General features: G+C 54.8%; 95 protein-coding genes, 2 tRNA genes, 3 rRNA genes and 2 pseudogenes (1 of these 102 running past the window's edge). 41 read left to right on the top strand and 61 right to left on the bottom strand.

The window, feature by feature from the left end; all coding sequences use genetic code 11:
• On the top strand, positions 1-1,469 hold the 3' portion of the coding sequence (pitA, locus tag EXW94_RS09095) for an inorganic phosphate transporter PitA (RefSeq protein WP_042717227.1). The gene continues 31 nt to the left of window position 1, outside the view; only the last 1,469 of its 1,500 coding nucleotides appear in the window; its start codon lies off the left edge, out of view; it ends in the stop codon at positions 1,467-1,469.
• 53 nt (positions 1,470-1,522) lie between these two features.
• Here the strand turns inward: pitA and uspB are convergent, their stop codons facing one another.
• Entirely contained in the window at positions 1,523-1,858 is a 336-nt protein-coding gene (gene uspB / locus EXW94_RS09090; protein WP_003861224.1) for a universal stress protein UspB, read from the bottom strand.
• 283 nt (positions 1,859-2,141) lie between these two features.
• Between uspB and uspA the strand changes: the two genes are divergently transcribed.
• Positions 2,142-2,579, top strand: coding sequence for a universal stress protein UspA (gene uspA, locus EXW94_RS09085; protein WP_003861223.1), 438 nt, complete (start codon positions 2,142-2,144; stop codon positions 2,577-2,579).
• A gap of 91 nt (positions 2,580-2,670) precedes the next feature.
• Here the strand turns inward: uspA and rsmJ are convergent, their stop codons facing one another.
• Together rsmJ and prlC are read right to left on the bottom strand one after the other, a co-directional pair.
• On the bottom strand, positions 2,671-3,423 hold the full coding sequence (gene rsmJ / locus EXW94_RS09080; protein WP_174339991.1) for a 16S rRNA (guanine(1516)-N(2))-methyltransferase RsmJ: 753 nt from the start codon (positions 3,421-3,423) through the stop codon (positions 2,671-2,673).
• A 7-nt stretch (positions 3,424-3,430) separates the two neighbouring features.
• Positions 3,431-5,473, bottom strand: a complete 2,043-nt coding sequence (gene prlC / locus EXW94_RS09075; protein WP_174339990.1) for an oligopeptidase A — start codon at positions 5,471-5,473, stop codon at positions 3,431-3,433.
• 214 nt (positions 5,474-5,687) lie between these two features.
• Here prlC and EXW94_RS09070 point away from each other — a divergent pair, with 214 nt between their 5' ends.
• The 3 genes from EXW94_RS09070 (at position 5,688) to EXW94_RS09060 (ending at position 9,786) form a co-directional block, all read left to right on the top strand.
• Positions 5,688-6,530, top strand: a complete 843-nt coding sequence (locus EXW94_RS09070) for a 23S rRNA (adenine(2030)-N(6))-methyltransferase RlmJ (RefSeq protein WP_108417662.1) — start codon at positions 5,688-5,690, stop codon at positions 6,528-6,530.
• 71 nt (positions 6,531-6,601) lie between these two features.
• Entirely contained in the window at positions 6,602-7,954 is a 1,353-nt protein-coding gene (gene gorA / locus EXW94_RS09065) for a glutathione-disulfide reductase (protein WP_174339989.1), read from the top strand.
• A gap of 182 nt (positions 7,955-8,136) precedes the next feature.
• Positions 8,137-9,786, top strand: a complete 1,650-nt coding sequence (locus EXW94_RS09060; protein WP_174339988.1) for an alpha,alpha-trehalase — start codon at positions 8,137-8,139, stop codon at positions 9,784-9,786.
• Between the two features lie 493 nt (positions 9,787-10,279).
• Here the strand turns inward: EXW94_RS09060 and EXW94_RS09055 are convergent, their stop codons facing one another.
• Positions 10,280-11,869, bottom strand: coding sequence for an STY4199 family HEPN domain-containing protein (locus EXW94_RS09055; protein ID WP_174339987.1), 1,590 nt, complete (start codon positions 11,867-11,869; stop codon positions 10,280-10,282).
• A gap of 148 nt (positions 11,870-12,017) precedes the next feature.
• On the opposite strand from EXW94_RS09055, the gene EXW94_RS09050 reads away from it, so the two are divergent.
• Together EXW94_RS09050 and EXW94_RS09045 are read left to right on the top strand one after the other, a co-directional pair.
• A complete protein-coding gene (locus tag EXW94_RS09050) occupies positions 12,018-12,557 on the top strand; it encodes a GNAT family N-acetyltransferase (protein ID WP_174339986.1) in 540 nt (179 codons plus the stop codon).
• Positions 12,558-12,628: 71 nt separating this feature from the next.
• Positions 12,629-12,964 (top strand): lysozyme, encoded by a 336-nt coding sequence (locus tag EXW94_RS09045; protein WP_126816111.1) that lies wholly within the window; start codon positions 12,629-12,631, stop codon positions 12,962-12,964.
• Here the strand turns inward: EXW94_RS09045 and EXW94_RS09040 are convergent.
• Together EXW94_RS09040 and EXW94_RS09035 are read right to left on the bottom strand one after the other, a co-directional pair.
• On the bottom strand, positions 12,943-13,545 hold the full coding sequence (locus EXW94_RS09040; RefSeq protein WP_174339985.1) for a helix-turn-helix transcriptional regulator: 603 nt from the start codon (positions 13,543-13,545) through the stop codon (positions 12,943-12,945). The two genes, EXW94_RS09045 and EXW94_RS09040, sit on opposite strands and share 22 nt — an antisense overlap.
• A gap of 173 nt (positions 13,546-13,718) precedes the next feature.
• Positions 13,719-14,477 (bottom strand): SDR family NAD(P)-dependent oxidoreductase, encoded by a 759-nt coding sequence (locus EXW94_RS09035; protein ID WP_174339984.1) that lies wholly within the window; start codon positions 14,475-14,477, stop codon positions 13,719-13,721.
• 119 nt (positions 14,478-14,596) lie between these two features.
• On the opposite strand from EXW94_RS09035, the gene EXW94_RS09030 reads away from it, so the two are divergent.
• The 3 genes from EXW94_RS09030 to EXW94_RS09020 all read left to right on the top strand — a co-directional run bounded on the left by EXW94_RS09030 (position 14,597) and on the right by EXW94_RS09020 (position 18,158).
• Positions 14,597-15,496, top strand: coding sequence for a LysR family transcriptional regulator (locus tag EXW94_RS09030; protein ID WP_089598702.1), 900 nt, complete (start codon positions 14,597-14,599; stop codon positions 15,494-15,496).
• Positions 15,497-15,548: 52 nt separating this feature from the next.
• Complete coding sequence (gene yhjD / locus EXW94_RS09025) at positions 15,549-16,574, top strand: inner membrane protein YhjD (RefSeq protein ID WP_089598703.1); 1,026 nt, start codon at positions 15,549-15,551, stop codon at positions 16,572-16,574.
• 261 nt (positions 16,575-16,835) lie between these two features.
• Positions 16,836-18,158, top strand: a complete 1,323-nt coding sequence (locus tag EXW94_RS09020) for an MFS transporter (protein WP_010426025.1) — start codon at positions 16,836-16,838, stop codon at positions 18,156-18,158.
• A 94-nt stretch (positions 18,159-18,252) separates the two neighbouring features.
• On the opposite strand, the gene EXW94_RS09015 is transcribed toward EXW94_RS09020, so the two are convergent.
• The gene (locus tag EXW94_RS09015) at positions 18,253-20,295 is read right to left on the bottom strand and encodes an AsmA family protein (protein ID WP_174339983.1); all 2,043 of its coding nucleotides are present in this window, start codon (positions 20,293-20,295) and stop codon (positions 18,253-18,255) included.
• A gap of 65 nt (positions 20,296-20,360) precedes the next feature.
• The gene (gene pdeH, locus EXW94_RS09010; protein WP_174339982.1) at positions 20,361-21,134 is read right to left on the bottom strand and encodes a cyclic-guanylate-specific phosphodiesterase; all 774 of its coding nucleotides are present in this window, start codon (positions 21,132-21,134) and stop codon (positions 20,361-20,363) included.
• A gap of 230 nt (positions 21,135-21,364) precedes the next feature.
• Here pdeH and EXW94_RS09005 point away from each other — a divergent pair, with 230 nt between their 5' ends.
• A complete protein-coding gene (locus EXW94_RS09005; protein ID WP_108417654.1) occupies positions 21,365-22,294 on the top strand; it encodes a sugar kinase in 930 nt (309 codons plus the stop codon).
• 68 nt (positions 22,295-22,362) lie between these two features.
• On the opposite strand, the gene EXW94_RS09000 is transcribed toward EXW94_RS09005, so the two are convergent.
• The 8 genes from EXW94_RS09000 to bcsQ all read right to left on the bottom strand — a co-directional run bounded on the left by EXW94_RS09000 (position 22,363) and on the right by bcsQ (position 38,034).
• Positions 22,363-23,856 carry a pitrilysin family protein gene (locus EXW94_RS09000; RefSeq protein ID WP_174339981.1) on the bottom strand — a complete coding sequence of 498 codons (1,494 nt, stop codon included), beginning with the start codon at positions 23,854-23,856 and terminating at the stop codon, positions 22,363-22,365.
• 224 nt (positions 23,857-24,080) lie between these two features.
• Positions 24,081-25,367, bottom strand: coding sequence for a dicarboxylate/amino acid:cation symporter (locus EXW94_RS08995; protein WP_010426035.1), 1,287 nt, complete (start codon positions 25,365-25,367; stop codon positions 24,081-24,083).
• A gap of 159 nt (positions 25,368-25,526) precedes the next feature.
• A complete protein-coding gene (gene hmsP, locus EXW94_RS08990; protein WP_217436396.1) occupies positions 25,527-27,533 on the bottom strand; it encodes a biofilm formation regulator HmsP in 2,007 nt (668 codons plus the stop codon).
• A gap of 119 nt (positions 27,534-27,652) precedes the next feature.
• Entirely contained in the window at positions 27,653-31,135 is a 3,483-nt protein-coding gene (gene bcsC / locus EXW94_RS08985) for a cellulose synthase complex outer membrane protein BcsC (RefSeq protein ID WP_174339980.1), read from the bottom strand.
• Positions 31,117-32,223 carry a cellulose synthase complex periplasmic endoglucanase BcsZ gene (gene bcsZ / locus EXW94_RS08980; protein WP_174340097.1) on the bottom strand — a complete coding sequence of 369 codons (1,107 nt, stop codon included), beginning with the start codon at positions 32,221-32,223 and terminating at the stop codon, positions 31,117-31,119. The genes bcsC and bcsZ overlap by 19 nt, the downstream gene beginning before the upstream one ends.
• A 6-nt stretch (positions 32,224-32,229) precedes the next feature.
• Complete coding sequence (bcsB, locus tag EXW94_RS08975; protein WP_174339979.1) at positions 32,230-34,653, bottom strand: cellulose biosynthesis cyclic di-GMP-binding regulatory protein BcsB; 2,424 nt, start codon at positions 34,651-34,653, stop codon at positions 32,230-32,232.
• Positions 34,654-34,663: 10 nt separating this feature from the next.
• Positions 34,664-37,279, bottom strand: coding sequence for a UDP-forming cellulose synthase catalytic subunit (bcsA, locus tag EXW94_RS08970; protein WP_148401351.1), 2,616 nt, complete (start codon positions 37,277-37,279; stop codon positions 34,664-34,666).
• A complete protein-coding gene (bcsQ, locus tag EXW94_RS08965) occupies positions 37,276-38,034 on the bottom strand; it encodes a cellulose biosynthesis protein BcsQ (RefSeq protein ID WP_174340096.1) in 759 nt (252 codons plus the stop codon). The genes bcsA and bcsQ overlap by 4 nt, the downstream gene beginning before the upstream one ends.
• A gap of 85 nt (positions 38,035-38,119) precedes the next feature.
• Here bcsQ and EXW94_RS08960 point away from each other — a divergent pair, with 85 nt between their 5' ends.
• Positions 38,120-39,151, top strand: a complete 1,032-nt coding sequence (locus EXW94_RS08960) for an IS630 family transposase (protein ID WP_174339222.1) — start codon at positions 38,120-38,122, stop codon at positions 39,149-39,151.
• 43 nt (positions 39,152-39,194) lie between these two features.
• Here EXW94_RS08960 and bcsR read toward each other — a convergent pair whose 3' ends face one another.
• On the bottom strand, positions 39,195-39,383 hold the full coding sequence (bcsR, locus tag EXW94_RS08955; RefSeq protein ID WP_010426045.1) for a cellulose biosynthesis protein BcsR: 189 nt from the start codon (positions 39,381-39,383) through the stop codon (positions 39,195-39,197).
• Between the two features lie 172 nt (positions 39,384-39,555).
• On the opposite strand from bcsR, the gene bcsE reads away from it, so the two are divergent.
• The 3 genes from bcsE to bcsG are packed head-to-tail and all read left to right on the top strand — an operon-like array spanning position 39,556 to position 42,981.
• Entirely contained in the window at positions 39,556-41,118 is a 1,563-nt protein-coding gene (gene bcsE, locus EXW94_RS08950; RefSeq protein ID WP_120159387.1) for a cellulose biosynthesis c-di-GMP-binding protein BcsE, read from the top strand.
• On the top strand, positions 41,115-41,309 hold the full coding sequence (gene bcsF, locus EXW94_RS08945; protein ID WP_089599348.1) for a cellulose biosynthesis protein BcsF: 195 nt from the start codon (positions 41,115-41,117) through the stop codon (positions 41,307-41,309). Before bcsE ends, bcsF begins: the two co-directional genes overlap by 4 nt.
• Positions 41,302-42,981, top strand: a complete 1,680-nt coding sequence (gene bcsG / locus EXW94_RS08940) for a cellulose biosynthesis protein BcsG (RefSeq protein WP_148401353.1) — start codon at positions 41,302-41,304, stop codon at positions 42,979-42,981. Before bcsF ends, bcsG begins: the two co-directional genes overlap by 8 nt.
• Positions 42,982-43,015: 34 nt before the next feature.
• Here bcsG and EXW94_RS08935 read toward each other — a convergent pair whose 3' ends face one another.
• The 12 genes from EXW94_RS08935 to pepQ all read right to left on the bottom strand — a co-directional run bounded on the left by EXW94_RS08935 (position 43,016) and on the right by pepQ (position 55,641).
• Positions 43,016-44,008 (bottom strand): glycosyl hydrolase family 8, encoded by a 993-nt coding sequence (locus EXW94_RS08935; protein WP_174340095.1) that lies wholly within the window; start codon positions 44,006-44,008, stop codon positions 43,016-43,018.
• A 16-nt stretch (positions 44,009-44,024) separates the two neighbouring features.
• Positions 44,025-44,987 carry a bifunctional biotin--[acetyl-CoA-carboxylase] ligase/biotin operon repressor BirA gene (gene birA, locus EXW94_RS08930; protein ID WP_042713772.1) on the bottom strand — a complete coding sequence of 321 codons (963 nt, stop codon included), beginning with the start codon at positions 44,985-44,987 and terminating at the stop codon, positions 44,025-44,027.
• A complete protein-coding gene (murB, locus tag EXW94_RS08925; protein ID WP_174339978.1) occupies positions 44,984-46,012 on the bottom strand; it encodes a UDP-N-acetylmuramate dehydrogenase in 1,029 nt (342 codons plus the stop codon). The genes birA and murB overlap by 4 nt, the downstream gene beginning before the upstream one ends.
• A 134-nt stretch (positions 46,013-46,146) precedes the next feature.
• Positions 46,147-46,262 (bottom strand): 5S ribosomal RNA (rrf, locus tag EXW94_RS08920).
• A gap of 73 nt (positions 46,263-46,335) precedes the next feature.
• Positions 46,336-49,240, bottom strand: a 23S ribosomal RNA gene (locus EXW94_RS08915).
• Between the two features lie 181 nt (positions 49,241-49,421).
• Positions 49,422-49,497, bottom strand: a tRNA-Ala gene (locus tag EXW94_RS08910).
• A gap of 110 nt (positions 49,498-49,607) precedes the next feature.
• Positions 49,608-49,684 (bottom strand) — tRNA-Ile (locus tag EXW94_RS08905).
• Positions 49,685-49,752: 68 nt separating this feature from the next.
• Positions 49,753-51,292: ribosomal RNA gene (locus tag EXW94_RS08900) — 16S ribosomal RNA — on the bottom strand.
• Together the 16S, 23S and 5S rRNA genes with 2 tRNA genes alongside form the textbook arrangement of a ribosomal RNA operon.
• A 354-nt stretch (positions 51,293-51,646) precedes the next feature.
• Positions 51,647-52,192 carry a menaquinone-dependent protoporphyrinogen IX dehydrogenase gene (hemG, locus tag EXW94_RS08895; protein WP_010436783.1) on the bottom strand — a complete coding sequence of 182 codons (546 nt, stop codon included), beginning with the start codon at positions 52,190-52,192 and terminating at the stop codon, positions 51,647-51,649.
• A 10-nt stretch (positions 52,193-52,202) separates the two neighbouring features.
• On the bottom strand, positions 52,203-53,654 hold the full coding sequence (trkH, locus tag EXW94_RS08890; protein WP_010436781.1) for a Trk system potassium transporter TrkH: 1,452 nt from the start codon (positions 53,652-53,654) through the stop codon (positions 52,203-52,205).
• 41 nt (positions 53,655-53,695) lie between these two features.
• Entirely contained in the window at positions 53,696-54,310 is a 615-nt protein-coding gene (locus EXW94_RS08885; protein WP_174339977.1) for an IMPACT family protein, read from the bottom strand.
• The gene (pepQ, locus tag EXW94_RS08880; protein WP_174340094.1) at positions 54,310-55,641 is read right to left on the bottom strand and encodes a Xaa-Pro dipeptidase; all 1,332 of its coding nucleotides are present in this window, start codon (positions 55,639-55,641) and stop codon (positions 54,310-54,312) included. Before pepQ ends, EXW94_RS08885 begins: the two co-directional genes overlap by 1 nt.
• 190 nt (positions 55,642-55,831) lie before the next feature.
• Between pepQ and fadB the strand changes: the two genes are divergently transcribed.
• Positions 55,832-58,021 carry a fatty acid oxidation complex subunit alpha FadB gene (fadB, locus tag EXW94_RS08875; RefSeq protein WP_172701669.1) on the top strand — a complete coding sequence of 730 codons (2,190 nt, stop codon included), beginning with the start codon at positions 55,832-55,834 and terminating at the stop codon, positions 58,019-58,021.
• 9 nt (positions 58,022-58,030) lie between these two features.
• Positions 58,031-59,194, top strand: a complete 1,164-nt coding sequence (gene fadA, locus EXW94_RS08870; protein ID WP_174339976.1) for an acetyl-CoA C-acyltransferase FadA — start codon at positions 58,031-58,033, stop codon at positions 59,192-59,194.
• An 80-nt stretch (positions 59,195-59,274) separates the two neighbouring features.
• On the opposite strand, the gene glyS is transcribed toward fadA, so the two are convergent.
• The 3 genes from glyS to EXW94_RS08855 form a co-directional block, all read right to left on the bottom strand.
• The gene (gene glyS, locus EXW94_RS08865) at positions 59,275-61,344 is read right to left on the bottom strand and encodes a glycine--tRNA ligase subunit beta (RefSeq protein WP_089599660.1); all 2,070 of its coding nucleotides are present in this window, start codon (positions 61,342-61,344) and stop codon (positions 59,275-59,277) included.
• Between the two features lie 9 nt (positions 61,345-61,353).
• Positions 61,354-62,265: a glycine--tRNA ligase subunit alpha gene (gene glyQ, locus EXW94_RS08860; protein ID WP_003860141.1), complete on the bottom strand. Its 912-nt coding sequence runs from the start codon at positions 62,263-62,265 to the stop codon at positions 61,354-61,356.
• A 160-nt stretch (positions 62,266-62,425) separates the two neighbouring features.
• On the bottom strand, positions 62,426-62,731 hold the full coding sequence (locus EXW94_RS08855; protein ID WP_174339975.1) for a YsaB family lipoprotein: 306 nt from the start codon (positions 62,729-62,731) through the stop codon (positions 62,426-62,428).
• Positions 62,732-62,914: 183 nt separating this feature from the next.
• Here EXW94_RS08855 and EXW94_RS08850 point away from each other — a divergent pair, with 183 nt between their 5' ends.
• Positions 62,915-63,910, top strand: a complete 996-nt coding sequence (locus tag EXW94_RS08850) for an acyltransferase (RefSeq protein WP_120159864.1) — start codon at positions 62,915-62,917, stop codon at positions 63,908-63,910.
• Here EXW94_RS08850 and EXW94_RS08845 read toward each other — a convergent pair.
• The 4 genes from EXW94_RS08845 to xylA form a co-directional block, all read right to left on the bottom strand.
• The gene (locus EXW94_RS08845; protein WP_174339974.1) at positions 63,903-64,823 is read right to left on the bottom strand and encodes a GlxA family transcriptional regulator; all 921 of its coding nucleotides are present in this window, start codon (positions 64,821-64,823) and stop codon (positions 63,903-63,905) included. The two genes, EXW94_RS08850 and EXW94_RS08845, sit on opposite strands and share 8 nt — an antisense overlap.
• On the bottom strand, positions 64,823-65,362 hold the full coding sequence (locus EXW94_RS08840; RefSeq protein WP_120159863.1) for an isochorismatase family protein: 540 nt from the start codon (positions 65,360-65,362) through the stop codon (positions 64,823-64,825). The genes EXW94_RS08845 and EXW94_RS08840 overlap by 1 nt, the downstream gene beginning before the upstream one ends.
• A gap of 102 nt (positions 65,363-65,464) precedes the next feature.
• A complete protein-coding gene (gene xylB / locus EXW94_RS08835; protein WP_126817158.1) occupies positions 65,465-66,919 on the bottom strand; it encodes a xylulokinase in 1,455 nt (484 codons plus the stop codon).
• 60 nt (positions 66,920-66,979) lie between these two features.
• Positions 66,980-68,302, bottom strand: coding sequence for a xylose isomerase (xylA, locus tag EXW94_RS08830; protein ID WP_089599718.1), 1,323 nt, complete (start codon positions 68,300-68,302; stop codon positions 66,980-66,982).
• A gap of 370 nt (positions 68,303-68,672) precedes the next feature.
• Between xylA and xylF the strand changes: the two genes are divergently transcribed.
• The 4 genes from xylF to xylR all read left to right on the top strand — a co-directional run bounded on the left by xylF (position 68,673) and on the right by xylR (position 73,650).
• Positions 68,673-69,665, top strand: a complete 993-nt coding sequence (gene xylF, locus EXW94_RS08825) for a D-xylose ABC transporter substrate-binding protein (protein WP_108418137.1) — start codon at positions 68,673-68,675, stop codon at positions 69,663-69,665.
• Between the two features lie 71 nt (positions 69,666-69,736).
• Positions 69,737-71,278 carry a xylose ABC transporter ATP-binding protein gene (locus tag EXW94_RS08820; RefSeq protein WP_042716576.1) on the top strand — a complete coding sequence of 514 codons (1,542 nt, stop codon included), beginning with the start codon at positions 69,737-69,739 and terminating at the stop codon, positions 71,276-71,278.
• A complete protein-coding gene (xylH, locus tag EXW94_RS08815; RefSeq protein WP_010436746.1) occupies positions 71,256-72,437 on the top strand; it encodes a xylose ABC transporter permease XylH in 1,182 nt (393 codons plus the stop codon). Before EXW94_RS08820 ends, xylH begins: the two co-directional genes overlap by 23 nt.
• A gap of 34 nt (positions 72,438-72,471) precedes the next feature.
• The gene (xylR, locus tag EXW94_RS08810; RefSeq protein WP_174339973.1) at positions 72,472-73,650 is read left to right on the top strand and encodes a D-xylose utilization transcriptional activator XylR; all 1,179 of its coding nucleotides are present in this window, start codon (positions 72,472-72,474) and stop codon (positions 73,648-73,650) included.
• 40 nt (positions 73,651-73,690) lie between these two features.
• Here xylR and EXW94_RS08805 read toward each other — a convergent pair whose 3' ends face one another.
• Positions 73,691-74,515 carry a protein bax gene (locus tag EXW94_RS08805; protein ID WP_100165422.1) on the bottom strand — a complete coding sequence of 275 codons (825 nt, stop codon included), beginning with the start codon at positions 74,513-74,515 and terminating at the stop codon, positions 73,691-73,693.
• Positions 74,516-74,829: 314 nt separating this feature from the next.
• On the opposite strand from EXW94_RS08805, the gene EXW94_RS08800 reads away from it, so the two are divergent.
• The gene (locus EXW94_RS08800; RefSeq protein ID WP_174339972.1) at positions 74,830-76,860 is read left to right on the top strand and encodes an alpha-amylase; all 2,031 of its coding nucleotides are present in this window, start codon (positions 74,830-74,832) and stop codon (positions 76,858-76,860) included.
• A gap of 231 nt (positions 76,861-77,091) precedes the next feature.
• Positions 77,092-78,348 (top strand): valine--pyruvate transaminase, encoded by a 1,257-nt coding sequence (gene avtA, locus EXW94_RS08795; RefSeq protein WP_174339971.1) that lies wholly within the window; start codon positions 77,092-77,094, stop codon positions 78,346-78,348.
• A 4-nt stretch (positions 78,349-78,352) separates the two neighbouring features.
• On the opposite strand, the gene EXW94_RS08790 is transcribed toward avtA, so the two are convergent.
• Together EXW94_RS08790 and yiaJ are read right to left on the bottom strand one after the other, a co-directional pair.
• Positions 78,353-78,808 (bottom strand): 4Fe-4S dicluster domain-containing protein, encoded by a 456-nt coding sequence (locus tag EXW94_RS08790; RefSeq protein ID WP_100165420.1) that lies wholly within the window; start codon positions 78,806-78,808, stop codon positions 78,353-78,355.
• 3 nt (positions 78,809-78,811) lie between these two features.
• Positions 78,812-79,630 carry an IclR family transcriptional regulator YiaJ gene (gene yiaJ, locus EXW94_RS08785; protein WP_010436731.1) on the bottom strand — a complete coding sequence of 273 codons (819 nt, stop codon included), beginning with the start codon at positions 79,628-79,630 and terminating at the stop codon, positions 78,812-78,814.
• Between the two features lie 225 nt (positions 79,631-79,855).
• Here yiaJ and yiaK point away from each other — a divergent pair.
• From yiaK to araD, 8 genes and pseudogenes are all read left to right on the top strand, one after another.
• A pseudogene (yiaK, locus tag EXW94_RS08780) lies at positions 79,856-80,855 on the top strand (3-dehydro-L-gulonate 2-dehydrogenase).
• 10 nt (positions 80,856-80,865) lie between these two features.
• Positions 80,866-81,333: a YhcH/YjgK/YiaL family protein gene (locus tag EXW94_RS08775; RefSeq protein ID WP_120159859.1), complete on the top strand. Its 468-nt coding sequence runs from the start codon at positions 80,866-80,868 to the stop codon at positions 81,331-81,333.
• Positions 81,334-81,359: 26 nt separating this feature from the next.
• Positions 81,360-82,286, top strand: a complete 927-nt coding sequence (locus EXW94_RS08770; RefSeq protein ID WP_174339970.1) for a DUF4862 family protein — start codon at positions 81,360-81,362, stop codon at positions 82,284-82,286.
• 47 nt (positions 82,287-82,333) lie between these two features.
• Positions 82,334-83,653: an MFS transporter gene (locus tag EXW94_RS08765; protein ID WP_042716588.1), complete on the top strand. Its 1,320-nt coding sequence runs from the start codon at positions 82,334-82,336 to the stop codon at positions 83,651-83,653.
• A gap of 95 nt (positions 83,654-83,748) precedes the next feature.
• Entirely contained in the window at positions 83,749-85,254 is a 1,506-nt protein-coding gene (locus tag EXW94_RS08760; RefSeq protein ID WP_126817148.1) for an FGGY-family carbohydrate kinase, read from the top strand.
• Complete coding sequence (gene ulaD, locus EXW94_RS08755) at positions 85,251-85,904, top strand: 3-keto-L-gulonate-6-phosphate decarboxylase UlaD (protein ID WP_100165417.1); 654 nt, start codon at positions 85,251-85,253, stop codon at positions 85,902-85,904. Before EXW94_RS08760 ends, ulaD begins: the two co-directional genes overlap by 4 nt.
• Before the next feature lie 2 nt (positions 85,905-85,906).
• Positions 85,907-86,767, top strand: a complete 861-nt coding sequence (locus EXW94_RS08750; RefSeq protein ID WP_010436719.1) for an L-ribulose-5-phosphate 3-epimerase — start codon at positions 85,907-85,909, stop codon at positions 86,765-86,767.
• The gene (gene araD, locus EXW94_RS08745; RefSeq protein WP_120159856.1) at positions 86,761-87,456 is read left to right on the top strand and encodes an L-ribulose-5-phosphate 4-epimerase; all 696 of its coding nucleotides are present in this window, start codon (positions 86,761-86,763) and stop codon (positions 87,454-87,456) included. The genes EXW94_RS08750 and araD overlap by 7 nt, the downstream gene beginning before the upstream one ends.
• On the opposite strand, the pseudogene EXW94_RS28565 reads toward araD, so the two are convergent.
• Positions 87,457-87,543: pseudogene (locus EXW94_RS28565) on the bottom strand (AraC family transcriptional regulator); the annotation flags it as partial.
• 259 nt (positions 87,544-87,802) lie between these two features.
• Between EXW94_RS28565 and EXW94_RS08740 the strand changes: the two are divergent.
• A complete protein-coding gene (locus EXW94_RS08740) occupies positions 87,803-88,879 on the top strand; it encodes a type I restriction endonuclease (RefSeq protein WP_126817140.1) in 1,077 nt (358 codons plus the stop codon).
• Positions 88,880-88,882: 3 nt separating this feature from the next.
• Here the strand turns inward: EXW94_RS08740 and EXW94_RS08735 are convergent, their stop codons facing one another.
• A complete protein-coding gene (locus EXW94_RS08735) occupies positions 88,883-89,290 on the bottom strand; it encodes a type II toxin-antitoxin system HicB family antitoxin (protein WP_174339969.1) in 408 nt (135 codons plus the stop codon).
• A 291-nt stretch (positions 89,291-89,581) separates the two neighbouring features.
• On the bottom strand, positions 89,582-90,322 hold the full coding sequence (locus EXW94_RS08730) for a MipA/OmpV family protein (RefSeq protein WP_174339968.1): 741 nt from the start codon (positions 90,320-90,322) through the stop codon (positions 89,582-89,584).
• A 117-nt stretch (positions 90,323-90,439) separates the two neighbouring features.
• On the opposite strand from EXW94_RS08730, the gene EXW94_RS08725 reads away from it, so the two are divergent.
• Entirely contained in the window at positions 90,440-91,405 is a 966-nt protein-coding gene (locus EXW94_RS08725; RefSeq protein WP_174339967.1) for a LysR family transcriptional regulator, read from the top strand.
• On the opposite strand, the gene EXW94_RS08720 is transcribed toward EXW94_RS08725, so the two are convergent.
• The gene (locus EXW94_RS08720) at positions 91,402-92,940 is read right to left on the bottom strand and encodes an aldehyde dehydrogenase family protein (protein WP_042716601.1); all 1,539 of its coding nucleotides are present in this window, start codon (positions 92,938-92,940) and stop codon (positions 91,402-91,404) included. The genes EXW94_RS08725 and EXW94_RS08720 overlap by 4 nt on opposite strands.
• A 165-nt stretch (positions 92,941-93,105) precedes the next feature.
• On the opposite strand from EXW94_RS08720, the gene EXW94_RS08715 reads away from it, so the two are divergent.
• Positions 93,106-93,990, top strand: a complete 885-nt coding sequence (locus tag EXW94_RS08715; RefSeq protein WP_174339966.1) for an ROK family protein — start codon at positions 93,106-93,108, stop codon at positions 93,988-93,990.
• Positions 93,991-93,993: 3 nt separating this feature from the next.
• Here the strand turns inward: EXW94_RS08715 and selB are convergent, their stop codons facing one another.
• The 5 genes from selB to EXW94_RS08690 form a co-directional block, all read right to left on the bottom strand.
• The gene (gene selB / locus EXW94_RS08710) at positions 93,994-95,832 is read right to left on the bottom strand and encodes a selenocysteine-specific translation elongation factor (protein WP_174339965.1); all 1,839 of its coding nucleotides are present in this window, start codon (positions 95,830-95,832) and stop codon (positions 93,994-93,996) included.
• Complete coding sequence (gene selA, locus EXW94_RS08705; RefSeq protein WP_174339964.1) at positions 95,829-97,214, bottom strand: L-seryl-tRNA(Sec) selenium transferase; 1,386 nt, start codon at positions 97,212-97,214, stop codon at positions 95,829-95,831. Before selA ends, selB begins: the two co-directional genes overlap by 4 nt.
• A 102-nt stretch (positions 97,215-97,316) precedes the next feature.
• The gene (locus tag EXW94_RS08700; RefSeq protein WP_174339963.1) at positions 97,317-97,925 is read right to left on the bottom strand and encodes a glutathione S-transferase; all 609 of its coding nucleotides are present in this window, start codon (positions 97,923-97,925) and stop codon (positions 97,317-97,319) included.
• A 91-nt stretch (positions 97,926-98,016) separates the two neighbouring features.
• A complete protein-coding gene (locus EXW94_RS08695; protein WP_126817128.1) occupies positions 98,017-99,153 on the bottom strand; it encodes an HlyD family secretion protein in 1,137 nt (378 codons plus the stop codon).
• A 2-nt stretch (positions 99,154-99,155) separates the two neighbouring features.
• The gene (locus tag EXW94_RS08690; protein ID WP_108418119.1) at positions 99,156-99,512 is read right to left on the bottom strand and encodes a DUF3302 domain-containing protein; all 357 of its coding nucleotides are present in this window, start codon (positions 99,510-99,512) and stop codon (positions 99,156-99,158) included.
• Positions 99,513-100,170: 658 nt separating this feature from the next.
• Here EXW94_RS08690 and EXW94_RS08685 point away from each other — a divergent pair.
• The 4 genes from EXW94_RS08685 (at position 100,171) to EXW94_RS08670 (ending at position 104,331) form a co-directional block, all read left to right on the top strand.
• Positions 100,171-102,078 (top strand): PTS mannitol transporter subunit IICBA, encoded by a 1,908-nt coding sequence (locus EXW94_RS08685; RefSeq protein ID WP_010436684.1) that lies wholly within the window; start codon positions 100,171-100,173, stop codon positions 102,076-102,078.
• A gap of 97 nt (positions 102,079-102,175) precedes the next feature.
• Positions 102,176-103,324: a mannitol-1-phosphate 5-dehydrogenase gene (mtlD, locus tag EXW94_RS08680; protein ID WP_010436681.1), complete on the top strand. Its 1,149-nt coding sequence runs from the start codon at positions 102,176-102,178 to the stop codon at positions 103,322-103,324.
• The gene (gene mtlR, locus EXW94_RS08675; RefSeq protein ID WP_010436680.1) at positions 103,321-103,911 is read left to right on the top strand and encodes a mannitol operon repressor MtlR; all 591 of its coding nucleotides are present in this window, start codon (positions 103,321-103,323) and stop codon (positions 103,909-103,911) included. Before mtlD ends, mtlR begins: the two co-directional genes overlap by 4 nt.
• A gap of 57 nt (positions 103,912-103,968) precedes the next feature.
• Positions 103,969-104,331 carry a YibL family ribosome-associated protein gene (locus EXW94_RS08670; protein ID WP_010436679.1) on the top strand — a complete coding sequence of 121 codons (363 nt, stop codon included), beginning with the start codon at positions 103,969-103,971 and terminating at the stop codon, positions 104,329-104,331.
• A gap of 230 nt (positions 104,332-104,561) precedes the next feature.
• Here EXW94_RS08670 and EXW94_RS08665 read toward each other — a convergent pair whose 3' ends face one another.
• From EXW94_RS08665 to EXW94_RS08605, 13 genes are all read right to left on the bottom strand, one after another.
• Positions 104,562-105,407: a DUF4942 domain-containing protein gene (locus tag EXW94_RS08665; RefSeq protein WP_174339962.1), complete on the bottom strand. Its 846-nt coding sequence runs from the start codon at positions 105,405-105,407 to the stop codon at positions 104,562-104,564.
• A 68-nt stretch (positions 105,408-105,475) separates the two neighbouring features.
• A complete protein-coding gene (locus EXW94_RS08660; RefSeq protein WP_174339961.1) occupies positions 105,476-105,676 on the bottom strand; it encodes a DUF957 domain-containing protein in 201 nt (66 codons plus the stop codon).
• A 29-nt stretch (positions 105,677-105,705) separates the two neighbouring features.
• Positions 105,706-106,197, bottom strand: coding sequence for a DUF5983 family protein (locus EXW94_RS08655; protein ID WP_174339960.1), 492 nt, complete (start codon positions 106,195-106,197; stop codon positions 105,706-105,708).
• Positions 106,194-106,571, bottom strand: a complete 378-nt coding sequence (locus EXW94_RS08650) for a TA system toxin CbtA family protein (RefSeq protein ID WP_174339959.1) — start codon at positions 106,569-106,571, stop codon at positions 106,194-106,196. The genes EXW94_RS08655 and EXW94_RS08650 overlap by 4 nt, the downstream gene beginning before the upstream one ends.
• Before the next feature lie 61 nt (positions 106,572-106,632).
• Entirely contained in the window at positions 106,633-106,863 is a 231-nt protein-coding gene (locus EXW94_RS08645; RefSeq protein WP_174339958.1) for a hypothetical protein, read from the bottom strand.
• Positions 106,864-106,868: 5 nt separating this feature from the next.
• Entirely contained in the window at positions 106,869-107,237 is a 369-nt protein-coding gene (locus EXW94_RS08640; RefSeq protein ID WP_050862682.1) for a type IV toxin-antitoxin system YeeU family antitoxin, read from the bottom strand.
• 23 nt (positions 107,238-107,260) lie between these two features.
• On the bottom strand, positions 107,261-107,482 hold the full coding sequence (locus EXW94_RS08635; RefSeq protein WP_048961313.1) for a DUF987 domain-containing protein: 222 nt from the start codon (positions 107,480-107,482) through the stop codon (positions 107,261-107,263).
• 14 nt (positions 107,483-107,496) lie between these two features.
• Complete coding sequence (gene radC / locus EXW94_RS08630; RefSeq protein WP_174339957.1) at positions 107,497-107,976, bottom strand: DNA repair protein RadC; 480 nt, start codon at positions 107,974-107,976, stop codon at positions 107,497-107,499.
• An 11-nt stretch (positions 107,977-107,987) separates the two neighbouring features.
• Positions 107,988-108,473 (bottom strand): antirestriction protein, encoded by a 486-nt coding sequence (locus EXW94_RS08625; RefSeq protein WP_174339956.1) that lies wholly within the window; start codon positions 108,471-108,473, stop codon positions 107,988-107,990.
• 16 nt (positions 108,474-108,489) lie between these two features.
• Positions 108,490-108,744, bottom strand: coding sequence for a hypothetical protein (locus EXW94_RS08620; protein ID WP_174339955.1), 255 nt, complete (start codon positions 108,742-108,744; stop codon positions 108,490-108,492).
• Entirely contained in the window at positions 108,744-109,562 is an 819-nt protein-coding gene (locus EXW94_RS08615) for a DUF932 domain-containing protein (protein WP_174339954.1), read from the bottom strand. Before EXW94_RS08615 ends, EXW94_RS08620 begins: the two co-directional genes overlap by 1 nt.
• 91 nt (positions 109,563-109,653) lie before the next feature.
• On the bottom strand, positions 109,654-110,019 hold the full coding sequence (locus EXW94_RS28190) for a hypothetical protein (RefSeq protein ID WP_254797823.1): 366 nt from the start codon (positions 110,017-110,019) through the stop codon (positions 109,654-109,656).
• 861 nt (positions 110,020-110,880) lie between these two features.
• Entirely contained in the window at positions 110,881-111,141 is a 261-nt protein-coding gene (locus tag EXW94_RS08605) for a hypothetical protein (protein WP_174339953.1), read from the bottom strand.
• A 1,178-nt stretch (positions 111,142-112,319) separates the two neighbouring features.
• Between EXW94_RS08605 and EXW94_RS08600 the strand changes: the two genes are divergently transcribed.
• Together EXW94_RS08600 and EXW94_RS08595 are read left to right on the top strand one after the other, a co-directional pair.
• Complete coding sequence (locus EXW94_RS08600; RefSeq protein ID WP_174339952.1) at positions 112,320-114,518, top strand: hypothetical protein; 2,199 nt, start codon at positions 112,320-112,322, stop codon at positions 114,516-114,518.
• Positions 114,518-115,343: LeoA/HP0731 family dynamin-like GTPase (locus EXW94_RS08595; protein WP_174339951.1), on the top strand; the 826-nt coding region annotated here is incomplete at its 3' end. The genes EXW94_RS08600 and EXW94_RS08595, both read left to right, overlap by 1 nt.

Below are 115,343 nucleotides of genomic sequence, written 5' to 3'. Positions count from 1 at the left end.
ATACCGGGCTTTTATTATTGCTTGCTCTGGTTTTTGTACTGTTTTACGAAGCGATCAACGGCTTCCACGACACTGCAAACGCAGTAGCAACGGTTATCTACACTCGCGCAATGCGATCGCAGCTTGCGGTTGTTATGGCGGCGGTATTTAACTTTTTTGGTGTCCTCCTGGGCGGACTGAGCGTTGCGTATGCGATCGTGCATATGCTGCCAACGGATCTGCTTCTCAACGTTAGTTCTGGCCATGGCCTTGCTATGGTGTTCTCAATGCTGCTTGCTGCAATTATCTGGAACCTCGGTACCTGGTATTTCGGCCTGCCTGCATCCAGTTCTCACACTCTCATCGGCGCGATTATCGGTATCGGGTTAACCAATGCCCTGATGACCGGGACGTCCGTTGTTGATGCGCTGAACATCCCGAAAGTGTTGGGGATTTTTGGCTCTTTGATCATCTCTCCTATCGTGGGTCTGGTGGTTGCGGGTGGATTAATTTTCATCCTGCGTCGCTACTGGAGCAACACGAAAAAACGTGCGCGTATCCACCTGACGCCAGCAGAGCGTGAGAAGAAAGACGGCAAGAAAAAGCCGCCATTCTGGACGCGTATTGCCCTGATCATTTCCGCTATCGGCGTGGCGTTCTCTCACGGCGCGAACGATGGTCAGAAAGGGATTGGTCTGGTGATGCTGGTACTGATTGGCGTCGCACCGGCGGGTTTCGTGGTCAACATGAACGCCTCCGGTTACGAAATCACCCGTACCCGTGATGCAATTAACAACGTCGAAGTGTACTTCCAGCAGCATCCTGCCCTGTTGAAGAAAGCGACCGGCGTTGACCAGTTGATTCCGTCTCCTGAAGCGGGTGCCACCACCGCGCCGGGCGAGTTCCACTGCCATCCGGCAAACGCGATTAACGCGCTGGAACGTGCCAAAGGCATGCTGGGCGACATCGAAAGCTACGACAAACTGGCTGTTGAACAGCGTGGTCAGCTGCGTCGCATCATGCTCTGCATCTCTGACGTGACGGATAAAGTCGCGAAGCTGCCAGAAGTGAATGCTGACGACAAACGTCTGCTGAAGAAACTGAAAAGCGATATGCTCAACACCATTGAGTACGCGCCAATCTGGATCATCATGGCCGTCGCGCTGGCACTGGGTATCGGTACAATGATTGGCTGGCGTCGTGTGGCGACCACCATCGGCGAGAAGATCGGTAAGAAAGGCATGACCTATGCGCAGGGTATGTCTGCGCAGATGACGGCGGCGGTTTCTATCGGTCTGGCGAGCTACACCGGTATGCCAGTATCCACCACCCACGTACTCTCCTCGTCCGTGGCAGGTACCATGATTGTTGACGGCGGCGGTCTGCAGCGCAAAACCGTGACCAACATTCTGATGGCCTGGGTGTTTACACTCCCGGCATCCATCCTGCTGTCTGGCGGTTTGTACTGGATTTCGCTGAAGCTGATTTAATCGGTGAAGGCGATAAAAAAGCGGGTCAGGAAACTGACCCGCTTTTTTTATGCTCAGTGCCAAATCATCAATGCAATCATACTGACCACGACCAGCCCGCACAGGGCACTGGTCAAAATGAACTGACGACGCAGACGCTCGCAACGACGGATAAACTCTTCATCGTGATGATCGCGGTAACGCTGGTAGTAGATGTATCCCACCAGACGCATCTGTTTGCTGGGCTGTCCATGCGAGGTGAAGAACCCTCCACCGTCCACATACTGATAAAGCAACGGATCGCAACCACGAAGTACTACTAACAGCGCACGTAACGATGAGAAGTAGCGCGCCATATTCACTATGCAAACTACGCATAACGCCCAAAACAATGCGACGGTGCTAATCATACATCCTCCCCGGCGTCCGCCCACGAAGCAAGGCTTCTGAGCTACCGCACTCCAATGCCCTGACAGACAGTTCAGTGAAAGAATGACCAAAAATCGATCCGGTTCGCGTTTTAATATCCGAACGGTTCATTAAATAGTGTAGGAGATCCGTTAATTTTTTTGCCACAAGGTTAATCGTTATCAACACCAAAGCTTGAAAAATATGTTTAACTGGGCCGTAATGAATGTATCAGACGACGGCATTCTCATTTAGTCATCGATAACTTAAGGAAGGAGTAACACTATGGCTTACAAACACATTCTCATCGCGGTAGACCTCTCCCCGGAGAGCAAAGTGCTGGTAGATAAAGCGGTATCCATGGCACGTCCCTACAACGCGAAAGTTTCGCTGATTCACGTTGATGTGAACTACTCCGACCTTTACACCGGTCTGATCGACGTTAATCTTGGCGATATGCAGAAACGCATCTCCGAAGAGACTCACCATGCGCTGAGCGAACTGTCCACCAACGCGGGCTATCCAATCACCGAAACCCTGAGCGGTAGCGGCGACCTGGGCCAGGTGCTGGTTGATGCGATCAAGAAATACGACATGGACCTGGTGGTTTGCGGTCACCATCAGGACTTCTGGAGCAAGCTGATGTCTTCAGCACGCCAGCTGATTAACACCGTTCACGTGGATATGCTGATTGTTCCGCTGCGTGACGAAGAAGACGAGTAAGTGCAAAAAAGCCCGGTGGCGCTAACGCTTACCGGGCCTACAAATGGCACTGAACGTAGGCCGGGTAAGGCGAAGCCGCCACCCGGCTTTTTTATTCTGGCGTTCCCGAATAAATATCAAACCGGTGCCCTTTGGTGGTCACCGCATTGGTCGTGGCAACGTCCGCCAGCGGCGGCGCATAGTCCGGGCGCTTCACCACCACCCGCTTCGTTGCAAGCTGACGGGCAGGCTCCAGCAGGCCATCTGCATCTAAATCCGGCCCCACCAGCGACTGAAACACCCGCATCTCTTTCTTCACCAGCGCGCTTTTCTGCTTATGCGGGAACATCGGGTCGAGATAGACCACCTGCGGACGCGGCGTAATATCCGTCAGCGCCGTCAGACTGGAGGCGTGAATCAGCTGCAAACGCGCCTGCAGCCACGAGCCGATTTCCGGGTCCGCATAGCCTCGCGCCAGCCCGTCGTCGAGCAGCGCAGCGACCACCGGATTACGCTCCAGCATCCGCACGTGACAGCCGACAGAGGCCAGCACAAAGGCATCACGCCCTAACCCCGCCGTGGCATCGACCACGTCCGGAAGATAGCTCCCTTTGATGCCGACCGCTTTAGCCACCGCCTCGCCGCGACCGCCGCCGAACTTGCGCCGGTGCGCCATCGCGCCGCCGACAAAGTCGACAAAAATCCCGCCGAGCTTCGGTTCATCGCGCTTGCGCAGTTCAAGGTGCGCTGACGTCATCACCAGCGCCATCAGGTTTTCTTCATCATGCTCCAGCCCCCAGCGGGCCGCCAGAACAGATAAGGCGCCGTCTCCGGCGCCCGTTTCATCTACTAAGCAGATCTTCACGTAACAATCAGCCTTTGATCCCGTAATGCTCAAGCATCGCATCCAGCTGCGGCTCGCATCCGCGGAAGCGTTTGAACAGCACCATTGGCTCTTCAGAACCGCCGCGGGTCAGGATGTTGTCGAGGAATGACTGGCCGGTTTCGCGGTTGAAGATCCCCTCCTCTTCGAAGCGAGAGAAGGCATCTGCCGCCAGCACGTCGGCCCACAGGTAGCTGTAGTAGCCCGCCGCGTAACCGCCAGCAAAGATGTGGCTGAAGGCATGCGGGAAGCGGCCCCAGGTTGGCCCTGGAATAACGGCAACCTGCTTTTTGATCTCGGCCAGGGTGTCGAGGATTCTCGCCCCCTGCTCCGGGCTGAACTCCGCGTGCAGGCGGAAATCGAACAGGCCGAACTCCAGCTGACGCAGGATGAACATCGCCGCCTGGTAGTTTTTCGCCGCCAGCATTTTATCCAGCAGCTCCTTCGGCAGCGGTTCGCCGGTTTCATAGTGGCCGGAGATAAACGCCAGCGCGTCCGGCTCCCAGCACCAGTTTTCCATAAACTGGCTTGGCAGCTCGACCGCATCCCACGGCACCCCGCTGATGCCCGCCACGCCTGCGGTTTCGATGCGGGTCAGCATGTGGTGCAGACCGTGACCGAACTCGTGGAACAGGGTAATCACTTCATCGTGGGTGAAGAGCGCAGGCTTGCCGCTCACCGGACGGTTGAAGTTACAGGTCAGGTAGGCGACCGGCTTCTGCAGGGAGCCGTCGGCTTTACGCATCTGGCCCACGCAGTCGTCCATCCACGCCCCGCCGCGCTTGTTCTCACGCGCGTACAGGTCAAGGTAGAAGCTGCCGCGCAGTTCGTTTTTCTCGTCATACAGTTCGAAGAAGCGCACGTCCGGATGCCAGACGTCGATATCGGTACGCTCTTTCGCGGTGATGCCATAGATGCGTTTCACCACTTCGAACAGGCCGTTAACGGCTTTGTTTTCCGGGAAGTACGGGCGCAGCTGCTCGTCGCTGATGCTGTAGAGGTGCTGTTTCTGTTTTTCGCTGTAGTAAGCGATGTCCCACGGCTGCAGCTCGTCCACGCCGAACTCCGCTTTCGCAAAGGCGCGCAGCTGGGCCAGCTCTTTCTCACCCTGAGGACGGGCGCGTTTCGCCAGATCGGTCAGGAAGTCGAGTACCTGCTGCGGGTTCTCCGCCATTTTGGTGGCGAGGGATTTATCGGCGTAGCTGTCGAAGCCCAGCAGCTGTGCCAGCTCGTGGCGCAACGCGAGGATTTCCGCCATCACCGGGCTGTTGTCCCATTTACCGGCATTCGGCCCCTGATCGGAGGCGCGAGTGCTGTAGGCGCGGTACATCTCTTCACGCAGGGCCTGGTTGTCGCAGTAGGTCATCACCGGCAGATAGCTTGGGATATCCAGCGTTAACAGGAAACCGTCCTGCTCTTTCGCTTCGGCCTGGGCTTTTGCCGCCGCCAGCGCGCTTTCCGGCATACCCGCCAGCTCCGCTTCGTCGGTAATCAGCTTCGTCCAGCCCATGGTGGCGTCGAGGACGTTGTTGCTGTACTGGTTGCCCAGCTCGGACAGACGCGCGGCAATTTCGCCGTAACGAACCTGCTTCTCTTTTGGCAGGCCAATCCCGGACAGTTCGAAATCACGCAGGGCGTTATCGACCGATTTTTTCTGCGCCGTGTTCAGTTCGGCATAGTGGTCGCCGTCGCGCAGATCGCGGTAGGCTTTGTAGAGTCCTTCGTGCTGGCCGACCCAGGTGCTGTACTCAGAGAGCAGCGGCAGGGTTTGTTCGTAGGCTTCGCGCAGTTCCGGGCTGTTTTTGACCGAGTTCAGGTGGCTCACCGGGGAGAAGATACGCCCCAGCACGTCGTCCACTTCGGAAAGCTTCTGACACAGATTTTCCCACGTGTACGGCGCGCCCTGCGCAACCACGTTTTCTACCGCCGCGCGGCAGTTGTCCAGCGATTGCGTAACGGCTGGAACCACATGCTCAGGGAGGATTTTAGAAAACGGCGGCAACGAAAAAGGCGTCAGTAATGGATTGGTCATAAACGCTGTCCTGTTGAAATAGGTGAATGAAGCGCGCATCCGGCGCTGGGCATATGGGATCTAGAATGGGGTTAAGTGTAGAGGATTTCAATGCCAGACGTTGCGCTTTCGCGGCAGTGGGAACTTTTCTGTATACTGTGGCGATACGCTCTATTTTTGCCCGATGGCGCTGCGCTTATCGGGCCTACGTTTACAACCTGGAACACGTTCACCCATGCTCAGTTATCGCCACAGCTTCCACGCTGGCAACCACGCCGACGTCCTTAAACACACCGTTCAGAGCCTGATCATCGAAGCGCTCAAAGAGAAAGAGAAGCCGTTTCTCTATCTCGACACCCATGCGGGTGCGGGCCGTTATCAGCTGAGCGGCGAGCACGCCGAGCGTACCGGTGAATACCTTGAGGGCATCGCCCGCATCTGGCAGCAGGACGATCTGCCTGCCGAGCTGGAGCCGTACATCGGTGTGGTGAATCACTTCAACCGCAACGGCCAGCTGCGCTATTACCCGGGCTCCCCGCTGATTGCCCGCCAGCTGCTGCGCGAGCAGGACAGCATCCAGTTAACCGAGCTGCACCCAAGCGACTTCCCGCTGCTGCGTTCTGAATTCCAGAAAGATAATCGCGCCCGCGTGGAAAAAGCCGACGGCTACCAGCAGCTGAAAGCCAAGTTGCCGCCGGTTTCCCGTCGCGGCCTGGTGCTGATCGACCCGCCGTACGAAATCAAAACCGACTATCAGGCGGTGGTGACCGGCATCCACGAAGGCTACAAACGCTTTGCCACCGGGACATACGCCCTGTGGTATCCGGTGGTGCTGCGCGCGCAAATCAAGCGCATGATCAAAGACCTGGAAGCGACCGGCATCCGCAAAATCCTGCAGATTGAGCTGGCGGTACGCCCGGACAGCGATCAGCGCGGCATGACCGCCTCCGGGATGATTGTGATCAACCCGCCGTGGAAGCTCGAAGCGCAGATGAACAACGTGCTGCCGTGGCTGCACAAAACGCTGGTGCCAGCGGGTACGGGCCACGCCACCGTCAGTTGGATCGTACCGGAGTAATCGCAGCCATCGGTGGAAACTATTGATTTCAGGTATACAATCGCGGCAATTCACGATTAAGGACAAAAGCTATGACTAAGCATTATGACTACATCGCAATCGGCGGCGGCAGCGGCGGCATCGCCTCGATCAACCGTGCGGCCATGTACGGCCAGAAGTGTGCGCTGATTGAAGCCAAAGCGCTGGGCGGCACCTGCGTGAACGTGGGTTGTGTACCGAAAAAAGTGATGTGGCATGCGGCGCAAATCCGTGAAGCTATCCATATGTACGGTCCGGACTACGGCTTTGACACTACCATCAATAACTTCGACTGGGACAAGCTGATCGCCAGCCGTACCGCCTACATCGACCGCATTCACACCTCGTACGACAACGTGCTGGGCAAAAATAACGTCGACGTGATCCGCGGTTTCGCCCGCTTTGTGGACGCGAAAACGATCGAAGTGAACAGTGAGACGATCACTGCCGATCACATCCTGATCGCCACCGGCGGCCGTCCGAGCCACCCGAACATCCCGGGCGTGGAATACGGCATCGACTCCGACGGTTTCTTCGAGCTGCCAGCCCTGCCAAAACGCGTTGCCGTTGTTGGCGCGGGTTACATCGCGGTGGAACTGGCCGGGGTGATTAACGGCCTGGGCGCTGAGGCGCACCTGTTCGTGCGTAAACACGCGCCGCTGCGCAGCTTTGACCCGCTGATTGTCGATACCCTGGTCGAAGTGATGAACACCGAAGGCCCGACCCTGCACACTAATGCCGTACCAAAAGCGGTGGTGAAAAATGCGGACGGCAGCCTGACCCTGGAGCTGGAAGATGGCCGCAGCCAGACCGTCGACTGCCTGATCTGGGCGATCGGTCGTGAACCGGCGAACGATAACTTCAACCTGGCTGTAACGGGCGTGAAAACCAACGATAAAGGTTACATCGTCGTTGATAAGTTCCAGAACACCAGCGTGCCTGGCATTTACGCGGTCGGCGATAACACCGGAGCCGTTGAGCTTACGCCGGTTGCCGTTGCGGCGGGCCGTCGTCTCTCCGAGCGCCTGTTTAACAACAAGCCAGACGAGCATCTGGATTACAACCTTATCCCAACCGTGGTCTTCAGCCACCCGCCAATCGGCACCGTCGGCTTAACCGAGCCGCAGGCACGCGAGCAGTACGGCGACGACCAGGTAAAAGTGTATAAATCGGCGTTTACCGCGATGTACACCGCCGTCACCTCTCACCGTCAGCCGTGCCGCATGAAGCTGGTGTGTGTAGGCCCGGAAGAGAAGATTGTCGGTATCCACGGCATCGGCTTCGGCATGGACGAGATCCTGCAGGGCTTTGCGGTGGCGCTGAAGATGGGCGCAACGAAGAAAGATTTCGATAACACCGTGGCGATCCACCCGACGGCGGCGGAAGAGTTTGTGACCATGCGTTAATCCTGATGCCCCTCTCCTGAGGGGCATTTTTTTAACATTCATTAATCGTTGCAAAACGAATGCTCCGAAAAGAGTGATCTACCGCACATATCCCTACCCTTCTACCGAAGCGAGTGTCTACGCTTATAGGACGCCCGGAAAAACCTGTCTTTAAGAACACACAACCGGAGGTCCTTATCACCATGTTCAACCAGAAGATACAGGCTACCGAGAACATCGAATTTGGGATTGAAGAAGAGCTGCGCTACGAGACCGATCCCTGCGAGTTGAAACTGGATGAGATGATTGAGGCGGAGCCGGAACCGGAAATGATCGAGGGGCTGCCGGCCTCCGACGCCCTGACGCCTGCCGACCGCTACCTTGAACTCTTCGAACACGTGCAGTCATCAAGGCTGTTTGCGGACAGCAAAACCTTCCCCGACTGCGCCCCGAAGATGGACCCGCTGGATATCCTGATCCGCTACCGCAAAGTGCGTCGCCATCGTGATTTTGACCTGGCACGCTTTGTGGAGAACCACTTCTGGATGCCGGAAACCTACGGGACGGAATACGTTTCCGACCCCGGTCTTTCCCTGAAAGAGCACATTGATAACCTGTGGCCCGTGCTGACGCGCGAACCGCAGGATCATATTCCCTGGTCGTCCCTGCTGGCGCTGCCGCAGGCGTATATCGTCCCCGGCGGGCGATTCAGCGAGACGTACTACTGGGATTCGTACTTCTCCATGCTGGGGCTGGCGGAGAGTGGCCGTAACGATCTGCTGAAATGTATGGCGGACAACTTTGCGTGGCTGATTGAACGCTACGGCCATATCCCGAACGGTAACCGTACCTACTATCTCAGCCGCTCCCAGCCGCCCGTATTTGCCCTGATGGTGGAGCTGTTTGAGGAGGACGGGGTGCGCGGCGCGAAGCGTTATCTTGAACACCTGAAGATGGAGCACGCCTTCTGGATGGACGGGGCCGAGTCGCTGCTGCTTAACCAGGCCTACCGCAGTGCGGTGCGTATGCCGGATGGCTCACTGCTTAACCGTTACTGGGATGACCGCGACACGCCGCGCGACGAATCGTGGATCGAGGACGTGGAGACGGCGCGCCACTCTGGCCGTCCGCCGAATGAGGTTTACCGCGATTTACGCGCCGGGGCGGCGTCTGGCTGGGATTACTCCTCCCGCTGGCTGCGCGAGCCGGGCAGGCTTGCCAGCATTCGCACCACCCAGTTTATCCCTATCGATTTGAACGCCTTCCTGTTCAAGCTGGAAAGCGCGATCGCCAATATCTCGGCATCGAAAGGAGATAAAGAGACGGCCGACCTGTTCCGCCAGAAAGCCAGCGATCGCCGCGCGGCGGTTAACCGCTATTTATGGGATGAAGAGAACGGCTGTTATCGGGATTATGACTGGCGACGTGAAGTCATGTCCCTCTTCTCCGCGGCGAGCATCGTGCCGCTGTATGTCGGGATGGCGACTCATGAGCAGGCTGAACGCGTGTCTGATGCGGTGAAAGCGCGGCTGCTGACGCCGGGCGGAATTCTGGCGACCGAGTACGAAACCGGCGAGCAGTGGGATAAACCCAACGGCTGGGCACCGCTGCAGTGGATGGCGATTCAGGGGTTCAAGCAGTATGGCAACGACTCGCTGGGCGACGAGATCGCCTGGAGCTGGCTGCACACGGTGAACCACTTCTACAAGACGCACCACAAGCTAATTGAGAAGTACCACATCGCCAGCAGCACGCCGCGTGAAGGTGGGGGTGGGGAGTACCCGCTTCAGGACGGCTTCGGCTGGACGAACGGCGTAGTGCGGCGGCTGATTGGGCTGTATGGGGAGCCTTAAGCGGGGTGCGGTTAGGTGCCCTCACCCCGGCCCTCTCCCTGTGGGCTGAGGGTTCCCCAAAAAATAATGCCTGCACGAACGACCCCCTCTCCCTTGAGGGAGAGGGCTGGGGTGAGGGGGAACATACGACTCTGGCGGTCATTCCGTTCACTTTATGTTCCTTGCTACTCTGTAACGACATGACCGGTGAACGTGCCAGGGTGGCTCAGTCGCCACCACCCTGGCGACCCGGGCTCCCGGCGGTAAATCGCCGCTTCGCGGTCCCCTCGGCTTATTCCTTCCGGCTTATCGGGGACGGGCGGAGGTAACATCCCTGTAAAGCCCGCCCTCTCGGCGCATCCCTGCGCCTCGCCCCGGCCTGCAGGAAACGCCTCAGCGATTTACAGCCGGACCAGAGCATCGCTGAAAGCCTTCAATCGTTCTGAAACAACTTTATTGCTTCTGTTTAAACATTACTGAGCATTCCTCAGCCCTGCGGGAGAGGGAGACACAATCAGCGAATCACCTCATAAATGGCGGTCTGAATAGACTGCCATTTTTTCGTTTCAGAGCCCGGCTGTGCCTGCGCACGGCGCTTCGCCATATCCGCGTCGTGCTGCTGGCGCTTCACAACAGCGGGTACGGTGCAAAACGCTTTTAAATAGTCTTTACGCGTTGACGTCAGAGACTCACCGTTCGCCATCGCGTGGCTGAGCGTGTTGATAAAACGACGGCACGGCTTCTCTTCCACCATGTTTTGCCGATAACGCAGCATCAGTTCCAGCACGTCGTCATGGTCTGATGACATCGCCTCTTCCGTCCAGGAGAGCTTCCAGTCCATGCCACCCTGCAAGAAAAGCAGCGCCACGCGAGTGTCATTGCGGTTGATGGCTGAACGGAAATTATTCTCGTCCCAGGTAACGCCCATGCGCGTCAGCGTCTCACGCGAGGAAGGCGTTTCACGCATCTCCTCTACTGGAGACGTGGCTGCGGCACTCGCCGCGACGTGCTGCTGTTTGCCGCTGGTCACAAGCCAGACGCCCCCGGCAATAATCGCGATAACCATGACGCCAACCGCGCCCCACAGCACGCCGGAAATGAGCTGCTCGCGCTGTTCAGGCGTTCGCGGCGCGCGCTGGGTGGGCTTTTCAATGCTGTCACGCACCTCGAACAGATCGCCGCCCGTGACCCGGTCCATTTTCTGCGCCTTTTCCCAGTATGCATGCAGTTCGCTGGCATCCACGGCCAGTAATCCCGCCGGATTGACGCGCGTTCTTCCCTCTTCAAACGCGCGCTGAACGGGTCGGGTGACTTGCGTATAGTAGCGATCGAGAAGCAGGATTTGCGCGGAACTTAATGCCCGCTGCACGGTAATACTGTTGCGGATTTGTCGGATGTCATCAAGGAAGGTTTGCAGGGTGATGCGCGGCTCCACCAGCAGCGTCAGCATGGCGGGATCGCTAAACAGTGACGCGTAGTAACGGCTAAATTCTTTTTTATCCACCAGCAGCTGCGCCAGCTCGCTGAACATCATGCCGCTCAACACATCGTTAATGTCGCCCAGCTTCAGCCAGCGACGAACGCGATCGGCATTAAACAGGGTCTTGAGATGGTTATTGAGCCGCACCTGATCGGGCCACGCCTGCTGGATCAGCCCCTTCATCATCAATTCGATAGCACGCACCTGCTTAAGCGCCTGCTGCTGTTGGATTTCGCTGTCGTGCGCCAGCTCGGTGTTGTAAGTCAAAAGAGGCTGTTGGAGACGAAGATGCTCCAGAGTCGTCACAAACCGCATCGCCGCAATCAGCTGGTTTTCAGTGACATCCTGCCCGCTTTCATACTGAGGCACGCGCTGCTGCAGCAGGCGCAGCTGTAGCGTAAATGTCGACATTTCAGCGTCGTTCAGGTTGAGTTGCTTCGCAACAGCAGTCCATCCCCCCAGACCTAAGCGGGCACTGTCCAGCTGTTCCAGAAACCAGCGTGGATCTTTTCCTTCAGAAGCATGTACATTCAGCAGGAGCAGAATTTCGACTGACGCCTGACGAATAACCGCAAGACAGTGTTCAAACTGTTCGCGAATGGGGTGTGATGTGCTGAGAGTCATTGTATTCCTTCAGAGACAATGAAAACGCCTGGGCCAGGCATGAAACAGCCTTTTTTTCTTTTATTTATACGACGTTAAACATACCTGACTTTCTGTTGAAATAAAGTGACAACCTTATAATCATTTAAAATGTTTCAGGAGAATCTGAATGCCCGTATTAACGACCGCGCGTCTCACCTGTTCACCGCTGCACGAGGAGGACTGGCCATTTTTTCTCGCGCTACAGCACGATCCCAACGTGATGCGCTTTGTGGCGGAAAACCGCCCTCTGGCAGAAATCCGCGCCGCGTTCGATTCTCGTCTCGTCCCATGGTCGCCGGGCAGCGCGCACTGGCTTTGCCTCACCGTGCGTGATACGGCCTCGCAGGCTCCGCTGGGCGTCACGGGTTACATTCATCGGGAAGAAGATTGTGCCGAAGTCGGATTCCTTTTCGCACCTGCGGCACACGGGAAAGGTTACGGCTTCGAATCGCTGCGGGCGCTTTGCGATTATGCCTTTCTTCAGGGCGGTATTCGTCGGCTTACCGCCACCGTCACGGCGGGAAATATCGCGTCAAAGCGTGTACTGGAAAAAACAGGTTTTCAACTTGAAGGCGAACTGCGCGAGAATTATTACCTTGGCGGTCAATGGCAAAATGACTGGCTATTTGGCTTATTGAAGCATGAATATCTGAATAATAATCCCTGAGCAATAGCCATTTGGCGGATATTTCTCCCGCGTCGTTTCCTCTACAGTGTTGCCATTAAGAGGAAACGAATATGCCAGGTTCTACGCTAAAGATATCGTCTGCTGCGATTGCGTTAATTAAAAAAAATCAGGGGCTTTCCCTGGAGAAATATCGTGACATAAACGGAATATGGGTTATCGGATATGGTCACGTCATCCACCCGCGGGAAGATTTTCGCCGTCTTATCACCCCCATCGAGGCAGAATATTTACTCCACGGCGATTTGCAATTATGCGAGGCGCTGCTGCGGAAAAATGTGACGTTCCCCTTAACCCAACAGCAGCATGACGCACTGATATTAATGATATTCAGCTTCGGTGAGACACCCCTGGCGAAAGCGCTGCTTCAGGCCGTTGAGCGGGTGTAGTACATGGCCGCCTGCGTTCTGTTTTTGACATCCAGCCGACGGAAAAGCGCTTCCAGATGTGCTTTTACCGTTGCCGCGCTGATATTCAGGCTGCGGCTAATTTCCTTATTTGACTCCCCGGCAGCCAGGCGTTTCAACACTTCACGCTGACGCTCGCTTAGCATTAATAATGCCTCCTGCGAAGCCTGCTGCCTGAGCCACTCCCCGGGAAAACAGATCATCCCTCTGGACACGGAATCCAGCACGGCGGCGAATCGCTCCGGGTTCGCATTGCGGGGAATAATCGCCATCACGTTTCGCTGCTTCACCTGTTCGATCCATCGGCTCTCTTTTTTCGCCAGAACCATCACCACACGGAGTGCCGGGAAGCGATGTATGATTTCCTCCAGGAAAGCGATGCCCTCTTTCTGAATTAAATTCCCGTCAATCATCACGATAGCGGCGGGTGACGCGGACAACTGCGCCCATAATTCATCAGCCTGACTGGTCCCCGTCATATCTATTTCCGGAATTAACTTTTGCAGACTCTGTATCGCTCCATGAATAAATATCGACTGCCTGTCAAACATGATTACTCGCATCGTTTTTCTCCCTCTGAGAATAGCGAGGGGGGATTCTACAGAGGCATTATTTGAGAAAAAACTCAATGAATGGAGAGGTTACAAATCCACCCGTTTTCTTTATATCTACCCGTATCTGGACACATTTGTCTTAAGAATTTCCTTAAGAGGTTCCCTCCCCTTAAGCGTGCGGCTTAGAGGAACATACCGCCTGACACTTCAATACGTTGCGCGTTCATCCAGCCCAGTTTGTCGCTAAGCAGGGCGGCAATGGCATCGCCAATGTCGTCCGGAAGGCCCACGCGACCCAGCGCCGTCTGCGACGCCAGCAGTTGATTAAGCTCGGCGTTGTCACGCACGCGTCCGCCGCCAAAGTCGGTTTCAATCGCGCCGGGGGCAATAATGTTGACGGCGATCCCGCGCGCGCCCAGCTCTTTCGCCTGATAACGGGTCAGGACTTCCATCGCCCCTTTCATCGCCGCATAGGTACCCGAGCCCGGCTGGGTGAAACGGGCCAGACCACTGGAGACGTTCAGAATGCGCCCACCATCCTTTATCAGAGGCAGCAGGGTCTGAGTCAGGAAGAAAGGTCCTTTAAAGTGGATGTTCATTGCGTCATCAAACTGAGCTTCCGTCGTCTCGGTATAGGGTGCATATAAACCCGTGCCCGCGTTGTTTAATAAATAATCAAAGGTGTCACGTTGCCAGACCGTCTTCAGGCTTTCCTGCACTTTTTTAGCAAAGTCACCGAAAGTGGAGATTTCGCCGACGTTAAGCTGTAATGCCACCGCCTTAACCCCTTTTTGCTCAATTTCACGCACGACGTTCTGCGCTTCCCGCTCGCTGCTGTTATAGGTCAGGATGATCCCCGTCCCTTCTGCCGCCAGCTTCAAAACCGCGTTTTTACCCAGGCCACGGCTACCACCGGTCACTAATGCAATACGTTCACTCATGAGAAACCTCGTTTCGGCTGTTATGGAGATTGAGAAAGAGCTTATTAGGTGATAGAAAATCAATAAAGACAGTGGATAACGCTTCACTGTTTCATTAAGAACAACAATGAGCGCCGCCTATGGATAAAATTCACGCAATGCAATTGTTCATCCGTGTCGCAGAACTGGAGAGTTTTTCCCGCGCGGCGGAGACGCTGAGCCTGCCAAAGGGCAGCGTTTCGCGGCAAATCCAGGCGCTGGAAAACCAGCTGGGCACCCAGCTATTGCACCGTACCACCCGTCGCGTCAGCCTGACGCAGGATGGGATGGTCTATTACGAACGCACAAAAGATCTGCTGGCAAACCTCGACGAACTGGACAGCATGTTCCTTCATGACCCTTCCAGCATCAGCGGGCGGTTGCGTGTCGATATGCCCGTTGGCGTTGCGCGAAATTTAGTCATCCCCAAACTGCCCGCCTTTCTGCAACAGTATCCCGGCATCGAACTGGAACTCAGCAGCAGCGACCGTCTGGTGGACGTGATTCGCGAGGGGTTTGACTGCGTGGTGCGCGTGGGCACGCTGAAGGATTCAGGGCTGATAGCCCGACCGCTGGGCAAGCTGTCCGTCATCAACTGCGCCAGTCCGGCGTATCTGACGCGCTTCGGCTATCCTGAGACGCTGGAGGATCTGGCTTCACATGCGGTGATCCACTATGCCGCCACGCTGGGCACACGCCCGCAGGGCTTCGAGTTTTATAACGGCAGCACGACGCAGTGGGTCAAGACGGGCGGTGTATTAACGGTCAACAGCACGGAGACCTACCAGGCTGCCTGCCTTGCGGGGTTAGGCATTATTCAGGTTCCGCGGGTTGGGGTACGTGATTTACTGCGCGCGAAGAAACTGGTTGAGATCCTCCCGCAGTACCGGGCGGAACCGATGCCCGTTTCGCTGATTTATCCTCACCGCCGTAACCTCTCCCGCCGGGTACATCTGTTTATGGAGTGGCTAACTGAACTCACGAAAGCTTACGTGGACTAGTCGCAAGCTATAATTTAAAAACACATCCAGCTCAACGAAAAGGAAAATGCGCGTGACGCCGGAAAACAATCCGCAACGACCGACTCAACATTTAGAGTATGAACCCATCAAAAAGATGGAAACCGAGCCTGAAGCGCCCGCAACGCCTGGGACAGCCAGCAAAGCGCTGGGTACGGTTACCAGCATGGCAGAAAAGATCCAACAGCTTCCCATGATTGCGCACCTGATACGCGCCACGGAACGGTTTAACGACCGCATGGGGAATCAGTTTGGGGCGGCCATTACTTACTTTTCTTTCTTATCGATGATCCCGATCCTGATGGTGTCGTTTGCTGCCGCCGGTTTTGTGCTGGCGTCACACCCGACGCTGCTGCAGGACATTTTCAATAAGATCCTGATTAACGTCAGCGACCCAACGCTCGCCTCCACGCTGAAAAGCACCATCAATACCGCCGTACAGCAGCGTACTACCGTTGGTATCGTCGGTTTACTGATTGCCCTCTATTCCGGCATTAACTGGATGGGCAACCTGCGTGAAGCCATTCGCGCCCAGTCGCGCGACGTGTGGGAGCGCACGCCGCAGGATCAGGAGAAGATTTGGGTTAAGTATTTTCGTGATTTTGTCTCGCTGATTGGTCTGCTCGTGGCGCTGATCGTGACGCTTTCCATCACTTCCGTTGCAGGTTCGGCGCAGCAGATGATCATCTCCGCGCTCTATCTTGATTACATCGAATGGCTGAAGCCCGCATGGCGCGGGATTGGCCTGGCCATCTCCATTTTTGCCAACTACCTGCTGTTCTTCTGGATCTTCTGGCGCCTGCCGCGCCATCGTCCGCGTAAGAAAGCGCTCATTCGCGGGACGCTCATTGCGGCGATTGGCTTTGAGGTGATCAAAATCGTAATGACCTACACCCTGCCGTCGCTGGTGAAATCCCCGTCCGGCGCGGCGTTTGGCTCCGTACTGGGGCTGATGGCGTTCTTCTACTTCTTCGCTCGCCTGACGTTGTTCTGTGCGGCGTGGATCGCCACTGCCGAGTATAAAGATGACCCGCGCATGCCGGGAAAAACCCACCGCTAAGCCCCCTGTCGGGCTGATATTTCAGCCCGACCAATCATTTCAGCATATAAATCCAGACCGTAACTTTTATTTAACCAAAAACCAGTTTTAATCACTAATATTTGAAAAGTGTGAAGCATTTCATGGAAGGTATTTCGCTGGTCTGAAAATTATCCGCTTTTTGTTGCTTTTATCACCGCCTCGCGACTTTGTTACAGATTGAAATGTCGCTTTTGCTATGCGTAATATGGCCTTTCGTTCGTCCAAAAATAAGAAAATATTATGCAAGCAACAGCCACAACACTTAACGAAGGGGCGGAAAACGTTCCGGTCAACTCGCGTAACAAAGTTGTCGTCGCATCGCTGATTGGCACCGCCATTGAGTTCTTCGACTTTTATATTTATGCCACCGCAGCGGTTATCGTCTTCCCGCATATTTTCTTCCCGCAGGGCGACCCGACGGCGGCAACGCTACAGTCTCTGGCAACCTTTGCTATCGCCTTCGTGGCGCGTCCAATTGGTTCAGCGGTCTTTGGTCACTTTGGCGATCGCGTTGGCCGCAAAGTGACGCTTGTGGCGTCGCTGCTGACGATGGGGATCTCCACCGTGGCCATCGGTCTGCTGCCAACCTATGAAACCATCGGCATTCTGGCACCGGTTCTGCTGGCGCTGGCGCGTTTTGGTCAGGGTCTGGGCCTGGGCGGTGAATGGGGTGGCGCGGCGCTGCTGGCCACCGAGAACGCCCCGGCGCGCAAGCGTGCGCTGTATGGCTCATTTCCACAACTGGGCGCACCGATTGGCTTCTTCTTCGCGAACGGCACCTTCCTGCTGCTCTCCTGGCTGCTGACGGATGAACAGTTCATGAGCTGGGGCTGGCGTATTCCGTTTGTCTTCTCTGCCGTACTGGTGCTGATTGGTCTGTATGTGCGCGTCTCTCTGCACGAAACGCCGGTCTTTGCCAAAGTCGCGGCAGCGAAAAAACAGGTAAAAGTGCCGCTGGGAACGCTGCTGACCAAACACGTCCGCGTGACCGTGCTGGGCACCTTTATCATGCTGGCGACGTATACGCTGTTCTACATCATGACCGTCTACTCAATGACGTACAGCACCGCCGCCGCGCCGGTGGGTCTGGGTCTGCCGCGTAACGAAGTGCTGTGGATGCTGATGATGGCGGTGATTGGCTTTGGCGTGATGGTGCCGATTGCGGGTCTGCTGGCGGATAAGTTTGGTCGCCGCTCAAGCATGATTGTGATCACCACGCTGATTATTCTGTTCGCGCTGTTCGTCTTCCCGCCGCTGTTGGGTTCCGGTAGCCCTGCACTGGTGATGGCGTATCTGCTGATTGGCCTGAGCCTGATGGGCCTGACCTTCGGCCCGATGGGTGCGCTACTGCCGGAGCTGTTCCCGACGGAAGTGCGTTATACAGGCGCGTCGTTCTCCTACAACGTTGCCTCTATTCTGGGCGCCTCCGTTGCGCCGTATATCGCTACCTGGCTGCAGGCGAACTATGGTCTGTTCTACGTGGGCGTCTATCTGGCGGCCATGGCAGCACTGACGCTGATTGCGCTGCTGCTGACGCACGAGACTAAGCATCAGGCTCTGTAAGCTAATGCCGGGTGGCGGCTATGCCTTACCCGGCCTACGATTCAAATGTAGGCCGGGTAAGCGCAGCGCCACCCGGCAATACACAGACCGCACCTTACTTCTTCATCTGCGCCAAAATGTTCCGGCACTGATTGGCATCCCCTTCTGACGGCGAAATCAGCGCCAGCAGCGCCGCAGCGGGCGTCACCAGCGTGGCAAGCGCTGCCGCTACCGCACCGCGCGCAATCAGCGGCCCGGGCTTCACGCCCGCCTGCGGATTTTTGAAGGTGCCGCGCACGTAGAGCGGCGAGCGCAGGGTGATGATACGTATCCCCTTACTTTCCGGGTCAATGGTGAGATCAAGTTGCTCAGAGGCCATACTGGCCGTCCCGGTCACGTTGATCACCGCATTCTCCGTATCGAAGGCGAAGATCTGCGGGCGCGCCACGCCGTTGACCAGATCCACGTTTGCCGCCGCACAGTTCACGCGGACTTCATCGTCGCCGAAAATCTGGCCGATGATAAAGTTACCGACGTTAAGCCCCAGAATTTCCATCAGGTTGCGGCTGATCAGCCCGTCGTTCATCAGCAGTTTCAGGTTACCATTACCGCTGCCCAGCAGCGCCGCCACGGAGTTGCCCACGCCGCGAATGTCGGCATCGCCGTTCATCTCACCGAGGGTTTTCTGCATCAGTTCGACGTCCGGCATCAGCTCTTTTAGCTTAAGCCTGCGCGCCTGAATCTCTGCCCGTCCCTGCATCGGCTTTTTGTCGCCTTCCAGATGAATGTTCGAGGAAATCGTCCCGCCCGCCATGCCAAACTTCAGCGGCTGCAGACGCAGATCGGCGTTTTTCAGGATGATATGCGTCGAGAGATCGCTCAACGGCAGCGTGCTGCCATGCTCAATTTTGCGCCCTTTGAAGCGGACGTCCGCATCCATCACGTCCCACTTATCGGTCTCAAAGCGATCGTAAGGCAGCACTTTTCCTGCAGGCTGGATGTCCTTTTTCACCTCTTTTGATTTGGTGCCTTTGCCGGAATCCACGCCAATCAGCGGGCCGAGATCGGCCAGACGCAGCTGACGGGACTCGACGTCACCTTCCAGTTTCGGACGCGGTTTGCCGGTGGTGTAGGTCAGCGAGCCGTGAATATCGCTGTCGCCAATGCGGCCGTTGAAATCCCTGTAGTCAAAGACCGACGATTTCTCGGTGTCGATTTTTGCCACCAGATGCCCGTCCGTTTCAAACGGTGGGGTATCCGGCAGCAGCACGCCGGTCAGTTCATACAGCTCACCCAGCGAATCACCAGCAAACTTCAGCTGCAGGTCAACACCGCCCATGTTCATCGGGTCGTTAACCGTACCCACGAACGCCACGCGGGTGTTGCCGGAACGGAAATCCGCCTGCACCGGGAACGGTGTGCCCTCGCCCCTGAGTGCCAGCATGCCGCCAATTTTCCCTTTCCCGGTCAGCGGCTGGTCGTTATAGCGCCCTTTTGCCGTCAGACCGAAAACGTAATCGCCCGCTTTTGCGCTGTCACCTTTGGCCTTGCTGCCCGTGACTTCGCTAAACGGCAGTGGCTTGCCGAGCGGATCGACCAGGATCTCCACGTCTGCTTTGCTGACCTTATCGTCAATGGCGATCCTCCCGCGATCGAAAAGAATGTTATCGAGGCGGAATGACCACGAAGAGGGCTGCGCATTGGGATCTTTCTCGCCGTCGCTGGCAAGGTTAAACGTCCAGTTGTTGTTCTTTTCAGAAAGGCGGATCAGGCGTGCGTCGGGCTGCTGGAGTTTTATCCACGGCAGGTAAACCGTTTTGGTCAGCAGCGCGAGCGGTGCCAGCGTGGCTTCAACGCGCGGCAGGTGAACCATTGTCACGTCAGGGATGTCCGGCGGGTTGCCAAGAATAATGTCATCGGCGTGAACGTGCGGCCAGGGCACCCAGCTTCGCCAGCCGGTCTCCTCTTTCTGCCGTTCCCATACCACACCCAGATCGCCGCGTATGGCAAAGGGTCGGTTCAGCTCAGTTGAGACTTTCTGGTTGATGGTCGGCTTAAGACGGTTCCAGTCGAATGTCGCAATAATGATGATGGTGACCGCGATCAACAACAAGAAAATCCCTGAGATCCAGGCGATAACCCTGGTTGTCTTTGTCATTTTTGTCCCCTTTCCTGATGACCTGTCCTGTAAAACTATAGTCCAGACAAAGGGAAGCGGGCAGTTCAGAGCGTTGTTATCACCGTTTCGAGCGTATCCATCGGCACCGGACGAGAGAGGAAGTAGCCCTGCGCAGCGGCGGCAGGAGAGTTTTGCACATCACGCCACTCTTCCAGCGTTTCAACGCCTTCAACAATCACGCCCTGGCAATAGCGATTCATCAGCTGCAGCAGCAGCGTGAACAGGTTTCGACCTTCCTGCGTCTGGCGCAGCATGATAAAGAGGTCGCGGGCCACTTTGATGTAGTCGTAACGCACTTCGCTAAGGGCCGAGAAGTTCGCCATGCCGGTGCCGAAGTCATCCAGCCACAGCGGGCCAAACTCGCACATGGAGGCAAATGAGGAGTCCTGCGGCAGGCGGACATGCTCCACCAGTTCAAAACGCACCCAGGGCAGGGAGGCAATCAGCGCCTGCAATTTCTCGTTCTGGCGCAATGCCAGCAGAGTTGGACCGTCTACATTGACCGACGCAAGGATATCGTGCCGGGCGAAAAATGCCTGCTTCGTTGCCAGCATCCGGAGTTGTTCTTCCAGCACGTCCAGTCGCTGGCGAACCGCCACCTCCGCAAAATAGCGGTCAGGCGCAATGCGCTGTGAAGGATTCGATGGGTGTGTAACGACCGTTAAAATCTCAATCGCCATCAGCCGACCATCGGTGCGATAGATGGGTTGATAGGTGTACGCTCGATCACATTGCAGCCAGTAGCGATGCTCCTGCAAGTTCTCAATACTTGCCTCTGGCGTAGTGTTCAGCCGCTGGATAACCTGCTCTGACTTCATTTCAGATGTCCTGTTGTATGGGATGACCTTTTTGGACTCGTCACTGGGTTATCGGCGCGCTAATTGAGAACTTTATGTTCAATTAGCCGGGAAAATGAAATTAAGATGACAGAAATTTGCAGGAACACGCGCTGGCTCAAAAAAAATATTGGAACGTCGTTTTAATATGGTTGACCACAAAATTCACTCAACGCACACTACCGTAAATTACTCTGTTCAGGTTCACGACTATGTCCAAAAAAATTGCCGTGATTGGCGAATGCATGATTGAGCTGTCCCAAAAAGGCGAGGAAGTCAGCCGCGGTTTTGGTGGCGATACATTAAACACATCTGTTTATATTGCCCGTCAGGTTGCTCCTGACGCACTGAGCGTGAACTACGTTACTGCGCTTGGGACGGACAGCTTCAGCGAGCAGATGCTGGCGTCCTGGCAGAGCGAGAATGTTCACACCACCCTTATCCAGCGTATGGAAAACCGCCTGCCGGGTCTGTACTACATCGAAACTGACAGCACCGGCGAGCGCACCTTCTACTACTGGCGTAACGAAGCCGCCGCCAAATTCTGGCTGGAAAGCGATGCCGCCGCCGCCATTTGCGAAGAGCTGGCCACCTTTGACTACCTCTATCTGAGCGGGATCAGCCTGGCGATCCTGAGCCCGGAAAGCCGGGAAAAGCTGCTGTCTCTGCTGCGCGAATGCCGCGCCAACGGCGGCAAGGTGATCTTCGATAATAACTATCGCCCTCGCCTGTGGGCCAGCCGCGAAGAGACGCAGCAGGTTTATCAGCAAATGCTGGAATGCACCGACATCGCATTCCTGACCCTGGATGATGAAGACGCCCTGTGGGGTGAGAAGCCCGTGGATGAGGTTATCTCACGCACTCAGGCTGCTGGTGTGAGCGAAGTGGTGGTTAAACGCGGTGCGGATTCATGCCTGGTGGCCATCGCGGGCGAAGCGGTGGTTGAGGTACCTGCGGTGAAATTGGCGAAAGAGAAAGTGATTGATACGACGGCGGCGGGAGATTCTTTCAGCGCGGGGTATCTGGCGGTACGCCTGACGGGTGGGACACCTGAAGCGGCGGCACAGCGTGGTCACCTAACGGCGAGTACCGTGATTCAGTATCGCGGGGCGATTATTCCACGTGAGGCAATGCCTGTTTAAATAAGGTGCGGGCTGATGCCCTCACCCTAACCCTCTCCCACAGGGAGAGGGAACCAAGAACCGGGGTCTTACTGACCCTGCGGAATATCGCTCGCATCCTGGTGCAAATCATCCGCCGATGCAGCCTGTGCAGGCTGCGCTTCAGGCGCCATGATCGCATCCCAGGTCGCTTTCAGTTCCTTCATGTCATATTCCGGCTCGCCTTGCGGCTGCAGCAGAATCAACGCCATATCCTGCGATAGCTGCTGACGCAAATCCTGATTTAACATCTCTACGGTCAGACCGCTGAGGAAATCCTGGCGTAGCTTTTGATACTGCTCCGGCGCGATATCGACCACCTGGTTTTGCAGGGAGCGAATACGCTGGCTAATCAGGATATCGGTATCGGCGCGAGCATAGGTGGCAAACAGTTTCTGCAGCTCAAGTGATTTCTGCGCGACCAGCGCGTTGAACTCCTCTTCAGAGAGCCCCTCTTTACGCACTTTTGCCAGCTCTTTCGCCACCACGCCCAAGTTCGTATTCAGCTTATCGCCCGGCGATTCAACGTTAATGGCGCACTGCGCACGCTGGAACAACACCCGGCAGTCAAAGCCCAGACCAATATTCTTCACGTTGTTTTTACTGAGCGTTTGCTGAACGTGCCAGAACAGCGCTTCACGCGCCAGGTCTGCACGCCAGTAGCGCAGCAGCGCGGCGGATTCGCGAATAGGCTGCCAGGCGGTGTCCCACATCATAGAGAGACGATCCTGACGCACGGTGTCCGTCATGATGCTGACAGATTCAGGACGCAGCGGCGAAAGGGTCGGTACGGGCGCAGGCGTTTCACGCTTGCCTTTAAGCTCACCAAATACTTTGTTGATTTGCTCGACGACCGCACGGCTATCCACATTGCCGACCACGATCAGGGTCATCGCATCCGGGGTGTACCATTTCTGGTAGAACGATTTGACCTGCTCGGCATCCACAGGCTGCTTCAGCGGCTCTGCCGGATCATGACCGAGCAGCGTTGACCCTTTCAGGCGGTAGCGCCACCAGCCCTCTTTGGTATCGACAGGCCAGGTCGCCACCATGTCACTGTTACTCAGCGCATAGTTGACGGTTTCCGGCGTCACCGACAGGTTACCGGTGGCGTCGGAGAGATAGGTCAGCGCCTCTTTCAGCAGGTCGTTACGGTTATTTGGCAGACTCAGGTTGAACATGGTGTAGTCGTATGACACAACCGCAGGGGGCAGAGGACGTTTCGGGTCGATGGCCTGTTGCCAGAGCGAACGCACCTGTACCGCCTGCAAACTGCCGCTCTGGGTGAGCGCCAGTCGAGGAATAAAGTGGCTGAAGCCAGTCTGCTGGGTGCTTTCAGTGAGGGAACCGGTATTCACTGACAAACGAATTTCAATACGATCGCTGGGACGCTGCGGAGTCGCTAACAACTGCCACTGAAAACCATTCGCCAGGGTCCCTTGTTGCCAGGCCGGGTCTGGCTGGAGCGCATCTGCCTGCACATAACTGGCTGCTGCCATCATCAGCAAACCGCCGGTTAAGAGTCGAATTTTTGTGCCCTGCATGTGAACCCCTGATCAACATTCCTGGTTAAAAAGAGTGTCTCGCGACGTGAGCACTCTAAAGATGACGATGAAAACACTCCGATTAGACCGCGTGTTAAGCCAAACGTCACGGAGGGAAGTGAAATATACCCAAAAAAAATCTTGTCGAAGTATGACAGGTATGAAGCATTATTATGCGCAGGAGCCCGCATCCCGACAAGGGAATGCGGGCAATTATGACGTGATTAAGAGGATAAACCTGCTGATTTGCTGTCAGTTGGGCGATTATTTAACGTATCGGTGAGCTTTTTGTGATCCAGCTCTTTCACCCATTTCGCCACCACCACCGTAGCCACACCGTTACCCACCAGGTTGGTTAAGGCGCGCGCTTCAGACATAAAGCGGTCAATACCCAGGATCAGCGCCAGGCCAGCCACCGGCAGGTGTCCCACCGCTGAAATGGTCGCCGCCAGCACAATGAACCCACTTCCGGTAACACCCGCCGCCCCTTTCGAGGAGAGCAGGAGCACCACCAGCAGGGTGATTTGATGGAAGATATCCATATGGCTGTTGGTCGCCTGGGCGATAAACACCGCGGCCATCGTCAGGTATATCGAGGTGCCGTCCAGGTTAAAGGAGTAGCCCGTCGGGATCACCAGCCCCACCACCGACTTCCGGCAGCCCAGTTTTTCCATCTTATCGAGCATACGCGGCAGCGCCGACTCAGAGGACGAGGTGCCCAGAACAATCAGTAACTCTTCGCGGATGTAGCGGATGAACTTGAAGATGCTGAACCCCGCCGCACGAGCGATTGAGCCCAGCACCACCACTACAAACAGAATACAGGTGATGTAGAAGCAGATAATCAGCTGACCCAGCTGTACCAGCGTGCCGACGCCGTATTTACCGATGGTAAACGCCATCGCGCCGAAGGCACCGATCGGGGCCAGACGCATGATCATGTTGATGATGCCGAAGATGACCTGCGAGAAGCTTTCAATGACGTTGAAGATGAGCTGGCCTTTGCTGCCCAGACGGTGCAGGGCAAAGCCAAACATCACGGCAAACAGCAGCACCTGCAGGATATTGCCACTGGCGAATGCGCCGATAACGCTGCTCGGAATCACGTCGAGCAGGAAGGCGACAACCCCCTGATCTTTCGCTTGCTCGGCGTAAACGGCTACCGCCTTCGCATCGAGCGTGGCCGGGTCAACGTTCATACCCGCCCCAGGCTGAACGACGTTAACAATGATCAGGCCGATAATCAGGGCAAGCGTACTGACCACTTCGAAATAGAGAAGCGCTACTGCGCCGGTACGTCCGACCGCCTTCATGCTTTCCATGCCAGCGATACCCGTTACCACCGTACAGAAGATGACCGGGGCAATGACCATTTTGATGAGCTTCACGAATGCGTCGCCAAGCGGCTTCATTTGTGCGCCCAGTTCAGGGTAGTAGTGACCAAGCAGAATACCGACTGCGATGGCTGTCAGGACCTGAAAGTAAAGGCTTTTGAAGATTGAGGTTTTCATAGGGTGTCCTTGGGAAGAAAAACCACAGGCTTTTTAAGGTTATGGTTAACCTGCGGCTCTAAAATAACACCCGCATAACAGGACAGAAATAAACCAGGTTCAAATTTGAAACACAAATGTTAAGAACTTTGAGCTGGCTCGCACAAGCCAGCAACAAAATTACACTTTTGCGTTATTGCCCACGTCGGCAAGGTAGCTTTTTTCGAAGATATCCGACGGCACGGCCCGACCAAATAAGAAGCCCTGGCCGCCCTCCACACCCGCTTTAGCCAGCCAGTCGCGCTGGTCTTCATTTTCGATACCTTCAGCAATCACATGCAGGTTGAGACTGCGCGCCATCTGGATAATGGCCTCGACCATACTGCTGTCTTCCGGTAGTCCATCGACAAAGGTTTTGTCGATTTTCAGCACGTCGACCGGCAGCGTTTTCATATGCTGAAGCTGCCGCAGTCCGGCGTAGCCCATACCGAAATCGTCCAGCGCGATGCGAACACCCGCGTTACGCAGCGGTTTCAGGATCGCCACGGCTTCGTTCGGGTCGTCAATACGACGGCTCTCCGTCACTTCCAGAATCAGCGTGTCCGGCTGGATGCGATAGCGGTGGATCAGCTCCAGCAGCTCCGACACCATGGTCGGGTGCATCAGCTGTAAAGCGGAGAGGTTTACCGACAGCGGCAGGGTGATGCCCCGCTCCTGCCAGGCCGCAAGCTGGCGGCAGGACTCTTCCAGCACCCAGTACCCCACGCTGACCATCAGGCCACAGGATTCAATCCGGTCAATCAGCCCCTCAGGCAGCTCCCACGAGCCATCCGGCTGCTGCATACGCAGCAACGCTTCGGCACTGTTCACTTCACCTGTGAGTAAATTGACCTGCGGCTGCAGCCAGATGGCAAACTGGCGGTTGTCCAGCGCGGTCAGTATGTCGCTCTCTTCGGTCAGACGCTGCTGCGCCTTTTCCATCTGCTCCGGGTCGAAGAACTGGATCTGATTCTTCCCTTTGCGTCGCGCGGTGAAGGCCGCCGAGAATGCGCGACGGTAAAGCTGCTCTGCCGTCAGGTCGCCGTAGAACATCGCAATCCCGATACTGGCGCTCGGACGAAGCTGGATCCCCTGAATCGGTAACCGCTCATTAATGACAGTGAGCACTTGCTGACCTAGCGTAATAGCGTGCCATGGCTCTTTCACCCCATGCGCGATGATCACCAGGTCATAGCCGCTAACCTGAGTCAGCACCATGCGCGGGGCAAGCACCGATTTCACCTTTTCCACCAGCGTCAGGAGCAGCATTTCACGCTGGCTCTCCTTGAGCACGCCCGCCGTATCCTGCAAGGTTTCGCAGGCGACCACCATCAGCGCGGTGGTCTGTTGGCGGGCAACCGTCTGCTCCAGCATCGCCATCAGGAAGACTTTATTTGGCAGATCTGACACCGGGAAACGGGTGGCACTGATATTGAGTTCATCCTGCTGGCGCATAATGCGCTGTTGATTGATGTTGTAGCTGCGCACCAGCATGCCGATTTCATCGTCATGATGCAGACGCGGCAGCGCAATCTGGTGGCCTATCTGCTCCTGCGGCGGGAGGTCGTTCAGCTCTCTGGCGATGCGGCGCAACGGATGCACAATCAAACGGTTAATACACCAGGTGAGCGCGACGCTCAAAATAAGCGTCAAAAGTAAGTAAGCAGTCACTAACGTCGCAACCCAACTCATGACAAACTTATACATGCGATAGGAGTCTGACTGAAGGACAAGGTAGGCTAACGGCTGAGGGTTGGCCGGACGTTCCAGTGAATAGATGGGCAGGGAAATTTGCACCGGTAGCTCAAACATGCGCATGACCATGACCGGGACGGGGCGTTCAGGAATGAAGCGCATCCGTAACGCCTGAAACTGATTAGGCAGAACGACATCCGCGCGGCTGACAATACCCGCAGGCTGGATGCGTTTTAAAATGGTTTCCGCGTCGGGAATGTCCCCTTTCAGGATCGCGGCCGACAGCGGCTCACGCACCTCACGGGCAATACTTTCGAGTTGCGAAGCCGTGTTGTAGCGATTCTGCTGTACGGCATGAAACAGCAAAATAACGCTGAAGAGAAAGACAAACAGCATTGTGACGGCTGAAACCATCGCCATCTGTTTGATCGTTAAAGAACGGCTAACACGCAAAATGACTCTCCACAGAACTCGAAGCGCAGGGCGCACCAGGGAGTGAACCTGGTGCGCCTGAGTATACCCGATTGCTGCACTTTTAAGAGAGACTTACAATTGGATTAAGTTAAATCCGATTACCAGTCGGCGTAAGGGACCAGCGGCTCTGGCGGCAGGTCCATATCGCCCTGCCAGCCTGCAGCAGAATAACGCACGTAGAGCAGCGCATGGCTCGGGGTATAGTCTTTTGCTTCCTGAATATCCACGCCCAGACCGACAAACCAGTTGGAGGTCACACGGCGCTCGATAATCGCCCTCGCGGTATAACCGGTACCGGAGGAGCTGCTACCGGTTTCCATTTCGCCTCTGTCGGTATAGCGGCCAGGCTCATCGGTTGGGATCAGACCCTGTTTCGGATAACGCAACTCATCTTTCGTCTTCGAATGCGACCAGGAGACCGAACCACCCAGCTCCCATGACCAGTTCTCAGTACGCTTACGCCAGGTGACGGGCAACGCAAAAGAGACATACTCCTGCGGACTGTAGTAGCCACCTTGTCCCAGCGTGTAGCCACTGAGATCTTTGTCGTAATGCCAGAGCATGTTAGACACACCGACCGTCAGACGTTCGTTGTTTTCGTTGATCAGCTTGTAGTAATAGCCGGTCATCCAGCGGATGCGCCAGTTATCTTCCACATTTTTACCGGTCAGGCTGTCCATGTTCAGGCTCGACCAGACGCCGTTCGCCTCACCTTTGTCATAGCTTACGCTCACACCGCCGCCGGTCGAACGGACGCCGCCCCAGGTGGTGTTGGTATTGGTATCTTTTTGCCCGGCGAAGGCCAGCACAGAACTGGAGATAGGACGACGATGCGCGTTCAGGGTGTAGCCAATCGGCCCCAGGTCACTGCTGTAGCTCACGCCACCGACCACATCCACCACGTCGAAGCCCATTGGCGTCGTACCCAGATCCCACGCCCAGGTTTTATTCTGCCAGCCCACAGCCACGCTAGCACCGTTCGCTGACTGGTTCGTGTTGCCGCTACATGGCGTTTCGGCACAGGTCCCCCATTTCGGATCGTAGGTGCCGTTATTGGTGGCAAACGAGCCAGCGTCCATATTGACCAGATCGCTTCGGAAGAACATGCGTCCATCCGACAATGGCGCGTCGACCTGCAGCATCGTGGTATGCGCTTTCAGGTCGGAATAGCCACCGGTGCCGCTGGAGCCCCAGTAGTCGTGTTGCAGCGTGACGTTTACATCCTGCTGGCGATACAAATCACCGGCATCGCTGCGCACGCCGCGCTTCAGCCAGTCGTCTTTTTCATCATTTCGCGTCAGGCGGGTGAAGCTGTCGTTATCCGCCGGGCGAGTTGACGTGATGCCGGACGACACCATCGCATCTTTATAGGTTTCCAGCGCCTGCTGCGGCTGGCCGTTCTGGGCCTGGAATCGTGCCGCATCACGCAGCACTAGCGCATTGTCCATCGATGCGGGCTGCGATTTGGCCTGAGGGATAATCTTGCTAAAGGTTTGCTCTGCGGCGGCGGAATCTCCCAGGCCAGCCTGCGCCATGGCGATCCGACGTTGCATATTGAGCGACGGCGGTTGACCATTTTGCGCGGCTGGCAGTTTCGCCAGCTCGGCACGCGCCGCGTCTTTATCACCTTGCGCGATATAAACTTCGGTCAGTCCGAGGAGCGCATCTTCGTTTTGCGGCTCACGCTGGAGCACGGTGCTGTAGGCCGCTTTCGCGGCGTTATGATCGCCACGCTGTTCTGCCCAGTCTGCCAGCGTTAAATCGATACGCGTGGATGCTGGCTGCTGACGAAGCAGGTCTTCAGCCTCCTGCGCTTTCCCGCTGTCACGCAGGCGGTTAGCGGTTTCCAGCACCTGATTGCTCTGCAGTCGGTCAGCCAGCTCCTGAATATTGCCGTTCCACTTGTCGCGCGGCAGGGTATCCAGATGCGCCAGCGCGGCGCGATCCTGATCGTTCCCCGAGAGATACAGCCCGTTGGCGTAGACCTGATCCGGATCGCCCGGCTTCTGGCTTGCCAGCTGGCGCATGAGAGTATCCGCCTGACTGCGCTGACCCGCGCTGTAGAGATCCCGCGACAGACGGTAGGTGATCCATACGTCTCCCGGCGAGAGCGCAAGGCGACGACGCTGAATTTCTGCGGCCTGGGCGTATTGCCCCTGGTTTTCCAGCTGCTCTGCCTGCGCGGAGAGCTGTTCGTTGGTCAGGCTACGTTCAATATCATCTATGCTGCGACGCTGGCTGGCCGAGAGTGACTGAATAAACTGTGTCGCCTTCTCCGGCGACTGCGCGCGATACACATTGGCGAGGCCGCGCACCGCATTACTGTTGCCGCTGTCCATGCGCAGCGCCTGACGGTAATACCGCTCGGCGGCGTCGTTATCTTTGCGCGCGGCGGCGGCATCGCCCAACCCCAACACCGCATAGCTGTCGGTATTATCGATATTGCGCGCCTGCTGGAAATAGCGCTCCGCCTGGGCAGTGTTGTTAGCTTTCAGCGCTGCATCACCCTGCTGGATCAGCAGCCAGTAGCGGTTGACCTTCAGCAGGCTGTCCCACTTGCCCCGATTATCGCTCTGCGGATCGAGGGCGATTGCCTTTTCAAACTGCGCCACCGCGCGAGCGCGGTCACCTTTTTGTGAATAGGCCTGGCCCAGCGCGCCCACGGCTTCGCTGTCGGTATGGTTGGCACTGACCGCTTTTTGCAGTTCTGCCACCGCTTTACCGCCCTGCCCGGCATCCACTGCGGCTAGCCCTTCGGCTTTGGCGCGGAACGTTGGGTCGGCAAGTTGTTTTTGCTGTGCGTCAAGCTGTGCCCGCGCCGCCGTCACGTTGTCGCCATCGCTAAACACCGTGAGGTATTTCTGCAGCGCGCTGACGCTGGCACTGCTGGCAGGCTGATCTTTAATTTGCTGATACCACATATCAGATGCCTGATTGCGGCCATTGTTGGATTTCGCCATCGCCTGCAACACCGCAAAACCTTCATCGCGGCGTCCGCTCTGGAACAGGAGTTGCGCCAGCGCAGCCTGCTGCTGCGTATTGCCCGGATTACTGGCATTAATCTTCTTCAACTGATTAATGGCGGCATTCCGTCTGGCGGGCTCTTTGGCTACAAGCGTCCAGTATTCTGCTGCCAGGTCGCCATCCGGCGGATCGCCAGCAAACAGTTTGTCATAGGCGGCAATGGCTTCCTGCGTATGACCTGTCGTCGCCAACAGGCGAGCCTGCTGCAAGGCCTGGCGGCCATCCGGCGTGGAGAGCAGCATCGTGTTGCGGGACGTTTTGTATGCGCTGGAGCTCGGCGCCATGCCTTTCAGGCGGTCCAGCTCTTTTTGCGCGCCCGCGTTATCTCCCTGACGTAAGAGATAACGGAAACGTGCGGCAATCACGTCCGGGTTATTCGGGTCGATCAGCTCCAGTCGGTAAAGCGACTGGCGAACCAAATCCTCACGCTGCGTTGATTCGCCCAGACGAACCTGCTCCAGCAACTGTTGCTGCTGGGGGGAATTGGCGGCCCCGGCCATTGGCATCAGTGCCAGGCCAAGCGATAAACTGAGTAGATTTATTGTGAACTTGCGCATTCCTGGCCCCAATCCGGTATTAATTCACCCTGTGTGGTGAAGCGAAAACGATGCTGATCCCACCCTTGCCCAAAGAGGGTCAGTACATAGCTGTAATAGGCATTATTATCAGGAAAACGATCGGCGACGCGCTGTCGTTGCACTGCCTGCGCGTCCCGATTCTGTAAAAAAGGGAGCAGAGAGGCAGAAAAACCGACCGGGCCTTTATCCGTCCGTTTTCCGGTTGCCACGTCTACTTTCTCCGGCGGTACACCCTGCTTTGCCGTCACCGTTGCCATTGGCTTAAAGCGTGCCAGCAGCCGAGCCTTCTGCGGGTCTTTATCATTCATCATGCCCACCCAGAGATAAACGCGGATGGCGTCGTAGCTGCCCACCAGCGATTTATCCTGACCGAGCTGCCAGCCTCTGTTTTTCTGGTACTGCACCCAGTTCGGGGAGAAGCCTTTCGGTGCCGTCTCCAGCAATAAACGCAGATTGGTTTCACGAAGCGTGCTCCACGGCCTACCAAATCGGGTGAAATAGTTCGCGAGCTGTGGCGGGAGGTAGCTGGGGTTAAAGCGCCAGGCGTTCTCTTCGGCAAATCCGGTTTTACCCGGCAGCAGCATGAAGCCCAGACCCGGCACTTTTACCACTTCCTCGCTGAGGATGCGTTTAAGCAGCCCCTTGCCTGTGCGGGTGTAGTCCTGATTTTTCCACAGCCGCCCTGCTTCCAGCAGCGACCAGGCAATCCAGATATCGGCATCGGAGGCGGAGTTTGGGTCGATAACCGCCCAGGTCTCTTTGTCCTTTTGCCCCCACAGCCAGGCAGGCAGGTTGGTCGCTAAATCGCCCCCGGCGAGATTATCGCGCGTCCACGCCAGCAGCAAATCGAACGCTTTACGATCGTTTGCTGCCAGGGCAAAGAACAGCGCGTAGCTTTGCCCTTCAGAGGTGGTAATTTTTCGCGCGTCACTGGGATCGATAACGCGCCCGCTTTCGCTGATGTAGTCCTGTTTAAACTGTTCCCAGGCAGGCCAGCTACAGGCGGCGCGTAGATTCGTCGCCGCCAGCATCAACACGGCGAATACACACCAGCGAAAGCCTTTCATCACAGCTTACTCATGATCCGGATTCAAACGACGACGGCTGATGATACGCAGCAGACGCCACAGCACCCATGCCAGCAATATCACACTCACTGCAGCCAGAATCGCCAGCAGGACCGGATGATTGGACAAGGCATACCACAGACGTTCGAACCACGGCAGATGACCGACATAATAGACATCGCCGACGCGCAGGCTGTTGACGCCCGCCTCACGGATAACGGAGACAGAACCAAACATGGCAGCCCGTTTACCGCTGTCGTTCATGGCCGAATTTAACAGTTCATACCCGCGAGGGCTGTCTGCCAGCAGGACGATCACGCTGCGCTGGTCGTTGTACGGTGACTGGAAGCCCACGATTGCCGCCATCGGGCCCGTTGAGCTAACGCTGGTTTTCACGCTGGCCTGGCGGTCACCGCTGTCCGGCATAATGCTTGGGAACTCGGTCTGGCGCAGCGGCGTGTTAACCCACGACTGGGCAGCCTGCACCAGCAGATCGACGCGTTTATCATCCTTCAGCTTATCCGGAATGGTGCCAATGACCATGATATCGGCATCTTTGTTCTGGATTTGGCTGCCATCGTCGGTGAGCGAGACGTTGACGGCCGGTAAACCGGTTTGCGATCCAACGGTCCCCATCGTATTCAGCAGCGTCGACACCTGACCCTCATTTGGCGCTTTCGGCATCACAATAATCGACTCAGACAAATCGGCCATGCGGCTGAACGGGAAGCTGGCGTTGGCAAACGCACGCAGATCCGGCATCGCGATAAAGTGATAATACTTCGAGAAGTCGATAGTGGACTCATCGCCAATCACAACATGGTTCTGTACCGGCTGGAAGGTGATGCAGTTATCGACCGAGCCGCCAGGCATCGGGTTCATATACTGGAAGTCGAAACGCAGCTGGTTTATCGCGCCAAGCTTCAGCGCCGGGATGGACACATCGGTTTTACCGTCCAGCAGCCCCTGCAGCACAGGCAGGCGGAGCATCAGGCGGTTGGTTTCCTGGTTGCTCGTCAGACTGAATGATTGCAGGAACTGGTTGTTCAGGCTGATATCCATCCGCGAGCTGTCTTTGGTCGACGGCGCGGTGTAACGGTAGTTCAGGTTGATATCAATACCGTTGGTGCGCAGCAGATACAGATCGGGCGGCAGATTCATCGACAAACTGACAGGAGAAGGCTCAAGGCCGGTCGACTGCAGTTGCTCTTCATAGGTTTTCAGCTCGCCGAAGCTAATAGGGCGATCGGTACGCACCCAGTGAGGGGCATCGTAAGGCTTACGCGGCAGCAGCGGTTTCACCTCGTCCACCACAACGCTGTTTCCCCGGAAGAGAACATTCCCCTGCGCAATGCCTTTTGCCGCCTGCACCAGATCTTTCTCATCACGCCCGAAGACGACCAGCAGCTTCACATACGGATTGTCCGGGTGGTTGATCATTTCAATCGTCGGCGCTTTCACGTCCGGGTGTTCGCGCAGGAACGCCGGGCGTTTGGCGTTAGTGGCAAACACAATGGCGTTTTTGTCCGGCATTTTGTCGTACATGACCGGGAAGCTCTGACCGCGCCAGCCGGAGCGAGAGCCAAACCAGGAAGCCACGATGGTGGCGGCAAGCTGTTCCGTCACATCTGGCGCACCGGCAAAGACCATCGGCAGGTTTAACGGGCGATTGTCACGCGGGTCGAAGAACGGGACCGGGAAGGCCGAGAGATCGTTTTTCAACGCCAGCGGCTGATAGGTCAACTGCAGCGAGGAGTTACGACCAATATCCATCCACAGCGTGTTGCTGGCCGGGTTTTCACACACATCGCGATAGTGACCGACGAACTCCAGACGGACACGGTTAAAGTCGGTGATGAACAGCGGGTTGATCGGCACCTGAGCCAGGGTTTTCTTACCCAACTGCTCTTTGGTGACCGGCAAAACGTCCATCAGTTCATCGTTCAGGTAGACCTTGAGCTGAGACTGAACGGGCAGCAGTGACGGTGACGGCGTGTATTCCAGATTCAGCACCGCATTCGATACCACTTCGTCGCTACGCATCCCAAACTCAACGCCGCCATTAGGATTGATGCCACGCAGCACCATGCTGCCCGGCGGCGGGGCAATCTGGGCGAACGACAGCTTCACATCGCGCGACGGCACATTTTCGGCGACGACAGGTGCACTGGCACCCCGTACGCCTGGCATCACCTGCCCAACGACCTGGCTGTCGGCAGGTAAGGTATTCCCCGCCGTCGGCTTATTCGGGACCACGTTTTCCGTTTGCCCCGGTGCTGCCGTGACAACAGGATCGGTCGCTTGCGCGACCACCGGAACCGTAGGGGCAGGCGTGGCCGCTGCGTTATCAGGCGCTGCGTTAGCCATTGTTGTTGGGAGCGCACTCATCCCCATTGCCACTGCACATAACCAGGAAAGTTTTGTTTTCATCGCGTTATCATCATTGTTGAGCCATAACCGGGTCTGCCTGCTTCGCTTCATCTCGCTCAGGTCGACGCGGAATGAACGACACGACCCAGGAAACCAGTGAAGTAAGTGACCGGAAAATTAATTTCACCGACGACGGGGCAAATTCTGCAAGGTGACGATAGCCACGGAACCCCAGCTTCAGAATATCCAGCAGGCTTTCCAGAGGTTTATCTTCCGGGAAGCTGTCCTGCCAGAGAGCCCACGTATCCGCGCGGGCAAACGTACACTGCACAAAATCAATATGTTGCTTTTTGGTCAGCGGCATTAGCTTCAGACCCACTTCATCACCCGCCACACGCGCAACCTGCGTAGGGAAGACATACTCCTGCTGACCGCGCTTGAGCAGCAGATTGACCTTTTGCCCTTCCAGCACTTTCGCCTGACCGTTGATTTTGATGCCCAAACCACCGTCAGAGAAGTCGTGCACGGTACAGGAGAAGAGGTGACCATCTTCGCGGGCTATTGCTGCCGGCATGCTGATCTCGACGCGGTGCGCACGACGTACCTGTTTGCTCTCGACCGATACGGCTACCGCACCACCGAGGATAATCAGGTTGTAGAACACCCACGCCATACTCACGAATACCGTCAGGACCTCGTTTTCCGGGCCGTAGAAGTAACGCCAGATGCCTACGATGACGCCGACGATGTTAAGCAGGACCAGGAAGATATACGGACGGGAGATCACCCAATCGACATACTCCTCTTCCACCAGCCCACCTTTCGCGGTGACGTTGAACTTGCCTTTGTGCGGGTTAATCAGCGCCACCATGGTTGGCGGGGCAATGTACCAGGCCAGCACGGTTTCGTAGATTTCACTCCAGAACGAATGGCGATATTTCCCCTGGATCTTCGAGTTCGTCAGGCTCGCGTGGATCATGTGCGGCAGAACAAACAGCGCGATCATCAGCGCCGGAGCGTAAATGATGTAGGCATGAAGAAGCAGGAATGCCAGCGGCGCGGTGAGGAAGATCAGCCGCGGGATACCGGATAAGAAGTGGAACATGGCGTTGACATAGCACAGGCGCTGCGCCAGCTTCAGCCCTTTACCCATCAATGGGTTATCGAGGCGGAAAATTTGCACCATGCCACGCGCCCAGCGAATACGCTGGCCGATATGCGCCGACAGCGATTCTGTCGCCAACCCTGCTGCCTGTGGAATGCGCATGTATGCGGAGGTATAGCCAAGGCGGTGTAAACGCAGCGAGGTGTGGGCATCTTCCGTCACTGTCTCAACGGCAATACCGCCAATCTCATCCAGCGGTTTGCGGCGGATAACGGCACAGGAGCCGCAGAAGAAGGTGGCGTCCCACATATCGTTTCCGTCCTGCACCAGGCCATAGAATAGCGTGCCTTCGTTCGGGGTTTTACGGAAACGACCGAGGTTGCGTTCAAACGGATCCGGTGAGAAGAAGTGGTGTGGCGTCTGCATCATCGCCAGCTCTTTCTCTTTCAGGAACCAGCCCATCGTCATCTGCAGGAACGAGCGCGTTGGCACGTGGTCGCAGTCAAAGATGGAGACGAACTCCCCGGTGGCATACTTCAGGGCGTTGTTAATGTTACCGGCCTTCGCGTGTTCATGAGTGGTACGGGCGATGTACTCCACGCCGACCTCCTCCGCAAACTGGCGAAACTCGGCGCGGCCACCGTCATCCAGGATCCAGATTTTGAGCTTATCTTTCGGCCAGTCGATACCTAATGCGGCATAAATGGTGTTTTTCACCACCGTCAGGTCTTCGTTGTAAGTCGGTACAAAGAGATCGACCGACGGCCACTGGGTGGTGTCTTTTGGCAGCGGAACCGGCTGGCGGTTCAACGGCCAGATAACCTGGAAATAGCCCAGGACCAGCACAATCCACGCGTAAGTTTCAGCAAACAGCAGAACCAGACCGCACACCAGGCTGACCGGGTCATCCCAGTTCAGCGTTGATGTATAACGCCACCAGATATAGCGGCAGGAAACCGTCAGTGACAGCACGATCAGCATCAGGGCGGAGAAGCGTCCCGGAATGCGCCGCACCAGCAGCGCTACGCCCCAGAGCAGGATCAGGAAGGTGAACTGTGCCAGCGGGTTGAACGGCTGCGTAATACAGACCAGTGCCAGAATGAGCGAGAACACCACAATGACGCCGAGGATAAAACGCCTGAAGCCCGGGTGCAGGTGCCCGAGCTCTTTATGATTATCCAGATGACTGGTTTTGTCGCCGACGCGGTCGGGAAGCGTGTCCAGCCACTGGTGATAGCGTTCACGTAAGTTCTGCACGCGATCGAAGCTACGCCAGCGCGGCGTGGATTTTTCCACCCTGGCCGACGTCGCTGCCAGCCAGACGGCCTGAATCGCATAGCGTGCAGGGTCGAGAGGCCTTGGACGGTCGGGGTTAATGTGCGGATAGAGTTCACTGTGACGCGCACGAATACCCTGCCAGCGGGGGTGTTCGAGTGGAATAAATATCCAGGCCAGGATTAACCAGAAGCAACCGAGCGTGGCACTCAGCGACGACGCGCCATGTCGACGGTAGTGCCGGTAGCGCTCGCTTAAACGCGAACTGACCGGCGGGATAAGTAACCCGTTAGACAGGCGACTCATACCGTACTCCCGGCTGATTCCGGTCTTTTCGCGAAGTGCAATAAGCACCAGTTCGCCAGCGTCAGGATCTCTTCGGCTGCCAGCGAATCGCCCCGATATTCACCGAGCGGCTGCTTGGAGGCGAGACATTCCGCCATTCCCTCATCGCGATGGATAACAATCGGCAGCAGGCGACGCTGGCTTTGCAGCCAAACCTGGTAGAGATCGTCCTGGATCTGGCTGTTGATGCGAAGATCATTAATCAGCAGATGGGCATTCGTCGGCAACGGCTGTTGGTGCAAGCGAATATGGCAATTCGCATCCACATTCACGATAGAGAGAACATGGTCGCATTGCGCAAGTAGCTGGCGAGTGAGCGTGGCGGCACCGTGCGGCAGATCCAGTAATATCCACTGATACTGCCCTTTTTCCTCCAGGCTCTTCAACGCGGTCGTAAATTGCGAAAGCAGACGCTGATACGCGGCTTCATTCTCACGCTCAGCTTCAGTCAATTGACCATAAGGAAGTAAATCAAGCTGGGAGGTATAGCGCATACCCGCGTCACGCCAGTCTTTATCGTCGAGCAGCGCGCGGGCCCAACCCTTTGTATGCGTAAAGTCGACGTTAAATGACATGCGCAGCAAATTGTCGGAGCAGGCATCAATAACCAGCACCGATTCGCCTAACAGCTGTAATGACCACGCCAGCGCCGCGGTAATGGATGTTGTACCTACACCACCACGGACGCCCTGTAATCCTAAATAGCTGCGCCGAATAGTAGATCACTTAAAGGGAACTCAGCCCGAATTGTGCGATCTGATCAATCGCCAAATCAAAACAAATCACCAACCGGACTGAGCGATGCCGATCATAGCACCAATACCCCGCGACGAACGCCGCCTGATGCAAAAAGCTATCCATAAAACACGCGATAAAAATTATGCCCGCAGACTCACCGCTATGCTGATGCTGCACCGGGGTAACAGTGTTAGTTGCGTTGCCAGAACGCTCTGTTGCGCCCGTTCATCTGTTGGGCGCTGGATTAACTGGTTCACGTTATCGGGTGTGGAAGGCCTCAAATCCTTACCGGCAGGACGCTCCCGACGCTGGCCTTTTGAGCATATTTGCACCTTGTTACGTGAACTGATAAAGCACTCTCCCGGCGATTTTGGTTATCAACGTTCACGCTGGAGCACCGAATTACTGACAATAAAAATCAATGAGATAACCGGGTGTCAGTTGCATGCAGGCACTGTGCGTCGCTGGTTGCCCTCTGCCGGACTGGTATGGCGCAGGGCTGCGCCAACGTTGCGTATCCGCGATCCGCATAAGGACGAAAAGATGGCGGCAATCCATAAAGCACTGGACGAATGCAGCGCAGAACACCCGGTCTTTTATGAGGATGAAGTGGATATCCACCTTAATCCCAAAATCGGTGCAGACTGGCAGTTGCGTGGACAACAGAAACGCGTGATAACGCCGGGGCAGAATGAAAAATACTATCTGGCCGGAGCGCTGCACAGCGGCACGGGCAAAGTCAGCTATGTGGGTGGAAACAGCAAGAGTTCGGCACTCTTCATCAGCCTGCTGAAGCACCTGAAAGGCACATATCGACGGGCAAAAACCATCACGCTCATCGTGGATAACTACATTATCCATAAAAGCCATGAAACACAGCGGTGGCTGAAAGGGAACCCGAAGTTCAGAGTGATTTATCAGCCAGTTTACTCACCGTGGGTAAACCATGTTGAGCGGTTATGGCAGGCGCTGCATGACACGATAACGCGTAATCATCAGTGCCGTTCAATGTGGCAGCTACTGAAAAAGGTTCGTCATTTTATGGAAACCGTCAGTCCCTTCCCGGGAGGACAGCATGGACTGGAAAAAGTGTAGCGGTATTAGGCGCAGCTATTTAGTATGGCCATCAATGGCTCCCTTATTGTTGTTGGGCAAATTCAGCTAATAACGGCCAGCGTTTAATAGCCGCGGCCAACTGTTCCCGCTGGGAAATATCGGTGTAATCTATTTCGGGCAAAGAGAAAGCCTGCGTCAGCGCCAGAAAATCGTTTTGAAATGTGTAACCCAGGCTTGAGTCTACAGGCGTTCCGGATTCGTTATTATGCATGATTAATTCATCCCTTAGCGTAAAATCACACGATCAGATGTTGTCGGCATCCTGCCCACGAAATTTCATTTACATGCTAAATCTGATGCTCTTTAATTTCAATGTTAGGTTTATTTCTACGCTTTCGCTAGTAAACTGAGATACAGATAAATTCGACGAAAAGAGGGATACCGTGGACTCCATATTTTCTATTGGCATCCAGTCATTATGGGACGAATTGCGCCACATGCCAGTCGGAGGAGTCTGGTGGATTAATACGGATCGCAACGAAGATGCCATAAGTCTGGTAAACCAGACGATCGCCGCACAGGATAAGGATTCCCGCGTGGCTGTCATTACGATGGGCGAAGAACCTAAAAATATCATCAGGCTCGAAAACGACCGCGGGCCACAGACCGTACGATTATTTTCCATGTCTTCGGAGGCGGATAGTCTATACTTTTTGCCCCGCGATATTCAGTGCTCGATTGATCCGGATCACTATTTCCTGATTCTAAAATGTTCGAATAACGCGCTGCAAAATATCCCCTCAGAAAAACTGCTTCGCTGGCTGAACAGAATCAATAAGTGGGCAAAAAATCAAAACTGCACACTATTGGTTGTTAACCCCAGCAGTAATAACGACAAGCTTTTTTCACTGTTAATGGGCGAATATCGTTCTCTTTTCGGTCTGGCAAGTATCCATGACCAGACGGATAGCTATCTTTACGATATTGCATTCTGGTGCAATGAAAAAGGGGTTAGCGCTCGTCAACAGCTCACCCTTAAACATATCGAGGGAGAGTGGCATCTCGCCCGACAAGAAGAAACCGTGGTTCAGCCACGCAGCGATGAAAAACGCATCCTGAGCCACATTGCGGTATTAGAAGGTGCGCCTGCGCTTTCTGAAAATTGGTCACTGTTTGAAACTAACGAAGCGTTATTTAATGAAGCCCGTACGACGCAGGCCGCTACGATTGTTTTTTCTCTCATGCAGAATAACCAAATCGAAACGCTGGCGAGACACATTCACACATTACGCCGTCAGCGCGGCAGTGCGTTAAAAATCGTGGTGCGTGAAAATAATACCAGCCTGCGTGCCACTGACGAACGACTGCTGCTGGGTTGCGGCGCAAATATGGTCATACCGTGGAATGCGCCGCTGTCGCGCTGCCTGACACTTATTGAGAGCATACAGGGGCAGCAGTTTAACCGCCATGTTCCGGAAGATATCGGCACCTTGCTCTCCATGACACAGCCGATGAAACTGCGCGGTTTTCAAAAGTGGGATACCTTCTGTGATGCCGTCGGCAACATGATGAGTAATACGCTGCTGCCAGCAGACGGAAAAGGGGTCATGGTTGCCCTGCGTCCGGTGCCGGGTATTCGTGTTGAGCAGGCGCTCACGCTATGTCGCCCTAACCGCATCGGAGACATCATGACGATTGGCGATAACCGTCTGGTGCTGTTTTTATCCTTCTGCCGGGTAAACGATCTCGACACCGCGCTCAACCATATCTTCCCTCTGCCGACTGGCGATATTTTCTCTAACCGCATGATTTGGTTCGAAGATAATTTGATTAGCGCTGAACTGGTGCAAATGCGCGCCCTGACGCCTGAACAATGGGCGAAACCTTTACCTATGGCAAACGATGTCAAACCGATCCTGAATGCGAAGCATGACGGGCATGTCTGGCGGCGGATACCCGAACCACGACGTTTATTACCTGAGGGCGAGGAGAGCGCATCATCATGAATCTCAGCGATATCATTCAACTGGTCGTACTGTGTGCGCTGATTTTTTTCCCGCTGGGCTACTATGCGCGCCATTCTCTGCGTCGTATTCGCGATACGGCAAGATTGATGTTTCTAAAACCCCGCTACCTTAAACCAGCCGGAACACTGACACGCGCTCCGAACGTCAAGGCAGACCGAAAACATGACTAATTCTACCTATACCACGTCGGCGCCCTCGCCGCTCTGGCAATACTGGCGCGGACTTTCCGGCTGGAATTTCTACTTTCTGGTGAAGTTTGGCCTGCTCTGGGCAGGCTATCTTAATTTCCACCCTCTGCTTAACCTGGTATTTATGGCATTCCTGCTGATGCCTATTCCCAATATCAGGCTGCATCGTTTGCGTCACTGGGTCGCTATCCCCATTGGGTTCGCGCTCTTCTGGCATGACACCTGGCTACCGGGTCCGGAAAGCATTATGAGCCAGGGCTCGCAGGTTGCGGGCTTCAGTACCGACTATATGCTTGATCTGGTTGAGCGCTTTATTAACTGGCAGATGATTGGCGCGGTGTTTGTGCTGCTGGTCGCCTGGCTGTTCCTGGCACAGTGGATCCGCGTGACGGTGTTTGTCGTCGCGATTATGGTCTGGTTAAACGTGCTGACGCTGGCAGGGCCGAGTTTCTCCCTGTGGCCAGCCGGTCAACCGACCACAACGGTCACCACCACCGGTGGCACGGCGGCAGCAACCGTCACGACGGCAGGCGATACGCCGGTGGTTGGCGATATTCCTGCACAAACCGCCCCACCCACCTCCACCAATCTGAACGCGTGGCTCTCCAGTTTCTATACCGCTGAAGATAAGCGTCAGACCAAATTCCCGGATGCGCTCCCTGCCGACGCCCAGCCATTTGAACTGCTGGTGATCAACATCTGTTCTCTCTCCTGGGCGGATGTGGATGCAGCCGGATTAATGTCGCATCCGCTGTGGGCGCATTTCGATATTCAGTTTAAAGATTTCAACTCTGCGACCTCTTACAGCGGCCCGGCAGCGATTCGCCTGTTACGTGCAAGCTGCGGTCAACCTTCGCATAAGAACCTCTATCAGCCAGCCGGTAACCAGTGTTACCTGTTTGATAACCTGTCCAAACTGGGCTTTACGCAGCACCTGATGCTGGGTCATAACGGTCAGTTTGGTAACTTCCTGAAAGAGGTGCGTGAAGAAGGGGGTATGCAGGCACCGCTGATGGACCAAACGGGTCTGCCGGTCACTCTGCTGGGCTTCGATGGTTCTCCGGTTTATGACGATACTGCCGTGCTACAGCGCTGGTTGCAGACCGTCAGCAAAGAAGAGGGTTCGCGTAGTGCAACATTCTTTAACACCCTGCCGCTTCACGATGGTAACCACTTCCCGGGCGTGAGCAAAACGGCGGATTACAAAGTTCGTGCGCAGAAGTTCTTTGATGAACTGGACGCGTTCTTTACCGAGCTGGAAAAATCAGGCCGTAAAGTGATGGTCGTTGTGGTACCTGAACACGGCGGCGCGCTGAAAGGCGACAGGATGCAGGTATCCGGCCTGCGTGATATTCCAAGCCCGTCGATTACCAACGTCCCTGCCGGGATTAAATTCTTCGGGATGAAGGCCCCGCATCAGGGTGCGCCAATCGAAATCACTCAGCCAAGCAGTTATCTGGCGATTTCAGAACTCGTTGCCCGCGCGGTAGACGGTAAGCTGTTTGTTGAAGATAGCGTGAACTGGGATCAGCTCACCAGCGGTCTGCCACAAACGGCAGAGGTATCGGAGAACGCCAATGCGGTGGTGATCCAGTACCAGAACAAACCTTATGTTCGCCTGAACGGCGGCGACTGGGTACCGTATCCGCAGTAAAAGACCTGGCCCTCTCCCCAGCGGGGAGCGGGCCTTATTGTTCTGAGATCCAGACCAGCATTTTCAGGCTTGCCGAATAGTAATCATCATTTGCAGTGATGTCCGGCTCGCCGATCGTCTGCCCCATCGTTAAATCACGCACTGCCAGCAGACCGCCTGCCATCATGTAGGGGGCGTATTCATTCGTCGTGACGTTAACCCACGCGGGTGTTTGTTCACGCGGAAACTGACCGAACCAGGCGCGCCACGGGGTGAGCAAGGGGCTTTTCGCGTTGGACCAGCTGATGTACAGCGGAATGCGGATGGCGTCATAACTCATGCGGGGCGGCCAGGCGTTTGCGGGGGCCAGCGTCCCTTTCGTGTCCAGAGAGACCCAGTCGGTTGGCAGATTGGCTTTACCCGACCCCATTTTCTTCAGCAGCCGCTGTCCGTCCTGCGCGAGCTGACGCCATATTTGCAAATGGCTGCGGTCAGCAAATGCCTGCCAGGCAGGAAACACGAAGTAGGAAGGATTAAGCACAACGTTATTGTCCAGCTTAAACCCTTGTGAGCCGGGCAACATCACGCGGTAACCCGCATAGCGGATTACGTTATGGGCAAGCAGCGCTTTGGTAATGGCATCCGATGCCGTGCTGTAGCCTTTGTCATGCCAGCGCGCGTTCGCTTTTAACAGAGCCCAGGCAATGAGCACATCGCCATCGGAGGCATTGTTTTTGTCGGCAATCGGGTCTGCCTGAGCGGGGTTATAACGCCAGTAAAAAAGACCGTTCTCTTTATTCTTCAGCGTACTGTTGGTCCAGTGCCAGAGTTTATCAAAGGTCGCTTTATCATCGTTTGCCACCGCCATCAGCATGGCAAAACCCTGGCCTTCGGTATGGGAAACGTCACCGTTGCCGGTATCGACGATTCGCCCATCCGGCTTAAAGAAGCACGCTTTGTAACTCTCCCAGGCCTGGCCTGCCTGAGAGAAAGGCGTGAACAGCAAACTCATCATGACAGCCAGCGTGGCGCATGCGGGTTTTCGCATCATTAATACAATCCGGTTATTCAGCGCTGCGTAAGGAGATTTCCCCGCCCATCCAGGGTTTGATCGCGCCATCCTGTTCCAGGAGAAGCGCCCCCTGCGCATCAATTCCGCGAGAAATGCCGTAGATTTCTTTATCCCCAATCAGCAGTTTCACCGGGCGGTTGATAAAGTTATCCAGCTTTTCCCAGCGAGACAGGAACGATGCCAGCCCGTCTTGCTCAAAGAGCCTGAGTGAGCTTCGCAGCTCTTTAATCATTCGTGCGGCCAGGATATTGCGGTCGATAGTGATACCCGCTTCCTGCAGGTTAGTCCAGGCCTGGTTCACCACATCGTTCTGTACATTACGCATCACCATGTTTAACCCGGCACCAATGACGATCTGCGCGGCATCGCCGGTCTTTCCCGTCAGCTCAACCAGAATACCCGCCAGTTTTCGATCGTTCAGATAGAGATCGTTAGGCCATTTTACCCGCACCTTATCCGCGCCCAGATCGTGCAGGACTTCCGCCATCACAATCCCGATGACCAGGCTTAGCCCAACCGCCGCAGCCGGGCCCTGATCGAGTCGCCAGTACATGGACAGGTAGAGATTCGCACCAAACGGCGAGAACCACTTACGTCCACGACGGCCGCGACCGGCCTGTTGATATTCAGCAACGCAGGCATCGCCGGATTTCAGTTCAGGCAGGCGATCCAGCAGGTACTGGTTCGTCGAGTCAATTACGGGCAGCACCGCAACATTGCCGTGTCCAATCTGGCTGCGGATCGCTTCTTCATTCAGCAATTGAATAGGCTCCGGCAGGCTGTAGCCTTTTCCGGGAACCGTGAACACATCAACGCCCCAGTCGCGGAGCGTCTGGATATGTTTATTAATGGCAGCACGGCTCATGCCCAACTGCTCACCTAGCTGCTCGCCAGAATGAAACTCACCGTCCGCAAGGATGCTAATCAGGGTTAAAGGGATCGTGTTGTCCTTCATGCGATAGTCTCCACGGCGTTGACTTCACCCGTACGGCCAATAAAGCGAACTTCAGGCTCCAGCCAGACGTTAAATTTATCACCCACACGCTGACGGACATGGTGCGCCAGCTTCACAACATCGTCGCTGGTCGCATTGTTTTGATTGATCAGCACCAGCGCCTGCTGGCGATGAACAGCAGCACCGCCCATCGTGGTGCCTTTTAATTCGCACTGGTCGATAAGCCAGCCTGCAGCCAGCTTCACGCTACCATCCGTCTGAGGATAATGCGGGGCCGTTGGCCAGCCGGTGAGGAACGTTTTCGCGTTTTCGCTGCTGATGACCGGATTTTTGAAGAAACTACCCGCATTTCCGTTCACTTTTGGATCAGGGAGTTTGGTCATTCGCATATGGCAAACTGATTCAAACACGTCGCGCGGGGTGACGGTGGCCGGATCGAGACGGGTGAGATCGCCGTAGGTAAGGACCGGGTTCCACTGCTTCGCCAGACGCAGACCAACGGCCACAATGACGAAACGATCCTGGTAGTCATGTTTGAAGATACTGTCACGATAGCCAAAGCGGCACTGTTCTGCGGTTAAACGTTGCGCATTTCCCGTTGCCAGTTCAATGCAGTCAACATATTCACAGACGTGTTTTAGTTCGATGCCGTAGGCACCGATATTTTGAATAGGTGACGATCCTGCGCAGCCTGGGATCAATGCAAGATTTTCCAGGCCGGGCATCCCTTTTTCGAGGGTAAATTGCACCAGACGGTGCCAGTTTTCTCCGGCCCCCACGTGCAGATGCCAGCTCACTGCGCTCTCTTTAACGTCGATTCCCATGATGCGGTTGACGATCACGGTCCCCGCGAAATCATCGAGAAACAGGACATTACTTCCTTCGCCCAGAATCAGTACAGGTTCACCGTTTTCTGTCGCGTTTTGCCATGCATTCAGCAACTGCTGAGCATTATCGGCACGTACAATTTGTTTAGCATTACGTTGAATGCCAAAGGTATTCCAGGGCTTAAGGGAGTGGTTCATAGACGCTATCCTGATGCAAAAACGCGGATAGTTTACCGTATATACGGGGGGATAGGTGATTTGTTTATGGAAACGAGGGATGTACAAAAACGCAAAAAGGCCATCCTTTCGGATGGCCTCTCTACTTATTTGATGCCTGGCAGTTCCCTACTCTCACATGGGGAGACCCCACACTACCATCGGCGCTACGGCGTTTCACTTCTGAGTTCGGCATGGGGTCAGGTGGGACCACCGCGCTAAAGCCGCCAGGCAAATTCTGTTAAATCTGTATCAAAGCTGAAAATATCGTGTCTGTCTCTTCGCCAAAACACCTTCGGCGTTGTAAGGTTAAGCCTCACGGTTCATTAGTATCGGTTAGCTCAACGCATCGCTGCGCTTACACACCCGACCTATCAACGTCGTAGTCTTCAACGTTCCTTCAGGACCCTTAAAGGGTCAGGGAGAACTCATCTCGGGGCAAGTTTCGTGCTTAGATGCTTTCAGCACTTATCTCTTCCGCATTTAGCTACCGGGCAATGCCATTGGCATGACAACCCGAACACCAGTGATGCGTCCACTCCGGTCCTCTCGTACTAGGAGCAGCCCCCCTCAATTCTCCAGCGCCCACGGCAGATAGGGACCGAACTGTCTCACGACGTTCTAAACCCAGCTCGCGTACCACTTTAAATGGCGAACAGCCATACCCTTGGGACCTACTTCAGCCCCAGGATGTGATGAGCCGACATCGAGGTGCCAAACACCGCCGTCGATATGAACTCTTGGGCGGTATCAGCCTGTTATCCCCGGAGTACCTTTTATCCGTTGAGCGATGGCCCTTCCATTCAGAACCACCGGATCACTATGACCTGCTTTCGCACCTGCTCGAGCCGTCACTCTCGCAGTCAAGCTAGCTTATGCCATTGCACTAACCTCCTGATGTCCGACCAGGATTAGCTAACCTTCGTGCTCCTCCGTTACTCTTTGGGAGGAGACCGCCCCAGTCAAACTACCCACCAGACACTGTCCGCAACCCGGATCACGGGTCTACGTTAGAACACCAGCCATTAAAGGGTGGTATTTCAAGGGCGGCTCCACGCAGACTGGCGTCCACGCTTCAAAGCCTCCCACCTATCCTACACATCAAGGACCAGTGTTCAGTGTCAAGCTATAGTAAAGGTTCACGGGGTCTTTCCGTCTTGCCGCGGGTACACTGCATCTTCACAGCGAGTTCAATTTCACTGAGTCTCGGGTGGAGACAGCCTGGCCATCATTACGCCATTCGTGCAGGTCGGAACTTACCCGACAAGGAATTTCGCTACCTTAGGACCGTTATAGTTACGGCCGCCGTTTACCGGGGCTTCGATCAAGAGCTTCGCGTTGCCGCTAACCCCATCAATTAACCTTCCGGCACCGGGCAGGCGTCACACCGTATACGTCCACTTTCGTGTTTGCACAGTGCTGTGTTTTTAATAAACAGTTGCAGCCAGCTGGTATCTTCGACTGATTTCAGCTCCACCCGCAGGGGCTTCACCTACATATCAGCGTGCCTTCTCCCGAAGTTACGGCACCATTTTGCCTAGTTCCTTCACCCGAGTTCTCTCAAGCGCCTTGGTATTCTCTACCTGACCACCTGTGTCGGTTTGGGGTACGATTTGATGTTACCTGATGCTTAGAGGCTTTTCCTGGAAGCAGGGCATTTGTTACTTCAGCACCGTAGTGCCTCGTCATCACACCTCAGCGTTAATAAGGTACCGGATTTACCTGGAACCTCCGCCTACATGCTTAAACCGGGACAACCGTCGCCCGGCTAACATAGCCTTCTCCGTCCCCCCTTCGCAGTAACACCAAGTACAGGAATATTAACCTGTTTCCCATCGACTACGCCTTTCGGCCTCGCCTTAGGGGTCGACTCACCCTGCCCCGATTAACGTTGGACAGGAACCCTTGGTCTTCCGGCGTGCGGGCTTTTCACCCGCATTATCGTTACTTATGTCAGCATTCGCACTTCTGATACCTCCAGCAACCCTCACAGGCCACCTTCAACGGCTTACAGAACGCTCCCCTACCCAACAACACATAGTGTCGCTGCCGCAGCTTCGGTGCATGGTTTAGCCCCGTTACATCTTCCGCGCAGGCCGACTCGACCAGTGAGCTATTACGCTTTCTTTAAATGATGGCTGCTTCTAAGCCAACATCCTGGCTGTCTGTGCCTTCCCACATCGTTTCCCACTTAACCATGACTTTGGGACCTTAGCTGGCGGTCTGGGTTGTTTCCCTCTTCACGACGGACGTTAGCACCCGCCGTGTGTCTCCCGTGATAACATTCTTCGGTATTCGTAGTTTGCATCGGGTTGGTAAGCCGGGATGGCCCCCTAGCCGAAACAGTGCTCTACCCCCGAAGATGAGTTCACGAGGCGCTACCTAAATAGCTTTCGGGGAGAACCAGCTATCTCCCGGTTTGATTGGCCTTTCACCCCCAGCCACAAGTCATCCGCTAATTTTTCAACATTAGTCGGTTCGGTCCTCCAGTTAGTGTTACCCAACCTTCAACCTGCCCATGGCTAGATCACCGGGTTTCGGGTCTATACCCTGCAACTTAACGCCCAGTTAAGACTCGGTTTCCCTTCGGCTCCCCTATACGGTTAACCTTGCTACAGAATATAAGTCGCTGACCCATTATACAAAAGGTACGCAGTCACCTAACAAGTAGGCTCCCACTGCTTGTACGTACACGGTTTCAGGTTCTTTTTCACTCCCCTCGCCGGGGTTCTTTTCGCCTTTCCCTCACGGTACTGGTTCACTATCGGTCAGTCAGGAGTATTTAGCCTTGGAGGATGGTCCCCCCATATTCAGACAGGATACCACGTGTCCCGCCCTACTCTTCGAGTTCACAGCAAGTGTGCTTTCGTGTACGGGACTATCACCCTGTACCGTGCGACTTTCCAGACGCTTCCACTAACACACAAGCTGATTCAGACTCTGGGCTGCTCCCCGTTCGCTCGCCGCTACTGGGGGAATCTCGGTTGATTTCTTTTCCTCGGGGTACTTAGATGTTTCAGTTCCCCCGGTTCGCCTCGTTAACCTATGTATTCAGTTAACGATAGTGTGTCGGAACACACTGGGTTTCCCCATTCGGACATCGCCGGGTCAAAGGTTCATATCACCTCGCCGGCGCTTTTCGCAGATTAGCACGTCCTTCATCGCCTCTGACTGCCAGGGCATCCACCGTGTACGCTTAGTCGCTTAACCTCACAACCCGAAGATGTTTCTTTCGATTCATCACCGACTTGCGAAAATTTGAGAGACTCGAACACACATAACATGTGTGTCGTTTCAATTTTCAGCTTGATCCAGATTTTTAAAGAGCAAAACTTCGCAGTGCACCTTTTCAGGTTCACTCTGAAGTTTTCTTGTGTTCGCAGTAAAAGGATGGTGGAGCTATGCGGGATCGAACCGCAGACCTCCTGCGTGCAAGGCAGGCGCTCTCCCAGCTGAGCTATAACCCCATCGCAAAATGCTAATCTCTGTACCGGTAATGCTTTCTGAGACAAGGCGTGGAATAACGAAGCATACTGAAGTATGCGAGTTGTTCCGCAACGCAGTATCAGGAAGTATTTGGTAGGCCTGAGTGGACTTGAACCACCGACCTCACCCTTATCAGGGGTGCGCTCTAACCACCTGAGCTACAAGCCTGCAGAGATTTTTACTGCTATTTTCATCAGACAATCTGTGTGAGCACTACAAAGGCAGGTTCTTTAAGGTAAGGAGGTGATCCAACCGCAGGTTCCCCTACGGTTACCTTGTTACGACTTCACCCCAGTCATGAATCACAAAGTGGTAAGCGCCCTCCCGAAGGTTAAGCTACCTACTTCTTTTGCAACCCACTCCCATGGTGTGACGGGCGGTGTGTACAAGGCCCGGGAACGTATTCACCGTAGCATTCTGATCTACGATTACTAGCGATTCCGACTTCATGGAGTCGAGTTGCAGACTCCAATCCGGACTACGACGCACTTTATGAGGTCCGCTTGCTCTCGCGAGGTCGCTTCTCTTTGTATGCGCCATTGTAGCACGTGTGTAGCCCTACTCGTAAGGGCCATGATGACTTGACGTCATCCCCACCTTCCTCCAGTTTATCACTGGCAGTCTCCTTTGAGTTCCCGGCCTAACCGCTGGCAACAAAGGATAAGGGTTGCGCTCGTTGCGGGACTTAACCCAACATTTCACAACACGAGCTGACGACAGCCATGCAGCACCTGTCTCAGAGTTCCCGAAGGCACCAAAGCATCTCTGCTAAGTTCTCTGGATGTCAAGAGTAGGTAAGGTTCTTCGCGTTGCATCGAATTAAACCACATGCTCCACCGCTTGTGCGGGCCCCCGTCAATTCATTTGAGTTTTAACCTTGCGGCCGTACTCCCCAGGCGGTCGACTTAACGCGTTAGCTCCGGAAGCCACGCCTCAAGGGCACAACCTCCAAGTCGACATCGTTTACGGCGTGGACTACCAGGGTATCTAATCCTGTTTGCTCCCCACGCTTTCGCACCTGAGCGTCAGTCTTTGTCCAGGGGGCCGCCTTCGCCACCGGTATTCCTCCAGATCTCTACGCATTTCACCGCTACACCTGGAATTCTACCCCCCTCTACAAGACTCTAGCCTGCCAGTTTCGAATGCAGTTCCCAGGTTGAGCCCGGGGATTTCACATCCGACTTGACAGACCGCCTGCGTGCGCTTTACGCCCAGTAATTCCGATTAACGCTTGCACCCTCCGTATTACCGCGGCTGCTGGCACGGAGTTAGCCGGTGCTTCTTCTGCGGGTAACGTCAATTGCTGAGGTTATTAACCTCAACACCTTCCTCCCCGCTGAAAGTACTTTACAACCCGAAGGCCTTCTTCATACACGCGGCATGGCTGCATCAGGCTTGCGCCCATTGTGCAATATTCCCCACTGCTGCCTCCCGTAGGAGTCTGGACCGTGTCTCAGTTCCAGTGTGGCTGGTCATCCTCTCAGACCAGCTAGGGATCGTCGCCTAGGTGAGCCGTTACCCCACCTACTAGCTAATCCCATCTGGGCACATCTGATGGCAAGAGGCCCGAAGGTCCCCCTCTTTGGTCTTGCGACGTTATGCGGTATTAGCTACCGTTTCCAGTAGTTATCCCCCTCCATCAGGCAGTTTCCCAGACATTACTCACCCGTCCGCCGCTCGTCACCCAGGAGCAAGCTCCCTGTGTTACCGCTCGACTTGCATGTGTTAGGCCTGCCGCCAGCGTTCAATCTGAGCCATGATCAAACTCTTCAATTTAAGTTTGATGCTCGTGAATTAAACTTCGTAATGAATTACGTATGTTCACTCAGAGACTTGGTATTCATTTATTGTCCGGAGACATTAAGAATCCATGTCACTTTGAGTGCCCACACAGATTGTCTGATAAATTGTTAAAGAGCAGTGCCGCTTCGCTTTTTGCAGCGGCGCGGGGTGTGCATATTACGCTTTCCCGCTTCAGAGTCAAGCGTTTATTTTCGCTTTTCTCTGCTGACCCGGCGGCGTGTATGCCGTTGTTCCGTGTCAGTGGAGGCGCATTATAGGGAGTTATTCTGAAGTGACAAGCACAAAATACAAAAAACTTTTCGTTCGCTCACTTTTCAAACTTAACGCTTATTTAAGTCGCGAATCGCCCGTTATATGCGCGATTTCCCGCGCAAAACTGGCAACCTGCGACCAGTCGGTGTACACCACTTCTTTATGCGTATCGGTTTCACCGCCCGTCATCTTCATAATCAAGCGGATCATAAAGCGGTCATACCAGCGGTAGCGCGGATAGCGCAGCGCCCCGGCAAAGACCGCGCAAAGTGTTGGCTGCCACGGAGAATGAAGTAAAAACTTGCGCGTATAGCTGTTCGTTTGCGGCGTGCGCTTTTCTGCTTTACGGGCAACCAGATTGACCGAGTAGAAGGCACTGGGCAGCTTATTGAGCACGTCTTTATGTTTCTTCACAAAACGATCCAGCGCGGGATGGAAATGCCCGTAACGAATAGACGCCCCAATCACCACACGATCGTACTCCTGCCAGGCGATGTGTTCCGCACGGTTCAGGTTCACTACATCCGCGTAAATGCCCAGCTCTTTTAATTCAGAAGCCAGATAAGCGGCAATCTCGCGCGTTTGTCCGTCTCGCGTAGAGAAAAGAACTAATGTTTTCATTAATGACTCCTTACTCGCGCCAGAATGTTGGGGTAAACAGCACCAGCAGCGTAAAGACCTCAAGACGCCCAAACAGCATGTTAGCGATAAGGATCCACTTCGCCACCGGGTTCATACTGGCAAAGTTATCCGCCACCACGCCCAGCCCGGGACCGAGGTTATTAAGCGTCGCCACAACAGAGGCGAATGCGGAGAAATCATCCACGCCGGTAGCAATAATAGCCAGCATACTGACGATAAAGACCAGCGCATAAGCAGAGAAGAAACCCCACACCGCTTCGAGAATACGTTCCGGCAGCGCACGATTCCCCAGCTTAATGCTATAAACCGCATTCGGGTGAACCAGACGCTTCAGCTCGCGGTTGCCCTGTTTGAACAGCAGCAGTATACGAATGACCTTCAGGCCACCGCCCGTAGACCCCGCACAGCCCCCGATAAAGGCCGAGCAAAGCAAAAGCACCGGCAGGAACAGCGGCCAGCGCGCGATGCTGTCCGTGGTAAAGCCCGCCGTTGTCGCCATCGACACCACCTGGAAAAAGGCCTGGTTTAGCGTGGTCATGGCCGAGTTATAAACATCGTGGAACCAAAGCACCAGCGTACAGATGATCACCAGCGTCAACTGGACGCCAATAAACATGCGGAACTCCGGATCGCGCCAGTAAACCTTCAGGCTTCGCCCGCTCAGTAAAGAGAAGTGCAGACCGTAGTTACAACCGGAGATCAGCAGGAAGATAGCAATAATAGTGTTAATCGTCGGGCTGTCGAAGTAGCCCACGCTGGCATCGTGCGTGGAGAACCCACCGATAGCGATAGTTGCAAAGCTGTGCCCGATGGCATCGAAAGCGGGCATTCCGGCAAACCACAGCGCCAGGGCGCAGGCGACCGTCAACAAGACATAAATCAGCCACAGGGTTTTTGCCGTCTCCGCAATACGCGGACGCATTTTGTTATCTTTTAGCGGGCCGGGCATTTCAGCCCGATAAAGCTGCATCCCCCCGACGCCCAGAATGGGCAGGATAGCCACCGCCAGAACGATGATCCCCATACCGCCGAACCACTGCAGCATCTGGCGATAAAAGAGAATGGCATGTGGGAGAGAATCCAGCCCCACCAGCGTCGTCGCTCCGGTAGTTGTTAAACCAGAGAACGATTCAAAGAATGCATCCGTGATACTCAGATTGGGCTGTTCAGAGAAGATAAACGGGAGCGAACCGACGCTTCCCAGCACCGTCCAGAACAGCACGACGATCAGAAACCCTTCCCGAGATTTCAGCTCGCCTTTCTCACGACGGTTTGGCCACCAGAGCAGCGAGCCAATCGCCAATGCGACAAAAAAGGTCTGGGTAAACGCACGCCCCGCGCCGTCCCGGTAGATAAGTGCCACCAGTCCTGGGAGAATCATCGTCCCGGAAAAGAGTATGACCAGCAGTCCAACGATTCGGGTTATGGCACGAAAATGCATCTCTGCCGCTTCCTTTGGTATTCAAAAAAGTGAGGTGGGGATTATTCTTCAATCGGCAGCAATTGCAACGAACCACGACTAAAATCAGCGAGTTTTGCTGAAAAAGAGGCCAGTTCCGCCTGAGGAAGCGCCACGCGTAATTGCACCATCGCCTGGTAATCGCTGTGCGCAATCACACCGTTAACGCGCTTCAGTAACGCTTCAATGCCCGAAAGCTGCGAGTACTCGCATACCAGAGTATATTCGGTAAGTGGCATTTTGCGGGTGGTTATCAGCAGATTAAGTGCCTGCTGGACACCCCCACCGTAGGCTTTAACCAGCCCACCCGTGCCTAATAAAATGCCGCCGTAGTAGCGAACCACTACGGCGGTGATCTCGCCCACGCCGCTGCCCATCAGCTGCGAAAGCATAGGTTTACCGGCCGTGCCAGCCGGTTCACCGTCGTCAGAAAACCCCAGCTGTTGCGAATCGTCCGGCGGTCCTGCCACCCACGCCACGCAGTGGTGGCGTGCATCAGGATGCTCCGCGCGAACGGACTCGACAAACGCCTTTGCCGCCTCTACGCCGTCGGTGTGCGCCAGCAGCGTAATAAAGCGGCTTTTCTTGATTTCCTCAACAAACGTGACCGGTTCAGCCGGTATCAGCCAGCTTTCCATCAGGCCAGCTTCAGGTCTCGCGTCATGTTCTCGACACCGTTCTCATGAATAACCACGTTATCTTCGATACGAATGCCGCCAAACGGTTTCAACGCGTCAATTTTTTCCCAGTTGAAGTGCTTGCTGAACTGCCCTTCACGCCACGGCGCCAGCAGGGATTCAATAAAGTAGATCCCCGGCTCGATGGTCAAGACCATGCGCGGCTCAAGAATACGAGTGCAGCGCAGGTAAGGATATTTAGACGGTGCCGCCAGGTGCGTGCCGGTATCATCCTGCATGAAGCCCGCAACGTCGTGAACCTGCAGGCCCAGCGGGTGACCGATACCGTGCGGCATAAATGGCCCGGTCAGATCGTTTTCGACCATCGCCTCTTCGCTCATGTCTTTCACAATCTGATGCTTACGCAGCAGTTTAGCGATGCGTTGATGGAACTGGATGTGATAATCCACATAGCTGGTTCCGGCCTTCATGGTGCCAATCAGCGCCAGCTGTTCATCGTTCACGTCTTTAATCAGCTGCGCGAAATCGGTATCCCCATTCGCCGCCCAGGTACGGGTCAGATCGGCCGCGTAGCCGTTATACTCTGCCCCTGCGTCCAGCAGGAAGCTGCGCATTTCCGACGGAACCTGGTGATCCAGTTTGGTGTAGTGAAGTACAGACGCATGCTCGTTCAGCGCGACGATGTTGCTGTACGGCACGTCGGTGTCGCGGTGACCGGTTGCGGTCAGGTAGGCAAGATTGATGTCGAACTCGCTCATGCCCGACTGGAACGCTTCGTGCGCGGCACGGTGGCCATTCACCGCCGTTTTTTGCGCTTCACGCATGCAGTAAAGTTCGTAGTCGGTTTTATACGCGCGGTAATAGTGGAGATAATCCAGCACCCCTTTCGGGTTGAGTTTATCCGCCGGAATATCCAGACCCAGCGCACGCTCTGGAACAGGGCCTATATAGCCGATGTTGCCACGCGCCGCAGGCAGCTGGCTGCCAATACCGTCTGCTTTTGGCAGGGCAATCACATCAATTTCTTCGGTCCAGAAAGAAGTCGGCAGCGGTTCCACGTTGTGCCAGTAATCCACCGGCAGATAGAACCACAATTTCGGCTTGTTCACGCCATCCACCAGCAGCCAGCAATTTGGCACCTGTGTCACCGGCACCCAGGCTTTAAACTGCGGGTTGACCTTAAACGGATAAGCATGGTCATCAAGAAACGTGTTCATCAGCTCGCCGGAGTGGATTAGCAGGGCATCCAGCTTGAAGCGCGACAGTACATCGCGGGTACGTTCCTGTAGGGTAACGATATGATTTTTATAAAGCGAAGCCAGTGAGTCCATCATTCTTCCTTTCGTTTTTTTGACCTCAAGTCATCGCATCTTAGCACACCTCACTCCGGCTGCGTGATTTCCACCGACCGTGATCAATGCAGCAATTTCTTAATGAGAAATTTGCATTTTATTAACATAAATTCCACACTCCGTCTCATCTGGTATGACCAGATCCACTTGCTGGATTCAGGAGACTGACATGCTTTACAAAGGCGACACCCTGTACCTCAACTGGCTGGAAGATGGCATTGCCGAACTGGTGTTCGATGCCCCCGGCTCAGTGAATAAGCTTGATACCGCGACGGTGGCCAGTCTTGGCCAGGCGCTGGATGTTCTTGAAAAACAACCTGAATTAAAAGGGCTGCTGCTGCGTTCGAACAAAGCGGCCTTTATTGTCGGTGCCGATATCACCGAATTTCTCTCGCTTTTCCTGGTGCCTGAAGAACAGCTGAGCCAGTGGCTACACTTTGCCAACAGCGTCTTTAATCGTCTGGAAGATCTGCCTGTCCCAACGATCTCCGCCGTGAACGGCTACGCGCTGGGCGGCGGCTGTGAATGTGTATTAGCCACCGATTACCGTCTCGCCACGCCGGATCTGCGCATCGGCCTGCCGGAAACCAAGCTGGGCATCATGCCGGGCTTTGGCGGCTCCGTGCGTATGCCGCGCATGCTGGGTGCCGACAGCGCGCTGGAGATCATTGCCGCGGGTAAAGATGTCGGCGCAGAACAGGCGCAGAAAATCGGCCTGGTGGACGGCGTGGTTAAGCCTGAAAAACTGATTGAGGGTGCTATTGCCATCCTGCGTCAGGCGATCAATGGCGATCTCGACTGGAAAGCCAAACGCCAGCCAAAGCTGGAGCCGTTAAAGCTCAGCAAAATTGAAGCCACCATGAGCTTCACCATCGCTAAAGGCATGGTGATGCAGACGGCGGGTAAACACTACCCGGCGCCGATCACGGCGGTGAAAACCATTGAAGCCGCGGCCCGCTTTGGTCGCGACGAAGCCCTAAAGCTCGAAAATCAGAGCTTTGTCCCGCTGGCGCACACCAATGAAGCCCGCGCGCTGGTCGGTATCTTCCTTAACGATCAGTTCGTGAAGGGCAAAGCCAAACAACTGACCAAAAACGTTGAGACGCCAAAACACGCGGCGGTGCTCGGTGCAGGCATTATGGGTGGCGGCATCGCTTACCAGTCGGCATGGAAAGGCGTGCCGGTGGTGATGAAGGACATCAACGAGAAATCCCTGACGCTCGGCATGACCGAAGCGGCCAAGCTGTTGAATAAACAGCTGGAGCGCGGAAAAATTGACGGGCTGAAGCTCGCAGGCGTGATCTCCACCATTCAGCCGGTGCTGGAATACAGCGGTTTTGACCGTGTGGACGTGGTGGTTGAAGCGGTCGTTGAGAACCCGAAAGTCAAAAAAGCAGTGCTGGCCGAAACGGAAGACAAGGTTCGTCCAGGCACCGTGCTGGCCTCTAACACCTCCACTATTCCGATTGGCGAACTGGCGAGCGTGCTGAAGCGCCCGGAAAACTTCTGCGGCATGCACTTCTTCAACCCGGTACACCGTATGCCGCTGGTCGAAGTGATCCGTGGGGAAAAAACCTCTGACGAAACCATCGCCAAAGTGGTGGCGTGGGCGAGCAAGATGGGCAAAACCCCGATCGTGGTGAATGACTGCCCGGGCTTCTTCGTTAACCGCGTACTGTTCCCGTACTTTGCAGGCTTCAGCCAGCTGCTGCGCGACGGAGCGGACTTCCGCAAAATCGACAAAGTGATGGAAAAACAGTTCGGCTGGCCGATGGGCCCGGCGTATCTGTTGGACGTGGTCGGCATTGATACCGCCCATCACGCGCAGGCGGTGATGGCGGCAGGCTTCCCGCAGCGTATGCAGAAAGACTATCGCGACGCCATTGACGCGCTGTTTGACGCCAACCGCTTCGGTCAGAAAAACGGCCTGGGCTTCTGGCGCTATAAAGAAGACAGCAAAGGCAAACCGAAGAAAGAAGAAGATCCGGCGGTGGATGGCCTGCTGGCCGACGTCAGTCAGCCAAAACGCGACTTCACCGACGATGAAATCATCGCCCGGATGATGATCCCGATGATTAACGAAGTAGTGCGTTGCCTGGAAGAAGGCATCATCGCCAGCCCGGCAGAAGCGGATATGGCGCTGGTGTACGGCCTCGGCTTCCCTCCGTTCCACGGCGGCGCGTTCCGCTGGCTGGACACGCTCGGCAGCGCCCGCTATCTCGATATGGTTCAGCAGTACCAGCACCTTGGCCCGCTTTATGAGGTGCCGGAAGGTCTGCGTAACAAAGCGCGCCATAACGAACCCTACTATCCAGCAGTTGAGCCAGCCCGTCCGGTTGGCGAGCTGAAAACGGCTTAAGGAGTCACAATGGAAAAGGTTGTCATTGTTGATGCGATTCGCACCCCGATGGGCCGTTCAAAAGGCGGCGCGTTCCGTAACGTGCGTGCGGAAGACCTCTCCGCGCACCTGATGCGTAGCCTGCTGGCGCGTAACCCGGCGCTGGACCCAACAGCGCTGGACGATGTCTACTGGGGCTGCGTGCAGCAGACCCTGGAGCAGGGCTTCAACATCGCCCGTAACGCGTCTCTGCTGGCGGAGATCCCGCACTCGGTTCCGGCGGTCACCGTCAACCGTCTGTGTGGTTCGTCCATGCAGGCGCTGCACGATGCGGCGCGCATGATCATGACCGGCGATGCGCAGGCCTGTCTTGTGGGCGGCGTTGAGCACATGGGCCACGTGCCGATGAGCCACGGGGTTGATTTCCACCCGGGCATGAGTCGTAACGTGGCGAAAGCCGCGGGGATGATGGGCCTGACCGCAGAGATGCTCTCCCGCCTCCATGGTATCAGCCGTGAAATGCAGGATGCCTTTGCCGCGCGCTCTCACGCTCGCGCCTGGGCCGCCACGCAGTCCGGTGCCTTTAAGAATGAGATCATCCCAACCGGCGGCCACGACGCAGACGGCGTACTGAAGCAGTTCAGCTACGACGAAGTCATCCGCCCGGAAACCACGGTCGAAGCGCTGTCTACCCTGCGCCCGGCATTTGATCCGGTCACCGGCACGGTAACGGCGGGAACGTCGTCCGCACTGTCCGACGGTGCCGCCGCGATGCTGGTGATGAGCGAAAGCCGCGCCCGCGAACTAGGCCTGACGCCACGCGCTCGCGTGCGTTCGATGGCGGTCGTCGGCTGCGATCCTTCCATCATGGGTTACGGCCCGGTTCCGGCCTCGAAGCTGGCACTGAAAAAAGCGGGCTTAACCGCCAGCGACATCGATCTGTTCGAGATGAACGAAGCCTTCGCCGCGCAGATCCTGCCGTGCATTAAAGATCTGGGGCTGATGGATCAGATCGACGAGAAGATTAACCTCAACGGCGGCGCGATCGCCCTCGGTCACCCGCTGGGCTGTTCCGGCGCGCGCATCAGCACGACGCTGATCAACCTGATGGAACGCAAAGATGCTCAGTTTGGTCTGGCAACAATGTGTATCGGGTTGGGTCAGGGTATCGCGACGGTATTTGAGAGAGTGTAATAAAAAAGCCGGGCTGCTTTTGCAGCCCGGCATGAGTTTAGTTGCCGTTCTTCCCGCCTGTCAGGGGCGGGTTTTTTGCATTACTGCAGCAGCGAAATATCCGCCACGCGCAGGAACAGCTCGCGCAGTTTCTCAAGCATCGAGAGACGGTTAATACGCAGATCTTTATCTTCCACGTTCACCATCACTTTCTCGAAGAAGGCGTCGATAACGTCACGCAGCTCCGCCAGCTCCACCAGCGCTTCCTGGTAGCGACCTTCCGCAAAGTACGGCTCGAGCTTGTCGCGCAGCACCACAACCTGCATCGCCAGGGCAATCTCTTCCGGCTCTTTCAGGGTTGCAGCGTTCACGCGCTCGTTCAGCGTCTCGTCGGATTTCGCCAGGATATTGGATACACGCTTGTTGGCCGCGGCCAGGGCTGATGCCGCTTCCAGAGTACGGAAGTGGGATACCGCCTTCATACGCGCATCGAAATCAGCCGGACGGGTCGGACGACGCGCCAGCACCGCCTGAATGGTGTCAACGGTGTAGCCTTCGTCCTGATACCAGGCGCGGAAACGGCCGAGCATGAAGTCGATGACGTCATCCACCACTTTGGCGTTGGTCAGCTTGTCGCCGTACAGACGCACCGCTTCTTCAGTCAGGGTCTGCAGATCGAGGTTCAGGTTCTTCTCAACGATGATACGCAGCACGCCCAGCGCGGCACGACGCAGCGCGAACGGGTCTTTATCGCCTTTCGGGTGCTGACCGATACCGAAGATACCCGCCAGGGTGTCCATCTTATCGGCAATCGCCACAGCGCACGCAACCGGGTTGGACGGCAGATCGTCACCCGCAAAGCGCGGCTGATACTGCTCGTTCAGAGCCACAGCCACGTCTTCCGCTTCGCCATCGTGACGCGCGTAGTGCATGCCCATCACGCCCTGGGTGTCGGTAAATTCGAACACCATATTGGTCATCAGGTCGCACTTGGACAGCAGGCCAGCACGCGTCGCGTGGTTGACGTCAGCACCGATTTCACGGGCGATCCAGCCGGACAGCTCCGCGATACGGTCGGTTTTGTCGCGCAGCGTGCCCAGCTGCTGCTGGAACAGCACGGTCTGCAGGCGCGGCAGGTTATCTTCCAGACGCTTTTTACGGTCGGTGTTGAAGAAGAACTCCGCATCCGCCAGACGTGGGCGCACCACTTTCTCGTTACCGGAGATAATCTGGATCGGATCTTTCGATTCGATGTTCGCCACGAAGATGAAGTTTGGCAGCAGCTTGCCGTCGTTGGCGTATACCGGGAAGTACTTCTGGTCACCCTTCATGGTGTAGACCAGCGCTTCAGCCGGAACGGCCAGGAATTTCTCTTCGAACTTCGCGGTCAGCACAACTGGCCATTCCACCAGAGAGGTCACTTCTTCCAGCAGGCTTTCGCTCAGGTCAGCGTTACCGCCAATCTGGCGTGCCGCTTCTTCCGCGTCCGCTTTGATTTTGGCTTTACGCTGTTCGTAGTCGGCAATGACTTTACCGCGCTCCAGCAGAATCTGCGGGTACTGGTCGGCATTGTCGATGGTGAACTCCGGCTCGCCCATAAAGCGGTGGCCGCGGATCACGCGATCGGACGCCACGCCCAGAATGGTGGCAGGAATAACGGCATCGCCCAGCAGCAGGGTCACGGTGTGAACCGGACGCACGAAGTGCACGTCGGACGCGCCCCAGCGCATCAGCTTAGGAATTGGCAGCTTAGCCAGTGAGGTCGCGATCATGTCCGGCAGCAGCGCTTCCGCGCTTTCGCCTTTCACATGTGCACGATACAGCAGCCACTCGCCTTTGTCGGTGGTCAGACGCTCGGCCTGGTCAACGGTGATGCCGCAACCACGCGCCCAACCTTCTGCCGCTTTGCTCGGTTTGCCTTCCGCGTCGAACGCCTGAGCAATGGCCGGGCCACGTTTTTCCACTTCACGATCAGGCTGAGACGCCGCCAGATTTGCCACTTTCAGCGCCAGACGACGCGGTGCAGCAAACCATTCAATTTTACCGTGTGCCAGGCCAGCGTTATCCAGCTCGGCGGTCACGTTCGCAGCAAAAGACTCAGCCAGGCTGCGCAGGGCTTTTGGTGGCAGCTCTTCGGTGCCGATTTCCACCAGGAAAGTTTTTTCAGACATGGCCGCCTCTTATTTGTTTCGGTTGCACATCGGGAAGCCAAGGGCTTCACGGGACGCATAGTAAGCTTCTGCAACGGCTTTGGTCAGGGTACGAATACGCAGAATGTAGCGCTGACGTTCAGTCACGGAGATGGCTTTGCGGGCGTCCAGCAGGTTGAAGCTGTGGGCGGCCTTCAGAATACGCTCGTAGGCAGGCAGCGGCAGCGGAGTCTCCAGCGCCAGCAGCTGCTGCGCTTCTTTCTCGTACTGCTCGAAGCAGGTGAACAGGAAGTCCACGTCCGCGTATTCGAAGTTATAGGTGGATTGCTCCACTTCGTTCTGATGGAACACGTCACCGTAGGTGGTTTTACCCAGCGGGCCGTCGCTCCAGACCAGGTCGTAAACGCTGTCTACGCCCTGAATATACATGGCCAGACGTTCCAGACCGTAGGTGATTTCACCGGTGATTGGTTTACATTCCAGACCGCCAACCTGCTGGAAGTAAGTGAACTGCGTCACTTCCATGCCGTTCAGCCACACTTCCCAGCCCAGACCCCAGGCACCCAGCGTTGGGTTTTCCCAGTTATCTTCCACGAAACGAATGTCGTGAATGGTCGGGTCCATACCCAGCTCTTTCAGCGACCCGAGGTACAGTTCCTGAATGTTGTCTGGTGATGGCTTAATCACCACCTGGAACTGATAGTAGTGCTGCAGACGGTTCGGGTTTTCGCCGTAACGGCCATCGGTAGGACGACGGGAAGGCTGCACATACGCGGTCGCCATTGGCTCCGGCCCCAACGCGCGTAAGCTGGTCATTGGGTGCGAGGTGCCTGCGCCAACTTCCATGTCCAAAGGTTGAACAATGGTGCAGCCCTGACGAGCCCAGTAATCCTGTAAGGTCAGGATCAGGCCCTGGAAGGTCTTGGTATCAAACTTTTGCATAGTATTTCGTGCTGGATACGTGTGGTTTTAAATGGAAGGGATCAGTATACCCGCTGGCTGCAAGATATACAGTACGAAACGGGGTTGTTTAAGATAAATTGGGGAATAAGGCGCACAGCCGGAACGCCAGGGCATTGTGGCTGCTGATTATACGAGCAGATTAGCGCATCGAGAGATGTAAAAACTGGCCGTCCGCGTCAAAAGAACAGACAAAGCTTTCTTTACGCGCAGTATAGCCTTTTAGCTCATAGCTCCCCTGAAAGCGCTCAAATCCGTTAACCGTAATTTTCTGCACCTCGGAATTATAGCGACGAGCCGCCTGCTCTTTGCAGAGCTGCTCCATATTCAGCGAACGTTCAGGGGTGATTTTCCCCTGCTGTGCTTTTTGTTCAGGCACGTCCTGCGAGGCGCTGCACCCCGCCAGTATGAGTAGCAGAAAGAGTGACGCCACACGCTTCATCATCATTTTTATTACCGCCCTGGTCAGTGGCTGTTATTTTTAATATCAACGCTTTTATAGATTATGGCGCGTCATTCTGCGAATCTCGCGCTCCTCGTACAAGTTACGCGAGTTAAACTCAGAATTTTCCAAGGGAAGACTTTACCCTAATCGCAGTCACACTCTATTTACAGGGAATAAGAGGAACTGATGTCGTCAAAAATTAACTGGATTGATAACCTGCGAGGAATAGCCTGTCTGATGGTGGTGATGATCCACACGACGACCTGGTACGTCACGAACGCGCACAGCATCAGCCACGTTAACTGGGATATCGCTAATATACTTAACTCCGCTTCCCGCGTGAGCGTGCCGCTGTTCTTTATGATTTCCGGCTTTCTCTTTTTTGGCGAACGCAGTGCGCAACCGAGGCATTTTATCCGCATCGCGTCATGCCTGGGTTTCTACAGTGCCATTGCGCTGCTCTATATCACGCTTTTCACCTCAATTAACGCCGAACTTTCGCTGAAAAACGTGCTGCAAAAACCGATCTTCTATCACCTGTGGTTCTTCTTCGCCATTATCGTTATCTATCTGGTTTCCCCGCTGATACAGGTGAAGAACGTCAGCGGGAAAATGCTCCTGGCCCTGATGGTGGTGATTGGCGTGGTGGCAAACCCCAATACCGTCTCGCAGAAAATTGACGGATTTGAGTGGTTGCCGGTGAACCTCTATATCAACGGCGATACCTTCTACTACGTGCTTTACGGCATGTTGGGGCGCGCCATTGGCATGATGGATACACAAAAACGAAGTATGAACTGGCTTTGTGGCGCGCTATTCATCATCGGTGTGATCGTGATTTCGCGCGGTACGCTTTATGAGCTGAAGTGGCGCGGGAATTTTGCCGATACCTGGTATCTGTACTGCGGCCCGATGGTCTTTATCTGCGCCATATCCCTGCTGATACTCGTCAAAAATACGCTGAATGAACGCCCGCTTCCCGTGGTGGGATTGATTTCGCGCCACTCGCTGGGGATTTACGGTTTTCACGCGCTGGTGATCCACGCTCTTCGCACGCGTGGGATTGAGCTCAAAAGCTGGCCGCTGCTGGATATTATCTGGATTTTTGCCGCCACGCTGGTCGTGAGCTTATTGCTGTCGATGCTGTTGCAAAAAATAGATACCCGTCGCTTCGTTAGTTAGCGATTCGCTGCCGGGCACGGTGGAACTGGCGCGGGGAGGAAAACCCTGCCGCCAGCGACGCCTGCTCCACCCCACGCCCCTGCAATAACCACTGTTCGGCCACGGCCAGACGCAATTGCTCAAGGTAATCCCGAACGCTTATACCTAAATGTTCCTGAAAAAGCCGGGTCAGATGGCGTGGGCTGACGTGCGCCTGTGCGGCGATATCCGGTATCTGCCACGCTTTTTGCGGCTCAGCGGTAAGGGCGTCCTGCGCGCGGTGGATCGCCGGGTGAAGATGATTGCGGTAGCGTAACCAGGGTGAAAGCTGCGGATCGTCCCCGGAGCGGCGGAACCAGACCACCATCTCACGCGCGACGGCCAGGGCTTTTTCTGGCCCGCAAAGGCGGTTAATCATATGCAGCGCCAGATCGATACCCGACGTGATCCCTGCGCTGGTCCAGATATTCTCATCCTGCACAAATATGCGGTTTTCTTTAATCGCCGCCGTGGGGGCTGCGGCGTGTAAGCGGCTAATGACGTCATGATGCGTGGTGCACTGCCGGTTATTCAACAAGCCCGACTTTGCCGCCAGCAACGCGCCAGAACAGACGCACATCACGGCGATGTCCTGGCGCTGGATCTGCGGCTGCAGGCGCATCAGCCAGTGCTGAATCTGCTGCGCCAGAGGGGTTGAGAACTGAACGTGGGAGTCGCTGACTCCCGGTAGCACAAGCAAACTCCCTTCTGGCAGACGTTCCGGCAGAGGCTGAATGCCGCTCATCGTCAGGCCAATCGACGTCTGAACGTCAGGCTGCGGGCCAATGTAATGCAGGCGAAACGCGTCGCCCGCCAGCACAAAGGTTTCTGCCGGGCCGGTCATGTCTAATGACAGCACCCCGGGCAACATAACGAACCAGACGTCGATGCTCATTACAGTGACTCCAGCGTCTCCGCTACCGTTTTAATCTCGGCAAAACGCCCGGCCAGCACCGTCTCGGTACGATGACGCAGTTCGTCAGCGCTGAGGGTAATTCCGTTGTACGTCATCGGGAACGTCAGCGTGGCCTCGCTCACAAAGGTCACAGCATAGCCCAGATCGGAGGCCACACGTGCGGTAGTTTCACAACATTGTTCAGTACGAATGCCGCAGATAATCAGTCGGTTGATATCACGCTCGCGCAGCCAGCGGTCGAGCCCGGTGTCCGTGAAGGCATTATGGACGTGTTTCTGGAAAACCACATCCGGCTGATGACGTAAAAAGGCCATCGGTTTGACATAGCCGCTTTCCAGGGTGAAGGGACCGTCTTCATCTACATGAAAAATATCAACGACCGGAATATTTCGCGACTGGCAGCCTTCAATCAGCCCCAGCATGGCCTGCTGAAAGGCAGGAATATCGGCCTCCTGCCAGTATATGCGATGATGAAATGACTGCTGAGTGTCAATATTGATTAATGCGGTGCGGGACATGGTGGAACTCCTCGTCAGTGGGTATGACCTTATCCTGACGAGGAAACGCAGGCACGAACAGACCAAAAAAGGACATCGTCATGCCTCTATCAGACAATCGTTTTATGACATCAACGGCAGCAGCTGCTGGTAGATCCTGCGGAACACATCACGCCTTTCCGCGTAGCGCGAATGACGTGCTGCGTCAGGAAGATGCGTTTGCTCAAGCGCCAGCTGTGGCAGCAACTGTGCGAGCGGTTTGTCAGGGTTCGCGGCTATCTGTGCCAGCCGTGCTGCGCCAAGCGCAGGCCCGACGTCGCCCCCGGTGCGATAATCAAGCTGTAGCCCGCTAATGTCAGACAGCATCTGCCGCCAGTAACTGCTGCGCGCGCCGCCGCCAATGAGCGTAATGCTTGATGGCTTCAGCCCACAATCGTGTACGACGTCCATCCCATCCGCCAGCGCATACCCGACGCCCTCCAGTACCGCACGCGCCAGTTCAGCCGGGCCATGTTGATGAGTTAAACCGAAAAACACCCCTTTCGCTTCCGGGTTGTTGTGCGGCGTACGCTCGCCGGAAAGATAGGGTAAAAACCAGACGGTACCGGCATTTTCATCCGCCTGCTGCGCGGCTTCGATAAACGCAGGGACATCCGCCATTCCGGTCAGCTTCGCTGCCCAATCGAGGCAGGATGCCGCACTCAGCATCACCGACATCAAATGCCATTTCCCCGGCAGGGCATGACAGAAACTGTGGACCGCGCTTTCAGGGTTGCTGCGATAACCGTCGCTGACGGCAAAATAGACGCCGGAGGTTCCCAGCGAGAGCATCGCCTGCCCTGCCTCCACCATCCCGACACCGACAGCGCCCGCCGCGTTGTCGCCGCCGCCAGCTACCACCGGTACGGCAGGCATATTCCAGCGTTCAGCAATGGAGGACTGCAATGTGCCGGTGACCTCGCTGCCTTCGAAGAGCGCAGGCATATGGTCACGAGTCAGATGGCAGGCATCCAGCATCGCCTCGCTCCAGTCGCGTTTCGCCACATCAAGCCACATCGTGCCCGCCGCGTCAGACATATCACTGGCGAAATCACCCGTCATGCGAAAACGCAGATAATCTTTCGGCAGCAGAACTTTCGCTACCTGACGGAAAATCTCAGGTTCATGGCGCTGTACCCACAAGAGTTTTGGTGCGGTGAAGCCTGGCATCATCAGGTTGCCGGTGATGCCACGAGAGGTCGGTACGCGTTCTTCAAGAATCGCGCACTCTTCTGCACAGCGACCGTCGTTCCAGAGGATCGCTGGACGCAACACGCGGTGCTGGCTGTCCAGCAGCGTTGCGCCGTGCATTTGTCCGGCAATCCCCAGCGCTTTTACGTCACGGAGACTGTGCTGCGCGCCTAAAGCTGTGATTGCGCGATCCGTCGCCTGCCACCACTGCTCCGGGTCCTGTTCAGACCACAGCGGATGCGGACGTGAAACCTGCAGTTTTTCCGTCTGCGTGGCTAACACGTCGCCCTGTTCGCTTAACAGGATGGCTTTCACACCCGATGTGCCAAGATCGATCCCGATATACATTGTGGTGACTCCTTTGACAGAAATGCCCGGTGGCGCTGCGCTTACCGGGCCTGGATGCTGTTATTTATCGAACAGGTAATGATTGACCAGGTTTTCCAGCAGTTCCTGGTGTCCGCTCTGATGCTGCGGTGCCAGTTGATGCTGTTCAGCGTACTTCGCGATCTCACCAAGCGATAACTGGCCTTTCAAAATTTGCTGGCCCAGCTCACTGTTCCAGCCGCTATAACGCTTCGCCACGCGTTTATCCAGCTCACCGTCTTCAATCATTCGGGCGGCGATTTTCAGCGCCAGCGCCATGGTGTCCATCGCGCCAATATGACCGTAGAACAGATCGTACTTATCGGTGCTTTGGCGACGCACTTTGGCGTCAAAATTCAGACCGCCGGTGGTGAAGCCCCCCGCTTTGATGATTTCGTACATCACCAGCGCATTCTCTTCCACGCTGTTCGGGAACTGGTCGGTGTCCCAGCCTAGCTGTGCATCACCACGGTTTGCATCCACAGAACCAAAGATGCCCAGCGCAATGGCGGACGCAATTTCGTGATGGAAAGAGTGGCCCGCAAGCGTAGCGTGGTTAGCCTCAATGTTCACTTTGATCTCTTTTTCCAGACCAAATTGTTTCAGGAAGCCGTACACGGTTGCGACGTCATAATCGTACTGATGCTTGGTCGGCTCTTGCGGCTTAGGTTCAATCAGCAGCGTACCGCGGAAGCCAATTTTGTGTTTATGCTCGACAACCATCTGCATAAAGCGACCAATCTGCTCACGCTCCTGACGCAGATCGGTGTTCAGCAGGGTTTCATACCCTTCACGGCCGCCCCACAGCACATAGTTCTCGCCGCCCAACTGATGCGTGGCGTTCATCGCCGTCACCACCTGTGTGGCCGCCCAACTGAACACTTCGGGATCCGGATTCGTTGCCGCACCCGCGCCATAGCGAGGGTTAGTGAAGCAGTTTGCCGTGCCCCACAGCAGCTTCACGCCGCTCTGCTGCTGTTTTGCCGCCAGCACGTCCACCATCTGCGCGAAGTTGTTCAGATACTCTTTCAGCGACGCGCCTTCCGGAGAGACATCCACATCGTGGAAGCAGTAGTACGGTACGTTCAGCTTGTGGAAGAATTCAAACGCGACATCCGCTTTACGCTTCGCCAGTTCGATGGCTTCGCCAGGCTGTTGCCATGGACGGTCAAAAGAACCCACACCGAACATATCGGCACCATTCCAGCAGAACGTATGCCAGTAACAGGCGGCAAAGCGCAGATGATCTTCCATGCGCTTACCCAGCACCAGCTCGTCCGGGTTGTAGTGACGAAATGCTAAAGGATTGGTCGTTTTCGTGCCTTCGTAACGAACGCGATCGAGTTGGTCGAAATAAGCTTGCATATTGAGCTCCATAATCAGGGTATGCGGCGAGTCGTAGATACAGGAGTAATAGTGAATACACATTCCGGCTTGCTCAATTACGTTATTTCACACTGCTATTGAGAGAATGCACAACTGTGCGCTGGCTCGCAAAATAATGCGCAGACAAACTATTTTTCGGTGCAGATTCCAGAATCAAATGTAATTAATAAGTTACGTATTTTAAAATCCGATCGCGGTCATAAATTCAGAAATAAACCAAATATCATAATGAGAAGATAAAAATCTGTAATTGCCAGCGGGCCTTTCCACGTTAAAAATTTGCTGCGTCTCAGCAGTGAATGTTTCTTTTATCTCAGCGACACATCCCCTACAAAAAGGCCTAATAATTATGAAGATAAAGAACCTGTCCCTTACACTCTGTACTACTCTCCTGCTTGCAAGCTTTGCCGGGCATGCCAAAGAGGTGAAAATCGGCATGGCCATTGACGACCTGCGCCTGGAGCGCTGGCAAAAAGATCGCGATATTTTTGTAAAAAAAGCAGAATCTCTCGGCGCAAGCGTGTTTGTTCAGTCGGCTAACGGCAACGAAGAAACGCAAATGTCGCAAATTGAGAATATGATCAACCGTGGCGTCGATGTTCTGGTCATTATCCCGTACAACGGCCAGGTATTAAGTAACGTGGTGAAAGAAGCCAAACAAGAAGGCATAAAAGTATTGGCCTATGACCGCATGATTAATAACGCAGACATTGATTATTATATTTCGTTCGACAACGAAAAAGTGGGTGAATTACAAGCCAAAAGCCTGGTCGATAAAGTGCCTCAAGGGAATTATTTCCTGATGGGTGGTTCGCCAGTGGATAACAACGCCAAACTGTTCCGCGAAGGGCAAATGAAAGTCCTTAAACCGTACATCGACAACGGGAAAATTAAAGTGGTTGGCGATCAGTGGGCTGATGGTTGGCTCCCTGAAAACGCGCTAAAAATCATGGAAAACGCGCTGACGGCCAACAACAACAAAATTGATGCAGTCGTGGCCTCTAACGATGCCACCGCTGGCGGCGCGATCCAGGCCCTGAGCGCCCAGGGGCTGGCTGGCAAAGTCGCTATCTCCGGACAGGATGCCGATCTCGCCGGGGTAAAACGCATCATTGCTGGCACCCAAACCATGACGGTTTACAAGCCCATCACCGAACTTGCGAATACGGCGGCTGAAATTGCCGTTGAGCTGGGTGAGGGTCAACAGCCTAAATCTGACGCGACGTTAAACAACGGACTCAAAGATGTTCCGGCTCGTCTGCTCACCCCGATTGAAGTCAATAAAGAGAATATTGACGCCACTGTCATTAAAGACGGTTTCCACAAGAAGAGTGAACTGTAATCCCGCGCTGCCCCTGCCCGGCAGGGGCGCACCGGTCTGTCCTGTTCTCCCTCAGGTCATGTGGAGCAGTTATGTCTTATTTACTAGAAATGAAGAGCATCACCAAAGCCTTTGGCGCGGTGAAAGCGGTCGATAACGTGAGCCTGCGGCTAAACCCTGGCGAAGTGGTCTCGCTGTGCGGTGAAAACGGTTCAGGCAAGTCGACGCTGATGAAAGTGCTGTGCGGGATCTATCCACATGGCAGCTATGAGGGTGAAATCGTCTTTGCCGGTGAGGTCATTCAGGCCACACACATTCGCGATACTGAGCGTAAAGGTATCGCCATTATTCATCAGGAACTGGCACTGGTGAAGCACCTCACCGTGCTGGAAAATATCTTTCTGGGGGCAGAAATCTCACGTCACGGCGTGCTGGATTACGACACCATGACGCTGCGCTGTGAAAAGCTGCTGGCGCAGGTGAGCCTCAGCATTTCACCGGATACCCGCGTGGGGGATCTTGGCCTGGGGCAGCAGCAGTTGGTCGAAATCGCCAAAGCCCTGAACAAGCAGGTAAGACTGCTGATCCTCGATGAGCCAACGGCCTCGCTCACTGAACAGGAAACCGCTGTTCTGCTCAATATCATCCGCGATCTGCAAAACCACGGTATCGCCTGCATCTATATTTCGCACAAGCTTAATGAGGTGAAAGCCATTTCGGACACCATCTGCGTGATCCGCGACGGGCAACACATCGGCACGCGTGAAGCGGAGGGCATGAGTGAAGATGACATCATCACCATGATGGTAGGGCGCGAACTCACTGCGCTCTATCCGAACGAACCCCATGCCGTGGGAGACGAAATCCTGCGCGTGGAAAATCTCACTGCATGGCATCCCGTGAATCGCCATATCAGGCGAGTTAACGACGTCTCCTTTTCCCTTCACCGCGGTGAAATCCTTGGCATTGCGGGTTTAGTGGGCGCAGGTCGAACCGAAGCCGTGCAGTGCCTGTTTGGCGTATGGCCCGGACGCTGGGAAGGCAGCATTTACATCGATGGTCAGCCGGTGAAAATCGACAACTGCCAGCAGGCGATTGCCCATGGCATTGCCATGGTGCCAGAAGATCGCAAAAAAGACGGCATCGTGCCGGTAATGGCTGTCGGGAAAAACATCACTCTGGCGGCGCTAAACCAGTTCTCTGGCACCCTGACGAGCCTGGATGACGCTGCCGAGCAGCAGTGTATTCTTCAGTCACTCGCCAGGCTCAAGGTCAAAACCTCCTCCCCAGAACTGGCCATTGGACGCCTCAGCGGGGGGAACCAGCAAAAGGCGATTCTGGCGCGCTGCCTGCTTCTCAACCCGCGAATTTTAATCCTGGATGAACCGACTCGCGGGATTGATATCGGCGCGAAGTATGAAATCTACAAGCTGATTAATCAGCTTGTGCAGCAAGGCATTGCCGTCATTGTCATCTCGTCTGAATTACCTGAAGTGCTCGGCCTGAGCGACCGCGTGTTGGTTATGCACGAGGGGAAACTGAAAGCCAATCTGATTAACCAGAACCTGACGCAAGAACAGGTGATGGAAGCCGCCCTAAGGAGCGAACGTCATGTCGAAAAGCAATCCGTCTGATATCAAAGTCGCTGTGCCGACACCCGGCGCGTTCGCAGGGCTGAAAGCGCTAAACCTGCAGGTCTTCGTGATGATCGCGGCGATTATCGCCATCATGCTGTTCTTTACCTGGATGACCGATGGCTCCTATTTGAGTGCTCGTAATATCTCTAACCTGCTGCGCCAGACTGCCATCACCGGCATTCTGGCCGTGGGGATGGTGTTTGTGATTATCTCAGCGGAGATTGACCTGTCGGTCGGGTCGATGATGGGCCTGCTCGGCGGCGTGGCGGCGATATTTGATGTCTGGCTCGGCTGGCCGCTGCCGCTCACCATTGTCGTGACGCTGGCGCTGGGTCTGGTACTGGGGGCGTGGAACGGATGGTGGGTTGCCTACCGTAAGGTGCCATCATTCATCGTCACCCTGGCCGGGATGCTGGCCTTCCGTGGGATTCTGATTGGCATCACCAACGGTACCACCGTCTCTCCCACCAGCGCGTCTATGTCGCAGATTGGGCAGAGCTACCTCTCTGATGGCATCGGCTTTACGATTGGCGTGGTGGGCATGATGGCCTTCATCGCATGGCAGTGGCGTGGCCGTATGCGCCGTCAGGCGCTGGGGCTGGCTTCTCCGGCATCGACCTCCGTGGTCGGTCGTCAGGCGCTCACCGCCGTGATTGTGCTGGGTGCCATCTGGCTGCTGAACGATTACCGCGGTGTCCCGACGCCCGTTCTGCTGCTGGCGCTCTTGCTGCTGGGCGGCATGTTTATGGCGACGCGCACCGCGTTTGGTCGTCGTATTTATGCCATTGGCGGTAATCTTGAGGCGGCACGTCTGTCAGGGATCAACGTCGAACGCACCAAACTCGCTGTCTTTGCCATCAACGGCCTGATGGTGGCGATTGCAGGGCTGATCCTCAGCTCACGTCTGGGGGCAGGTTCACCGTCGGCAGGAAACATTGCCGAGTTGGATGCCATCGCTGCGTGTGTCATCGGCGGGACCAGTCTCGCAGGCGGTGTCGGCAGCGTGGCAGGTGCGGTGATGGGCGCATTTATTATGGCTTCGCTGGATAACGGGATGAGCATGATGGACGTCCCAACGTTTTGGCAGTATATCGTGAAGGGAGCGATTCTTTTGCTGGCAGTCTGGATGGACTCGGCAACCAAGCGACGTGCCTGAGAACAGTATTGTTACTTATTTGGGAAAGTGAGCCATGTTTGAAAAGCGTCACCGCATTACGTTGTTATTCAATGCCAACAAAGCCTACGACCGTCAGGTGGTTGAAGGGGTTGGTGAATATTTGCAGGCGTCGCAATCCGAGTGGGATATTTTCATTGAAGAAGATTTCCGCACCCGTCTGGAGAACATCAAAGACTGGCTGGGCGATGGCGTTATCGCTGACTATGACGATCCCGTCATTGAGCAATTGCTAACAGACGTCGACGTTCCCATTGTGGGCGTCGGCGGCTCGTATCATTCGCCCGATCACTATCCACCGGTCCACTACATAGCAACCGATAACCATGCGCTGGTCGAGGCCGCTTTTCTCCATTTAAAAGAGAAAGGCGTGCATCGCTTTGCGTTTTACGGGTTGCCCTCTTCAAGCGGCAAACGGTGGGCGGTAGAGCGCGAGCATGCGTTCTGCCAGCTGGTCGCAAAGGAGAAATATCGTGGTGTGGTGTATCAGGGGCTGGAAACCGCACCGGAAAACTGGCAGCACGCGCAAAACCGCCTGGCGGACTGGCTGCAAACGCTGCCGCTCCAGACCGGGATTATTGCGGTAACAGATGCTCGTGCGCGCCACGTGCTGCAGGTCTGCGAACATTTGCATATTCCGGTGCCTGAAAAGCTGTGCGTAATTGGTATCGATAACGAAGAGTTAACCCGCTATTTGTCTCGCGTGGCGCTCTCCTCTGTCGCGCAGGGAACCCGTCAAATGGGCTATCAGGCCGCGAAGCTCCTGCACCGCCTGCTGGACAACGAAGCCTTGCCGCTTCAGCGCCTGCTGGTTCCGCCCGTGCGTGTCGTCGAACGCCGCTCAACCGATTATCGTTCCTTAAGCGACCCGGCCGTCATTCAGGCAATGCACTACATTCGCAACCACGCCTGCAAAGGCATTAAGGTGGATCAGGTGCTGGATTCGGTCGGCATTTCTCGCTCAAACCTGGAAAAACGCTTTAAAGAGGAAGTGGGTGAAACTATTCACGCCGTTATTCATGCGGAAAAACTGGAGAAAGCGCGCAGCCTGCTGATCTCCACGTCGCTTTCCATCAATGAAATTTCACAAATGTGCGGCTACCCGTCGCTGCAGTATTTCTACTCGGTGTTCAGAAAGGAGTATGAGACCACGCCGAAAGAGTACCGGGAACGGTATAGCGAAGTGCTGATTTAAAAAGAAAAACGCCTTCCGATGGAAGGCGTTTTTTTGGGGATTACATATGCGCGGCAATTAAGCGCTGGTTATCCTGGTACATCGCAAACAGATAGTTGTTATAGCGCTGCCCCTGGGTGGAATAACCTTTCAGCTTGTGGATCATCGTACTGGCCGTCACTTCCTGATCCGCTTTACGCAGCTGGGCGCGAGACTTACGGAACGAAGAGTAGGCCGGATGCGTGTTCAGATTCACGACATAGGCATTCACGGAATCTTTGACCGATTCAAACTGCGAGTAGCCTTTCACTTTACCGGGAGCATTGTTACAACGCCCTTTCACGCATTTCATGCCGAAAAGATTGTTGTTATTGCGCGCCAGCTTCGAGGTACCCCAACCGCTTTCAGCGGCGGCCATCGTTGCCACCATGCTGCCCGGAATGATGTCTACACGCTCCAGAAGTGAATTCCACGGCACACGACGCGTGTTGCCATTCCATTTCACCTTGTAGCGTTTGGAAATCTCTTTCAGGCGCGTGCGCTCAGACGGCGACCAGCGGCTATCGTACTGTTTTGAGATCAGCCAATTACGATCCGCAGTAATCGCGGCATTTTGACTCGTGATGTAAGGCATTACCGTCCGGAGAAACGCTTTTTTCCTTGGTGTTCCGGAAGGGTATTTTCGCAAATCAGGAAGTGAACTACTCTTTGCACTATTGCGAGAATACTCTTGTTTACTGCTAACCTTACTACTTGTCGTCTTTATTACGTGGGCTTTCTTACTCGTTGTATCCGTGTGCGTCTTCGCAAGCACCTCACCCGAAAATGCCGTGGTGAGTAACATGAGTATCGCAGCCCCATATCGTCGAATGGGAGTCGATATCATTAGGTCTCCTGGTCGGATGTAATCATCCCAACACCTTATTTTTTTCACAAATTTGAGAGCGGAATCTCAAATCATATCAAAAATAGTCTTCCAGAGCACGTATAGAAATAGTCCAAATCCGAAACTATGTCACCTGAAACATGCTCACTAAAGCATCAATTCTGAAAAAATGTGTGCGATATCGCAGATAACTGCCTAATTTTGCGCGGGATCACTCATCCCTTCGCGTCCTCCTGGCAGAAACCGTCGGAGGAGGAGTTTTTCCTCAGTACCCGGTGGCACACTGGTCAAAAAAGCCGCGACAGGAAAATGGAATGAAACGCACCGCACTGGCTCTCCTGATGTTACCCGCACTGGCACATGCAGACTGGTCATCGCCGGGATTTAGCGCATTTCGCGCGGAAGGAACCGGGGTCTTCACCAGCCAGGCAAAGCTCGCGAAGGGTACCCGTCCTTTAACAGTGAGTTTTGACAACACGTGCTGGCAGCCTACGGGCTCCATAAAACTCAATGAGATGCTGTCGCTCAAGCACTGTGAGGGCACACCGCCCCAGTGGCGGCTATTCCGTGACGGTGATTATCAGATGCGTGTCGATACCCGCTCCGGGACACCAACCCTGATGCTGACCATTCAGAGTACAACAGAGCAACCTGTCGCGAACGTCGCACGTCAGTGTCCAACGTGGGACGGCAAGCCTTTGACGCTGGAGGTAAGCAGTACCTTCCCTGAAGGCACGGTGGTGCGTGATTTCTACAGCAAACAGACGGCGACGGTGCAAAACGGCAAAATCACCCTACAGCCTGCCGCCAACAGCAACGGCCTGCTGCTGCTTGAGCGTGCCGAAACCGACCAGCCCGCGCCCTTCAGCTGGCAAAACGCCACCGTCTATTTCGTGCTGACCGACCGCTTTGTGAATGGCGACCCGAGCAACGACAACAGCTATGGCCGTCATAAAGATGGCATGCAGGAGATCGGCACCTTCCACGGCGGCGATCTCAAGGGGCTTACCGGCAAGCTCGACTACCTGCAGCAACTGGGCGTCAACGCGCTGTGGATAAGCTCCCCGCTGGAGCAAATCCACGGCTGGGTGGGCGGCGGAACCAAAGGTGATTTCCCTCACTACGCCTATCACGGTTACTACACGCAGGACTGGACGAAGCTCGATGCCAACATGGGCACCGAAGATGACCTGCGCCAGCTTGTTGACGAAGCGCACAAGCGCGGTATCCGTATTCTGTTTGATATCGTCATGAACCACGTTGGCTACGCGACCCTTGCGGACATGCAGGAGTACCAGTTTGGCGCGCTGTATCTGCAGGGTGATGAACTGAAGAACACGCTGGGTGAACGCTGGACGGACTGGAAGCCCGGCGCGGGCCAAAGCTGGCACAGCTTTAACGACTACATCAACTTTAGCGACAAAGCTGCATGGGAAAAATGGTGGGGCAAGAAATGGATCCGCACCGACATTGGTGATTACGATAACCCCGGCTTCGACGATTTGACCATGTCGCTGGCCTTCCTGCCGGATCTGAAAACGGAATCGACGACCCCGTCAGGTTTGCCGAACTTTTACCAACACAAGCCCGACACCGGCGCGAAAGCGATGACGAATTTCACGCCCCGGGATTACCTGACCCACTGGCTCAGCCAGTGGGTTCGTGACTACGGTATCGACGGCTTCCGGGTTGATACCGCAAAGCACGTTGAACTCGACGCATGGCAGCAGCTGAAAGATCAGGCAGGCCAGGCACTGGCAGCGTGGAAAGCGGCCAACCCAGATAAAAAACTCGACAATGCGCCCTTCTGGATGACCGGTGAAGCATGGGGCCACGGCGTGATGCAGAGCGATTATTACCGCCACGGTTTCGACGCAATGATCAACTTTGACTATCAGGAGCAGGCGGCGAAAGCGGTGGACTGTCTGGCTGATATCGATATGACGTGGCAGCAGATGGCGGAGAAACTGCAAAGCTTCAATGTGCTGAGCTATCTCTCGTCACACGATACGCGACTGTTCCGCGAAGGAGGCCAGCGCGCGGCGGAGCTGCTCATGCTGGCGCCGGGCAGCGTGCAAATTTACTACGGCGATGAATCTGAACGTCCGTTCGGCCCAACAGGCTCCGACCCGCTTCAGGGCACACGCTCGGACATGAACTGGCAGGACGTGACGGGCAAACAGGCCTTAACCGTCGCTCACTGGCAAACTCTGGGTCAGTTCCGCGCCCGTCACCCGGCGATTGGTGAAGGCAAGCAAACCACGTTGTCACTGAAGGAAGGCTACGGCTTCGTGCGCGAGCACAAGGGCGATAAAGTGATGGTGGTATGGGCGGGTAATCAATAAACGGCCCCTCACCCTAACCCTCTCACCACAGGGGAGAGGGAACCGCCTTTCCCCCCTCGCCCCTTTGGGGAGAGGGTTAGGGTGAGGGGGAAACCAACCAGAACGATTCACTACACAAATCCAAACCTACCCTATAAAACAACAAATCCGACCACATCACCTGATTTGCACCAGCACGGTGCTAGCGTTATGGTTACCCCCTTTCATAATAAGCCCGACAGATCACCTGCTATGACGTTTTCACTTTTCGGCGACAAATTTACCCGCCATTCAGGCATTACCCGCCTGATGGAGGACCTCAACGACGGGCTGCGCACACCGGGCGCAATCATGCTCGGCGGCGGAAACCCGGCTCAAATCCCGGAGATGACGACCTATTTCCAGAGCCTGCTCGCTCAGATGCTGGAAAGCGGCAAAGCAACCGATGCACTTTGCAACTATGACGGCCCTCAGGGTAAAACCGAGCTGCTGAAACTCCTCGCCGATATGCTGCGTGAAGAGCTGAGTTGGGATATTGAGCCACAGAATATTGCACTGACAAACGGCAGCCAGAGCGCGTTTTTCTACTTGTTTAACCTGTTCGCAGGACGTCGCGCCGACGGCACGACCAAAAAAGTGCTGTTCCCGCTGGCACCGGAGTATATCGGCTATGCCGATTCCGGCCTCGAAGAAGACCTGTTTGTCTCCGCGCGCCCGAACATCGAACTGCTGCCAGAAGGCCAGTTCAAATATCACGTCGATTTTGAACACCTGCATATTGGTGAAGAGACGGGCATGATCTGCGTATCACGCCCTACCAACCCAACGGGCAACGTGATTACCGATGACGAGCTGATGAAACTGGACGCGCTGGCCAATCAGCACGGCATCCCTTTGGTGATCGATAACGCCTACGGCGTGCCGTTCCCGGGGATAATCTTCAGCGAAGCCCGCCCGCTGTGGAACCCAAACATCGTTCTGTGCATGAGCCTGTCTAAACTGGGCCTGCCGGGCAGCCGCTGCGGCATCATCATTGCCAATGAAAAAATCATCACCGCCATTACCAACATGAACGGCATTATCAGCCTTTCACCCGGCGGCATTGGCCCGGCGATGATGTGTGAAATGATTAAGCGCAACGACCTGCTGCGCCTGTCGAATGACGTGATTAAGCCATTCTATTACCAGCGCGTTCAGGATACGATTGCGATACTTCGCCGCTATTTGCCGGAAGAACGCTGCCTGATCCATAAACCAGAAGGGGCAATTTTCCTCTGGCTGTGGTTCAAGGATCTGCCGATCACGACGGAACTTCTCTACCAGCGACTGAAAAAGCGTGGTGTGCTGATGGTGCCGGGCGATTACTTCTTCCCGGGGCTGGATAAACCGTGGCCGCACACGCACCAGTGCATGCGCATGAACTATGTGCCTGATCCAGAAAAAATCGAAGCGGGTGTGAAAATTCTCGCGGAAGAGATTGAGAACGCCTGGCGCGAAAACGGTCAGTAAGTTCTTACGCCAGATGATGCAGCCGTTCGGTGCGTAATCTGGCGGGATCGACACAGCTTAACGCGTGGGTCGGGCAAGCCTCAACGCAGGCAGGTCCGCCCTCGCGATGCGCGCATAAATCACATTTCAGCGCCTGCGCATGATCCCCCACCCTCTGTACCTGCATCGCCCCAAACGGGCACGCCACCATACAGCTTTTGCACCCGATGCAGCGCGCCTGCTCAACGAGCCAGGCTCCGGCTGAGCGTCGGATTGCCCCGGTTGGGCACACATTTGCACAGGGCGCATCCTCGCACTGATGACACCCGACCGCGGTGGTATAAGAATCCCCTTTCACCACCCGAATGCGGGGCATGAAATCATTTGCGGTGACGAATTCCTGATGCGAAACCGCACAGGCCACTTCGCAAGTGCGGCACCCAATGCATTTTTCCGAATCCGCCATGATAAATCGGTTCATCTGTTACGCCTCGCGCACGTTAAAACCCAGCTCTTTTGAGATAGCCTCTGCCGTTTCGCGCAGCGGCTTGAGCAAGTTCTTCTCACCCACCTGCTTCATGCGCGACGTCGACAGCGAAATGGAGATCGCATACGGCACGCGCCCGTGGATATCAAAGACCGGCACGGCAATGCATGAAACCCCCAGCTCGTTCTCTTCTTTATCCATCGCCATGCTGCGATCGCGAATTTCCGCCAGCTCATCATACATCGCACTCAGCTCGGTAATGGTGTTGCGGGTCAAGGGTTGGATCTGTTCCTGATGGCTTTCCCAGTAGCTCGCCACGTAATCCTGATGACCAAACGCCATGTAGATTTTGCCCATTGCGGAGCAGTAGAGCGGCATATGCTGGCCGATATAGGCACGCGTGCGCAGCATACCGGTTGTCGGTTCGAGCTTATAAATCAGGATCGCGTGGTCGTCCTCACGGCTGGAGAAGTTCACCGTTTCGCCGGTGGCAATGTTCAGCGCCTCAAGGTGCGGAGCGGCCACGTGAATGATATTCAGCGACGACAGGGCCTTTTGCCCGACGGCGATAAATTTGGTGGTCAGGCGATAGCTGCCCGCCGCGGGTGCCGGGGTCACGTACCCGCACGACTGTAGCCCCTGCAGCAAGCGATGCACGGTGCTCTTATTCAGCCCCGCGAGTTCAGATAAGTGCGCAAGCGGACACCCGTTCGGATAGTTGCTGAGGATCTCAATCAGCATCAGGCCGCGAAACAAGCTCTGGCTACCTGCTGGCCTCTCTTTTTCTTGCGTCATTTCGCTCTCTTTCGTGCTCATCAAATGGCTCCTTTTTGTCGCGCCCTGATGGTAGCGCAAAGTGTGGTTCAGTTCACGATCTCAACAGAAAAAACACAACCAATTGATTTTAATCGATTTTGAAAAACATGAATGTCGTTGATCTGGCAAAATTTGATCGCTATATTTGAAATAAGATTTCGCATAGTGAAATTTAGCGATAAAAAAGCACTCGCACTTGCCCCGAAAAAGAACAGGAGAACAGGGATGAAAGTGACCTTTGAAGAGTTAAAAGCGGCGTTCAATCGGGTTCTGCTCGATCGCGGCGTGAAAGCGGAAACCGCAGACGCCTGCGCCGAGATGTTCGCCCGCACCACGGAATCCGGCGTTTATTCGCACGGCGTTAACCGTTTTCCGCGTTTCATTCAGCAGCTTGATGCAGGCGATATCATTCCCGACGCTCAGCCAAAACGGGTGATGACGCTGGGTGCCATCGAACAGTGGGATGCCCAGCGCTCTATCGGCAACCTGACGGCGAAAAAGATGATGGATCGCGCCACCGAGCTGGCCTCCGACCACGGTATTGGTCTGGTGGCACTGCGTAATGCGAACCACTGGATGCGCGGCGGCAGCTACGGCTGGCAGGCGGCGGAGAAGGGCTATATCGGCATATGCTGGACCAACTCTATTGCCGTCATGCCCGCATGGGGATCAAAAGAGTGCTGCATCGGCACCAACCCGCTGATCGTGGCTATTCCATCAAGCCCAATCACCATGGTCGATATGTCGATGTCGATGTTCTCCTACGGCATGCTGGAGGTGAATCGCCTGGCCGGACGCGAGCTGCCGGTCGATGGTGGCTTTGACGACGAGGGTAATCTCACCCGAGAGCCAGGCGTGATTGAGAAAAACCGCCGCATTCTGCCGATGGGCTACTGGAAAGGGTCTGGCTTATCCATCGTGCTCGACATGATTGCCACCCTGCTCTCCAACGGATCCTCCGTCGCGGAAGTGACCCAGGACAACAGCGACGAGTATGGCGTGTCGCAGATCTTTATCGCCATCGAGGTTGATCGCCTGATCGACGGCCCCAACCCGCGATGCGAAGCTGCAGCGCATTATGGACTTCATCACCACCGCGCAGCGGTCTGATGAAAACGTTGCCGTCCGCCTTCCGGGCCATGAATTCACGCGCCTGCTGGAAGAGAACCGCCGCGACGGCATCACCATCGACGACAGCGTGTGGGCGAAAATCCAGTCTCTGTAAGGAGTGGACCATGATATTCGGACATATTTCCCAGCCCAATCCGTGCCGTCTGCCGCGGGCGATTGAAAAAGCGCTTCATTTTTTGCGCGCTACGGATTTCACCACCCTGCCGCCAGGCGTGGTGGAAATTGAAGGCCGCACTATTTTTGCCCAGGTTCTCGACCTGACGACAAAGGAGCCGCACGAGAACCGCCCGGAAGTGCACCGCCGCTATCTGGATATTCAGTTTTTAGCATGGGGTGAAGAAAAAATCGGTATTGCCATTGATACCGGTAATAACGAAATAAGCGAATCATTACTGGAACAGCGGGATATTATTTTTTATCACGACAGCGAACATGAATCGTTTATCGAAATGATACCCGGCAGTTACGCCATATTTTTCCCGCAGGATGTACACCGTCCTGCCTGTATTAAAAACAAGGAAGCCGCAATTCGTAAAATTGTGGTGAAAGTGGCAGTCAGCGAATTAGATTAATTTTCTGATATATACAGGAACGCGAAATGACCAATACCAGTTTTATTATTGGTGCGTACCCCTGCGCACCCTCGTTTCACCAAAAAGGGGAACAAGAAGAACAAACCTTCTGGCGGGAACTTTCCGACACGCCAAACATTCGCGGGCTGGAACAGCCGTGCCTTGAACATCTCCATCCGTTTGGTGATGAATGGCTGTTCCGCCATACGCCGGGCGACTGGCAAATCGTCGTCACAGCAGTCATGGAAACCATGCGCCGCCGCGGCAGCAACGGCGCGTTTGGCCTGGCCTCCGCCGATGAAGATCAGCGTAAAGCCAGCGTCGAATTTTACCGCCATCTGCATCAGAAGATTGCTGCCGTTCACGCCCGTTTTCCCGGAAAAGTCATTGCCCTGGAGATGCAGGCGGCCCCACAGGCGGGCAATGCTTCTGTCGAGCAGGCTACCGAGGCGTTCGCCCGTTCCATCCGTGAAATTGCGAGCTGGGACTGGGACTGCGACCTGGTGCTGGAACACTGCGATGCCATGACCGGCCCGGCACCGCGCAAGGGCTTCTTGCCTTTAGCGCAGGTGCTGGAGGTGGTGAAAGACACCGATATCAGCGTCTGCATCAACTGGGCGCGCTCGGCTATCGAAGGCCGTAATACGACGCTCCCGCTTGACCATGTTCAGGCGGCACTCCGTGCCGGAAAGCTGGGTGCACTGATGTTTTCGGGCACGACTACCCGCGGGGAATACGGTGAATGGCAGGATCTGCACGCGCCGTTTTCTTCATTCTGCGCCGACAGTTTGATGTCTACTGAACACGCAAAATCACTCTTTACTGCGGCGAGCGCCGCAACGTTGAAATTCTCCGGTATTAAATTACTGGAAATAAATGCTAATGCTGACGTCAGCCATCGCATCGCTATTTTGCGCGACGGCATTAGCGAAATGAATAAAGCAACACAATAACAATAAAAAATATCCCTATTCCGGTTACATTGACTGAGACAGTAAATATGAACACTTACTCGAATACTCTACAAGCGGACATTCCGCGCCAGCGCTGGCTAAGAATCATTCCTCCTATTCTTATCGCCTGCATCATTTCGTATATGGATCGCGTAAATATCGCCTTTGCCATGCCCGGCGGGATGGATGAAGAGCTAGGTATTACCGCCACTATGGCGGGCCTGGCAGGTGGGATCTTCTTTATCGGCTATCTGTTCCTGCAGGTTCCCGGCGGCAAGATTGCCGTTCACGGCAGCGGCAAGAAGTTTATCGGCTGGTCGCTGGTTGCCTGGGCGGTGATCTCTGTGCTCACGGGCCTGGTGACGAATCAGTATCAGCTGTTGGTGCTGCGCTTCTTACTCGGCGTGGCGGAAGGCGGGATGCTGCCTGTCGTGCTCACCATGATCAGCAACTGGTTCCCGGATGCCGAACGCGGTCGCGCCAATGCCATTGTGATTATGTTTGTCCCCATCGCCGGGATTATCACCGCCCCGCTTTCGGGCTGGATCATCACCGCGCTCGACTGGCGCTGGCTGTTCATCATTGAAGGTTTGATGTCCGTCGTTGTGCTGGTGCTGTGGGCGTTCACCGTTTACGACCGACCGCAGGAAGCCCGCTGGATTTCAGAAGCAGAGAAAAACTATCTGGTGCAAACGCTGGCGGCTGAACAGCAGGCCATCGCCGGAAAAGAGGTGAAAAACGCGTCACTCGGCGCAGTGCTTTCTGACAAAACCATGTGGCAGCTGATCGCGCTGAACTTCTTTTACCAGACCGGGATTTACGGCTACACGCTCTGGCTACCGACCATCCTGAAAGAGCTTACGCACACCAGCATCGGTCAGGTGGGCATGCTCGCCATCCTGCCTTACATCGGGGCCATTGCGGGGATGTTCCTGTTCTCTACGCTTTCTGACCGTACCGGCAAGCGCAAGCTGTTTGTCTCCCTGCCGCTGATTGGCTTTGCGCTCTGCATGTTCCTCTCCGTGGCGCTGAAAGAGAGTACCTGGCTGGCGTATTCCGCACTGGTGGGCTGCGGGTTCTTCCTGCAATCCGCAGCGGGCGTGTTCTGGACCATCCCTGCGCGTCTGTTCAGCGCAGAGATGGCGGGCGGCGCGCGCGGCGTGATCAACGCCCTGGGCAACCTCGGTGGCTTCTGCGGCCCGTATGCGGTTGGGGTGCTGATCACCCTGTACAGCAAAGACGCGGGCGTTTACTGCCTGGCGGTTTCTCTGGCGCTGGCGTCGCTGCTGGCCCTGCTATTACCGGCGAAATGCGATGCCGGTGCAGAGCCTAATCCCACGGTGAATCCGCACAAGCGTGCGGCCTGATGCCCTCACCCCAGCCCTCTCCCACGGGGAGAGGGAGAAAACCGAACCGTAGGCCGGGTAAGCGAAGCGCCACCCGGCAATTAAGTGAGATGAAGATGAGTGAAAAAGAGCCCTTCTGGCTGGGTATCGATTGTGGCGGTACTTATCTGAAAGCCGGTTTATACAACAGCCAGGGCAAGGAAATCTGCATCGAGCGCCGCTCCGTTGCCACGCTCAGCCCGCGCGCAGGTTACGCGGAGCGGGATATGCCTCAGCTCTGGCAGCACTGCTACGCTACCGTCGCCACGCTGCTCAAACATTCAGGCATCGACGGAGAGCAGATCAAAGGCGTTGGCATTTCTGCTCAGGGCAAAGGACTGTTTCTGCTCGATAAACAAGACCAACCGCTGGGCAACGCCATGCTCTCCTCAGACCGCCGGGCGCTGGAGATCGTGCAGCGCTGGCAGCAGGACGGCATTCCCGAAAAGCTCTATCCGCATACGCGCCAGACCCTGTGGACAGGGCACCCGGCCTCACTCCTGCGCTGGGTGAAAGAGAACGAGCCGCAGCGGTATCAGCAGATCGGCTGCGTGATGATGGCGCACGACTATCTGCGCTGGTGTCTGACCGGCGTGAAGGGCTGCGAGGAGAGCAACATCTCCGAGTCCAACCTCTACAACATGAATACCGGGCATTACGATCCCCAGCTCACGCGCTGGCTCGGTATCAGCGAAATTGACGGCGCCCTGCCGCCGATTGTCGGTTCAGCAGAAATTTGCGGGGAAATCACCCCTCAGGCAGCCGCGCTTACCGGTCTCGCGGCGGGCACGCCCGTCGTTGGCGGTCTGTTTGATGTGGTTTCCACCGCGATCTGCGCCGGGCTGCACGACGAACACACGCTGAATGCCGTCATGGGTACCTGGGCCGTCACCAGCGGGATCGCCAATGCGCTTCGCGATAACGAGCCGTTCCCCTATGTGTATGGCCGTTACGTCCACCCGCAGCAGTACATCGTTCATGAAGCCAGCCCGACCTCATCCGGCAATCTTGAGTGGCTCACTGCCCAATGGGGCGAGATGTCATTCGATGAGATCAACCATGCCGTCGCCAGCCTGCCGAAAGCGGAAAGCGAGGTGTTCTTCCTGCCCTTCCTCTACGGCAGCAACGCCGGGCTGGAGATGACCAGTGGTTTTTACGGCATGCAGGCGCTGCATACCCGCGCGCACCTGCTGCAGGCCGTTTACGAGGGCGTGGTGTTCAGCCACATGACCCACCTCAACCGCATGCTTGAGCGCTTTACCCAGGTGCAGGCGCTGCGCGTCACGGGTGGCCCGACCCATTCGGACGTGTGGATGCAAATGCTCGCCGATGTCAGCGGGCTGGCGATTGAGCTGCCGCAGGTGGAAGAGACCGGCTGCTCCGGCGCGGCGCTGGCGGCACTGGTAGGCACCGGCGTCTACCCCGATTTCCACGCTGCGCAGCGCACCCTCAAACACGACATTCGGGTGATTGAACCCGACATGCGCGCCCATGCGGCCTACCAGCGCAAATATCACCGTTACCAGTTACTGATTTCAGCACTTCAGGACTATCACGCCCGTATTAAGGAGTACGACCTATGAGCCGACCATTACTGCAGCTGGCGCTCGACCATACCTCACTTCAGGCCGCCCAGCGCGACGTCGCGGCGCTTTCAGATCACGTTGATATCGTCGAAGCGGGCACCATTTTGTGCCTGACCGAAGGGCTGAGCGCCGTACGCGCCCTGCGCGAACAGTGTCCGGATAAAATCATCGTGGCGGACTGGAAAGTCGCCGATGCCGGAGAAACGCTGGCTGAGCAGGCGTTTGGCGCGGGCGCGAACTGGATGACCATCATCTGCGCCGCCCCGCTGGCAACCGTTGAGCGAGGCCACGAGGTCGCACTGCGCTGCGGGGGAGAAATCCAGATGGAGCTGTTTGGCAACTGGACGCTGGACGACGCGCGCGCGTGGCATCGCGTCGGCGTGAAGCAGGCTATCTACCACCGCGGGCGCGACGCGCAGGCCAGCGGTCAGCAGTGGGGCGAAGCGGATCTCGCGAAAATGAAAGCGCTCTCCGACATCGGTTTGCAGCTTTCGATCACCGGCGGTATCACCCCTGCCGACCTGCCGCTGTTTAAGCAGATCAACGTAAAAGCGTTTATTGCAGGACGCGCACTGGCAGGCGCAGCTAATCCGCCGCAGGTGGCACAGGCATTCCATTCGCAAATCCGCGACATCTGGGGAGCGTAACCATGCGTCAACATCCGTTAGGTATTTACGAAAAAGCGCTGTCGAAAGATCTCTCCTGGCCGGAACGCCTGGTGCTGGCGAAAAGCTGCGGGTTCGATTTTGTTGAGATGTCAGTCGACGAGACCGACGAGCGTTTGTCACGCCTCGAGTGGAGCACCACGCAGCGCGCTTCGCTGGTTGAAGCGATGCTGGAAACCGGCGTGGCGATCCCGTCGATGTGTCTTTCTGCCCACCGCCGTTTTCCCTTTGGCAGCCGGGATGAAACCGTGCGCCAACGCGCCCGCGAGATCATGACCAAAGCCATCAGGCTGGCGCGTGACTTAGGCATTCGCACCATCCAGCTCGCGGGTTATGACGTTTATTACGAAGAGCATGATGAAGGCACGCAGCAGCGCTTTGCCGAAGGGCTGGCGTGGGCCGTCGAGCAGGCCGCCGCCGCGCAGGTGATGCTGGCGGTGGAGATCATGGACACTGCGTTTATGAACTCCATCAGCAAGTGGAAAAAGTGGGACGACATGCTCGCCTCGCCGTGGTTCAGCGTTTACCCGGATGTCGGCAACCTGAGCGCGTGGGGCAACGACGTCACCGCCGAGCTGACGCTGGGCATTGACCGCATTGCGGCAATTCACCTGAAAGACACCCAGCCCGTCACCGCACAAAGTCCCGGACAGTTCCGCGACGTGCCGTTTGGAGAAGGCTGCGTCGATTTCGTTGGCGTGTTTAACACGCTGAATAAGCTGAACTATCGCGGCGCGTTTCTGATTGAGATGTGGACTGAAAAAGCAAAAGAGCCGGTGCTGGAAATCATCCAGGCGCGCCGCTGGATTGAAGCCCGTATGCAGGAAGGAGGCATGACATGTTAGAACAACTCAAAGCCGAGGTGCTGGCGGCAAACCTGGCGCTGCCCGCCCACCAGCTGGTGACCTTCACCTGGGGCAACGTCAGCGCGGTGGATCGCGAAAGCGGCCTGATGGTGATCAAGCCGTCCGGCGTGGAGTACGACGTTATGACGGCGAAGGATATGGTGGTGGTGAATATCGCCACCGGCCAGGTGGTTGAAGGCAGCAAAAAGCCCTCTTCAGACACGCCGACCCACCTCGCGCTGTACCGCCGTTACCCGGAGATTGGTGGCATCGTGCATACCCACTCCCGCCACGCTACCATCTGGTCGCAGGCGGGCCAGGATTTACCGGCGTGGGGCACAACGCACGCAGACTATTTCTACGGGGCGATCCCCTGCACCCGACGGATGACCACGGCTGAAATCGCGGGCGAGTACGAATACCAGACGGGTGAAGTGATCATCAAAACCTTCGAGGAGCGCGACTTAAGCCCGATGCAAATCCCGGCAGTATTGGTGCACTCCCACGGTCCGTTCGCCTGGGGCAAAGACGCTGCCGATGCGGTCCACAATGCCGTGGTACTGGAAGAGTGCGCCTATATGGGCCTGTTCTCACGCCAGCTTGCACCGCAGTTGCCGGTTATGCAGCAGGAATTGCTGGATAAACATTATCTGCGCAAGCACGGGGCGAATGCCTATTACGGCCAGTGATCAGCCGGAATTGATATGCTCTTTACAGTACCGCCGTTTCCAGACGGCGGGGGTTATCCACGTTTGTTTGAAAAGGCCTACCAGATTTGGGCAAATCGAGGAGAAGGGGAAATGTGGACTTGGTGGAAATAAAGCATAAACAAGAAAAATAAAAATATAACGATATATATAATATACTTAATAAAATCGGCAGCAATGGGCTTATTTATCTGTTTTCAGTTTAACGAGTCTGTGATCTAAACCTCGGAAATATTTTTTTGCTGCTAATTACTTATGGCTAGCATTGAATGACACGCATTTTAATGCTATTCCATCAAGACACACAGTAGAAAAATAAGGGTATCCAATGGAATTCACAGAAAAATTAAATGCATTATCTACTAAAATCAGACAACAAATTGAAGTAATCAATACCGAAGAAGCAACAAAAACTGCGTTTGTGATGCCTTTTATTCATAATGTTTTAGGTTACGATGTTTTTGACCCTTCTGAAGTCATACCCGAATTTGTATGTGATATTGGCACTAAAAAGGGCGAGAAAATTGACTATGCAATAATGAAAAATAATGATGTACAGATACTTATTGAATGTAAAAAAATTGGTGAGCCGTTAAATATAAATCACGCATCACAGCTTTTTAGATACTTTCACGTTACAAATGCACGGATATCAATCTTAACAAACGGACAAATTTATAGATTTTATACCGATCTTGATGCACCTAATAAGATGGATGAGAAACCATTTTTGGAAGTCGATCTATTTGATATTGATGAAAATGTTGTCCCTGAATTAAAAAAATTGACAAAATCTTCATTTGATCTTGAATCAATTATTAATGCTGCTGGAGAATTGAAATACGTCAGTCAGATCAAAAGAATACTACATTCACAACTTAACAATCCTGAAGACGACTTCGTTAAATTCTTTGCTTCCAGAGTATATGACGGGATGCTAACCCAAAAAGTAAGAGAATCTTTTCTAAATCTTACGAAAAAGGCCGCAAGCCAGTACATAAATGATCAAGTTAATGAGAGACTTAAATCAGCTATCACTGGTATTACTCCTACACCCGCCCAACCTCCAATGGAAATACAGCATATCGACGAAGATGATCATAAAGATGAAAATGATATCGTTACAACTTTAGAAGAGTTAGAAGGTTTTCATATTGTAAAAGCAATTACTCGGACTGTACTGGAGGCACCTCGCATTACCCATAGAGACACAAAGAGTTATTGTGGAATCCTTGTAGATGACAACAACCGCAAACCCCTTTGCCGATTACATTTTAATCGCACGCAAAAATACATCGGTCTTTTCGATATAGAAAAAAACGAAACGCGTCATCCCATAGCGACGGTAGATGATATCTATTCCTTTGCTGATATCCTGAAAGCAACCGCAGCTCTCTATAATTAATCTTTACCCAGGCAGCACGCGACGTGCTGCCTCAGCCAGAAATGCGCTTCGATTACCGAACTGAGGATGCTCGCTGACATAGGAATCAATCTTTACCAGCAAACGTCGAGGCATCGTGATGTTGATACGCTCGGCCCTGCCGTCGAACTGTTTCATATTAATATCCACCAACAGCCATTGCCCGCTAGTGAAATCCTCAGGACGATTTTCCAGATGCGCTTCCACATTACCCGGAAGAGGCAGTGCATCATCCATTTCAAACAGCGCTTCGAAGTGCGCGGTGAGCGCATCACGTGCATCCTGAAAAGCGTCATCCAGGGAATCACCTGCAAAAAAGCAGCCTGGAACGTCAGGGAAAAAGCCACTGGCGCTACCGTCGGAGTCAGAATGAATGTAAGCCGGATAAAACATAACTACTCCTGATATCAATGTTTAATTCCCGCCTGCCGCCAGATCTGAGCGAGAGTGCCCAGTTTAATTTTCTTTTAATAATTATACACATGATACACACCTTTATTGATAGTGCGGATCACATTAGCGTATCAGGAATATTAATGAGGAAGTCATTACGGGAAAGGAAAACGGGAGATCGGTACTATCAAAAAATGCCCGGCGGCGCTTCGCTTGCACGGGCCTACGCAAACCTGCGATGGCAGTCCGTGTAGGCCGGGTAAGGCAGAGCCGCCACCCGGCTTTAGGCTATCAGAAACGCCAGGTCAGGCCCGTCATCAGCGCGAAGCTGTCGTCGCGGTCAATCATCGGACTGTTCTTCACGTCGTCAGGCAACACGGTGTAGACCGCGCTGGCATTCAGGTACAGGTTCTGGGTTAATTGATATTTTGCCGCCAGGCCAACGTATGGCGTCCAGGTGTCGCCTGCGGAGTATTCATCCAGACCTGAGCGGCGAGACTCGCTGCCGGACACGCCGTAGTAGTAGTCGTTATAGCTTTCATCGCTGTAGAAAATGCCCACAGAAGGCGTGAGCGTAAGGCGTTCCATGCGGATTGGGCGGAAGTAAGAAATTTCACCCACCACGCCGCCGCTTTCATCCATCGCGTCACCGGACACGGCAAATTTCAGGGAACCCCATTTTTCATGGCGGTAGTATGCGCCGCCGAGGAATGCCGAAGCTTTACGCTCATCAAGATGCTTCATCTGATGATCGTCATTGTCATCCGGGTCGAAATGCAGCGGCATCCAGGATGCGGTCAGGCTGAATTCATTCTTACTGTCTTTCCACAGGATCCATCCTCCCGTGGTTTGACGCACATAGAAGTTATCGCCTTCGTAGCTAATTAACGGTACAGCGGTGGTATTTTCGTTATACCCTTTGTAAGGCGACTCGTTAAATACCGCCCCCGCCCCTAATGAAAAGTCGCCAGCCATTACCGATGATGTCGAAAATAATGCGGCAGCGATGAGTAAATTATATTTAACAGTCATTCTATGCAATCCATTTAAACGCCGAACAAGCGAGGCGCATAATAATGGTTACAAATTTGCCAAAGCAACGCTGCCGTTTATATAATACTATATATAAAATCATATAGATGGGCGTGCATGATGAATAGCTTGCAGTTGAAACCGCGTGAATTAAAAATTATTTCCGTCATCGCCGCCACCCACAGTATTGGCGATGCCGCTGCCCTGCTGGGGATGGCGCAGGCCAATGTCAGCAAATATTTGTCCGATTTTGAAACCCGCGTTGGACTCAAGGTGTTTGAACGTACAACACGCCAGCTGGCGCTGACGCAATTCGGTGAGGCGTTGCTGCCTTATGTGGATGCCACACTGGATAAAAATAGCCAACTCATTAATTTTATTGCCGATTATAAACATGAAAAACGCGGCAAAGTGACGATTTACGCCCCGACAGGTATCGTGACCTATCTGGCGCGTCATGTGATCCATAAGATTGAAGAGATTGGAGATATTCGCCTGTCGTTAAAAACCTATAACCTCGATCGGAACGAGTTTTCCGACGGTGTGACGTTTCCAGACGATTGCGACATTCTCATTACTTACGCCCAGCCAAAAGATGAAAACCTGGTCGCCAGCGTGCTGACAAAATATTCCGTCACCGCATTTGCCAGCAAAGAGTATTTAACTAAACACCCCATTAAAGGTCCGGAAGACTTAATAAATCATTCGTGTATATTAATAGACTCGATGTTAGTAGATGATGCCAACATCTGGCGCTTCCGCGTACACGGCAGTGAAGAGGCGCAAGACTATAAAGTGACCGGGAATTATATTTGTGATAATACGCAGACGGCGCTTGAACTGGCTCGAAATAATCTTGGTATTGTCTTCGCGCCAAAAGAAAGTCTAAAAAAAGAACTGACGCATGGCATGCTGATCCCCTGTTTCCCACATCAGGAAGAGTGGTGGCTCGATCTGACAGCAATATTCCGCAAGCGCGAATATCAACCCTGGCGCGTACAATATGTTCTGGACGGTGTACTGAACTGCCTGCGCCAGCAAATCAATCAGGCCGTCCAGGGACGGCCTGATTTAGGTACCTAAAACAGGCCCAGCGGTTTATCGGAATAGCTGACCAGCAGACATTTAGTCTGCTGGTAATGTTCCAGCATCATTTTGTGGGTTTCTCGCCCAATACCCGACTGCTTGTAACCACCAAATGCCGCATGCGCCGGATAGGCGTGATAGCAGTTGGTCCAAACGCGTCCGGCCTGAATACCGCGCCCCATTTTGTAAGCCAGATTTCCGTTGCGGCTCCAGACGCCCGCCCCCAGGCCATACGGCGTATCGTTAGCAATCTCCAGCGCCTCCTCCATGGTTTTGAAGGTCGTTACGGCCAGCACCGGTCCGAAAATTTCCTCCTGGAAGACGCGCATGTTGTTTTGACCGGACAGGATTGTCGGTTCAAGGTAGTAACCTTCCTGCAGATCCCCCCCCAGCACCTTACGGCGGCCACCGGTCAGGATCTCTGCGCCCTCTTTTTTACCTATATCGATGTAATTAAGAATGGTTTCCAGCTGTCCGTGCGAGACCTGCGCGCCCATCTGCGTGACGTTATCGAGTGGGTTACCGCTACGAATCGACTCCACGCGACGGATTGCCCGCTCCATAAAGCGCTCATAAATGGACTCCTGCACCAGCGCGCGGCTTGGACAGGTGCACACTTCCCCCTGGTTGAAGGCAAACAGCGCAAACCCTTCCAGCGCTTTATCAAAGAACGCATCCTCTTCATCCATAACGTCAGCGAAGAAGATGTTCGGGGATTTTCCGCCCAACTCCAGCGTCACCGGGATGATGTTCTGGGTCGCATACTGCATGATTTGCTGGCCCACTTCCGTCGACCCGGTAAACGCCACCTTAGCGATGCGTTTTGAGGTGGCGAGATATTCCCCAATCTCGCCCCCGGCGCCGTTGACGACGTTAATGACGCCTGGCGGCAGCAGGTCTCCAATCACCTCCATCAACAGCAGCACCGACAACGGGGTTAAACGCGCCGGTTTGAGTACGATGCAGTTCCCGGCCGCCAGCGCGGGCGCCATTTTCCAGCTTGCCATCAGCAGCGGGAAGTTCCACGGGATAATTTGCCCCACCACGCCCAGCGGCTCGTGGAAATGGTACGCCACGGTGTCTTTATCAACTTCACTTATTCCCCCCTCCTGAGCACGAATACAGGAGGCAAAATAACGGAAATGGTCAATCGCCAGCGGCACATCTGCCGCCATGGTTTCACGGATCGGTTTGCCGTTGTCCCAGGTTTCAGCCGTGGCTAACAGCTCCAGATTCTGCTCCATCCGGTCGGCGATTTTGAACAACATCGCGGCTCTGTCCTGAACGGAAGTCTGCCCCCATTTATCTTTAGCTCTGTGCGCAGCATCCAGCGCCAGGTCGATATCGCGCTTGCCGGAACTGGCTATCTCGCACAGCGGCTGGCCAGTGACGGGCGTGAGGTTGGAATAGTATTCACCGTCGACGGGCGCCACCCAGTCGCCGCCAATAAAGTTGTCATAACGGGGCTTCAGCTTGAGGGGAAAACCATACTCGCCAGGCTGGATACGTGATGAGGGAGGATTGTTTGTCATGACCGTCTCCTTGCTGTTGGTGTACAACAAGGGTAGCTCCCGCTGGCGATTTTCTCGCCAACCGGTGACGGGTTTACGAGGCGTATCACGGATTACCGTACTTTACGTTTCGTTTCTGCCGCTGAGCCATACTTAACAGCTCAAGGGCTCATGAGGAACGATGCGATGCAGCTATTTATCGGCTTTGACGTGGGCGGAACCCACATCAAACACGGCGTGATTGATGAAAACGGCAAGGAACTCACGTCCGATGAGTACGATACCCCTGAGGATACAAACACATTCAAAGAGAAATGGAAAAGCGTTGTCGAAGAGTACCGGAAGGAAAATGACATTGTCGGTATCGGCGTCAGTTTTCCCGGCCATATTAACCACCATACCGGCGAAGCGGCAAAAGCGGGGGCACTTGAGTATCTTGATGGTGAAAACCTGTGCGAGCTGTTTGCCGGGCTGACCGATCTTCCCGTTACCGTGGAAAATGACGCCAACTGTGCGGCACTGGGCGAACGCTGGCAGGGCGCAGGTAAGGACTATGAACATTTCGTCTGCATCACCCTCGGCACGGGCATTGGCGGCGGGATTGTGATGGAAGGCGATCTCTATCGCGGGTCGCATTACCGTGCGGGTGAATTTGGCGTGCTGCCCGTAGGGGACAAGGGCGAACCGATGCATGAGGTGGCCTCTGCCAGTGGCCTGATGAAAGCCTGCAGCCGTGCGCTGGCGCTGTCGGAAGACGAAATGCCCCACGGGGAAGAGCTGTTTAAACGTATCGAAAGTGACGTGCATCTGCGCGAAGCCATTGAAGCCTGGGCGCATTTTCTGTCGCGCGGCGTTTACAGCGTGATCTCGATGTTCGATCCCCAGGCAGTGCTGATTGGCGGCGGGATAAGCGAGCAGGAAAAAATTTATCTCCTGCTCGATAAGTACCTACAGCGATTCGAGGAGTGGGAGGCGCTTAAGGTGCCCATTCTGCCCTGTGAACTGGGTAACCAGGCAGGGCGACTGGGCGCGGTATGGCTGGCGAAGCAGAAACTCGCTCGTCATGCGTAACGCTTAAGGGAACAGCTGCGCGTCGCGAAGCAGATGGTCATTACCCCGACGGCGCGTAAACCCAATACGGTTGAAATATTCCAGGATCTGAATCGCCAGCTTGCGACCCACGTTCAGCTGGTCACGGAAATCTGCCGCACAGGTAGATCCGCGAGCCTGATCCAACTCGCGGATCAGATTCGCGAATGCCACGATCCGATCGTTACGGTAATAGCGATCTTTAACGATCGCCACAATCAGCCCCTGCTGTGCGGCATGACGCAATACCTGCCGCATCGCCTGCTCGTCGGTATGGGTTTCACGCGCGAGATCGCGGACCCACCAGGGTTCATCGCCAAACAGCGGTGCCGTTTTTTGCCAGACCGCCTCTTGCTCGGCGGTAAAACCAGCCTTGTGATCCGGCAAATGCAGCCAGCCGTGATGGCTTTTAATCACCCCGCTTTCCCGCATGTTTTCAATCAGCAGCAGCACCAGCGCATCGTCTTCCATCGGCAATGCCATGCGTCGCAGACGTTCACGCCCCGGACCGGGTTCATCCTGATGCTGTTCATGGTAGATAGCGAGCGTACTCAGTATCTTGCGCTGCCAGTGTGCGGCAACCGGCGCGTTCAGCATGTTGTTACCGGCCTGAATAAAGCCAGGCTCCCGGGTTAACTGGCGCAGCCCTTCAGCGCTCAGCTGGCGCGCCCAGGCAAAATCAGCGAGATTCACCGCACCACGCTCCAGATGGATCCGCAGTGCGGCCTTGTCATCGCTGGCCTGCGCCAGTGCCGCCAGCCATTGCAGGTACTCTGGCTTACGCTTGCCACGACGTGGCGGATTGAGCGTCACCACGCGCGCCCCGGCCAACGTCTCCCGCGCCGAGATATCGCGCAGCACCAGGCGGTCGTTATCCGCAAGCCAGAGCGGCGCGTCGAACACCAGCTCGGCGAGATCGTTTTCCAGCAATGATACGCGCCCGGTGATATGGCTGGCTGCATGGTGTATATGCAGCGGCTGCCATTGGGTCAGCGGCGCATGGGTCTGGAGAGAAACAATCACCCGTCCGGAGGGCTCAGGCGGGGCGTCAGCCAGCAGCCAGTCACCACGGTTGATGGCATCTTTTTCCGCATCCCCGGCGATGTTCAGCGCAATACGCTGCCCGGCATGGGCATGCTCAGTGGGTTGATTTTGCGCATGTAACCCACGCACGCGCATTGGTTTATTCACTCCCGTCAGCCAGAGCGTATCACCTACGTTTACTTCACCGCTCAGCGCGGTGCCGGTCACCACCAGTCCCGCACCTTTTACGGTAAAGGCCCGGTCGATAGCCAGACGGAAGCGGTGATGGCTGGGGTGCTCACGTGACGTAAGCTGCTGCAAACGATCGCGAAGTTCGTCAATACCACGCCCTTCTGTCGCCACGGTGACAAACAGCGGTGCATCAGCAAAACCGTATTCACCCAGGGTCGCCTGTACTTCATCGCGCACCTCATTCAGGCGCGCCTCATCTAAGCGATCGGCTTTCGTGAGTGCGACGGTTAACTGCGGGTTGCCCGTCAGCTGCAGGATCGCAAGATGTTCACGCGTTTGCGCCATCACGCCGTCATCGCAGGCGACCACCAGCAGGGCATGGTCAATCCCCCCTACCCCTGCGAGCATGTTGGAGAGAAATTTTTCATGTCCCGGTACGTCAATGAAGCCCAGCACGCGGCCATCGGGCTGAGGCCAGTAGGCATAACCCAGATCGATGGTCATGCCGCGCTTTTTCTCTTCCGGCAGGCGATCGGCGTTAATGCCGGTAATGGCCTGCAACAGCGTAGTTTTTCCGTGGTCGACGTGACCGGCGGTGGCAATAATCATTTCAACAGCATCTCCAGAAATCGCGCTTCATCTTCAAGACAGCGTAAATCCAGCCACATTCGGCCATCGTAAATACGGCCAATTACGGGCGTTGGCAGCGCACGCCAGCGCGCCGACAGCGCCTCAAGGTGGCTACCGCGTCCATCACGCGGCGTGAAGGTCAGCGCTTCGCTCGGTAGCCGGTCTACCGGCAGCGATCCGCTGCCAATCTGCGACTGACAGGGCTCAATGCGCACGGCAAAATCGGGGTAATGCGGCGCAACCTGCGGCAACAGCAATTCAGCCTGCGCGCGAATCGAGGCGGCGTCACGGCCCAGCAGGCGCAGCGTAGGCAGGCGCTCGGCCAGCTTCTCCGGGTGCAGGTAGAGCCGCAGGGTCGCTTCCAGCGCGGCGAGCGTCATTTTATCGGCGCGTAACGCGCGCTTCAGCGGATGTTGCTGCAGCTGGGCTATCAGCTCGCGCTTGCCGACGATAATCCCCGCCTGCGGCCCGCCCAGCAGTTTGTCGCCGGAGAAGCTCACCAGGCTCACGCCAGCGGCAATCATCTGCTGCGGCATGGGCTCTTTTGGCAGACCGTACTGGCTTAAATCCACCAGCGAACCGCTGCCGAGATCGGCAATCACCGGAACATTCAGCTCGCGCCCCATCGCCGCCAGTTCCGCTTCATCAACGGTTTTGGTAAAGCCTTCTATATGGTAATTGCTGGTGTGGACCTTCATCAGCAGCGCGGTATTTTCATTCACCGCCGCGCGGTAGTCTTTCGCATGCGTGCGGTTGGTCGTGCCGACTTCATGCAGCGTACAGCCCGCCTGGCGCATCACGTCCGGAATGCGAAACGCTCCGCCAATCTCCACCAGCTCGCCGCGGGAAACCACCACCTCTTTGCCGCTGGCGGTCGCCGCCAGCATCAGCAGTACCGCTGCCGCGTTGTTGTTTACAATGCAGGCATCTTCCGCCCCGGTCAGCTGGCATAGCAGCTCCGCCAGCGCCCGGTCGCGGTGACCGCGCCCAGCGCCGTCCAGATCGTACTCCAGTGTCACCGGCGAGCGCATAGCCTGCACCACCGCTGCGACCGCCTCTTCAGCCTGTTGCGCGCGACCCAGGTTGGTATGCAGCACGGTCCCCGTCAGGTTGATGACCGGCCGTAACGCGCTTTGCGTTTTCTCTCCCAGCCTTCTCTGCGCTTCCTCACCCCACTGCTCACACCAGGCGGGCAGCGCATTTTCAGCCTGAATATAGCGTCGGGCTTCGTCCTGAAGCTGGCGTAGCATGTCGACCGTCGCGGTATGACCGAACTGTTCCAGAGCGGTTTGAATACGCGGTTCGCGAAGCAGACGATCGGTGGCAGGAATTTGGCTATAGAGGGAATGATGAGTAGTCATAATGCGCCCGGCGAGTAAATATCTTCCCCCCTCCCGACGGGAGAGGGAGTTAACATGTGGCGGGATTGTACCGCCTCCTGGCGGGAAGTGTTATATCCCGCGTCAAGCCTTTGGCGGTTCGGTACGGGCAAAGCTCTCGCGCTGACAAAGCGTTTCCGCGAGCTTAACCAGCAACGGACGGTTGACGCACCATCCCGGGGAAACGTGGCGGAAGTTGAGATAACCGATGGCACAGACGATGGCAATGGTCGCCAGATCCACGCTATCGACCTGAATTTTTCCTTCCCGAATGAGCTGCTCGCACATATCCAGACTGCGGTTGATTTTTTCACGCTGGCGCAGCAGCTCCGTTTCCGACTGCTGTGCGGCTGGCCGTGCCTGCTCCCGCACGGAGGTTAACGCCGCATCCATGATGCCATCCGCCAGCGCTTCGATTTGCTTCATGGCCAGCGCCGCTTTTGGTTCGGCCGGCAGCATGGCTGGCGCAACGCCGAGTTGTTCGACGTATTCCGCAATTATCGGCGAATCAAACCAGCATTCACCCTCATCGGTCACCAGTGCAGGGACTTTGCCCAACGGATTGTACTGCGCAACGCCATTTTCGGCGTTGTAGGGCTGTTCATTGACGAATTCAAATTCAATCCCTTTCTCCAGCAGGAGAATCGAGATTTTACGCACGAAGGGACTGGTATAGCTGCCGATGAGTTTCATTGCCTGCTCCTGAATGCTCACAAAGAGGTCAGTATGGATCAAGCAGCGAAAAAAGGCAGGTATGCATATCGCATTCCTGCCTCGGGAGAGATTAGTGATCGAGGTAGAGGTAGTGCATCCAGCTGGTCATACGTAACAAGACCTTACGCATCACCGAGACGTGGGCGAAGTGGTCGGAATAGACCGCCACCTGGGCGTAGATACCATCAGGCAGTGCATCAACGTCCGCGTTTGGCTCCAGTTCGATCAGCGCCTGCACGCCATCGGTGCCCGGTACGACCGTCAGCGCCTGCAGCGCGCCCTGCGCCTGGTAAGACCCTCCCGGCACTACCGGCAGAACGCTGGTCAGTTTACCGGTGAACACCTGGCCCGGAAGCGCATTGAACACCACTTCCGCTTCGTCGCCCGGTTTCAAACGCAGTAACGAATTCTGGCGGAACTGCGCCACGATTTGGCGTTTCTGTTCAGGAATGAAGACCATCACCGGGCGCAGCGGCAGCGCGGCGGCGTAAGTACCCGGACGGATCAGCACCTGGGTGATATACCCATTGCTTGGCGCACGCACCACGGTCTGATCGAGGTTATAGGTCGCTTCGGCTAACTGCGCGCGCAGAGAAGCAATCTGCGACTGTTCGCCATTTACCATGCTGTCCAACTGGCTTTGAATCTGCGTTTGTTCGGCAACGGAGCCTTTCACCATCGCATCCTGTGCCAGGTAGTTCTGACGCGCGTTGTCGATATCGCTTTCAGAGAACGGATTCACCTTCGCCTGGCTGCCTTTCAGGTAGCGCTGATAATCTTTAAACAGACGATCGCGTTCAGCAGACACGCGTGTCGTATTAGCGACCGCTTCCGAGAGCTGTGCTTTCAGATTGTCGATATTGTGCGTGGCGGTCACCAGGTCTGCCTTCAGCCTGTCGACGCGTGCCTGATAGCGGCCCGGGTCCAGTTTAAATAACACTTCGCCTTTTTTAATAAGCTGGTTATTTTTATCGGTGACTTCTGTAACTATCCCCGTAACCTGCGGCGTAATCGGAATGGAAATAACCGCTTTTTGCGCCGTAAAGGTATAAGGATGGTTATAGTTCATTAATAAGATGAGGCCCGCAACAATAAATACCCCACCTAACGTGGCGGTGGCGAGCGTCCACTGGTTGACCGGAATACGGAATATTTTAAAGATAGCCCACGCAAAGGCCACATAGGTCAGAATAATTAACAGATCCATGATCAGTGCTCCAGCGTGTTCTTATCAATAGCGGGTTGTGACGCGGCCAGCTTTTGTTCTAATTCTGCCACGCGCCTGGTCAGCGCATCCATGCCGGGAACCTCGTCAGGCGTGGCGATATGGTTCTGCATCCCCCAACCGCGATCTTCACGGTACAGGGTCGCCCAGATCCACAGAAACGGCCAAATGGCATGGAGCGTAAACAGGCTTATCCACCCCGCCGTATGGATAGCATCGGCATGGGGATGGTTACGTTTTTTCGCCATATTATAAGGGATGTCATGAATAGCGATGATTCCGTAAAACAGAACCAGAAATACAAAAATCAATACACCCAGCGCAAAATAGTTGAGAAACATATTCTCCTCACTTAAACAACGTCAACTCATTAAATTAATAAAACAGTGTGCAGCCTAATTAATTTATTTTTAAACAAAAGAGCAATACTTTTATTTCAAAGGCGGGGAGTATCGGTTTTTATAATATCTCCATGCAAGTTTATAAGCGTGTCAAAATATATCCTGAATAATAATATACTTAACCTTACATTATGAGCGTAATCTACCTTTTTTTTTTGCCATACCACATCTTAAAAGTGGTTTTTTAGCTTTCCGTGTTGCTTGCTTTCATCCTGGCGTCGAATGGCAAAGCAAAGTTTGCCAGGGATCACATGCAGACAAATCTGCATAAAAATATTTTGTGAATCCAGTCACATCTCAGAAACAAACACGCGGCGGAGAAATGTGACACTGATCGCAAAACAGGGGTGGTTTTGCTTCTTTTCTACGCGATGTATTTATTTTACACACTGATTTTGTGATGGGGATCACTTCATTATTCGCCCCACCCCCTACATTTACGTGACTGAGATCACACAAATTTTCGCTGTCTGGACAGTTGAACGATTCAGTGCCAGATTTCACAGCATCAGAACAGGGCCCGGCTACCTCTGCCGCCGCACATTAACGATAAACCTCGGGCCGCAAGCCTAAGCGTAAACATAAGAAGGGGTGTTTTATGTCATCCGATTTCAAGATCAAAGTTCAAAGCTTTGGTCGTTTCCTCAGCAACATGGTGATGCCAAACATCGGCGCGTTTATCGCGTGGGGTATCATCACTGCATTGTTCATTCCGACAGGGTGGTTGCCTAACGAAACGCTGGCGAAGCTTGTTGGTCCAATGATTACCTATCTGCTGCCGCTGCTCATCGGTTTCACCGGTGGTCGTCTGGTCGGCGGTGACCGTGGTGGCGTCGTGGGTGCCATCACAACCATGGGTGTTATCGTCGGTGCGGATATGCCGATGTTCCTCGGCGCCATGATTGCCGGTCCTCTGGGCGGCTGGGCGATTAAGAAATTCGACGTCTGGGTTGATGGCAAGATCAAATCCGGCTTCGAAATGCTGGTGAACAACTTCTCTGCGGGCATCATCGGGATGATCCTCGCGATTCTGGCGTTCATGGGCATTGGCCCTGCGGTTGAAGTGCTGTCCAAAATTCTGGCAGCAGGCGTTAACTTCATGGTTGCGCACGACATGCTGCCGCTGGCGTCTATCTTTGTTGAACCGGCGAAAATCCTGTTCCTCAACAACGCCATCAACCACGGTATCTTCTCACCGCTGGGTATTCAGCAGTCCCATGACCTCGGCAAGTCCATCTTCTTCCTGATTGAAGCGAACCCGGGTCCGGGTATGGGCGTTCTGCTGGCGTACATGTTCTTTGGTCGCGGCAGCGCTAAGCAGTCTGCGGGCGGCGCGGCTATCATCCACTTCCTGGGCGGTATCCACGAAATTTACTTCCCGTACGTGCTGATGAACCCACGTCTGATCCTGGCCGTTATCCTCGGCGGTATGACCGGTGTGTTCACGCTGAGCGTGCTGGGCGGTGGTCTGGTTTCTCCAGCGTCTCCGGGCTCTATCCTGGCGGTACTGGCGATGACGCCAAAAGGGGCTTACTTCGCTAACATCGCGGCGATCTGTGCGGCGATGGCGGTCTCCTTCGTGGTGGCGTCTATCCTGCTGAAAACCAGCAAAGTGAAAGAAGACGACGATATCGAAGCGGCCACCCGTCGTATGCACGACATGAAAGCGGAATCCAAAGGCGCTACCCCGCTGGCCGCTGGCGATGTTTCTAACGACCTGAGCCACGTGCGTAAAATCATCGTTGCCTGTGACGCCGGTATGGGCTCCAGCGCAATGGGTGCAGGCGTGCTGCGTAAGAAAGTACAGGATGCGGGTCTGACCAATATCTCTGTCACTAACAGCGCGATTAACAGCCTGCCGCCGGACGTTGACCTGGTGATCACGCACCGCGATCTGACCGAACGCGCCATGCGTCAGGTGCCTCAGGCGCAGCACATTTCGCTGACTAACTTCCTCGACAGCGGCCTGTACACCAGCCTGACAGAGCGTCTGGTTGCGGCCCAGCGTCACGAAGATAACGAAGTCAAAGTGCGTAGCAGCCTGCAGGACAGCTTCGACGAGAGCAATGCTCACCTGTTCAAACTGGGCGCGGAAAACATCTTCCTCGGTCGTACCGCGACCAACAAGGAAGAAGCGATTCGCTTTGCCGGTGAGCAGCTGGTGAAAGGCGGCTACGTTCAGCCAGAATACGTTGACGCAATGCTGGAACGTGAAAAACTGACCCCAACCTACCTGGGTGAATCCATCGCGGTTCCGCACGGTACGGTTGAAGCAAAAGACCGCGTGCTGAAAACGGGCGTGGTGTTCTGTCAGTACCCTGACGGCGTGCGCTTCGGCGAAGAAGAAGATGACATTGCCCGTCTGGTGATTGGTATTGCCGCACGCAACAACGAGCACATTCAGGTGATTACCAGCCTGACCAACGCGCTGGACGATGAGTCTGTTATCGAGCGCCTGGCACAGACTGAAAGCGTTGAAGAAGTTCTGGCACTGCTGAACAAGTAAGTTCCAACTATTCCCTCTCCCTTTGGGAGAGGGTTAGGGTGAGGGAAAAGCCTCACCCCAGCCCTCTCGGGTAAAAACATTAATGAAGGTTAATACTATGAAAGCATTACATTTTGGCGCAGGTAACATTGGCCGTGGTTTTATCGGCAAACTGCTGGCAGACGCGGGCATTACGCTGACGTTTGCCGATGTGAATCAGGTGGTCCTGGATGCCCTGAATGCCCGTCATAGCTATCAGGTCCACGTAGTGGGTGAAAACGAGCAGGTTGAAACCGTGTCGGGCGTGAATGCGGTAAGCAGCATTGGCGACGACGTTATCGACCTGATTGCCAGCGTTGATCTGGTCACCACTGCAGTAGGTCCGGTGGTGCTTGAGCGTATCGCGCCTGCGGTGGCAAAAGGTCTGGCGAAGCGTAAAGCACAGGGCAACGACGCTCCGCTGAACATCATCGCCTGCGAAAACATGGTGCGCGGCACCACGCAGCTGAAAGGTCACGTTCTGGCGGCTGTCGCTGACGAAGACAAAGCATGGGTTGAAGCGCACGTCGGCTTTGTCGACTCCGCCGTTGACCGTATCGTACCGCCATCAGAATCTGCAACCAACGACCCGCTGGAAGTGACCGTTGAAACCTTCAGCGAGTGGATCGTCGATAAAACCCAGTTTAAAGGCACCCTGCCTACCATCCCGGGGATGGAATTAACTGATAACCTGATGGCATTTGTCGAACGTAAACTCTTCACGCTGAACACGGGTCATGCTATAACCGCGTACCTCGGAAAATTGGCCGGTCATCAGACCATTCGTGACGCGATCCTCGATGAGAAGATCCGCGCGGTGGTGAAAGGGGCAATGGAAGAGAGCGGCGCGGTGCTGATCAAACGCTACGGTTTTGATGCTGATAAACACGCGGCATACATCCAGAAAATCCTCGGTCGTTTTGAAAACCCGTATCTGAAAGATGACGTTGAGCGCGTGGGTCGTCAGCCGCTGCGTAAACTGAGCGCGGGCGATCGCCTGATTAAGCCGCTGCTGGGCACGCTGGAATACGGCCTGCCACACGCTAACCTGGTGAAAGGGATCGCGGCCGCAATGCACTACCGCAGCGAGCAGGATCCGCAGGCGATTGAGCTGGCTCAGCTGATTGACGACAACGGCGCGCAAGCTGCGCTGGCGCAGATTTCCGGTCTGGACGCCAACAGCGACGTGGTGGCGGAGGCGGTAAGCGCATATAACGCAACCAAATGATACAGAGTCCGGCGCAGGTTAGCCTGCGCCCGAATAACAGATTGTCAGATATGCAGGCAATAATGGAACAAACCCAGGCCTTTGAAAACCGTGTGCTTGAGCGTCTGAATGCTGGCAAAACCGTACGAAGTTTCCTGATTGCCGCCGTCGAACTGTTAACTGAGGCGGTCAATATCCTGGTGCTTCAGGTGTTTCGCAAAGACGACTACGCGGTAAAATATGCTGTAGAACCGTTACTGGACGGAGACGGACCGCTGGGCGATCTTTCAGTGCGTCTGAAGCTGATTTACGGCCTTGGCGTGCTAAGCAGGCCAGAGTATGAAGACGCTGAACTGCTGATGGCGTTACGCGAAGAGTTAAATCATGACGGTAATGAGTACACTTTTACTGATGATGAAATTCTTGGGCCTTTCGGCGAATTACACTGCGTTACCGCATTGCCCCCTGCGCCCCATTTTGATAACAGCGATCCTGAGCTGTACGCGATGCAAAAGCTGCGTTATCAACAGGTTGTCCGTTCCACCATGGTACTTTCCCTGACTGAGCTGATTTCCCGAATCAGCTTAAAAAAAGCGTTTCAGAAGTAAGCCTGCGCACATTGGTGTATCCTTCCTGTAAATTCCCCCGATTTAGAGTCATTTGTCATGAAAGAAGTCGAAAAGAACGAAATTAAACGCCTGAGCGACCGTCTGGATCTGATCCGCCACCAGATGGCTGGCCTCTCCCTGGTTGATTCCGCTGAGAAGTACGCCGAGCTGGAGAAAGAAGCTGCCACGCTGGAAACAGAAATCGAGCGTCTGCGCGAAGTGAAGGGCCAGAAGCTGAGCAAAGAAGCGCAAAAGCTGATGAACATGCCACACCGCCGTGCGATCACCAAAAAAGAGCAAGCCGACATGGGCAAGCTGAAAAAAAGCGTCCGGGGCCTGGTGGTGGTGCACCCGATGACCGAGCTTGGCCGCGAAATGGGCCTGAAAGAGATGACGGGCTTTTGTAAGACCGCGTTCTGATAATTCTCCCTCTCCCTGTTGGAGAGGAAACTTAAAACTTCAAATATTTGAATTAAAATGGATTTTGTTTTCAACTCTAAATTTATAGCCCCCAATAAGGCCCCCGTACTGAAGTTGTTAACCATGGAGTATAGTTGACCCCGGTTGAGCTGTTACCTGTGATGATAGAGAGACTGGAACGCCCCTGCAACTCAGGTTTCAACCGGGAGATCATTGCTGAGGAGATACACTTATACGGAAGAAGGCAGTATGCCCGGATAGTGTCTGGCAATGATGTCGTTCAGTTTCTCAGTCAGATCCGCTCGTCTGAATACGATATGCGCCGTCCCCTTCTGAAAATACGTAATCACAAACATCTCATCTTCATAGCGGTTGCGGTGCCTGTTCTCATGGATATGATCGCCCAACCGACGGGTCACGTCGGCCCGGTTGTCGGGAACCGGCTTTCCATCCAGCAACATCAGCATACGCTCCAGATCTGCTAACCGATCGCGCTGCCAGCCCCAGTTAAGCCCGAATCCCCATCGGTCGTGTTTCACCAGTCCGTTCACGATGATCTTTTTGCCGAACTTGCACGGGCTATTACTTTTGTAATCCCAGCTCAGACCTTTGAAAACGTTAATCACCCCGCGCTCAAACACCTCGCCTTTGCTCTGGTGCAATTGTTTAAATGTGCTGAGGATATTTTCTTCACAGATAGCAGGAATATCGTCTTTCTCCAGGCTGTTGTACCACTGTTCACGGGCCTGTGCGTCCATCAGCGAAAGCATACCCGAACGTTGCATCAGGTCGCGCCAGAGGCTGCGATCGAGATTGCGGGTGATGGCTTTCATCGCGGTTGCGGGCTTCTCCATCAGCCAGCAGTCGTAACGGTACTGGCGCACTGCCCACTCATTCGCTCTGCCGCCGCCGATACTGGCTGTCAGTGCTGAGATATCGTCGAGTTGCTGAATGAGCGCTTCAATCTGCGCCAGTGCAGCGTGACGTCCGGTGACAATGCGTTCGATGCTGGTGGAGCAAATCACACCGGTGTGCCCGGTTAATACTTCAGGTTCAGTGTGGATAATGTCTGACATTGTGTCTTCCTTATATATAAACAAAAACGCCAGCCGGTAAGGGCTGGCGTTTATGGCGTCTGTCACGTTCAGGAGCGGGCGCTCTGCAGAAGCCGGAGATGGCGCAGATCCAGTACGTCGTTTCGCGCCTGTTCGATCCAGGGTAAAAGCCTGGCGGAATCGGTATTGTCTTCATCGTTGTCGAAGATGATCACGCTGCCGCAATCGATGTTGTCCTTCAGCCACTCAATCAGAATGTTGAGAGCGGCTTCGGTGGTTAATTCTGGCATCAGAACTCCCTGTTGTGACTGATGTCGGGTTACCATTCAAAGGTGGTAAAGCCTGGCAGCACTTCGCCGCAGGCATCAAGATGGACAATGCCAACGGCGTAACGACGGATAAGCGTCACTATCAGGCGACGGCAGGCTTTTGAAAGACCGAGACGTTTGAGGCGCAACACGGGAAACGACCATGCTTCCAGGCGGAGCAGGTAGCCGGCCCCTGAGTAGTGGATCCATTCCGACTCGCCAAAATCAATATCCTGATGCGACAGGGCATACAGCAGCGAATTGTCTTCCGCAGTGATGTGGGCTGTACTGCAGCAGATCCCCGGTAATGACGTAAAGGGGGGAAGTGATGATTCAACGATTGCTGAACCCGGCTTATCTGCGATCCGCAGCGTGCAGCCATTCTGGTTTACTGCGGCGATCAGTTCAGAGAGTTCAATGCCGTCGATATCAAGGACGATCCGGCCCATGTTGAGGGCCAGAACGTTGATGGCGTCGGCTTCCACGTTAACGGACAGCTTCACTGGACCTCCCCGCTGTATTTGCCACCGGTGATATTGGTCACCACTTTGTAACCGCTGCGGGTCATCAGTCCGGTAGCCTTACGGGCACGAAGAATATCGATGCTGCTGATAAGCGGTGACTGTGTTTCCGCACTGAAACCGCGACGATCGGTGCGCACCAGATCGTATTTCTCCACGATAAAATTTACGGCATCGCACAGTGAGAGCCCGGCGTCGATATGCTGCTGAATGACACCGTCGTTGCCAAACTGTGTGTCGTTAAGCGAAAGGCCGTAATGTCTTTCCAGCAGATACGTAAGAAGTTGCTGCCAGATTTCTACAGGTGACAGGCGCGACGATGCCTCCCGGTTTCGGGATACAGGTAAAATCTTCATTAAAGTTATCTCTGTTAAATAAATGAAAGGAATGAATGGCGGAGGGATTTAACGCGGTATGTTACTGCCGGATGGCTTCCAGCGCGGCTTCCAGTGTGAACCAGTTAATGCCCTGTTCTGCGTCGTGATGGCTGGCAGCATGGCGTAATGCCGCTCTGGCCTCTTCTGTGGTAACAGCGTCATCCACATTACGTACATCGTCTTCGTACCAGAGTGAACATAAGACGACCTCGTCGTGCTGATGCTGTTGCAGCCGTTCAATAACCTCGCTGATTTTACAGGCATGCGTCATGGCGATTAGCCTCCGGATTGTGCTACAGGTGGTGTTGGGTAAATCGCTATATAGATGTACCCGTGCGAACCGAGGGAGTCGGCCTCACAGGTCAGTCCTTTTGCATAAAGCGTAACGCTGTGCGAGTGGCGGGGACTGAGTTCACCGCTGGTGAGCATCAGTTCCAGTTGCTTCAACAGCAGTGGAAATGCCTGGTCCAGATGGCGTAAGTCGGCGTCGCTGAACGTCCCGGTAATACTGGCGCGGTCGGCCAGGTAATGCAGGCGATTGCCCTCCTGCACCAGCCGTGCGCCCAGGCACGGGGTCACGCTGCGTTGCAGACCCCACCAGGGTTCACTGATATCATGGGGTGCTGCCGGTGTTTGATTCGACAAAGTGGGTTATCCTTAAAGTTAAGTTAATTCAGGGTAACGCTGCGCAATACGACATACGGCCCGTTGCGGTCCTGGCGGCGCTCCGCGAAGACCGCGAGCACGCCGCTGATATCCTGTACCTCCCGGCCGGCATAGTGGCAGACGCTGCCGCTCCATTTGTACTTTCCGCTACAGAAGCGAAACAGGCGGGACTGCGGGTGCTGGCGGTATATCGCCATCGCCTGGCGTTTGCTGATAATCTTCATCGCTGTTTATCTCATTAAAGCCAGCCGCGCTCAGAAAACGAGACGATATCCATACCCCCCACCACCAGGTGGTCCGGTAGGCGAATACCGACCAGCTCCAGGGCCTGTTTCAGGCGTTCTGTTATTCGTCTGTCGGCCTGACTGGGCTCAGCCTCTCCGGACGGATGATTGTGCGCGAGTATCGCTGCGGCAGCGTTGTGGTGAAGCCCGGCCTTCACGACCTCCCGTGGATGGACGGTGATGCTGTTGATGGTGCCGATAAACAGCGTATCGCAGGCGATGAGGCGGTGCTGGTTGTCCAGCCACAGCACCATCAGCGACTCCCTCTCCTGCGCGGCGAGATGCAGGCGCAGCCAGTCGCGCACGGCATTGCTGGACGTAAATGACGCGCCGGGTTCACGGAGCTGCCCTTCCAGCAGGGTTAAGGCTTCCCTGACCGTCAGCTGGCCGGCAGGGGGTAATTCACGGGCAAACAGCGGTAACTGTTGTTCCATGGCGGCATACCTCAGTCGATGATGTGCATAATGGCGCTGCGTTCAGGGTGGGTCAGGGCGTAGTCCCGCAGTCGGTAATAGTGCGCGGTCATGGCCTCGCTGCCGGTGCGGCAGGCATGGTGGCTGTAGGCCATGAGGCAGACGGCAATGCCTGCGGCTTCGGCGCTCATCTCTGCGTCGTTGCCGTTCATCGCGTTGAAGAGCGACCAGGGTTCACTGCTGTCACCGTCAGCTTCCGGGGCCATAAATGCCCCGCCGTTGCTCAGCGTGTAAAACTGCCAGATACCCCCGCTGTAGTCTGCACAGAAGCGGTCCATCCAGGCGAAGACAGCTGGCTCAAGGATTATCCACTGCGGGATGCTGCCGAAGTGCTGCGGCCAGAAGCCGATGCGCTGTTCGTCCTGTACGAGAGTGGCGGTCAGCTCTGGTTCAGGACCGGCACCGGCAGGTTGTGACTGTAACGGGAGGGTATCGTTAAGGTTAATAATGTCGGACATGTGACTTTTTCCTTGTTTATTTATCGGGTTGGGGATGCTGGTTAAGCCGGAGTGACGGGCAGGACTGCGCATAGCCGTCCTCATCACAGCGTGACGGCCAGTGACCCTCCGGGAGGCTTAAGCGGCAGAGACTGAGTTCACCGGGACGATAAAGCAGGTGTGAGCACCAGGCGCACAGGTCGTCATCGGAGATGGAGCGGCTGCAGGGATTGTTTTCCAGAGCGGTCGGATTAAGGGGGGCCTGGCGGGCGTTATCAGGCAGCGGTGGCATCAGCTCAGCGCCTGCTGCAGTTCTTCTGCCATTACCCAGAGCGCCCGGTTGAGCTTAACGTCGCCGTCTATGCCTCTGACCGCGCGGGTATGGCTGCGTTTGCCTTTGGCAGTACGTCCTGGCAGACCACCTTTCAGCAGGTTCTCCTGGCAACGATTGAAAACTGACCACAGGTCGTCCTGACGGTCTTCATACCTGCGGGGCGTCAGTATCTGCGCGGCGGTCACCGGCTGATGTTCTTCGCCAAAACGGTACGTCAGTGCGGCGTTCGCCAGCGCGTGTTGTGCAGGTGGGGGTAACAGCAGCGACTGCATAGCCTCTCGTTTCTCCTCCACCCGGTCAAAAATGCCGAGTACTTCGTAAGCGCCTTCAATCACTTTCCCGACGATGTCGCCGCGGTGGGGCACGCGAATTTCGCCAAACGACTGGCCGCAGACCAGGCTGTTGGTGCACACGCTTCTGAAGATGCCCGGAAGTAACTGAAAACTGGATTCGCCTCCGTGCGAATTAAGAATAATGATTTCAGGCACATGCTGACCGTTTATCTGACCGGCCCGACGCAGGCGGAGCAGGTGTTTTGTATGCTCCCGACGATTAGGGTCACGAACCCGTGACTGACAGGCAAAGAACGGCTGAAACCCTTCGCGCTGCAGGTTCTCCAGCAGGGTGATGGTGGGAATAAACGTATATCTTTCACTTCTGGAAGCATGTTTGTCCTCTCCGAAGACGCTGGGGACGTGGTGCATCAGCTCTTCGCGGGTTAACGGACGGTCACGGCGTATCTGGTTAATGTGACCAAAACGGCTGGCTAAGCGCATCTGTGGGCTCCTTATTGCTGGCATGAGAGAGCGGGCCGTCCCCCGCAGAGGACGGTCCCGGTTTTAAAGCGTGAGGATATGACGGCCGGGCTTACGGCAGCCCGGGGGCCGGCGTGTGCAGGAAGGTGTCAAAGGCCAGGTGGCCGATGGTGCGGGTGGAGACCGCATCCACGGTGCCGCTGACCACCCCGCCCGCCAGCGGGAGCAGGCGCACCAGCTGGCCGCCGGTGCTCATCCCGGTGCGGGCGAGCATGAGCACCAGGGTTTTCTCCGCAACCCGGCAGGTCAGGACGGGCGTCCACTGCTCCGCCATCTTCATCACCATGTCCTGGAGCAGGGCTTTTGCGGCGTTGCCGCACAGGCAGAGCCCGCAGAGGGCGCGGATACGCTCGTCGGAGAGGCGGTGTCCGCCAAGGCAGGCGAGGGCGGCAACCAGCCGGGTCTGGATAAAGAGCACGCTGGTGATATTGAGGGGCAGGGTGAGCGGAAGGGCGGCCAGGCCCCTGCGCCGGAGAGAAAGCCGCTGCTGCCGGCCTTGATGCTCTCCCAGCGAATCATGTTGCGGGCGGCAAGGGCTGCATCGCCGCCGGCGTCGTCAAGGTAGCGCTCAGCGAGGGTGGCGGCAGACTCAATGCCGGCGATGCCGCTGACGGCGCGGTCATAGAGCCAGCCCATAACGGCCTGCAGGCCTCGTGGCGTGTCGGGGGACGGTTCGCTGAGCGCATCGTCGTGGCAGGTATCGTATTCGTCGGGTGGGGCGTCACGGTACATAAAACCTCCGGGGTAGGATAAAAGAAAGCCGGCTCCGCTGTGACGCGGAACCGGCCGGTGTGCCCTTCAGGGGGCATAAGACGACGTGCCATGCTCCCCGGGGGAAGCATGGACGTTGCTGATGTGAAGCGGTGAAACGCGGCGCAGTACGCTGACAGTCAGCGCAAAGCTGGGCAGGGAAGAAATAAAGTCGTCGTCTGTCGTCAGACGGATAATTTCTTCCCGGTGCGTGTAACCCTCTCCGCTCAGCGAGACCGCATGATGGTTGTCAGGTCAAACACGCAAAGGCTGCCCGAATGGCAGGCCACCAGATACCAGGCTTCTCCTGAGTGGATAAGTCGGTAAGGCTCAAGTCCGCTGTACTCTCTCCCGTCAGCCTGAAGGGAAATACAACGCTGACCGCTGATGGCTTGTGCCAGTGAGCAGAAAAACGTGGATAAGGCATCGTGTGATTTAAGCGGTGCATGCCCGATGATGCAGGGCGGGATGCCCGATTCTGCCGTCAGAAGCTGCAACAGGTGCCGGTTATGACCGGGAAGGAGCTTCGCTATACCGGTGTTACGGATAAAGGAAAATACCCTGTGTAAATTATCCCTGAGCGGATTTGTCCGCAAACGGTAGCAGCGGCCATCGTGCTGAATATCAAGATGGAGCAGACGCTGCTGAATGTCGCGCTGGAGGGGCGGAGTGAGACGCCAAACTCTTCACTCAGAGGTCTGAGGGCGAGCGATTCGCCCGCCATCAGGCGACTGATGATAACGGAAAGCCTGAGCGCCAGGCGGTCATGACGGGTTTCCTGTTCTTTCATAAAGGCTGTCCCGGTACGGTCACTAAAGAAGGGGATTTCATTTTTCGTGTCGCCTCAGGGGCGGGGGGGAGCCTGGGTATGAGTGCCTCCTGTGATAGCGATGCAGGAAGCGGTTCTTCCTGCTCTTCACATGAGTAATATGGGCGTGAGATTTTCTGGAATGGTGTTACGACCAGACGAATGCGTACCGTACCGGTCGCGACATATCAATACTGGCGCGCGGAGCGGAAGAAAAAGAGAGGGATTTTGCAGGCAACGTGCTGAAACGCAGACGTGTTCAGAGCGTTGTCGTTGAAGAGAACAACGTGACCCGCGTGCTTATTGTCAATATTGTTGTTTTTGAGCCGGGGGCGAGTTATGAGCATTCGTCGGCGGAGCCAGGACGGGTTCGCAGTCAGAAACGGCCTGAAGGTGTGCCCCCGTCCTGACTTTATACCCTTCTCAATTTTGTTAACAAAAAGTCTCTTTTGGTTACCGCAGGTTATACATCCTCGTTGCATTAAATGCGTGTTAAATTCAAACATCACTTAAGGCTAAAGCCGCTTACTGTCTGCTTTTTCCGGCCATTTCTTCCCCTGTGTGCTCTGTAAGCCTTTCATTTATTTGAAAGGATTTGGCGATCAATTGCCTGTTATTGATTTGCTATATCGATAGATAAAAACGATCAATAATTGCTAATTGATCGTTAAAATAGATCAGTATATGCTGCACAGTACTGGCAATAGCGATGTAGTGCGAAGCAAAAATCATCACTGACAGAGTTATCTGTCAGGTCAATGACGTTGATAGTGTGTTCTTTCTTGACTCACGCGTAAGGTGCGCAGCAGAAAAGCTAATGCACTTGATGAAAGACGCGATGGGTTCGTTTAATGAGTGATTGAAAATCAATTCTGATAAGGGCTTAAATATGGTTATGCCGATCCCACCACGAACCGTTTCGTGTAAACAATGCGGCTGGAAGAAAAACATTCCGCAAACTTCCGATTGCTTGCAAGAAGGACTTACCGCTTTTGAAGCATGCCTGAAATGTGGTAATTCAGATTTAGACGTCAAATACAACACAAAAGAGAGTGCTGTGCTGAATGTGTTATTACGTTTGTTACCATGGAAATAATTTTAAAAATTAATTATGTAAATAAGTACAGGAATGAATAAACTTTTTAAGACGGAAGATAATTATGGATGCTGGTGTTTTTACCCCTGAAAAGGTATATCAAAAAATATCACTGGAGGTTGATCGCATTCTGAAAAGACTGACATCGACTACAGATGATACAAAGCTCCAGAAAGCCTGTGAGCTTTTACGTAGCAAGGTTGATGAGTTGCGTCAGCAACTGAATTTCGATATTGAAAGCCTTCAGAAGAACACGGAGTGGGATACATTCACGATTGCCTTTTATGGCGAAACCAATGCCGGAAAATCAACTATTATCGAAACCCTGCGTATTTTGCTCAGGGAGCCCGGTAAGCTCTCCCGCCAGCAGGCGTTTCGTGAATTTCAGTCGCAGCATCGGCTTACTGAAAACGATATCAACAAGCTGCAAAACGCCATTAGCGAAAAAGAAAAACGTTGCTGTGAACTCGTTCATGCAATTGATGCCATAAATATTGAATATCTGAATCGTGAAAAGGCCTTTCAGACACAGATAGAATCTATCACCGCACTTATTTTCACACAGCGCCAGAAATTTTCACTGTGGCGTAAATTCATCAATTTGTGGATAAAAACTGCCGGGCAAAAAGAGAAAGAGCGACTTCATAGCCTGAAAGAAGCGCTGGCATACGAAAAGAGCGAAACGCTTAAACCCATGCTAAGGGAAAAAGCAGACTGCAATTCTGACATCGATGCACTGCGACAAATGCAGGCTAAACAGAAGAGTAAACTGGACGAACTGTCATTGATGGCTGATGGAGAAATCATCGGCTCAGGCATGTCCGATTTTACTATGAATACGACCCTGTACTCTTTCAAAGCAGATGGCCAGCGTTTTGCACTTCTTGATGTGCCTGGAATTGAAGGAAAGGAGAGTAAAGTTCTGGAGCAAATAGAAAGTGCGGTCGAAAAAGCTCATGCTGTTTTCTACGTTACCAGCAAGCCGACAGCACCACAAAAAGGTGATGACACAACACCAGGAACGCTTGATAAAATAAAAAAACATCTGAATGCGCAAACAGAAGTCTGGACGCTGTTTAACAAGCGCCTTACTAATCCGCAGCAGCTAACCCGTCCTGCTCTTATCAGCGAAGATGAGCAGCTCAGTCTGGATGATCTTAATAAAAAGATGAGCGAGCAACTGGGGGATAATTATTGCAGTACCTGGTCAGTGAGCGCGATGCCAGCATTTTTGAGCGTGGCTGAACATTTGCTTCCTGGTTCAGAAAACGCCAAAAAGCGTGACAAGTTATTAGAAAAACTAGATCGCGATACGATTCTGGAAAAAACAGGCTTGAAGGGATTTCTGTCTTTATTGACCAGGCAGCTGGTGTCAGACAGCAAAGCCAAAATCACGCGATCAAATTTTAATAAAGCACGTACAACGCTTGACAATGTTACGTCCGGTCTGAGTGAGGCACAACATAATTTTGACAGAGTTGTTAATGAATTACAAAAAAATACCTGCAATGTTAACAAAACGCTTGATAATGCCCTTGCTTCCTTAAAAATACGCCTTCACAACCAGAGTGAAGATGTGATTAATTTTTTTAGCAAGAGTGTTCGTGAGGGAGTTTACGAAAAAATAAATGGCGACATTAGCAATGAAGGTTTTAAAAATGAGTTGGAAATACTCATTAAAGATTGCCTCTGTAAGACAGAGAATAACCTCCGTGATACCTTTAAAACGGAGTTTGAAAAATTCAATGACGAGATGGGAGATATTGTAGAACGCTTCCAGAAATATTCGCTTGATATTGTTCAGAGTTACTCAAAACTGCAGGGGTATAAGATAAACAGGCAGTTTGATTTGAATGTAGATATCGATAATGGTGTTAGAGTAACCAGCCTGATCGCTACCCTGACTGGTGGCGCGCTGCTATTCTGGAATCCTGCAGGCTGGATTGTGCTTGCACCTGCTTTAGCAGGTATGGTGTTTTCTTTTTATAAAGCTGTACGCGGCTTTTTCAGCTCTGATTACAAAAAATCGCAGCAAAGAAAATCCGCAGATGACAATATTAAAAAGGTTGCAAATAATATTAAAGAAATGATTGAAGGCATTATCCATAAGGTTTTCCCGGAGTTCGAAGAAAAAATTAATGAAATCAAGAAAAATCTTGAAGAGCCATTCCATCAGGCCTCCGATGATAATCACATTCTGATTAATGCAATCGCCAGTTTACAACATCTTTCACTCGTCATTGATGCTTCAGGAGATAAATAATGGAACATACACTGGATATATTTAAATCTCAGAAATCAAAAAACATTGAAACTCTTAATAATCTTAAGGTTTTTTTACAGCAGGGTAAAGAATTGGGTATCGAAATAGAACCCTATTTGCTTCACAAATTAGAAATTGCGCAAGAAAGTGCAGCCAATGGAAAACTGCATATCGCATTAATTGGCGGTTTTTCGGAGGGTAAAACGTCTATTGCGGCTGCCTGGATGGAGAAACTCGACAAGACGACCATGAACATCAGCCATCAGGAGTCGTCCAGTGAGGTGAAAATTTACAATGTGGGCTCGGACTTTGTCCTGATTGATACACCAGGGCTTTTCGGTTTTAAAGAACAGTTTGATGAGGAAACCCGTTCTGTTGAAAAATATAAAGACATGACGAAGAAGTACGTCAGCGAAGCGCACCTTATTCTGTATGTCATGAACTCAACCAATCCCATCAAAGAGAGCCATAAACAAGATCTTGAATGGATGTTTCGTACCCTGAATTTGCTCGATCGAACTGTATTTGTACTGAGTCGTTTTGATGAAGTCGCAGATGTGGAAGATGAGGAGGATTACCAGTCCAGTTACCGGGTAAAGCGCCATAATGTAGTCTCGCGTCTGCATGACTTGATCGACCTTACTCCACAGGAGCGTGACGCTCTCAGCATTGTTGCTGTCGCAGCCAATCCATTCGATATGGGAACGGAATACTGGCTGCAAAATCCGGAGAAATTCCGCACCCTGTCTCACATCCACACTCTGCAGGCGGCGACCAGCCAAAAGATTGCAGCCGGTGGCGGGCTGCATGCATTGTGCGAAGAGA

The sequence above is a fragment of the Enterobacter sp. JMULE2 genome (assembly GCF_013337145.1).
GTDB lineage: Bacteria > Pseudomonadota > Gammaproteobacteria > Enterobacterales > Enterobacteriaceae > Enterobacter > Enterobacter mori.
The sequence above is the reverse complement of the archived record's forward strand: the minus strand, read 5'-3'. Positions and strand labels throughout refer to the sequence as shown.

Excerpts from the sequence above, each read along its gene's own strand:
- uspB (WP_003861224.1), bottom strand. The coding sequence starts at position 1,858 with ATGATTAGCACCGTCGCATTGTTTTGGGCGTTATGCGTAGTTTGCATA.
- uspA (WP_003861223.1), top strand. The coding sequence starts at position 2,142 with ATGGCTTACAAACACATTCTCATCGCGGTAGACCTCTCCCCGGAGAGC.
- prlC (WP_174339990.1), bottom strand. The coding sequence starts at position 5,473 with ATGACCAATCCATTACTGACGCCTTTTTCGTTGCCGCCGTTTTCTAAA.
- EXW94_RS09070 (WP_108417662.1), top strand. The coding sequence starts at position 5,688 with ATGCTCAGTTATCGCCACAGCTTCCACGCTGGCAACCACGCCGACGTC.
- gorA (WP_174339989.1), top strand. The coding sequence starts at position 6,602 with ATGACTAAGCATTATGACTACATCGCAATCGGCGGCGGCAGCGGCGGC.
- EXW94_RS09060 (WP_174339988.1), top strand. The coding sequence starts at position 8,137 with ATGTTCAACCAGAAGATACAGGCTACCGAGAACATCGAATTTGGGATT.
- EXW94_RS09055 (WP_174339987.1), bottom strand. The coding sequence starts at position 11,869 with ATGACTCTCAGCACATCACACCCCATTCGCGAACAGTTTGAACACTGT.
- EXW94_RS09050 (WP_174339986.1), top strand. The coding sequence starts at position 12,018 with ATGCCCGTATTAACGACCGCGCGTCTCACCTGTTCACCGCTGCACGAG.
- EXW94_RS09045 (WP_126816111.1), top strand. The coding sequence starts at position 12,629 with ATGCCAGGTTCTACGCTAAAGATATCGTCTGCTGCGATTGCGTTAATT.
- EXW94_RS09040 (WP_174339985.1), bottom strand. The coding sequence starts at position 13,545 with ATGCGAGTAATCATGTTTGACAGGCAGTCGATATTTATTCATGGAGCG.
- EXW94_RS09035 (WP_174339984.1), bottom strand. The coding sequence starts at position 14,477 with ATGAGTGAACGTATTGCATTAGTGACCGGTGGTAGCCGTGGCCTGGGT.
- EXW94_RS09030 (WP_089598702.1), top strand. The coding sequence starts at position 14,597 with ATGGATAAAATTCACGCAATGCAATTGTTCATCCGTGTCGCAGAACTG.
- EXW94_RS09020 (WP_010426025.1), top strand. The coding sequence starts at position 16,836 with ATGCAAGCAACAGCCACAACACTTAACGAAGGGGCGGAAAACGTTCCG.
- EXW94_RS09015 (WP_174339983.1), bottom strand. The coding sequence starts at position 20,295 with ATGACAAAGACAACCAGGGTTATCGCCTGGATCTCAGGGATTTTCTTG.
- pdeH (WP_174339982.1), bottom strand. The coding sequence starts at position 21,134 with ATGAAGTCAGAGCAGGTTATCCAGCGGCTGAACACTACGCCAGAGGCA.
- EXW94_RS09005 (WP_108417654.1), top strand. The coding sequence starts at position 21,365 with ATGTCCAAAAAAATTGCCGTGATTGGCGAATGCATGATTGAGCTGTCC.
- EXW94_RS09000 (WP_174339981.1), bottom strand. The coding sequence starts at position 23,856 with ATGCAGGGCACAAAAATTCGACTCTTAACCGGCGGTTTGCTGATGATG.
- EXW94_RS08995 (WP_010426035.1), bottom strand. The coding sequence starts at position 25,367 with ATGAAAACCTCAATCTTCAAAAGCCTTTACTTTCAGGTCCTGACAGCC.
- bcsC (WP_174339980.1), bottom strand. The coding sequence starts at position 31,135 with ATGCGCAAGTTCACAATAAATCTACTCAGTTTATCGCTTGGCCTGGCA.
- bcsZ (WP_174340097.1), bottom strand. The coding sequence starts at position 32,223 with ATGAAAGGCTTTCGCTGGTGTGTATTCGCCGTGTTGATGCTGGCGGCG.
- bcsB (WP_174339979.1), bottom strand. The coding sequence starts at position 34,653 with ATGAAAACAAAACTTTCCTGGTTATGTGCAGTGGCAATGGGGATGAGT.
- bcsA (WP_148401351.1), bottom strand. The coding sequence starts at position 37,279 with ATGAGTCGCCTGTCTAACGGGTTACTTATCCCGCCGGTCAGTTCGCGT.
- EXW94_RS08960 (WP_174339222.1), top strand. The coding sequence starts at position 38,120 with ATGCCGATCATAGCACCAATACCCCGCGACGAACGCCGCCTGATGCAA.
- bcsR (WP_010426045.1), bottom strand. The coding sequence starts at position 39,383 with ATGCATAATAACGAATCCGGAACGCCTGTAGACTCAAGCCTGGGTTAC.
- bcsF (WP_089599348.1), top strand. The coding sequence starts at position 41,115 with ATGAATCTCAGCGATATCATTCAACTGGTCGTACTGTGTGCGCTGATT.
- bcsG (WP_148401353.1), top strand. The coding sequence starts at position 41,302 with ATGACTAATTCTACCTATACCACGTCGGCGCCCTCGCCGCTCTGGCAA.
- EXW94_RS08935 (WP_174340095.1), bottom strand. The coding sequence starts at position 44,008 with ATGCGAAAACCCGCATGCGCCACGCTGGCTGTCATGATGAGTTTGCTG.
- birA (WP_042713772.1), bottom strand. The coding sequence starts at position 44,987 with ATGAAGGACAACACGATCCCTTTAACCCTGATTAGCATCCTTGCGGAC.
- murB (WP_174339978.1), bottom strand. The coding sequence starts at position 46,012 with ATGAACCACTCCCTTAAGCCCTGGAATACCTTTGGCATTCAACGTAAT.
- hemG (WP_010436783.1), bottom strand. The coding sequence starts at position 52,192 with ATGAAAACATTAGTTCTTTTCTCTACGCGAGACGGACAAACGCGCGAG.
- trkH (WP_010436781.1), bottom strand. The coding sequence starts at position 53,654 with ATGCATTTTCGTGCCATAACCCGAATCGTTGGACTGCTGGTCATACTC.
- EXW94_RS08885 (WP_174339977.1), bottom strand. The coding sequence starts at position 54,310 with ATGGAAAGCTGGCTGATACCGGCTGAACCGGTCACGTTTGTTGAGGAA.
- pepQ (WP_174340094.1), bottom strand. The coding sequence starts at position 55,641 with ATGGACTCACTGGCTTCGCTTTATAAAAATCATATCGTTACCCTACAG.
- fadB (WP_172701669.1), top strand. The coding sequence starts at position 55,832 with ATGCTTTACAAAGGCGACACCCTGTACCTCAACTGGCTGGAAGATGGC.
- fadA (WP_174339976.1), top strand. The coding sequence starts at position 58,031 with ATGGAAAAGGTTGTCATTGTTGATGCGATTCGCACCCCGATGGGCCGT.
- glyS (WP_089599660.1), bottom strand. The coding sequence starts at position 61,344 with ATGTCTGAAAAAACTTTCCTGGTGGAAATCGGCACCGAAGAGCTGCCA.
- glyQ (WP_003860141.1), bottom strand. The coding sequence starts at position 62,265 with ATGCAAAAGTTTGATACCAAGACCTTCCAGGGCCTGATCCTGACCTTA.
- EXW94_RS08855 (WP_174339975.1), bottom strand. The coding sequence starts at position 62,731 with ATGATGATGAAGCGTGTGGCGTCACTCTTTCTGCTACTCATACTGGCG.
- EXW94_RS08850 (WP_120159864.1), top strand. The coding sequence starts at position 62,915 with ATGTCGTCAAAAATTAACTGGATTGATAACCTGCGAGGAATAGCCTGT.
- EXW94_RS08845 (WP_174339974.1), bottom strand. The coding sequence starts at position 64,823 with ATGAGCATCGACGTCTGGTTCGTTATGTTGCCCGGGGTGCTGTCATTA.
- EXW94_RS08840 (WP_120159863.1), bottom strand. The coding sequence starts at position 65,362 with ATGTCCCGCACCGCATTAATCAATATTGACACTCAGCAGTCATTTCAT.
- xylB (WP_126817158.1), bottom strand. The coding sequence starts at position 66,919 with ATGTATATCGGGATCGATCTTGGCACATCGGGTGTGAAAGCCATCCTG.
- xylA (WP_089599718.1), bottom strand. The coding sequence starts at position 68,302 with ATGCAAGCTTATTTCGACCAACTCGATCGCGTTCGTTACGAAGGCACG.
- xylF (WP_108418137.1), top strand. The coding sequence starts at position 68,673 with ATGAAGATAAAGAACCTGTCCCTTACACTCTGTACTACTCTCCTGCTT.
- EXW94_RS08820 (WP_042716576.1), top strand. The coding sequence starts at position 69,737 with ATGTCTTATTTACTAGAAATGAAGAGCATCACCAAAGCCTTTGGCGCG.
- xylH (WP_010436746.1), top strand. The coding sequence starts at position 71,256 with ATGTCGAAAAGCAATCCGTCTGATATCAAAGTCGCTGTGCCGACACCC.
- xylR (WP_174339973.1), top strand. The coding sequence starts at position 72,472 with ATGTTTGAAAAGCGTCACCGCATTACGTTGTTATTCAATGCCAACAAA.
- EXW94_RS08805 (WP_100165422.1), bottom strand. The coding sequence starts at position 74,515 with ATGATATCGACTCCCATTCGACGATATGGGGCTGCGATACTCATGTTA.
- EXW94_RS08800 (WP_174339972.1), top strand. The coding sequence starts at position 74,830 with ATGAAACGCACCGCACTGGCTCTCCTGATGTTACCCGCACTGGCACAT.
- avtA (WP_174339971.1), top strand. The coding sequence starts at position 77,092 with ATGACGTTTTCACTTTTCGGCGACAAATTTACCCGCCATTCAGGCATT.
- EXW94_RS08790 (WP_100165420.1), bottom strand. The coding sequence starts at position 78,808 with ATGAACCGATTTATCATGGCGGATTCGGAAAAATGCATTGGGTGCCGC.
- yiaJ (WP_010436731.1), bottom strand. The coding sequence starts at position 79,630 with ATGAGCACGAAAGAGAGCGAAATGACGCAAGAAAAAGAGAGGCCAGCA.
- EXW94_RS08775 (WP_120159859.1), top strand. The coding sequence starts at position 80,866 with ATGATATTCGGACATATTTCCCAGCCCAATCCGTGCCGTCTGCCGCGG.
- EXW94_RS08770 (WP_174339970.1), top strand. The coding sequence starts at position 81,360 with ATGACCAATACCAGTTTTATTATTGGTGCGTACCCCTGCGCACCCTCG.
- EXW94_RS08765 (WP_042716588.1), top strand. The coding sequence starts at position 82,334 with ATGAACACTTACTCGAATACTCTACAAGCGGACATTCCGCGCCAGCGC.
- EXW94_RS08760 (WP_126817148.1), top strand. The coding sequence starts at position 83,749 with ATGAGTGAAAAAGAGCCCTTCTGGCTGGGTATCGATTGTGGCGGTACT.
- ulaD (WP_100165417.1), top strand. The coding sequence starts at position 85,251 with ATGAGCCGACCATTACTGCAGCTGGCGCTCGACCATACCTCACTTCAG.
- EXW94_RS08750 (WP_010436719.1), top strand. The coding sequence starts at position 85,907 with ATGCGTCAACATCCGTTAGGTATTTACGAAAAAGCGCTGTCGAAAGAT.
- araD (WP_120159856.1), top strand. The coding sequence starts at position 86,761 with ATGTTAGAACAACTCAAAGCCGAGGTGCTGGCGGCAAACCTGGCGCTG.
- EXW94_RS08740 (WP_126817140.1), top strand. The coding sequence starts at position 87,803 with ATGGAATTCACAGAAAAATTAAATGCATTATCTACTAAAATCAGACAA.
- EXW94_RS08735 (WP_174339969.1), bottom strand. The coding sequence starts at position 89,290 with ATGTTTTATCCGGCTTACATTCATTCTGACTCCGACGGTAGCGCCAGT.
- EXW94_RS08730 (WP_174339968.1), bottom strand. The coding sequence starts at position 90,322 with ATGACTGTTAAATATAATTTACTCATCGCTGCCGCATTATTTTCGACA.
- EXW94_RS08725 (WP_174339967.1), top strand. The coding sequence starts at position 90,440 with ATGATGAATAGCTTGCAGTTGAAACCGCGTGAATTAAAAATTATTTCC.
- EXW94_RS08720 (WP_042716601.1), bottom strand. The coding sequence starts at position 92,940 with ATGACAAACAATCCTCCCTCATCACGTATCCAGCCTGGCGAGTATGGT.
- EXW94_RS08715 (WP_174339966.1), top strand. The coding sequence starts at position 93,106 with ATGCAGCTATTTATCGGCTTTGACGTGGGCGGAACCCACATCAAACAC.
- selB (WP_174339965.1), bottom strand. The coding sequence starts at position 95,832 with ATGATTATTGCCACCGCCGGTCACGTCGACCACGGAAAAACTACGCTG.
- selA (WP_174339964.1), bottom strand. The coding sequence starts at position 97,214 with ATGACTACTCATCATTCCCTCTATAGCCAAATTCCTGCCACCGATCGT.
- EXW94_RS08700 (WP_174339963.1), bottom strand. The coding sequence starts at position 97,925 with ATGAAACTCATCGGCAGCTATACCAGTCCCTTCGTGCGTAAAATCTCG.
- EXW94_RS08695 (WP_126817128.1), bottom strand. The coding sequence starts at position 99,153 with ATGGATCTGTTAATTATTCTGACCTATGTGGCCTTTGCGTGGGCTATC.
- EXW94_RS08690 (WP_108418119.1), bottom strand. The coding sequence starts at position 99,512 with ATGTTTCTCAACTATTTTGCGCTGGGTGTATTGATTTTTGTATTTCTG.
- EXW94_RS08685 (WP_010436684.1), top strand. The coding sequence starts at position 100,171 with ATGTCATCCGATTTCAAGATCAAAGTTCAAAGCTTTGGTCGTTTCCTC.
- mtlD (WP_010436681.1), top strand. The coding sequence starts at position 102,176 with ATGAAAGCATTACATTTTGGCGCAGGTAACATTGGCCGTGGTTTTATC.
- mtlR (WP_010436680.1), top strand. The coding sequence starts at position 103,321 with ATGATACAGAGTCCGGCGCAGGTTAGCCTGCGCCCGAATAACAGATTG.
- EXW94_RS08670 (WP_010436679.1), top strand. The coding sequence starts at position 103,969 with ATGAAAGAAGTCGAAAAGAACGAAATTAAACGCCTGAGCGACCGTCTG.
- EXW94_RS08665 (WP_174339962.1), bottom strand. The coding sequence starts at position 105,407 with ATGTCAGACATTATCCACACTGAACCTGAAGTATTAACCGGGCACACC.
- EXW94_RS08660 (WP_174339961.1), bottom strand. The coding sequence starts at position 105,676 with ATGCCAGAATTAACCACCGAAGCCGCTCTCAACATTCTGATTGAGTGG.
- EXW94_RS08650 (WP_174339959.1), bottom strand. The coding sequence starts at position 106,571 with ATGAAGATTTTACCTGTATCCCGAAACCGGGAGGCATCGTCGCGCCTG.
- EXW94_RS08645 (WP_174339958.1), bottom strand. The coding sequence starts at position 106,863 with ATGACGCATGCCTGTAAAATCAGCGAGGTTATTGAACGGCTGCAACAG.
- EXW94_RS08635 (WP_048961313.1), bottom strand. The coding sequence starts at position 107,482 with ATGAAGATTATCAGCAAACGCCAGGCGATGGCGATATACCGCCAGCAC.
- radC (WP_174339957.1), bottom strand. The coding sequence starts at position 107,976 with ATGGAACAACAGTTACCGCTGTTTGCCCGTGAATTACCCCCTGCCGGC.
- EXW94_RS08625 (WP_174339956.1), bottom strand. The coding sequence starts at position 108,473 with ATGTCCGACATTATTAACCTTAACGATACCCTCCCGTTACAGTCACAA.
- EXW94_RS08620 (WP_174339955.1), bottom strand. The coding sequence starts at position 108,744 with ATGCCACCGCTGCCTGATAACGCCCGCCAGGCCCCCCTTAATCCGACC.
- EXW94_RS08615 (WP_174339954.1), bottom strand. The coding sequence starts at position 109,562 with ATGCGCTTAGCCAGCCGTTTTGGTCACATTAACCAGATACGCCGTGAC.
- EXW94_RS08605 (WP_174339953.1), bottom strand. The coding sequence starts at position 111,141 with ATGAAAGAACAGGAAACCCGTCATGACCGCCTGGCGCTCAGGCTTTCC.
- EXW94_RS08600 (WP_174339952.1), top strand. The coding sequence starts at position 112,320 with ATGGATGCTGGTGTTTTTACCCCTGAAAAGGTATATCAAAAAATATCA.